Annotated in this window: 112 protein-coding genes and 1 pseudogene; 51 read left to right on the forward strand and 62 right to left on the reverse strand. The window is 66.0% G+C overall.

Annotated elements, in window-relative coordinates; all coding sequences use genetic code 11:
- Window positions 1–113 precede the first annotated feature (113 nt).
- The 3 genes from SLQ30_RS29905 to SLQ30_RS29915 are packed head-to-tail and all read right to left on the reverse strand — an operon-like array spanning window position 114 to window position 3205.
- Window positions 114–1256, reverse strand: a complete 1143-nt coding sequence (locus SLQ30_RS29905; protein ID WP_319450570.1) for an acyl-CoA dehydrogenase family protein — start codon at window positions 1254–1256, stop codon at window positions 114–116.
- A 9-nt stretch (window positions 1257–1265) separates the two neighbouring features.
- Complete coding sequence (locus SLQ30_RS29910; protein WP_319450571.1) at window positions 1266–2063, reverse strand: crotonase/enoyl-CoA hydratase family protein; 798 nt, start codon at window positions 2061–2063, stop codon at window positions 1266–1268.
- Window positions 2060–3205 (reverse strand): thiolase family protein, encoded by a 1146-nt coding sequence (locus SLQ30_RS29915; protein WP_319450572.1) that lies wholly within the window; start codon window positions 3203–3205, stop codon window positions 2060–2062. The genes SLQ30_RS29910 and SLQ30_RS29915 overlap by 4 nt, the downstream gene beginning before the upstream one ends.
- Before the next feature lie 192 nt (window positions 3206–3397).
- On the opposite strand from SLQ30_RS29915, the gene SLQ30_RS29920 reads away from it, so the two are divergent.
- Window positions 3398–4195 carry a FadR/GntR family transcriptional regulator gene (locus SLQ30_RS29920; protein ID WP_319450573.1) on the forward strand — a complete coding sequence of 266 codons (798 nt, stop codon included), beginning with the start codon at window positions 3398–3400 and terminating at the stop codon, window positions 4193–4195.
- A 58-nt stretch (window positions 4196–4253) separates the two neighbouring features.
- Here the strand turns inward: SLQ30_RS29920 and SLQ30_RS29925 are convergent, their stop codons facing one another.
- Both SLQ30_RS29925 and SLQ30_RS29930 read right to left on the reverse strand, forming a co-directional pair.
- Entirely contained in the window at window positions 4254–5993 is a 1740-nt protein-coding gene (locus SLQ30_RS29925) for a DUF3556 domain-containing protein (protein ID WP_319450574.1), read from the reverse strand.
- A gap of 66 nt (window positions 5994–6059) precedes the next feature.
- The gene (locus tag SLQ30_RS29930; RefSeq protein ID WP_319450575.1) at window positions 6060–6584 is read right to left on the reverse strand and encodes a DoxX family protein; all 525 of its coding nucleotides are present in this window, start codon (window positions 6582–6584) and stop codon (window positions 6060–6062) included.
- 89 nt (window positions 6585–6673) lie between these two features.
- Here SLQ30_RS29930 and SLQ30_RS29935 point away from each other — a divergent pair, with 89 nt between their 5' ends.
- Window positions 6674–7270: a TetR/AcrR family transcriptional regulator gene (locus tag SLQ30_RS29935; protein ID WP_319450576.1), complete on the forward strand. Its 597-nt coding sequence runs from the start codon at window positions 6674–6676 to the stop codon at window positions 7268–7270.
- On the opposite strand, the gene SLQ30_RS29940 is transcribed toward SLQ30_RS29935, so the two are convergent.
- Window positions 7267–8538: a WS/DGAT domain-containing protein gene (locus SLQ30_RS29940; protein WP_319450577.1), complete on the reverse strand. Its 1272-nt coding sequence runs from the start codon at window positions 8536–8538 to the stop codon at window positions 7267–7269. The genes SLQ30_RS29935 and SLQ30_RS29940 overlap by 4 nt on opposite strands.
- 22 nt (window positions 8539–8560) lie before the next feature.
- Here SLQ30_RS29940 and SLQ30_RS29945 point away from each other — a divergent pair, with 22 nt between their 5' ends.
- On the forward strand, window positions 8561–9364 hold the full coding sequence (locus tag SLQ30_RS29945) for an SDR family oxidoreductase (RefSeq protein WP_319450578.1): 804 nt from the start codon (window positions 8561–8563) through the stop codon (window positions 9362–9364).
- Between the two features lie 9 nt (window positions 9365–9373).
- Here SLQ30_RS29945 and SLQ30_RS29950 read toward each other — a convergent pair whose 3' ends face one another.
- The 3 genes from SLQ30_RS29950 to SLQ30_RS29960 all read right to left on the reverse strand — a co-directional run bounded on the left by SLQ30_RS29950 (window position 9374) and on the right by SLQ30_RS29960 (window position 11284).
- Entirely contained in the window at window positions 9374–10006 is a 633-nt protein-coding gene (locus tag SLQ30_RS29950; protein WP_319450579.1) for a hypothetical protein, read from the reverse strand.
- Window positions 10003–10665, reverse strand: a complete 663-nt coding sequence (locus SLQ30_RS29955; RefSeq protein WP_319450580.1) for an Mce protein — start codon at window positions 10663–10665, stop codon at window positions 10003–10005. Before SLQ30_RS29955 ends, SLQ30_RS29950 begins: the two co-directional genes overlap by 4 nt.
- A gap of 145 nt (window positions 10666–10810) precedes the next feature.
- Window positions 10811–11284, reverse strand: a complete 474-nt coding sequence (locus SLQ30_RS29960; protein ID WP_319450581.1) for a VOC family protein — start codon at window positions 11282–11284, stop codon at window positions 10811–10813.
- Between the two features lie 115 nt (window positions 11285–11399).
- Here SLQ30_RS29960 and SLQ30_RS29965 point away from each other — a divergent pair, with 115 nt between their 5' ends.
- Both SLQ30_RS29965 and SLQ30_RS29970 read left to right on the forward strand, forming a co-directional pair.
- Window positions 11400–12263, forward strand: a complete 864-nt coding sequence (locus tag SLQ30_RS29965) for an alpha/beta hydrolase (RefSeq protein WP_319450582.1) — start codon at window positions 11400–11402, stop codon at window positions 12261–12263.
- Window positions 12260–15205, forward strand: coding sequence for an aminotransferase (locus SLQ30_RS29970; protein ID WP_319450583.1), 2946 nt, complete (start codon window positions 12260–12262; stop codon window positions 15203–15205). Before SLQ30_RS29965 ends, SLQ30_RS29970 begins: the two co-directional genes overlap by 4 nt.
- Window positions 15206–15234: 29 nt before the next feature.
- On the opposite strand, the gene SLQ30_RS29975 is transcribed toward SLQ30_RS29970, so the two are convergent.
- Window positions 15235–16422: an FAD-binding domain gene (locus tag SLQ30_RS29975; RefSeq protein WP_319450584.1), complete on the reverse strand. Its 1188-nt coding sequence runs from the start codon at window positions 16420–16422 to the stop codon at window positions 15235–15237.
- A gap of 106 nt (window positions 16423–16528) precedes the next feature.
- A complete protein-coding gene (locus tag SLQ30_RS29980; protein WP_319450585.1) occupies window positions 16529–17011 on the reverse strand; it encodes a nitroreductase family deazaflavin-dependent oxidoreductase in 483 nt (160 codons plus the stop codon).
- 264 nt (window positions 17012–17275) lie between these two features.
- Between SLQ30_RS29980 and SLQ30_RS29985 the strand changes: the two genes are divergently transcribed.
- Entirely contained in the window at window positions 17276–17797 is a 522-nt protein-coding gene (locus SLQ30_RS29985) for a MarR family winged helix-turn-helix transcriptional regulator (protein ID WP_319450586.1), read from the forward strand.
- Window positions 17798–17833: 36 nt separating this feature from the next.
- On the opposite strand, the gene SLQ30_RS29990 is transcribed toward SLQ30_RS29985, so the two are convergent.
- Window positions 17834–18814 carry a cytochrome c oxidase assembly protein gene (locus SLQ30_RS29990; protein ID WP_319450587.1) on the reverse strand — a complete coding sequence of 327 codons (981 nt, stop codon included), beginning with the start codon at window positions 18812–18814 and terminating at the stop codon, window positions 17834–17836.
- Window positions 18815–18816: 2 nt separating this feature from the next.
- Window positions 18817–20589, reverse strand: coding sequence for a chloride channel protein (locus tag SLQ30_RS29995; protein ID WP_319458348.1), 1773 nt, complete (start codon window positions 20587–20589; stop codon window positions 18817–18819).
- A 67-nt stretch (window positions 20590–20656) separates the two neighbouring features.
- Between SLQ30_RS29995 and SLQ30_RS30000 the strand changes: the two genes are divergently transcribed.
- From SLQ30_RS30000 to SLQ30_RS30020, 5 genes are all read left to right on the forward strand, one after another.
- Window positions 20657–21148, forward strand: coding sequence for a MarR family winged helix-turn-helix transcriptional regulator (locus tag SLQ30_RS30000; RefSeq protein WP_319450589.1), 492 nt, complete (start codon window positions 20657–20659; stop codon window positions 21146–21148).
- Window positions 21132–21725 (forward strand): hypothetical protein, encoded by a 594-nt coding sequence (locus SLQ30_RS30005; RefSeq protein ID WP_319450590.1) that lies wholly within the window; start codon window positions 21132–21134, stop codon window positions 21723–21725. The genes SLQ30_RS30000 and SLQ30_RS30005 overlap by 17 nt, the downstream gene beginning before the upstream one ends.
- 135 nt (window positions 21726–21860) lie before the next feature.
- Window positions 21861–22349, forward strand: coding sequence for a MarR family transcriptional regulator (locus tag SLQ30_RS30010; protein WP_319450674.1), 489 nt, complete (start codon window positions 21861–21863; stop codon window positions 22347–22349).
- The gene (locus SLQ30_RS30015; protein WP_319450591.1) at window positions 22346–24322 is read left to right on the forward strand and encodes a DUF6541 family protein; all 1977 of its coding nucleotides are present in this window, start codon (window positions 22346–22348) and stop codon (window positions 24320–24322) included. Before SLQ30_RS30010 ends, SLQ30_RS30015 begins: the two co-directional genes overlap by 4 nt.
- Before the next feature lie 48 nt (window positions 24323–24370).
- Window positions 24371–24745, forward strand: coding sequence for a nuclear transport factor 2 family protein (locus tag SLQ30_RS30020; RefSeq protein ID WP_319450592.1), 375 nt, complete (start codon window positions 24371–24373; stop codon window positions 24743–24745).
- A gap of 13 nt (window positions 24746–24758) precedes the next feature.
- Here SLQ30_RS30020 and SLQ30_RS30025 read toward each other — a convergent pair whose 3' ends face one another.
- Window positions 24759–25751, reverse strand: coding sequence for a hypothetical protein (locus SLQ30_RS30025; RefSeq protein ID WP_319450675.1), 993 nt, complete (start codon window positions 25749–25751; stop codon window positions 24759–24761).
- Here SLQ30_RS30025 and SLQ30_RS30030 point away from each other — a divergent pair.
- The 3 genes from SLQ30_RS30030 to SLQ30_RS30040 all read left to right on the forward strand — a co-directional run bounded on the left by SLQ30_RS30030 (window position 25750) and on the right by SLQ30_RS30040 (window position 27686).
- Window positions 25750–26532, forward strand: coding sequence for an adenylate/guanylate cyclase domain-containing protein (locus SLQ30_RS30030; protein WP_319450676.1), 783 nt, complete (start codon window positions 25750–25752; stop codon window positions 26530–26532). The genes SLQ30_RS30025 and SLQ30_RS30030 overlap by 2 nt on opposite strands.
- Window positions 26533–26735: 203 nt before the next feature.
- On the forward strand, window positions 26736–27413 hold the full coding sequence (locus tag SLQ30_RS30035) for a guanylate cyclase (RefSeq protein WP_413468222.1): 678 nt from the start codon (window positions 26736–26738) through the stop codon (window positions 27411–27413).
- Window positions 27414–27515: 102 nt separating this feature from the next.
- The gene (locus SLQ30_RS30040) at window positions 27516–27686 is read left to right on the forward strand and encodes a CsbD family protein (RefSeq protein WP_319450594.1); all 171 of its coding nucleotides are present in this window, start codon (window positions 27516–27518) and stop codon (window positions 27684–27686) included.
- Between the two features lie 224 nt (window positions 27687–27910).
- Here the strand turns inward: SLQ30_RS30040 and SLQ30_RS30045 are convergent, their stop codons facing one another.
- The 4 genes from SLQ30_RS30045 to SLQ30_RS30060 all read right to left on the reverse strand — a co-directional run bounded on the left by SLQ30_RS30045 (window position 27911) and on the right by SLQ30_RS30060 (window position 30404).
- Window positions 27911–28363, reverse strand: a complete 453-nt coding sequence (locus tag SLQ30_RS30045) for a lipoprotein LpqH (RefSeq protein ID WP_319450595.1) — start codon at window positions 28361–28363, stop codon at window positions 27911–27913.
- A gap of 7 nt (window positions 28364–28370) precedes the next feature.
- Window positions 28371–28595, reverse strand: a complete 225-nt coding sequence (locus tag SLQ30_RS30050; RefSeq protein ID WP_319450596.1) for a hypothetical protein — start codon at window positions 28593–28595, stop codon at window positions 28371–28373.
- A 92-nt stretch (window positions 28596–28687) separates the two neighbouring features.
- Window positions 28688–29983, reverse strand: coding sequence for a serine hydrolase domain-containing protein (locus tag SLQ30_RS30055; protein ID WP_319450597.1), 1296 nt, complete (start codon window positions 29981–29983; stop codon window positions 28688–28690).
- Between the two features lie 19 nt (window positions 29984–30002).
- On the reverse strand, window positions 30003–30404 hold the full coding sequence (locus SLQ30_RS30060; RefSeq protein WP_319450598.1) for a GlcG/HbpS family heme-binding protein: 402 nt from the start codon (window positions 30402–30404) through the stop codon (window positions 30003–30005).
- Window positions 30405–30504: 100 nt separating this feature from the next.
- On the opposite strand from SLQ30_RS30060, the gene SLQ30_RS30065 reads away from it, so the two are divergent.
- Window positions 30505–30903, forward strand: coding sequence for a hypothetical protein (locus SLQ30_RS30065; protein ID WP_319450599.1), 399 nt, complete (start codon window positions 30505–30507; stop codon window positions 30901–30903).
- 6 nt (window positions 30904–30909) lie between these two features.
- Here SLQ30_RS30065 and SLQ30_RS30070 read toward each other — a convergent pair whose 3' ends face one another.
- The 4 genes from SLQ30_RS30070 to ychF form a co-directional block, all read right to left on the reverse strand.
- Entirely contained in the window at window positions 30910–31212 is a 303-nt protein-coding gene (locus SLQ30_RS30070) for a hypothetical protein (RefSeq protein ID WP_319450600.1), read from the reverse strand.
- Between the two features lie 188 nt (window positions 31213–31400).
- Window positions 31401–31769: a type II toxin-antitoxin system VapC family toxin gene (locus SLQ30_RS30075; protein WP_319450601.1), complete on the reverse strand. Its 369-nt coding sequence runs from the start codon at window positions 31767–31769 to the stop codon at window positions 31401–31403.
- On the reverse strand, window positions 31756–31962 hold the full coding sequence (locus SLQ30_RS30080; RefSeq protein WP_319450602.1) for a type II toxin-antitoxin system VapB family antitoxin: 207 nt from the start codon (window positions 31960–31962) through the stop codon (window positions 31756–31758). Before SLQ30_RS30080 ends, SLQ30_RS30075 begins: the two co-directional genes overlap by 14 nt.
- Before the next feature lie 271 nt (window positions 31963–32233).
- Window positions 32234–33325 carry a redox-regulated ATPase YchF gene (gene ychF / locus SLQ30_RS30085; protein WP_319450603.1) on the reverse strand — a complete coding sequence of 364 codons (1092 nt, stop codon included), beginning with the start codon at window positions 33323–33325 and terminating at the stop codon, window positions 32234–32236.
- An 84-nt stretch (window positions 33326–33409) separates the two neighbouring features.
- Between ychF and SLQ30_RS30090 the strand changes: the two genes are divergently transcribed.
- Window positions 33410–34555, forward strand: coding sequence for a DUF6542 domain-containing protein (locus SLQ30_RS30090; RefSeq protein WP_319450604.1), 1146 nt, complete (start codon window positions 33410–33412; stop codon window positions 34553–34555).
- A gap of 70 nt (window positions 34556–34625) precedes the next feature.
- On the opposite strand, the gene SLQ30_RS30095 is transcribed toward SLQ30_RS30090, so the two are convergent.
- A complete protein-coding gene (locus SLQ30_RS30095) occupies window positions 34626–35627 on the reverse strand; it encodes a 4-hydroxy-3-methylbut-2-enyl diphosphate reductase (protein ID WP_319450605.1) in 1002 nt (333 codons plus the stop codon).
- A 66-nt stretch (window positions 35628–35693) separates the two neighbouring features.
- Between SLQ30_RS30095 and SLQ30_RS30100 the strand changes: the two genes are divergently transcribed.
- The 4 genes from SLQ30_RS30100 (at window position 35694) to SLQ30_RS30115 (ending at window position 38890) form a co-directional block, all read left to right on the forward strand.
- Complete coding sequence (locus SLQ30_RS30100; protein WP_319450606.1) at window positions 35694–36269, forward strand: lipid droplet-associated protein; 576 nt, start codon at window positions 35694–35696, stop codon at window positions 36267–36269.
- Between the two features lie 16 nt (window positions 36270–36285).
- A complete protein-coding gene (gene xseA, locus SLQ30_RS30105) occupies window positions 36286–37530 on the forward strand; it encodes an exodeoxyribonuclease VII large subunit (protein ID WP_319450607.1) in 1245 nt (414 codons plus the stop codon).
- Window positions 37517–37729, forward strand: a complete 213-nt coding sequence (locus SLQ30_RS30110; protein ID WP_319450608.1) for an exodeoxyribonuclease VII small subunit — start codon at window positions 37517–37519, stop codon at window positions 37727–37729. The genes xseA and SLQ30_RS30110 overlap by 14 nt, the downstream gene beginning before the upstream one ends.
- Before the next feature lie 72 nt (window positions 37730–37801).
- Window positions 37802–38890: an NAD-dependent epimerase/dehydratase family protein gene (locus tag SLQ30_RS30115; protein ID WP_319450609.1), complete on the forward strand. Its 1089-nt coding sequence runs from the start codon at window positions 37802–37804 to the stop codon at window positions 38888–38890.
- 3 nt (window positions 38891–38893) lie between these two features.
- Here SLQ30_RS30115 and SLQ30_RS30120 read toward each other — a convergent pair whose 3' ends face one another.
- Window positions 38894–40528: a fatty acyl-AMP ligase gene (locus SLQ30_RS30120; RefSeq protein WP_319450610.1), complete on the reverse strand. Its 1635-nt coding sequence runs from the start codon at window positions 40526–40528 to the stop codon at window positions 38894–38896.
- A 91-nt stretch (window positions 40529–40619) separates the two neighbouring features.
- Entirely contained in the window at window positions 40620–41036 is a 417-nt protein-coding gene (locus SLQ30_RS30125; protein ID WP_319450611.1) for a DUF5994 family protein, read from the reverse strand.
- Window positions 41037–41361: 325 nt separating this feature from the next.
- Between SLQ30_RS30125 and SLQ30_RS30130 the strand changes: the two genes are divergently transcribed.
- The 4 genes from SLQ30_RS30130 to SLQ30_RS30145 all read left to right on the forward strand — a co-directional run bounded on the left by SLQ30_RS30130 (window position 41362) and on the right by SLQ30_RS30145 (window position 45931).
- Window positions 41362–42903, forward strand: a complete 1542-nt coding sequence (locus SLQ30_RS30130) for an arylsulfatase (RefSeq protein WP_319450612.1) — start codon at window positions 41362–41364, stop codon at window positions 42901–42903.
- Complete coding sequence (locus SLQ30_RS30135) at window positions 42903–43802, forward strand: HAD family hydrolase (RefSeq protein ID WP_319450613.1); 900 nt, start codon at window positions 42903–42905, stop codon at window positions 43800–43802. The genes SLQ30_RS30130 and SLQ30_RS30135 overlap by 1 nt, the downstream gene beginning before the upstream one ends.
- A gap of 13 nt (window positions 43803–43815) precedes the next feature.
- A complete protein-coding gene (locus SLQ30_RS30140; RefSeq protein ID WP_319450614.1) occupies window positions 43816–44682 on the forward strand; it encodes a formylglycine-generating enzyme family protein in 867 nt (288 codons plus the stop codon).
- A 70-nt stretch (window positions 44683–44752) separates the two neighbouring features.
- Window positions 44753–45931 carry an AI-2E family transporter gene (locus SLQ30_RS30145; RefSeq protein WP_319450615.1) on the forward strand — a complete coding sequence of 393 codons (1179 nt, stop codon included), beginning with the start codon at window positions 44753–44755 and terminating at the stop codon, window positions 45929–45931.
- On the opposite strand, the gene SLQ30_RS30150 is transcribed toward SLQ30_RS30145, so the two are convergent.
- Together SLQ30_RS30150 and SLQ30_RS30155 are read right to left on the reverse strand one after the other, a co-directional pair.
- Entirely contained in the window at window positions 45909–46739 is an 831-nt protein-coding gene (locus tag SLQ30_RS30150) for a dienelactone hydrolase family protein (protein WP_319450616.1), read from the reverse strand. The genes SLQ30_RS30145 and SLQ30_RS30150 overlap by 23 nt on opposite strands.
- 8 nt (window positions 46740–46747) lie before the next feature.
- Window positions 46748–47428 (reverse strand): DUF4245 domain-containing protein, encoded by a 681-nt coding sequence (locus tag SLQ30_RS30155; RefSeq protein WP_319450617.1) that lies wholly within the window; start codon window positions 47426–47428, stop codon window positions 46748–46750.
- Window positions 47429–47483: 55 nt separating this feature from the next.
- Between SLQ30_RS30155 and glpX the strand changes: the two genes are divergently transcribed.
- Genes glpX through SLQ30_RS30170 form a run of 3 tightly spaced genes read left to right on the forward strand, consistent with a single transcriptional unit; the run spans window position 47484 to window position 50507 of the window.
- The gene (glpX, locus tag SLQ30_RS30160; protein WP_319450618.1) at window positions 47484–48509 is read left to right on the forward strand and encodes a class II fructose-bisphosphatase; all 1026 of its coding nucleotides are present in this window, start codon (window positions 47484–47486) and stop codon (window positions 48507–48509) included.
- A gap of 57 nt (window positions 48510–48566) precedes the next feature.
- Complete coding sequence (locus SLQ30_RS30165) at window positions 48567–49982, forward strand: class II fumarate hydratase (RefSeq protein ID WP_319450619.1); 1416 nt, start codon at window positions 48567–48569, stop codon at window positions 49980–49982.
- Window positions 49983–50006: 24 nt separating this feature from the next.
- Window positions 50007–50507: a nuclear transport factor 2 family protein gene (locus tag SLQ30_RS30170; RefSeq protein ID WP_319458349.1), complete on the forward strand. Its 501-nt coding sequence runs from the start codon at window positions 50007–50009 to the stop codon at window positions 50505–50507.
- Here the strand turns inward: SLQ30_RS30170 and SLQ30_RS30175 are convergent.
- The 5 genes from SLQ30_RS30175 to SLQ30_RS30195 form a co-directional block, all read right to left on the reverse strand.
- Window positions 50455–51675 carry a cation:proton antiporter gene (locus SLQ30_RS30175; RefSeq protein ID WP_319450621.1) on the reverse strand — a complete coding sequence of 407 codons (1221 nt, stop codon included), beginning with the start codon at window positions 51673–51675 and terminating at the stop codon, window positions 50455–50457. The two genes, SLQ30_RS30170 and SLQ30_RS30175, sit on opposite strands and share 53 nt — an antisense overlap.
- Window positions 51676–51682: 7 nt before the next feature.
- On the reverse strand, window positions 51683–52558 hold the full coding sequence (locus SLQ30_RS30180; RefSeq protein WP_319450622.1) for a polysaccharide deacetylase family protein: 876 nt from the start codon (window positions 52556–52558) through the stop codon (window positions 51683–51685).
- A 78-nt stretch (window positions 52559–52636) separates the two neighbouring features.
- The gene (locus tag SLQ30_RS30185) at window positions 52637–53950 is read right to left on the reverse strand and encodes a PhoH family protein (protein ID WP_319450623.1); all 1314 of its coding nucleotides are present in this window, start codon (window positions 53948–53950) and stop codon (window positions 52637–52639) included.
- 191 nt (window positions 53951–54141) lie between these two features.
- A complete protein-coding gene (locus SLQ30_RS30190) occupies window positions 54142–54969 on the reverse strand; it encodes an acyl-ACP desaturase (protein ID WP_319450624.1) in 828 nt (275 codons plus the stop codon).
- Between the two features lie 62 nt (window positions 54970–55031).
- The gene (locus SLQ30_RS30195) at window positions 55032–55598 is read right to left on the reverse strand and encodes a helix-turn-helix domain-containing protein (RefSeq protein ID WP_319450625.1); all 567 of its coding nucleotides are present in this window, start codon (window positions 55596–55598) and stop codon (window positions 55032–55034) included.
- 84 nt (window positions 55599–55682) lie between these two features.
- On the opposite strand from SLQ30_RS30195, the gene SLQ30_RS30200 reads away from it, so the two are divergent.
- Entirely contained in the window at window positions 55683–56576 is an 894-nt protein-coding gene (locus tag SLQ30_RS30200) for an SDR family oxidoreductase (protein WP_319450626.1), read from the forward strand.
- A 1-nt stretch (window position 56577) separates the two neighbouring features.
- Here SLQ30_RS30200 and SLQ30_RS30205 read toward each other — a convergent pair whose 3' ends face one another.
- Both SLQ30_RS30205 and SLQ30_RS30210 read right to left on the reverse strand, forming a co-directional pair.
- Window positions 56578–58041 carry a glycine hydroxymethyltransferase gene (locus SLQ30_RS30205; protein ID WP_319450627.1) on the reverse strand — a complete coding sequence of 488 codons (1464 nt, stop codon included), beginning with the start codon at window positions 58039–58041 and terminating at the stop codon, window positions 56578–56580.
- A 73-nt stretch (window positions 58042–58114) separates the two neighbouring features.
- A complete protein-coding gene (locus SLQ30_RS30210; protein WP_319450677.1) occupies window positions 58115–59314 on the reverse strand; it encodes a DUF885 domain-containing protein in 1200 nt (399 codons plus the stop codon).
- A gap of 54 nt (window positions 59315–59368) precedes the next feature.
- Between SLQ30_RS30210 and coaA the strand changes: the two genes are divergently transcribed.
- Entirely contained in the window at window positions 59369–60307 is a 939-nt protein-coding gene (coaA, locus tag SLQ30_RS30215; RefSeq protein WP_319450628.1) for a type I pantothenate kinase, read from the forward strand.
- Window positions 60308–60318: 11 nt separating this feature from the next.
- On the opposite strand, the gene SLQ30_RS30220 is transcribed toward coaA, so the two are convergent.
- From SLQ30_RS30220 to SLQ30_RS30235, 4 genes are all read right to left on the reverse strand, one after another.
- A complete protein-coding gene (locus tag SLQ30_RS30220; protein WP_319450629.1) occupies window positions 60319–60729 on the reverse strand; it encodes a hypothetical protein in 411 nt (136 codons plus the stop codon).
- Window positions 60730–60835: 106 nt separating this feature from the next.
- Window positions 60836–61246 (reverse strand): hypothetical protein, encoded by a 411-nt coding sequence (locus SLQ30_RS30225; RefSeq protein ID WP_319450630.1) that lies wholly within the window; start codon window positions 61244–61246, stop codon window positions 60836–60838.
- A 113-nt stretch (window positions 61247–61359) separates the two neighbouring features.
- Window positions 61360–62718, reverse strand: a complete 1359-nt coding sequence (locus tag SLQ30_RS30230) for a hypothetical protein (protein WP_319450631.1) — start codon at window positions 62716–62718, stop codon at window positions 61360–61362.
- A 55-nt stretch (window positions 62719–62773) separates the two neighbouring features.
- Window positions 62774–63568 (reverse strand): (2Z,6E)-farnesyl diphosphate synthase, encoded by a 795-nt coding sequence (locus tag SLQ30_RS30235; protein WP_319450632.1) that lies wholly within the window; start codon window positions 63566–63568, stop codon window positions 62774–62776.
- A 75-nt stretch (window positions 63569–63643) separates the two neighbouring features.
- Between SLQ30_RS30235 and trhA the strand changes: the two genes are divergently transcribed.
- Entirely contained in the window at window positions 63644–64375 is a 732-nt protein-coding gene (gene trhA / locus SLQ30_RS30240; protein ID WP_319450678.1) for a PAQR family membrane homeostasis protein TrhA, read from the forward strand.
- A gap of 60 nt (window positions 64376–64435) precedes the next feature.
- On the opposite strand, the gene SLQ30_RS30245 is transcribed toward trhA, so the two are convergent.
- Genes SLQ30_RS30245 through mca form a run of 4 tightly spaced genes read right to left on the reverse strand, consistent with a single transcriptional unit; the run spans window position 64436 to window position 67936 of the window.
- On the reverse strand, window positions 64436–64807 hold the full coding sequence (locus SLQ30_RS30245) for a nuclear transport factor 2 family protein (RefSeq protein WP_319450633.1): 372 nt from the start codon (window positions 64805–64807) through the stop codon (window positions 64436–64438).
- A gap of 9 nt (window positions 64808–64816) precedes the next feature.
- A complete protein-coding gene (locus tag SLQ30_RS30250; protein WP_319450634.1) occupies window positions 64817–66808 on the reverse strand; it encodes a thioredoxin domain-containing protein in 1992 nt (663 codons plus the stop codon).
- Window positions 66792–67073: a hypothetical protein gene (locus SLQ30_RS30255; RefSeq protein WP_319450635.1), complete on the reverse strand. Its 282-nt coding sequence runs from the start codon at window positions 67071–67073 to the stop codon at window positions 66792–66794. The genes SLQ30_RS30250 and SLQ30_RS30255 overlap by 17 nt, the downstream gene beginning before the upstream one ends.
- A complete protein-coding gene (gene mca, locus SLQ30_RS30260; protein ID WP_319450636.1) occupies window positions 67070–67936 on the reverse strand; it encodes a mycothiol conjugate amidase Mca in 867 nt (288 codons plus the stop codon). Before mca ends, SLQ30_RS30255 begins: the two co-directional genes overlap by 4 nt.
- Before the next feature lie 117 nt (window positions 67937–68053).
- Here mca and SLQ30_RS30265 point away from each other — a divergent pair, with 117 nt between their 5' ends.
- From SLQ30_RS30265 to SLQ30_RS30275, 3 genes are all read left to right on the forward strand, one after another.
- A complete protein-coding gene (locus tag SLQ30_RS30265; RefSeq protein WP_319450637.1) occupies window positions 68054–68476 on the forward strand; it encodes a DUF4307 domain-containing protein in 423 nt (140 codons plus the stop codon).
- 215 nt (window positions 68477–68691) lie between these two features.
- Window positions 68692–69186, forward strand: coding sequence for a transcription elongation factor GreA (gene greA, locus SLQ30_RS30270; RefSeq protein WP_319450638.1), 495 nt, complete (start codon window positions 68692–68694; stop codon window positions 69184–69186).
- A 29-nt stretch (window positions 69187–69215) separates the two neighbouring features.
- A complete protein-coding gene (locus tag SLQ30_RS30275; RefSeq protein WP_319450639.1) occupies window positions 69216–69878 on the forward strand; it encodes a GOLPH3/VPS74 family protein in 663 nt (220 codons plus the stop codon).
- Here the strand turns inward: SLQ30_RS30275 and SLQ30_RS30280 are convergent.
- Window positions 69870–71042: a cystathionine gamma-synthase gene (locus SLQ30_RS30280; protein ID WP_319450640.1), complete on the reverse strand. Its 1173-nt coding sequence runs from the start codon at window positions 71040–71042 to the stop codon at window positions 69870–69872. The genes SLQ30_RS30275 and SLQ30_RS30280 overlap by 9 nt on opposite strands.
- 31 nt (window positions 71043–71073) lie before the next feature.
- On the opposite strand from SLQ30_RS30280, the gene SLQ30_RS30285 reads away from it, so the two are divergent.
- Window positions 71074–72240 (forward strand): acyl-CoA dehydrogenase family protein, encoded by a 1167-nt coding sequence (locus SLQ30_RS30285; RefSeq protein WP_319450641.1) that lies wholly within the window; start codon window positions 71074–71076, stop codon window positions 72238–72240.
- Window positions 72241–72317: 77 nt separating this feature from the next.
- Here SLQ30_RS30285 and SLQ30_RS30290 read toward each other — a convergent pair whose 3' ends face one another.
- The 7 genes from SLQ30_RS30290 to SLQ30_RS30320 form a co-directional block, all read right to left on the reverse strand.
- On the reverse strand, window positions 72318–73070 hold the full coding sequence (locus SLQ30_RS30290; RefSeq protein ID WP_319450642.1) for an RDD family protein: 753 nt from the start codon (window positions 73068–73070) through the stop codon (window positions 72318–72320).
- Between the two features lie 87 nt (window positions 73071–73157).
- Window positions 73158–74117 carry a hypothetical protein gene (locus SLQ30_RS30295; RefSeq protein ID WP_319450643.1) on the reverse strand — a complete coding sequence of 320 codons (960 nt, stop codon included), beginning with the start codon at window positions 74115–74117 and terminating at the stop codon, window positions 73158–73160.
- 93 nt (window positions 74118–74210) lie between these two features.
- Entirely contained in the window at window positions 74211–74594 is a 384-nt protein-coding gene (locus SLQ30_RS33205) for a DUF4190 domain-containing protein (protein WP_413468220.1), read from the reverse strand.
- A gap of 69 nt (window positions 74595–74663) precedes the next feature.
- Complete coding sequence (locus tag SLQ30_RS30305) at window positions 74664–75092, reverse strand: DUF2752 domain-containing protein (protein ID WP_319450644.1); 429 nt, start codon at window positions 75090–75092, stop codon at window positions 74664–74666.
- 13 nt (window positions 75093–75105) lie between these two features.
- On the reverse strand, window positions 75106–75477 hold the full coding sequence (locus tag SLQ30_RS30310) for a CD225/dispanin family protein (protein ID WP_319450645.1): 372 nt from the start codon (window positions 75475–75477) through the stop codon (window positions 75106–75108).
- Between the two features lie 184 nt (window positions 75478–75661).
- Window positions 75662–77056 carry a cystathionine beta-synthase gene (locus SLQ30_RS30315; protein ID WP_319450646.1) on the reverse strand — a complete coding sequence of 465 codons (1395 nt, stop codon included), beginning with the start codon at window positions 77054–77056 and terminating at the stop codon, window positions 75662–75664.
- 47 nt (window positions 77057–77103) lie between these two features.
- Entirely contained in the window at window positions 77104–78141 is a 1038-nt protein-coding gene (locus SLQ30_RS30320; RefSeq protein WP_319450647.1) for an alpha/beta hydrolase, read from the reverse strand.
- Window positions 78142–78334: 193 nt separating this feature from the next.
- Between SLQ30_RS30320 and SLQ30_RS30325 the strand changes: the two genes are divergently transcribed.
- Window positions 78335–79303, forward strand: a complete 969-nt coding sequence (locus SLQ30_RS30325) for an SGNH/GDSL hydrolase family protein (protein ID WP_319450648.1) — start codon at window positions 78335–78337, stop codon at window positions 79301–79303.
- Window positions 79304–79340: 37 nt separating this feature from the next.
- Window positions 79341–80558, forward strand: coding sequence for an acetyl-CoA C-acetyltransferase (locus SLQ30_RS30330; RefSeq protein WP_319450649.1), 1218 nt, complete (start codon window positions 79341–79343; stop codon window positions 80556–80558).
- A 61-nt stretch (window positions 80559–80619) separates the two neighbouring features.
- On the opposite strand, the pseudogene SLQ30_RS30335 reads toward SLQ30_RS30330, so the two are convergent.
- Both SLQ30_RS30335 and SLQ30_RS30340 read right to left on the reverse strand, forming a co-directional pair.
- Window positions 80620–81452, reverse strand: a pseudogene (locus SLQ30_RS30335) (hypothetical protein).
- Window positions 81453–81634: 182 nt separating this feature from the next.
- Complete coding sequence (locus SLQ30_RS30340; RefSeq protein ID WP_319450650.1) at window positions 81635–82471, reverse strand: Bax inhibitor-1/YccA family membrane protein; 837 nt, start codon at window positions 82469–82471, stop codon at window positions 81635–81637.
- Window positions 82472–82633: 162 nt separating this feature from the next.
- On the opposite strand from SLQ30_RS30340, the gene SLQ30_RS30345 reads away from it, so the two are divergent.
- The 3 genes from SLQ30_RS30345 to SLQ30_RS30355 are packed head-to-tail and all read left to right on the forward strand — an operon-like array spanning window position 82634 to window position 86252.
- Window positions 82634–83677, forward strand: a complete 1044-nt coding sequence (locus SLQ30_RS30345; RefSeq protein WP_319450651.1) for an enoyl-CoA hydratase/isomerase family protein — start codon at window positions 82634–82636, stop codon at window positions 83675–83677.
- 9 nt (window positions 83678–83686) lie between these two features.
- Window positions 83687–84460, forward strand: a complete 774-nt coding sequence (locus SLQ30_RS30350; protein WP_319450652.1) for an enoyl-CoA hydratase — start codon at window positions 83687–83689, stop codon at window positions 84458–84460.
- A gap of 10 nt (window positions 84461–84470) precedes the next feature.
- On the forward strand, window positions 84471–86252 hold the full coding sequence (locus SLQ30_RS30355) for an alpha/beta hydrolase (protein ID WP_413468221.1): 1782 nt from the start codon (window positions 84471–84473) through the stop codon (window positions 86250–86252).
- Here the strand turns inward: SLQ30_RS30355 and SLQ30_RS30360 are convergent.
- Window positions 86240–86623, reverse strand: coding sequence for a rhodanese-like domain-containing protein (locus tag SLQ30_RS30360; RefSeq protein WP_319450653.1), 384 nt, complete (start codon window positions 86621–86623; stop codon window positions 86240–86242). The two genes, SLQ30_RS30355 and SLQ30_RS30360, sit on opposite strands and share 13 nt — an antisense overlap.
- Window positions 86623–87186, reverse strand: a complete 564-nt coding sequence (locus tag SLQ30_RS30365; RefSeq protein WP_319450654.1) for a cysteine dioxygenase — start codon at window positions 87184–87186, stop codon at window positions 86623–86625. Before SLQ30_RS30365 ends, SLQ30_RS30360 begins: the two co-directional genes overlap by 1 nt.
- 112 nt (window positions 87187–87298) lie before the next feature.
- Here SLQ30_RS30365 and SLQ30_RS30370 point away from each other — a divergent pair, with 112 nt between their 5' ends.
- A complete protein-coding gene (locus tag SLQ30_RS30370) occupies window positions 87299–87751 on the forward strand; it encodes a lipoprotein LpqV (RefSeq protein WP_319450655.1) in 453 nt (150 codons plus the stop codon).
- Window positions 87752–87791: 40 nt separating this feature from the next.
- Here SLQ30_RS30370 and SLQ30_RS30375 read toward each other — a convergent pair whose 3' ends face one another.
- Window positions 87792–89495 (reverse strand): SulP family inorganic anion transporter, encoded by a 1704-nt coding sequence (locus tag SLQ30_RS30375; protein ID WP_319450656.1) that lies wholly within the window; start codon window positions 89493–89495, stop codon window positions 87792–87794.
- A gap of 308 nt (window positions 89496–89803) precedes the next feature.
- On the opposite strand from SLQ30_RS30375, the gene SLQ30_RS30380 reads away from it, so the two are divergent.
- Together SLQ30_RS30380 and SLQ30_RS30385 are read left to right on the forward strand one after the other, a co-directional pair.
- Window positions 89804–90019, forward strand: coding sequence for a hypothetical protein (locus SLQ30_RS30380; RefSeq protein WP_319450657.1), 216 nt, complete (start codon window positions 89804–89806; stop codon window positions 90017–90019).
- 98 nt (window positions 90020–90117) lie between these two features.
- Window positions 90118–91101, forward strand: coding sequence for a patatin-like phospholipase family protein (locus tag SLQ30_RS30385; RefSeq protein ID WP_319450658.1), 984 nt, complete (start codon window positions 90118–90120; stop codon window positions 91099–91101).
- Here the strand turns inward: SLQ30_RS30385 and SLQ30_RS30390 are convergent.
- The gene (locus tag SLQ30_RS30390) at window positions 91090–91938 is read right to left on the reverse strand and encodes a patatin-like phospholipase family protein (protein WP_319450659.1); all 849 of its coding nucleotides are present in this window, start codon (window positions 91936–91938) and stop codon (window positions 91090–91092) included. The genes SLQ30_RS30385 and SLQ30_RS30390 overlap by 12 nt on opposite strands.
- A gap of 185 nt (window positions 91939–92123) precedes the next feature.
- On the opposite strand from SLQ30_RS30390, the gene SLQ30_RS30395 reads away from it, so the two are divergent.
- A complete protein-coding gene (locus SLQ30_RS30395) occupies window positions 92124–93167 on the forward strand; it encodes a zinc-binding dehydrogenase (RefSeq protein ID WP_319450660.1) in 1044 nt (347 codons plus the stop codon).
- Entirely contained in the window at window positions 93164–93898 is a 735-nt protein-coding gene (locus SLQ30_RS30400) for an SDR family NAD(P)-dependent oxidoreductase (RefSeq protein ID WP_319450661.1), read from the forward strand. Before SLQ30_RS30395 ends, SLQ30_RS30400 begins: the two co-directional genes overlap by 4 nt.
- Here the strand turns inward: SLQ30_RS30400 and SLQ30_RS30405 are convergent.
- Window positions 93895–94944, reverse strand: a complete 1050-nt coding sequence (locus SLQ30_RS30405; protein ID WP_319450662.1) for a dihydrodipicolinate reductase — start codon at window positions 94942–94944, stop codon at window positions 93895–93897. The two genes, SLQ30_RS30400 and SLQ30_RS30405, sit on opposite strands and share 4 nt — an antisense overlap.
- 110 nt (window positions 94945–95054) lie before the next feature.
- Here SLQ30_RS30405 and SLQ30_RS30410 point away from each other — a divergent pair, with 110 nt between their 5' ends.
- The 3 genes from SLQ30_RS30410 (at window position 95055) to SLQ30_RS30420 (ending at window position 99188) form a co-directional block, all read left to right on the forward strand.
- Window positions 95055–96194, forward strand: a complete 1140-nt coding sequence (locus tag SLQ30_RS30410) for a BTAD domain-containing putative transcriptional regulator (RefSeq protein WP_319450663.1) — start codon at window positions 95055–95057, stop codon at window positions 96192–96194.
- Window positions 96195–96270: 76 nt separating this feature from the next.
- A complete protein-coding gene (locus tag SLQ30_RS30415) occupies window positions 96271–97935 on the forward strand; it encodes a serine/threonine-protein kinase (RefSeq protein ID WP_319450664.1) in 1665 nt (554 codons plus the stop codon).
- 50 nt (window positions 97936–97985) lie between these two features.
- A complete protein-coding gene (locus tag SLQ30_RS30420) occupies window positions 97986–99188 on the forward strand; it encodes a lipid-transfer protein (RefSeq protein ID WP_319450665.1) in 1203 nt (400 codons plus the stop codon).
- Window positions 99189–99278: 90 nt separating this feature from the next.
- On the opposite strand, the gene SLQ30_RS30425 is transcribed toward SLQ30_RS30420, so the two are convergent.
- Window positions 99279–100913, reverse strand: a complete 1635-nt coding sequence (locus tag SLQ30_RS30425; RefSeq protein ID WP_319450666.1) for a fatty acid--CoA ligase — start codon at window positions 100911–100913, stop codon at window positions 99279–99281.
- Window positions 100914–101203: 290 nt separating this feature from the next.
- On the opposite strand from SLQ30_RS30425, the gene SLQ30_RS30430 reads away from it, so the two are divergent.
- Window positions 101204–101392: a hypothetical protein gene (locus SLQ30_RS30430; RefSeq protein WP_319450667.1), complete on the forward strand. Its 189-nt coding sequence runs from the start codon at window positions 101204–101206 to the stop codon at window positions 101390–101392.
- A 77-nt stretch (window positions 101393–101469) separates the two neighbouring features.
- Window positions 101470–101784, forward strand: coding sequence for a hypothetical protein (locus tag SLQ30_RS30435; RefSeq protein ID WP_319450668.1), 315 nt, complete (start codon window positions 101470–101472; stop codon window positions 101782–101784).
- Between the two features lie 15 nt (window positions 101785–101799).
- On the opposite strand, the gene SLQ30_RS30440 is transcribed toward SLQ30_RS30435, so the two are convergent.
- Both SLQ30_RS30440 and SLQ30_RS30445 read right to left on the reverse strand, forming a co-directional pair.
- Window positions 101800–102114: a hypothetical protein gene (locus SLQ30_RS30440; protein WP_319450680.1), complete on the reverse strand. Its 315-nt coding sequence runs from the start codon at window positions 102112–102114 to the stop codon at window positions 101800–101802.
- A 127-nt stretch (window positions 102115–102241) separates the two neighbouring features.
- Window positions 102242–103609 carry a cation:dicarboxylate symporter family transporter gene (locus tag SLQ30_RS30445; protein WP_319450669.1) on the reverse strand — a complete coding sequence of 456 codons (1368 nt, stop codon included), beginning with the start codon at window positions 103607–103609 and terminating at the stop codon, window positions 102242–102244.
- 126 nt (window positions 103610–103735) lie between these two features.
- Between SLQ30_RS30445 and SLQ30_RS30450 the strand changes: the two genes are divergently transcribed.
- Entirely contained in the window at window positions 103736–105295 is a 1560-nt protein-coding gene (locus SLQ30_RS30450) for a sensor histidine kinase (protein ID WP_319450670.1), read from the forward strand.
- Window positions 105292–105981 carry a response regulator gene (locus tag SLQ30_RS30455; protein ID WP_319450671.1) on the forward strand — a complete coding sequence of 230 codons (690 nt, stop codon included), beginning with the start codon at window positions 105292–105294 and terminating at the stop codon, window positions 105979–105981. Before SLQ30_RS30450 ends, SLQ30_RS30455 begins: the two co-directional genes overlap by 4 nt.
- Before the next feature lie 4 nt (window positions 105982–105985).
- Here the strand turns inward: SLQ30_RS30455 and SLQ30_RS30460 are convergent, their stop codons facing one another.
- Window positions 105986–107008, reverse strand: a complete 1023-nt coding sequence (locus SLQ30_RS30460) for a hypothetical protein (RefSeq protein WP_319450672.1) — start codon at window positions 107006–107008, stop codon at window positions 105986–105988.
- Between the two features lie 503 nt (window positions 107009–107511).
- The gene (locus tag SLQ30_RS30465) at window positions 107512–108258 is read right to left on the reverse strand and encodes a DUF3060 domain-containing protein (protein ID WP_319450673.1); all 747 of its coding nucleotides are present in this window, start codon (window positions 108256–108258) and stop codon (window positions 107512–107514) included.
- Window positions 108259–108420 lie beyond the last annotated feature (162 nt).

The following is a 108420-nucleotide window of genomic DNA, read 5'->3' on the forward strand; positions in this document are numbered from 1 at the left end:
CCCCCCCCCCGCGCCCGCCCCCCCCCCCCCGGGCGCGCGCCCCCCCCCCCCCCACCGCTTTCCCGGCGCCTTTTGGGGCACAACCCCCAAAAACGCCCCCCGAAATCGCTGGGTTAAAGGCCTAAGTCGCGGCCGATGATGTCCTTCATGATCTCGGTGGTGCCGCCGAAGATGGTCTGGATCCGCGAGTCCACGTAGTCGCGGGCGACGCGGTACTCCATCATGTAGCCGTACCCGCCGTGCAGTTGCACGCAGCCGTCGATGACCTTCTTCGCGGTCTCCGTGCACCACCACTTCGCCTTGGCGGCCTCGACGGCGCTGAGGTCACCGTCGACGACGGCCTTGAGGCAGCGGTCGATGTACTGCTCGGAGACGTCCAACTCGGTGTCCATCTCGGCGAGCAGGAAGCGGTTGTGCTGGAAGTTGCCGATCGACTGCCCGAAGGCCTTGCGATCCTTGGCGTATTGCAGTGTCTGCCGCCAGCTTTCGCGTGCACCGGCGATCGCGGACACAGCGATGCTGAGCCGCTCCGATGGCAGGTTCTCCATCAGGTGGTAGAAGCCGCGCCCTTCCTTGCCGAGCACGTTGGCCACTGGCACGCGGACGTCCTCGAAGTGGAGTTCGGCCGTGTCCTGGGCGTGCAGGCCCATCTTGTCGAGCTTGCGCCCGCGTGTGAAGCCGGGCATGTCCCGCTCCACCACCAGCAGGGTGAACCCCTTGTGGCCTGCCTCGGGGTCGGTACGGCACACGACCACGACCAAGTCGCAGTTGAGTCCGGACGAGATGAATGTCTTGGAGCCGTTGACGATCCAGTCGTCACCGTCCCGCACCGCGGACGTGCGGATGCCCGCGAGGTCGCTACCCGCGCCTGGCTCGGTCATCGCGACTGCGAGGATGAGCTCACCGCTGGCAATGCCTGGCATCCAACGCTTTAGCTGCTCTTCATTCGCCAGGTGCTTGAAATATGGTCCGACGACGTCGTTTTGGAGGCTCAACGACGGTGCGGGACCGCCGTAGCGGGCGATCTCCTCGTCGATGACGGCGTTGAACCGGAAGTCGTCCGACCCACCGCCGCCGTACTCCTCGGGCATGTTGAACCCGATCAGTCCGTACTTGCCCGCCGCGGTGAACGCCGATCGGTCGATGAGGCGATCCGCCTCCCACTTCTCGGCATTGGGCACCAGTTCGCGTTCGATGAACTGGCGGGCGCTTTCCCGCAGCGCCTCATGTTCTTCTTCGAAGACAATTCGTTTCATGGAGTCTCCCTACTTCGCTTGCCACACGGGTGCACGCTTCTCGGCGAACGCGCGTGGCCCTTCCTTGGCGTCCTCGGAGCGCAACACGCCACCGATCTCACGCATGGTCCTGCTCCACCCTGGCTCGTCGCCGGTGATCACGCCGTCATCGACGCCGTTGGCAACGCGCTTGCTGGCCCAAACAGCCAGTGGCGCATTGCATGTGATGCGGTCCGCCAAGGCCAGCGCGGCCTCCACGACGGTGCCGTCGGGCACCACCTGATTGATCAAACCCCACTCGAGCGCATCCGCTGCCGACATCGGTTCGCCGGTGAACAACAGTTCCATTGCGACCTTGCGCGGCAGTTGATCGACGATGCGGAACACTCCCCCGGCCGCGGCGATGAGCCCACGCTTGACTTCCGGCAACCCGAACTTCGTGCGTTCCTCGGCGACGACGAGGTCACTGGCCAACGCCAATTCCGTGCCGCCACCTAGCGCGGTGCCGTTGACGGCCGCGATGGTCGGCTTGTCGATGAAGTGCTGCACGTAGCCTGCGAATCCCCATTCCCCATGCTCGGGGTGAAAGAGGTTCTCCCGACGCGAGATGGCCTTGAGATCGGCTCCGGCGCAGAAGGATTGGCCCGCTCCCGTGATGACGACGGCGCGCACCTCGGGGTCGCGCTGTGCCGCCTCCAGCGCATCGCCGACCGCGATGCTCACCGCGGCGTTCACGGCGTTGCGGGCGTCCGGCCGGTTGATGGTGATCAGTGCGACGTTGCCCCGCCGCTCGAGAAGAGCGGCGGGGGCTGCTACCTCAGAGGTCACAGCAGTTCGAGGATGGTGGCGTTGGCCTGACCGCCGCCCTCACACATCGTCTGCAGACCGTACTGAATTCCCTTGTCCCGCATGTGGTACAGCATCGTCGTCATGATGCGCGCACCAGATCCACCGAGCGGATGTCCGAGCGCGATGGCCCCGCCGTTGGGGTTCAGCTTCTTCTCGTCGGCGCCGATCTCCTTCAGCCACGCCAGCGGTACCGGCGCGAATGCCTCGTTGACCTCGAACACGCCAATCTCATCGACCGACAGCCCGGACCGCTTGAGCGCCTTCTGCGTGGCCGGGATGGGTGCGGTGAGCATGATGACGGGGTCGGCGCCGGCCAGGGTCGCGGTGTGCACCCGAGCAAGCGGCTTGAGCCCCAATGACTTTGCCTTCTCCGCCGACATGAACAGCAGGGCCGCCGAGCCGTCGGAGATCTGCGAGCTGTTGCCCGCGTGGATCACACCGTCTTCCTTGAAGGCCGGCTTGATCTTGCCGATCGACTCGATGGTGCCACCGCGGCGGATGCCCTCATCCTTGACCACGGGGTTGCCATCCTGGTCCTTGATGGCCACGATCTGGTCATCGAAGGCGCCGGAATCCTGTGCCGCAGCGGCCTTCTCATGTGAGCCGAGCGAGAACTGGTCGAGTGCGGTGCGGTCGAAGCCCCACTGCTCGGCGATCATCTCGGCGCCGGTGCCCTGGTTCGGGGTCTGCGTGTAGCGGGCCCGGAACGCCTCCGGGTACGGGTGTCCGCCATTGGCCAGTGAAGCACCCATGGGAGTGCGCGACATCGACTCGACGCCGCCTGCGATGGCAACGTCGTAGTGGCCGGCGATCACGCCTGCCGCCGCGAAGTTCACGGACTGCTGACTGGATCCGCACTGCCGGTCGACGGTCACGCCGGGCACGCTCTCGGGCCAGCCCGCCGCCAACACCGCGGTACGCGCGATGTCGAGCGCCTGCTCGCCCGCCTGCATGACGCAGCCCCAAATGACGTCGTCGACGAGTGCGGGGTCGATGCCTGCGCGCTGCACCAGACCGTTGAGCACCTGAGCGGACAGTTCGCCGGGATGCACGCCCGACAATCCGCCGTTGCGCTTGCCTACTGGCGACCGAACGGCCTCGACGATTACGGCTTCAGCCATGGAACTTCTCCTTCGAAGTGGGGGGCCTGGACAGGGATGGAACTTACCCCCGAACGTAGAGCAGTAGGTTTACTAGGTCAACCTACTAGTTGGTAGGTCCGCGGCTGTTCTCTCCGCCGTATGGCCGTCCACATGTTTTACTGAGTTGTATAACCTGCCGCATCACCCGGCGATTCGAATTCAGGAGACGCGTTGGCCCGCAACACCCCCTTGGCGCCCATGATCGGGCCCGACGGCGTCGCGACGCTCGCTGGCTCACCCATCCGATCACCCAAGACCGCGGAGCTCGTCGCGGGCACGCTGCGTCGCATGGTGGTCGACGGCCAGCTGACCGACGGCGACTTCCTCCCGAATGAGGCCGAGCTCATGGCGCACTTCGGCGTCAGCAGGCCCACCCTGCGCGAGGCCGTTCGGGTGCTGGAGTCCGAACGACTCGTCGAGGTACGCCGCGGGTCCCGTACCGGGGCGCGGGTGCGGGTACCCGGCCCCGAGATCGTCGCACGCCCCGCGGGCCTGTTGCTCGAACTGTCCGGCGCCACGATCGCCGACCTACTGACCGCCAAGGCGGGCATCGAGCCGCTGGCCGCGCGACTGCTCGCCGAGTCCGGTTCAACGGACGCGTTCGACGAACTCGAGCAGCTGCTCACCGAACTCGTCACAGTCGACCATCAGTCCAGCCGACTGGCCGAGAGCACCGGCCTGTTCCACCTGCGGGTGGTGCAGCTATCCGGCAACGAGACGCTGAGCATCGTGGCAGGCATGCTTCACGAGATCACGGTCAGGCACACGGCTTTCGTGTTCAACGAGCGCCGCCCGGTGTCGAAGGCCGACTACGACAAGCTGATTCGGTCATACCGCAAGCTCATGCAGTTCCTACGCGCAGGCGACGGTAACGGCGCGGAGACGCACTGGCGCAAGCACCTCGACGTCTCGCGGGAGCTGCTTTTGACGGGCCTGGAGAGCGTGCCCGTCCGCGACGTCATGGGCTAGTCCGGCCAGATCCCAAGTTGGATGCGCGTGCCGAGTTCCTCGTGAAGACCTGCTTCGCTTAAGCGTCCGCCCCATCCTTCGACCACGTGACGTGGACGGGCACGTCGTCGGCCCACGGTTGACGCGTCACCATGTCCGCCACTCTCACGAAGCCGCGTTCGAACTCTCCGGTCGCGGCGTCGACGAGCCGATACTCCTGCTGCTGCTTGTGAATTGGCTGCGCGTCTAACAGCACTACCCGCACCTCACCGGGTTCGAAGTGACACAACTCCTGCATGGCGTTGATCAGCTGCTCGTTGTGCATGTGGCCGTCGCCGAAGTTCCAACCAATCGCCGTGCTGCACAACCGCTCTCCCTCGGTGACGACGTAGTCGTCCTCGTTGCCGTCGGCCATGGCGCGGTGGACGAGGGTGAACAGCGCACGCCCGTGGGTGTTCATCGCGCGAAACGCGTACCCCGAGTGCAGCATCACCAGGGCCTGCTCGGGGCTTCCGTAGAACTTCTCGGTCTGCGACTGCGGCATGCTCGCGATGGCCACCAAGCCGGCGGCGATCTTCGCGTCGGCCGACGGCTTCATGCACCACTGCGTGGTGTCCCAGTTGCCCGCGTAGTAACGCATGCCAGGCAGGAAGGAGATCTTGCGCGGGAACAGGTTTCCCAGCACCACGGTGCCTGCGACGACGACGAAGAGCACGATGGGCAGCGGCGTCGTCATGTCACCGAGCCCGATGCCTGCATGCCCGACGAACAGCGCCAGCACGCTGAACATCATGAAGACGTTCCACTCCAGCGGAACACCCATGGGGATGGCGCTGAGGATGCCGAAGTGGAAGATCAGCATCACGGTCGCCGCGATGACGGTCAGCCAGCCACCGTGGGAGAAGAAGAGCACAAGCGGTACCAGCCCCTCGACCGCGGTGGAGAAGTGCGCAACGAACCGCGAGAGCCGGCCGGGCCGCATGTCATCGGGGAACTTCTCGAAGAACATCCGCTTCAGCGTCTTCGTCCGCACCATCGGACTGTTGGACATCATTGTCGAGATCACGAACGGGAAGTGCTTGTTGAGCTTGGAGGTGGCCGCGCCCATCCAGATCACCAGGCACACCAGCTTGGCCGCGATGATCATGTCGGGGCCGGCGAACAGGAAGGCCACCGTGAAGGACGCGTATACCTCGCCGCGGGCGGCCAGGAAGATGACCTTGTCGCGCAGTCCCGCTACGGCGAGGATTCCGAGGATCGTCCAGATCTGCCAGGCGGGCAGCACCCCGACCGTCGTGTCGAGCGACGGGATCGGCCCGGTCCCGTCCGTGCACAGCGCGACGACGAGCACGACGAGCAGTGCTCCGTAGAGCGCGGCATCGAAAGGCTCGCGGATCGTGCCCTTGGTCAGCGGCACCCGGTTTGGCCACGGTGGTAATCGGATGGTGCCCGGCCGCAGCCAGTAGAGGATCGAGCCCAACGGCGGGAAGAACCTGTTGTTCAGCGGCCCGAAGCCACAACCGAGCCCGACCACCTCGAACAACATCGTGTAGAGCACGACCTTCTGGAACACGATCGGCTCGGCGTACCACTGGCCCACGTTGGTGAAGCCGTCGATCCCGCTGGTGCTCACTGCAATCAGCCAGCCGCCCAACACGTACAGCAGGATCTTGACGACATAGAAGAGGTGCAACACGACGGGCGTTCCGAAGCCCACTTCACCCCAGTGCAGCGTCAGCGGGCGGATCCGCTCGGCGCGGGTGCCCTTGATCCATTCGGGGAAGTCGACGACGGGCGCGTCCTGTTTGAGAAAACCCATGCGCCACAGACTAGAACGTGTTCCTGTTCTGCCGGGCGCGTTTCCCCACTGCTCGGCGGAGGAGAGTCAGGCTTCCTTGGGGGCAGGCGGACGGAAGAAGATCACCAGCTGACCGATGCCGCCCGCCAGGCCGAGCACGACGGCGATCAGCAGCCCAGCCCACCCATGCAGGTACTGGTACACCGTCGACGTCCCGAACAGCGCGTAGTCGAGGCTGAACTTGCCAGCCCCGGTACCGGCCAGCGCCACCGCGGCGACGGCAAGGATCAGGTTGTACTCCCAACCCTCCTTGACGATGAAGAAGCCGTTCTTCCGATGCACCGTCCACGCGGCGACGAACATCAGCGCGACGAAGCCCGCGGCAGGGATCGGCGTCAGCAACCCGAGGGCCAGTCCGACTCCGGCGGACAACTCCGTCGTCGCCGCGACCCTGGCGTGGAATATCCCCGGTTTCATGCCCATGCTGTCGAACCATCCGGCCGTGCCGGCCAGCCCGCCCTTCCCGAAGAACTTGTTGTAGCCGTGCGCGGCCATCGTCAGGCCGAGCACGACGCGCAGCAGAAGGATGGCGAAATCGTAGGCAGCAGTCACGCAACAGAATGTATGCCACTTGTAATCCGCTGCCTAGCCCGACTCCGTTGGACCCGCGGCGAGTCCCGTGCCAGAGTGGACACATGAAAATGGACCTACCAGTCCAGAAACTGACGCCGAAGGGCCTCGCGACCCGCCAGCGCATCATCGACGGCGCCGCCGCGGAGCTCCTGGTGCATGGTGCGGTGGCCACCAGGCTCGAGGACGTGATGGCGCACACCGGTACCTCCAAGAGCCAGCTGTTCCACTACTTTCCGCGCGGCAAGGACCAACTACTGCTCGCGGTCGCCGAACAAGAGGCCGCGCGCGTGATCAGCGACCAGCAGCCGCACCTGAGCCGGCTGACGTCGTGGGCGGCGTGGCAGCGCTGGCGAGACGTGGTCGTCGAGCGCTACCGCCGCCAGGGTCAGCAGTGCCCGCTGTCCACGGTGATGTCCGAGCTCGGCCGTACGCCGGGGGCGCAGGCGGTGACCGGGACGCTGATCGAACGGTGGCGCTCCGACATCGAAGCCGGCGTGGTTGCGATGCAACGCCAGGGCAAGATCGCTGACACGGTCGACCCCGCGCGTGCGGCAGCAGCGCTGCTGGCCGGCATTCAAGGCGGGGTATCGGTGCTGCTGAACACCGGCGACCTCAGCTATCTGGAGGCCGCACTCGACTTCGGCATCGCCGCGCTGCGCGGTTAGGCGCCCAACGCAGCCTCAAGCCGCGCCACGTAGGTGTCCAACCCGTCGGGACCGCCAAGGGCCGACTCGGCTGCGTGCACGCTGATGGTGACGGTGTCGCCGACGCCCACGACGACGTGCGTCAACCCCATCATCGGCGACAGTCCGGCGAATGCGGCTGCCACCGACACCGTCGCGCCACCGAAGGCGAAGTCCGCCGCACCGCAGTTCACACTTGACACCACGGTATTGCCGGTCACCGCCGCCAGCCGTACGTCGGGATCGAATTGCCCTACCCCCCAACGCAACAACGGCGCGGGCGTGGCGGCGAAGGCCAGTTCGGATGCGCGCATCGCGGGATGTGCGGCGCGCTCGCGGCGCGCATCGACATCGGCAGCGATCCGTTCCGCCCGCTGCGGGGGATCCAGCTGCGGATGAAGCCCGACGCCTCCGGTGCCGAAGTGGTTGTATGCCCGGCGCGGAAGGGGCTTCGCGATCATCAACTCGGCGCCGAGTGTCGCGGGGTCGTCGCCCAGCGCTTCGAGGTGCGCGCCAAGCGCCTCGCCGATCCCGGCCAAGGCCGCGACTGTGACTGTCGGACGGGACAATTCGGCACGCGGTAGGACGACGGTTCGCAGTCCCAGCACGCCCGACGGACGTGCGTTGGTCCGCAGCACCGGACACGAAGCGGCCGGGGGCGGAACGAGGCCCGCCTCGGTATCGGAGACCAAACGACGGTGCGCGCGGGCGGCCCGGAAGCCGAGCAGCGGCAATCGCGCCGGGCCGACGCGATCCGGGACGACCTCGGGCATCGCGCCGCTGCGGCCGAACATCAGCGCCGCCGACACCGACGTGCGACCACCTCCTCCGAGCGCGTGCGAGATCTGCAGCACCGCGGCCGTGCCGCGACCCGCGGCTCCGGGCACCCCGTCGACAGAAGGGAAGACGTGCAGCCGCCACGCCTGCACCCGCGCGTCCAGCTGTTCGTCGATCAGCCCGACGGTCGCGGCCAGGCACCCCGACCAGGTGGCGTCCTCGAGCTCGTGGACCACGAACTGCGCCGGGTCCACCCCGCACGGGGCCCAGGCCGGGTAGCTCAGGCCGCCAGGGTCGTCGACGCGCACGGTCAACTCCGCACACTGGGCGGCGCGTCCCATGGCCTCGGCCAGCGCCAGGTCCAAGTCGGCCGGGACGCCCGCGAATCCGAACAGCAGGAACGTGTCATTCGGAATCTTGGCGGCCGTCCAGAACGTCTGGGCATCGGCCGGCGTCAGTCGATGCGTGGACACCCGCCAAGGTTAAGCTGCGCCGATGCTTCCAGCGGCAAGTAGCAACGGGACCGTGCTCGTCACCGGCGCCTCGTCGGGCATCGGAGAAGAGCTCGCCAGGGAGTTCGCCCGACGCGGTCGGCACGTGCTGCTGGTGGCGCGCCGGGCCGACAAGCTCGAGGCACTTGCCACATCATTGGGCTCGGCCGCCGCCGTGCTGGCTGCCGACCTGTCGCAGGCCGTCGAGCGCGCCGCGCTCCCCGAGCGGGTGGCCGAACTCGGGCTCGTCGTCGACGTGCTGGTCAACAACGCGGGCCTGAGCACCTCGGGCGCGGTCTTTTCGTCCGATCCCGTCGCCGAACTCAATCTCGTCGAGGTGGACGTCGCCGCCGTCGCCGACCTGTGTAGCCGATTTCTGCCCGGCATGGTCTCGCGTGGTCGCGGCGCGGTGCTCAACGTCGCGTCGGTCGGTGGGTTCGGCCCGCTGCCCGGGCAGGCGGCTTACGGCGCCGCCAAGGCGTTCGTGCTGTCCTACACCCAGGCCATCGGCGAGGAACTGCGCGGCACCGGCGTCACCGCCGCGACGTTGTGCCCCGGGCCGGTCAGCACCGACTTCGGCGAGAAGGCAGGCATTTCCGACGCGGACGCCGAGGCCTCGCTGCCCAAAATCATGTGGGTCGACGCCGACGTTGTCGCCAAGGCTGCCGTCGACGGACTGGCCGCGGGCAAGGCGGTCATCGTGCCCGGTGTGTTCAATCGGTTGGGCGCCGTGGCGTATCAGCACCTGCCGCGCCGACTGCTGCTTCCCATCCTGTCCCGCAGCCACCCGGCGCTGAAGAAGCGCTAACGCAGCGCCCTACACGGGTTCGAACTTGGCGATCAGCCACTTCCCGTCGACCTTGTCCATGGTCAGCCGCACACTCGAGGCCGTGGCAGTGGGCGCGTCCTGACCGACGACGACGGTCTGGTTGACGAACACCAGCACGACGGCGTGCTCTTGGTCGGCCGAAACCGACGCACTAGCGGGGACGGCGGCGACCGCGGAAATCTGCTTCTCCTTGGCGCCGGGGATGACGACGGTGTCGGTAAGCGACGTGTAGGAGGCCAGGAACTCGCCGGTGAGCAGCTTGCGCGCATCGGTCAACTGCTGCTCGACGGTGTTGGGCTGATAGGACAGCAGCGCGATGGTGCTGTCCTTGGCGGCCTGAACCGACTGGGTGCGCGCGTTGTCGGCGTCGCTGGCCGAGCTGTCGACGAATTTCAGCCATCCGCCGACCAGCGCCAAAATCAGCGCCAAGGCCGGCAGCACGGCATACGCCACCAGCCTGCCCTTGTCGGTTCCCTTGCGTGCCTCAGGCGCTTCGGCGACGGTCGGCTCCTCGGCTTCGTCGGCCGTGGCTTCCGTCGCCTCCGACTCCTTGGCCAGGTCGACTTCGTCGAGCGCGGTCGATTCCTCGTCTGGGCCATTGGGCTCTGGGGTATTTGTCACTGTACGAACTCCACGTTCGAGACCTTGGCGCCGTCGCCGACCTTCTGCACCGAGATGCGCATCCGCCACGCCCGCGGCGCCTGCTCGGGCTGGCCCGCGATGGACGTGTTCACGGTGACCGCCACTAGCACTTTCGCGTCGGTGGCCGACGCGGTCTCCAGCCCGGCCTCGGTCACGTTCCCGACCGACTTCGACTTGACTTGTTTGACCACTTCGGCGAATGGCTGCGCACGCTGCTCGAACTGGTCGTAGAACGGCCCGGTGGCCGAGTCGAGGACGCGCTTGACGTCGTCGTCGACGTGTTCGAAGTCGATGGTGGTGAGGTTCAGCGCACCTTGCCGCCCGACCTGAAGGAACACGTCGCGTTGCGCTTGAAGTGCGTGGGCGTTGTAGGCGCGGTATCCGAGCCATCCGAGCAGCCCCGACAGTGCGACCACCGCTACCAAGCCGGCGATGAGCGCCAGTCGGACGTGCGAGATCGGAGGTTTGACTTCAGAGGCGACGTCATCGTCCGTGTCGGCCTCGGTCGACTCCGATGCGTCATCCGCCTCCGATGCGTCATCCGCCTCCGGTGCGTCGACCTCGTCAGTCGGTTCGGCTGGCTGCTCTCCGTCGGTCTCACTCACCTGCCCGGTGGTGGTCGCAGCATCGTCTGCCATATGTGCTCCTCTTTGGCATCGCGGGCCAGCTTGGCTCGCCCCATACACGCCGGTCCGGTCCAACGTACGTGCCGTTCGCCGGATGGTAATCGGCGGCCGTCCCGGACGACGCGAGCGCTGTCGACCGCGGTTGCGAAATCAGCGCTCAGGCCTGCTCAGCAGCCGCTTCTAGCTGGGCGATCACGATCTTGCGCATGCCAAGCATCGCCTTGGTGGCAGCAGTCGCGCGGGCCGGGTCGGGGTCGCCAAGCAATTCGTGGAGCCGCCTGGGAACCACCTGCCAACTCAGTCCGAACCGGTCCTTCAGCCAGCCGCAGTGGGACTCTTCGCCTCCGGCGACCAATCGGTTCCAGTAGTAGTCGACCTCGTCCTGGTCGGCGCAGTCGATGACGAAGGACACCGCCTCCGAGAACGGAAATTCCGGACCGCCATTGATCCCCGTGAACGTCGTCCCGTCGAGCACGAACGTCCCGGACACCACCTGTCCCGGCGTGCCAGGGCCGGCGTCGGTGTAGCGGGCGAAGTCACCGACGGAAGAGTTGGGGAACACCGACGTATAGAACGCGGCGGCCTCCTCGAGGTTGCCGTTGAACCAGAGCGATGGCGTGATGATGGGCATGTGATGTCGACCCGGATTGGTGTCCAAACTCATCGGACGCGCGAGCCGGGGTCAGGTTGGAGCCTGCGAACCTCCTGGGTAACGTGAGCTCAGGGGCAGGATTGAGAGGATCTCCATGAGCACTGGGATCAGCACAGCGCAGACCGTGACCTTCCGCGGCGTAGACGACCTCGCCCTGGCGGCCGACGAATGGAATCGGGACGCCGCGGCGGATGCGGAGCACCCGTCGATCCTGATGCTTCACGGTGGCGGCCAGAACCGATTCTCATGGAAGAACACGGGCCAGATCCTCGCCGACGCCGGCTACCACGTCGTGGCCCTCGACAGCCGGGGTCACGGTGACAGCGACCGCTCGCCGACGGCCGACTATTCGGTCGAGGCATTGTGCGGAGACGCCCTGCAGGTGCTGTACCAGGTCGGCAAGCCGGCGGTACTCATCGGCGCAAGCATGGGCGGACTGACCGGAATCCTGGCCGCACACGAGGCTGGCCCCGAGCTCGTCACGAAGCTGATACTCGTCGACGTCGTGCCGCGGTTCGAGAAGGACGGCAGTGCCCGCATCCGCGACTTCATGGCGAGCGGCGTGGACGGCTTCGACACACTCGAGGAAGCCGCCGACGCAGTCGCCGCCTACCTTCCGCACCGCACGAAGCCACGCAGCCCCGAGGGGTTGAAGAAGAACCTGCGCCTGCGCGACGGGCGCTGGTACTGGCACTGGGATCCGGCATTTCTGACCAAGCCGCACGACGACCCATTCGCCCGGATGGACAAGCTCGAGCAGGCCGCGATCAACTTGGACATCCCGATCCTGCTCATCCGCGGGAAGCTGTCCGACGTCGTGAGCGACGAGGGGGTCAGAGACTTTCTCGGGAAGGTGCCCAACGCCGAGTTCACCGAGTTGGCCGACGCGGGACATACCGCGGCGGGTGACGACAACGACGCGTTCAGCGAAGTAGTGGTGCAGTTCGTAAACCGATGAGCACCGATGGCCGGATCGTCGGCTTCAACTTCCTCGAGCAACCCGAACTTCCTGCGCCACAGGTCTCCGCGGAGCAAGCGAAACAGCTGCTGAACACGCACTACGGAGTCGACGCGCGTGCGGATTCGCTTGGCAGCCAACAGGACAAGAACTTCCTGGTGTTCGCCGACGGCGCCGAGGCCACCGGGGTCTTGAAGATCGCCAACCCGGCGTTCACCGCCGCAGAACTCGAAGCCCAGGACGCCGCCGCGCAGCTCATCGCCGAGGCGGAACCCGCGGTGCGCGTTGCGGTACCGCTGCCGAACCTGGCCGGACAGCCGTACACCACGGTGACGGGTCTGCTCGACGGCACCGCATACGTCAGACTCCTGCGCTATCTGCCGGGCGGCACGTTGGTCGACGACGGGTACCTGTCCCCCGGCGTGGTGGCGGGCATGGGCGAACTCGCGGGCAGAGTCAGCCGTGCGCTCGCGAGCTTTACCCATCCCGGCCTCGATCGCGCCGTCCAATGGGACCTGCGTCACGCTAAAGCCGTTGTCGAAGAACTCATTTCACACGTACCCGAGCCCGCCTTGCGGGAAGGGATCACGGCGACGACCGAGGAAGCCTGGGCTCGCCTCGAGTCGCTCGATCCGGCGTTGCCCCGCCAGGCCGTTCACCTCGACCTCACCGACGCCAACATCGTGGTGTCGCGACCAGTGGGCGGCGCGCCTCGACCGGACGGCGTGATCGACTTCGGCGACCTTTCCCACACGTGGGCGGTCAGCGAACTCGCCATCACAGCGTCATCGGTGCTCGGCCACCCTGGCACCCGACCGACCTCGATTCTCCCTGCCGTCAAGGCCTTTGCTGCGATACGCCCGCTGACTGTCGCCGAGGCCGAGGCGCTGTGGCCACTCGTGGTGCTACGCACGTCCGTGCTTCTGGTCAGCGACGCGCAACAGGCCACGCTCGATCCGGACAACGAATACGTCACCGGGCAGACCGACGCACAGTGGCGCATGTTCGAGCAGGCCATGTCGGTGCCACTCGACGTGATGTCGGAGGTGATCCGGACCGAACTCGGGCTGGCCGAGCAGCACGAGACCCTCTCCGCGGACGCCTTCATCGCCGGCGTCGACCGAACGTCGGTCGTCACCCTCGACCTGTCCCCAACCTCCGATGCGTACAACGACGCGTTCTCGCCGGGTGGCTGGCTACCGCCCGACGCTGAGGACGAAATGGCCCGGGCCGCAGTACATGACGGCGCAACGCTGGTGCTCACTCGGTACGGCGAGGCGCGGTTGACCAGGGCGCCAACGCTGAGCAACGCGGTGCCCGACGTGGTCGCTACCGGCATCGGGATGTGGCCCGCCACGCTCACGGAGCTCTTCGCGCCATGGGAGGGGGAGCTCACCACCGATGGCGACCGGCTGACACTTCGCGGAGCCGATTACACGCTCTCGGTGACCGGCGCCGACGTCTCCGCCCCCGGCCGTCGCGTAAAGGCGGGTGACCAGTTGGCGGCGGCCCGGCGCGGCCGCTGGACTGCGCTGTCGGTCCGTCCGTCGGGCGCTCCCGAGTCGCCCGCGTTCGTCTCGGGCGAGCTCGCGGCGGGCTGGCTCGCCGTGACACGGGACCCGCGGCCACTGCTGGGGCTGCCCACACTGGCCGCCGCCGCGACACCAGATCTGTTGGCGCGCCGCGACAATAGCTTCGCGCGCGTTCAAGAGCACTACTACGACGATCCTCCGCAGATCGAACGCGGGTGGCGGCACCATCTGATGTCGACGTCTGGTCGTGTGTACCTCGACATGGTCAACAACGTCGCGGTGCTTGGCCACGCCCACCCGCGCGTGGCCGACGCGGCCAACCGTCAATTGCGCAGGCTCAACACGAACTCACGGTTCAACTATGAAGCGGTCGTCGAGTTCAGCGAGCGCCTGGCCGCGACGTTACCCGAGCCGCTGGACACCGTCTTCCTGGTCAACTCCGGTTCGGAGGCAAGCGATTTGGCGCTGCGGCTGGCAGTAGCCACCACCGGCCGTCGCGACGTCGTTGCGGTTAAGGAGGCCTACCACGGCTGGACGTACGCCACCGATGCGGTCTCGACGTCGACGGCCGACAATCCCAACGCATTGACCACCCGCCCGGACTGGATACATACGGTTGAGTCGCCCAACAGCTTTCGCGGCCGGTACCGCGGCAGCGACGTCGGGGGCTACGCCTCCGACGCCGTGCAGCAGATCGAGGACATGGTCGCCGCAGGGCAGTCACCCGCAGGCTTCATCTGCGAGACGGTGTATGGCAACGCGGGCGGCATGGCGCTACCCGACGGCTACCTGACGCAGGTGTACGCCGCCATCCGCGCCTGCGGCGGACTGGCCGTCGCCGACGAGGTTCAGGTCGGGTATGGCCGACTCGGCCACTGGTTCTGGGGTTTTCACCAACAGGGCGTGGTACCCGACGTCGTGTCCGTCGCCAAGTCGTTGGGCAACGGTTATCCACTGGGCGCGGTCATCACCACTCGCGCCATCGCCGAGGCGTTCAGCGCGCAGGGGTACTTCTTCTCGTCGACGGGCGGCAGCCCACTGTCGTGCGCGATCGGGCTGACGGTGCTCGACGTGCTCGCCGACGAGGATCTGCAAGCCAACGCCTTACGCGTGGGTGGCCACCTGAAGGAACGACTGCTTGCGCTGCGTGACCGGCACCCGATCGTCGGCACCGTGCACGGGATGGGCCTGTACCTGGGTGTCGAAATGATCCGCGACCGCGACACGTTGACCCCGGCGCCGGAGGAGACGGCGGCGATCTGCGATCGCATGCTCGACCTCGGTGTCGTCATCCAGCCCACGGGCGACCACATGAACATCCTGAAGACCAAGCCGCCGTTGTGCATTGACACCGCCGGTGCGGACTTCTACGTCGACGCGCTTGACCGGGTGCTGACCGAAGGTTGGTGAGTCCTGCGCCGGTTCGCCGACTTCTCTGCTCATGCACTCACCATCGGGTAGTTGGGCAACTCGAAGTCGTCGCGCACGCTTCGCGTGAGGACCAGGTCGGCCAGGGGACGCACGTTCATCGTCCGCATCACCAGATCGCGAAACCAGATCCCAAGCCGCGTCTGGGTCGCGAAGACGGGGAGATACTTCTGCGCCACGGCCTGTTTGCCTTCGACGAATCGGCGCAGTCGCGCCTCGTAGGCGTCGAAGGCCCGCCGGTAATCGCCACCAGCACAGGCGAGTTCGCCGGCAAGCACGTAGGCCTCGGTCATGGCCAGACCCGTGCCCTCGCCCGCCATCAGCGAGACACACGCGGCAGCGTCGCCGACGAGCACCGTTCGGCCCCGCGACCAGCGCGCCAGTCGGATCTGGCTGACGACATCGAAGTACAGCTCACCAACACCGTCGAGCGCGTCCAGGATCTGCGGACATTCCCAGCCCGCATCACCGAACTCGCTGCGCAGCAGGGATTTACGCGCGGTCAGCTTGCCGGGATCGGCGGCGTGGGCCGAACGGAACACGAACAGGAACATGGTGCGGTCACCCCGCAGCGGGAACCGCCCGATCGATCGACCCGGCTGACTGTGGGTCACGTAGACGAGTTCATCGCGGGGCCGATAGCCCTCGACGACGCACGCCGCGACCAGGCAGCCCAAATAGTGTTCGACGTCTGACTCGGGCCTGAACGTCAGCCGGCGCACGTCGGAGTGCAATCCGTCGGCACCGACGACCAGGTCGAAGTCCCGAGTCTTGGCCTGCGCAAAGCTCACTGACACGCCATCGGGGTGTTCGTTGATCGCGGTAATGCCGTCACCGAAGATGGTTTCGACGTCGTTGGCGATCGTGGCGTAGATGATCGCGGCCAGGTCGCCGCGCGGAAGGCTCGTGAATTTGTCGCCTGCCGCGCGTCGGAACGCGTCGACGCCCAGGCTCGCGTGCACTCGATTGTCGGGTCCAACCGAGCGGACCGATTGGATCTGGTAGCCGGCTTCGCGGACGGCCGCCTCGATTCCCATGAGTTGCGCGACGCGGTAGCCGACCCCCCAGAAATCGATAACATAGCCGCCGGTGCGAAAGTGTGGCGCCCGTTCGATCAAGGTCGGCTCGTGACCGGTTCGGTGCAGCCAGTGCGCAAGCGATGGACCCGCCACACCTGCTCCGCTAATCGCGATTTTCATGCGGTCAACTCCCTCCGCCGACTAGATGGCGATGTTTGTCGGCGGCCGCTGCAACGTCCGCGGTACGAACCGCTGATATGCCCAGCCGAGTGAGACACGGCGGACTTCACTTCCGAATAGCCAACCGGACGAACGGCATTCGTTGCCCAACGGCCCGGAAGTCGGCCGCTGACCCGTCGACAGAGAAGCCCATTAGCCGAGGGAGCAGGTAAGTCGCCGCGGCGCGGTGTTGGGCAGCGTATCGGGCAAAGATGTCCGCCCCCTCCTGTCCGGTGAGCGGTAGCGCCGTCACACGGATCGTGTGCCTTCCGACCTGGATGCTGACCTCCGGTGTGTGAAGAATGTTGCGATACCAGGCGGCCGAGGATCCCCATCCGGAAGCGACCACGAAGCTTCCGTCAGTCCGATCGTGTTCGACGACTTCCAAAACGACCTGGCGTTGCTTGCCGGAGACACGCCCGACGTGATTGAGCATCAAGACGCGTTTACCGAACAGCCAGCCCAGCCCCAGCCGGTAGAGGTAAATCGGTGCGCGGAAAAAAGCCCGGCTCACCCCCGACGGTGGTCGCACGTTCTTCACGATCTTCATCGATCGCCTCCTCCAATGCGGCGAAGCCCCGAAATTGCTTGCCGCTCAACGGATTAATCGCCAACCACATGCGACAGACACATGCGACGGGCGTTGGACTCATCCGATCCGCCGCGGGCCTGACTAGTGATGTCGAGCGGCCCGGATCACGCCGCCTTCCACGTTACGCCAATAATTGCACCATGCACAACATCCAGTTTGCACTTAATGCAAAGTGCATATGGTGCTAATCGGATGTACTCTCCGGAGCGGAGGATGCCGCACATGACACCAACGACGAAAAGTAGCCGCGCCAATGGGTCCGCGGAAGCCGACGAATACCCAGTCAGGCTCGAACGAGCCACGCGCGGACTGCTCGCGCTGAACGTCTCGGTCCTCGAACGCGTGGAAAACAACGTCGGTCTGGAACCACTGCGGGCCCTCCAATCGCTCGACCGCCGCGGCCCGAGCATGGTGGGCGAGCTCGGCGACGACCTCGGCCTGGTGCCCTCCACCGCAAGCCGGCTCAGCGACCGCCTCGCCGAGGCCGGCCTCATCACTCGCCACCCCGCGCCGAGCAACCGGCGATCCACCCAGCTCGAACTCACTGACGCGGGCCGCGCCATCCTCGACGAACTGGTCACGCTGCGCGTCCGCGCCTTCGGCGAGGTCGCTGACCAGATGAGCAGCCAAGACCGGGACGCCCTCGTTCAAGGCGCCCGGGCGTTCACCGCCGCACAGCAACGACTGTCCGACACGAGCACCAAGCGGCGTGCCGAGTCCCGGCGAGCCAGCGACAAGCACTGAACTTTTCCCAAATATCTTCTCCGCGAAGGCCATAATTCAGCTGGGGTTCTTGGGTTGTCGGCCGTGCAGTGCGGCCAGGCGGGCGTTGTAGGCGGCCAGTGCCGCGTCGTCGTCGTCGAGGTCAATCGACGAATCGGCGTCGGCGTCGGCGTCGAGGGTCGTTTGTCGGCGGATGCGGTCCAGCCACGGGCCCAGGCTCGCGCCTGAGTCGTTACGGTGGGCGATCCAGCGGCCGCCGATGATGACCATCAGGATCATCATTAATCCGTCGCCGGCGAACCACATGATGGCCCCAGCCATGGACTGGTCGACCAGGGCTGACGGCCCCCAGTTTCGGGAGCCGGCGTATGCGGGCGCGAGAGCAGTTCTGGTCATCATCAACACGACGCCGACGAGGGTGTCGGGGCCCATGCAGAACGCGATGATGACGAAACTCAGGAACGGGGCCATCGGCGGGTCGGTGGTCAGCTCTTCCCCGACCAAGGGAAGCAGCAACAGGTAGCCGGTGATCAAATAGAGCGCGAGTTCGCTGTCGTGGATCCACATGTGCTGGCTCATGGCCTGCTGAAAGCCGGTCAGGTGGGTGAGGACCAACACCGACGCATAGAGGGGGACGGTGAAGCGCGGCGTTATCAGCCAATGGAATGGCCTGCTCCGACGGAAGCTGTCGAGACGGAGCCGGGTGCCGGGGTCGGCGGCGTTGTGCAGCAGTCGAATTGGCTGTGCCCACACCAACAGCGCCGGCGCCACCGTGATGAGTAGCAGATGCACGATCATGTGCACCCAGAAGAGGTGGTGGCTGTAGATCGCCAGCGGGCTGTTGACGACGAGTACCAGGATTGCGGCGGCGGCGATCGCTGACACCGTTCGTCGGATCGGCCAGCGTCGCCCTGTGCGACGGAGTCGGACCAGCAGCAGAAGGTAGCCGGTGAGCACCAGCGCGACGAGTAGGTCGGCAACTGGTGCCGACGTCCAGTTCGTCAGCACTGCAGCACCGCTGGGCGGTGCGGTGCCCATCGTCATTTCGTCGGCCCAGGGGTGGCGGTGTTCGGGCGGAGCTTGGCCAGTACTGCTTCGTAGGTGATCCAGCCGACTAATGCCGTGTGATCCTCGTTGAGCACGGGTAGCCCCGTGCCACCGCGCCCACTGAGTTTGGCGAGGATCTCGCCGGTCGTGGCGTCCGCGCCGACGGCGGTCGCCTGGCCGACGAGCGGTTTCACGTCCGGCGGTGGGTCGGGGTCGGCGAGCGCCTCGGTGACGTCCTGCGCTGACACACACCCTAGGTACCGAGCGTCAGCGTCGACGACCGGCAGCATGCCGAACGGTGAGGTCGTGAGCGCCGCGGCGGCGTCGTCCAGCGACGTGTGTTCTTTCAGCGCTTCAGGCGCTGCAAGAGCGACGTCGGCGGTGGTGAACTCCGGTTTTTCGGAGGGCGAGGAGTCGAGGTCGACGCCGCGCCGCCATAGTTTGGCGGTGTAGATGGTGCTGTGGGACAACAGATGTCCGGTGCCGGCGGCCATCACGACCGCGACCATCAGCGGCAGGATGATCGAATATTCGCCGGTGAGCTCGAACAAGATGATCACTGCTGTGATGGGCGCGCCGGTGGCCCCGCCCAATGCGGCGCCCATGCCGATCAGTCCGTAGGCGCCCGCGGACTCGGTCACTGCAGGAAACAAGCCGTGGGCAATGGTGCCGAATGCGGTTCCGGCCATGGCACCGATGAACAGGGTCGGTGCGAACACTCCGCCGGAGCCGCCGATGCCGATGGTCAGGCTGGTTGCAAACATTTTGCCGATCATGAGCAGCAGGAGCATCCCGATGACGTATTTGCCTTCGACAGCGTTCTCCAGCACGGGGTAGCCGACGCCATACATCTGCGGCAGCGCGATGAGCAGGGCGCCGAGCAGCACGCCGCCGACCGCGGGGCGCGCCCATTCCGGTCCGCGCCACACCCAGTCGCAGGCGTCCTCGACGAGATACAGGACTTTCGAGAACGCCACCCCAACGACGCCGACCGCGATTCCGAGCGCGACGTAGAGCAGGTACTCGACCGGACTGCGGACGGCGAACGCCGGCAGTGACAGGAACGGGTGATCTCCGAGAAGGGTGCGCCCGACGACGTCGGCGGTGACGCTGGCCAGCACCACTGCGCCAAAGGACTCGGCGGCGAAATTGCGCAGTATCAACTCCATCGCGAAGAACGGTCCGGCCAGCGGCGCGTTGAAGGTCGCCGATATCCCGGCGGCGGCACCGCACGCCACCAACAACCGCACCCGCGGGGTGTCCAGGCGCAGCAGTTGGGCCACCGTCGAGCCAGCGGCCGAACCGATCTGCACGATCGGGCCTTCCCGGCCGACGGAACCGCCGCCCCCGATACACAGCGCCGAGGCCAGCGCTTTGACCAAACTGACCTGCGGCGCGATCCGGCCGCCCCGATGACTGACCGCATACATCACTTCCGGCACGCCGTGGCCGCGGGCTTCGGGGGCGAACCGATGCACCAGCGGCCCATACACCGCACCCGCGACGACAGGCGCCAGCAGCAGGAACCAGAAGCCCAACCAAGGCCAGTGTGTGCTCGCCACCCGCCCAAGCCCGGAGTAGTCGTCATAACCGGTGAACATCCGGGTGAATGCGGTGATGAGCCAGCGGAAGCCGACCGCGCCGACCCCGGTGACCGCTCCCACCATCACTGCTAAGGGGACCAGCGCCGAGGGCGCATCCTGCAGCCAGCGACGCCACGCTGCTCGCCGAGGCGCCGTCGCGGACCTGATCAGATCGATCATCATTGCAGTATGCAATAGTTGCCCTACGCGTTTCCATCTAGAGCGATACGCCTCGCGGAGAGGACACCCGATGCCTGATCAGACCGACCCGGTCGGCAACGACTCGGTGGATGCCATCACCGATGCTCTGCTCACGGCATCGCGGCTGTTGGTTGCTATCTCTGCCCAGTCGATCGCCAATGTCGATGAAACGTTGACGATCCCGCAGTTCCGTACCATGGTGATCTTGTCCACGCGCGGCCCGGTCAATCTGGCTACCCTCGCCGGGCTGCTCGACGTGAACCCGTCCACCACCGGCAGGATGGCCGAGCGTCTCGTCGCTGCCGGCATGATCAATCGGCAGCCCCATCCGGATTCGCGGCGCGAACTCGTGGTCGAACTGACTGCGCACGGACTGGACGTCGTGGCTGCGGTCACCGGGCACCGGCGCGGCCGAATCGCGGAGGTGGTACGCAACATGCCGCCTCGTGAACGGCGAGGGTTGGTGCGGGCGCTGACCGCGTTCACCACCGCTGGCAGGGAACCCGCAGCAACCGTGGAGCTCGATGAATTCCTTGCCTGACAACGATATTCGATACTCTACGTGCCATGAAATGGGACCGTTGCCGATGCCGGTAATCGTGTTCGACGTCAACGAAACGCTGGTTGTGCCCCACCCGGCTGTCCTGACAGCAAACAGCAACGGCCGGGGGTTGAAGGTGGTGGTAGCAAGAGTCGGGTTGGCGTGTGTGACCGCGGTCTGTCTTATCAGCGGTTGTTCGCATGCGCCGACCTATTCAAACCCGGGCCAGCCGCCGTCAGCCTCCACTTCGGGTCCGATTTCTGCGACCGCGACGCGTGGCGGCGAGCTGCAGGCGCCGACAGCTCGCGGCATTGTCGATGAGCTCGCCAAGTTGGGATTCGAGGTCCCCAATCCGCAAGACACCACCGCACAGGAATGCCCAGCGGCCGGTTGTGACCAGTCCATCGTCACCGACATCCTTAGGGTCAAATCCTTTCCCACCACGGGACGCGCCGAGACCTACGCCAAGGACCGCGGTCTCGATCAAGTCGAGACCATCGTCGTGTCCTTCGCACCGCCAATCCCGCAGGCCGAACAGGACCGCTACTGGGCTCAGATCGAAAAGCTCGTAGTTTGAGGCGCAGTCATGGGTAGCCCGACATGCCGAATCCGCGAGCAACTGCCATAGTGGCACTATGCAATAGTTGCACTTGCTATTGGTAACTGGGATCAGAACGGGGCGAAGCCGTTGACGGTGAGGGGCAAGGCGTCGATGACCGCCCGCGGCGAAGCGGCCGATGAGGAATCGCTGGACGCGATCACCGATGCGTTGCTCACTTCGTCGAGGTTGCTGGTCGCGATCTCGGCGCGATCCATCGCTTCGATCGACGAGACGCTGACCATCGCGCAGTTCCGCACCCTGGTCATCTTGTCCAACGAAGGTCCGGTGAACCTTGCCACCCTCGCGAGTCTGCTTGACGTGCAACCGTCCACGGTCGGCCGGATGGTCGACCGGCTCGTCACCACGGGCGTCATCGACCGCCACGCCCATCCGAACTCACGGCGCGAGCTCGTCGTCGAACTGACCGGGGAAGGCCGCCGGATCGTGGGCGAGGTGACTGCGCAACGTCGCAAGGAGATCGCCCGGGTTGTCGAAGAGATGCCGCCGCGGGAACGACACGGGCTGGTCCGCGCTCTCACCGCGTTCACGACCGCCGGCGGTGAGCCCGCCGCGAGCATCGATGTCGATGAGCGCCTGTGAGTTTGACTGCCGCTGTCCTGCTCGCAGTGATCCTGCTAGTTGCTCCTGGGACCGTCGTCGGGTGCGCTGCCCGACTACCGGTGCCAGTGGCGGTGGCGGTGGCGCCCGCGTTGACCTACGGCGTCGTCGGTGCGGCGATCGTTCCGTTTGGCGCTGTCGGAATCCCGTGGAACGCGTGGACGGCGCTGATGGCGCTCGCTGGCGTCGCAGGTGGTGCGGTCGGCTGCCGGGCCGCGCTGGCCCGATACCGGGACCATCACGCTGAGGTGCTGGCCGTCGCTGCGGGGCCGGCTTTCGTCGTCGGCGCCGGGGTGCTGATTGGGGCCGTCCTGATCGGATACGCGGCCGTGAGCGGCATGCCGCACTGGCAGTCCATCCCCAGCACGTGGGATTCGGTGTGGCATGCCAACACCATTCGCTACATCCTCGACACAGGTCAGGCGTCGTCCAACCACATGGGCGAGCTGCGCAACGTCGAAACCCACGCCGTGCTCTACTATCCGTCGGCGTTTCACGCGCTAGCTGCCGTGTTCAGCCAACTGACCGCCGCGGCTCCGGCCACCGCGTTCACCGTGAGTGCGCTCGCCGCAGCAATCTGGTTGTTCCCTGCCAGCGCCGCCATCCTGGCCTGGCACCTGATGCGGTCTCGCACCACACAGTGGTGTGCCGCCGGGTGTGCGGCCGCGGCGGCGGCGCTGTCGGCGTCGTTCACTGCCGTGCCCTACGTGACGTTCTATACCGCGGCGATACCCAACCTCGTCGGCAATGGCATCGCGATTCCCGCCATGGTCCTGACCGCGTCCACGCTCGGCCACCGCGACCGCATTCCAATCGCGATTCTTGCTGTGGTGGGCACCTTCTCGGTCCACACCAGTGGCGGAGTCGTCACCCTCGTGTTCCTTGCCGCGTGGTGGCTGTTGGACGCAGTCTGGCATCCGGTTCGAGGCCGGGTCGCCGACATCGTGACGCTGCTCGCCGCCACGGTGCCCGCCGGACTCATCCTGGCGCCGCAATTCATCGCACTACTCCAGCAGGCCAACATCATTGCCGGTCACCAGTTCCACACCGGGCTGGGCAGGAAACGCTCGTTGATCAACGCTGTCTTGCAGCACACCCGCCACCTCAACGACTTCCCAATCCAGAACATCGTGATCGGACTCGCTGGAGTCGGTGCGTTGATCCTGCTGGTGAAGAAGATCTGGTGGCCGTTGGCGGTCTGGCTGCTGCTGGTCGTGGCGATCGTCCATTCGGCCGCTCCCTTCGGCGGCCCCATCGGATTGCTCACGGGAAAGTTCAGCGACCTGTTCTACAGTGACCCGCGTCGGCTCTCGGCAGTGGTGACGATGGTGCTGGCACCGATGGCCGGTATCGCGCTGTTCACGGTGGCGGCGACCCTTGTGTCGGCAGTGCGACGCGCCGTAGCCCGCATCGCCTCCCGCTCGCGAACCAGCGATCCGGCATGGTTGGCAGCTACCGCAGTGCTGGTAGTGGCCGTGAGCGTGGGCTGCGCCTGGCATTACTTTCCGCGTCATCGGCTGTTGTTCGGCCAGAAGTACGACTCGGTAATGATCGACCACCGCGACGTCGCCGCCATGGCCTACCTCGCGACGCTGCCGGGCGCCCACAGCACCCTGATCGGCAATGCCAACACCGACGGCACCGCCTGGATGTACGCGATCGCCGACCTGCACCCGCTGTGGACGCACTACGACTACCCGGTGCAGCAGGGGCCCGGCTACAACCGCTTCATCATCTGGGCCTACGCCGACGACGCCGACACCGACCCGCGCGTCGCCGCCGCGGTCAAGGCACTCAATATCCGCTATGTGTTGACGAGCGCACCGGTGGTCAGCGGGTTCGTGATGCCCGACGGGCTGGTGTCCCTTGATCGATCGAAGTCGTGGACGAAGATCTACGACAACGGTGAGACACGCATCTTCGAATGGCGCGCGGATCGTCAGCAGGTCGGCTGACGCATTGGAACGGTTGATTTACGTGGCCACCCGACGTTTGATCAAGGCATGACGCGTACAGCCGAAGACGTGGTGACCGAGTTCTGCAACCTCTGGGCGACACCGGATCCCGAGGAACTCGCGACCTGGTTCACCGAAGACGCGGTCTACCACAACATTCCGATGCCACCGGCGGAGGGCCGCGAGGCCATCAAGGAGTTCATCGCCGGGTTCACCGGTGCGTTCGACGGCATCGACTTCAAGGTGCACCGTCAGGTCAGCGCGGGAGACGTAGTGATGAACGAGCGCACCGACGTCATGCGCAAGAAGGGTGGCGGCGAGGTGGAGTTGCCGGTGATGGGCGTCTTCGAGGTGCGCGACGGCAAAATCGCCGTATGGCGCGACTACTTCGACCTCGCGACCGTCACCGCCGCGTTCAGCTAGCCAGCACGGCAAGCTAAGCCAGCAGCGGGATCCCGTCCAACGGCTCCGCTAGCAGGATCTCGAACATGGCGCGCCGCGTCGCGATGAGCTCCATGTTGCCGAATGCACTGTCCCGCAATATCACTCGGCACGTGGCCAGTCCCGAGTTGTAGCAGAACTTGGTGTGCCCGGTGGTGTCGGAGTACGTCAGCCCGATCACGTCCGAGGGCTCGGCAACGAGCTCCCCCTCCACCGTCGCCGCTCCGACCCGACCTCCGAACGTCCAGGCGAACGGCCGATACTCACCGTGGGTGCGCCGGGCCGCCAATACCGACCGGACGGCGATTTCGCCACGCGAGTGACGCAATACGAACAACGTGGTCGGCGGAAGCATGACGGGCCCGACGGCGGCCCGCGCGGTGACGAGCTCGAGGCTCGCATCGGGCACCTCGTCGAACCCGCACACCTGACCGAACGCATACGCCGGGGTGTGGCGCCGACCCCAGTTGTGGTTGACGCTCCCCCGCCATCCGTTCACGTCGAGCCCACCGTCGAAGTCCAGCCGTCCGTCGAACGTCGCCAGCGGGTCGCGGACCATGGTCTTGGCCGCCGGGAACTTCGCGCGGTAGCCGCGGTCGGTGAGCAGCTTCACGGGCGGCGCGGCGCTTGGCGCGATGTCCAGGTCCCATGAGGCCGTTCGTCCGCCGGCGGACACCTCACCCCGCACCGCGGCGTCGTCAATCGTCGCCCCTCCGATCCGCGCGGTCCATTCGTCATACCCGTAATCCGACTCGCGCAGCGGGTGTCCGACCTTGATCGCACGGTTGCCAGCCCCTTCGGGGTCGAACACCATCACCCACACGTCGGCGACCGATTCGCCCGTCGTCGGCAGCAACAACGTCTCGCGAAGCCAGAGCGCCTTGGGTGCACTGGGATGGTTGGCCCGCACGAAGCGGCTCTCGTAATACGGGGGTTCGACGGGCGGCACCGATCCAGCATCCAATACTTGTCCCGTGACGGGAATCATGTTCGCCATCTACGCCCTCGGTGCCATCGCCGCAGCCGAAGCCGTCGTGATCCTGGTGCAGTCCAGGCGGCTGGCCCGTAAGACCGAGGAGCTCGCGGAGGCCCAGCGCAAGGTCGACACGCGCGCCAACCTGCTATCCGGCGGTCGCGAGGCGGTCAAGCAGATGTGGCAGACCGCCACGATCATGCGGAAGGAGGGATTCGGTGCCGCCGTGCGATCCTCGATTGAGGACCTTGCCGATTGGGCCGAGGTCGAGCGGCCCGACCTGGCCCGGCTTGCCCCGAGCGGACGCGTCGCCATCCTCTTCTCCGACATCGAGGAGTCCACGGCGCTCAACGAACGCATCGGCGACCGCGCGTGGGTCCGGTTGATCGACCGCCACGACAAGATGGTCGCGCACCACGTGAAGCGCCACCACGGCTACGTCGTCAAGAGCCAGGGCGACGGGTTCATGATCGCATTCGCGCAAGCCGAGGAGGCCGTGTTGTGCAGCATTGACATGCAACGCGACTTTGGCAAGCGGCCCAACGGTATTCGCGTGCGGATCGGAATCCACGTCGGCAAGTCCGTGCGGCGCGGTGACGACCTCTTCGGGCGCAATGTGGCGATGGCGGCCCGGGTGGCGGGGCAGGCCGAGGGCGGCGAGGTGCTCGTCAGCCAGCCGGTGCGCGACGAGTGCCAGGAACGTGCGCAGGACGCCGTCGGCTTCGACGACGGCCGCGACGTCGAACTCAAGGGGTTCGGCGGGACTCACCGGTTGTATGCGGTGACGCTGCGGTAGCTATTCGGCCTGGCCGGCCTCCGCTAGCCGCTGGTGGAGCCGCGCACGAATGTCGTCCGGGGTATAGGAATTGCGCTTGCGTTGATCGCGCGCAACCAACACACCGCCCGCCACAACTCCTGCGACACCGGCAAGTCCAACCCACTTCCATATCCCTCGCATGGCCATAGTCTGCCTAAGCTGCCCTGGTGAGTGCGAATACGGTGACGCTGGAGCGCGCGCTGGCCGAGACCCGCACGGGGGACATCTGGTTGTTCCGCGGCGATTCCGGGCCGGACCGCGCGATCCAGACCATGTCCAACGCCCCGGTCAACCACGTCGGCATGACGGTCGCCATCGACGACCTACCGCCGCTCATCTGGCACGCCGAGCTCGGCGACAAGCTGGAGTGCCTGTGGAGCGGCAGCAATCACCGCGGCGTGCAACTCAACGACCTGCGCCAAGCGGTCGAGCGGTGGATGCTCACGTACGGCCAGCGATGCTGGCTGCGGCAGATGACGCCGTATGCCACCCGTGAACAGGAAGACAAGCTGCTGCGTGTCATCGCGCGCATGGACGGGACGGCGTTCCCCACCACGGCGCGGCTGACTGGTCGCTGGGTTCGCGGTCGGGTGCCCGTCGTCAGCGACTTCACCCGTGGACTTCCATTCGTGCACCGCAAGGTTCACGAATCGGCCGAACGCAAGAGGGCCGCAATCCGCAACGTCGGGCTGGAGACCGCGTACTGCGCCGAGACTGTCGCGATGACCTTCGACGAGATGGGGCTGCTCAGCACCGACAAGCCCTACAACTGGTTCGACCCCGGCTCGTTCTGGAGCGGCGACGTGCTGCCGATGACGAAGGGCTACGCGCTCAGCGACGAAATCTCCGTCGTGCTCTAGGGCGACGGCATGCGCACCCGGGTTTCAACATCCGGCGGGCGAGGTACTCACTCCTTGGGTTTCGGGCATCGATGCCCGTATATCAATCAAGGAGTAGACGACATGAGTTTTGTCGACAAGGCGAAGAACAAGATCGAAGACCTGGGTGGCCACGCGAAGGAAGCGGCAGGCAAGGCTTCCGGCGACAAGAGCACCGAGAACGAGGGCAAGGCCGACCAGGTCAAGGCGAACCTCAAGGATGCAGGCGAGAAGGTCAAGGACGCGCTGAACTAGCAATCCGCCAGATCCCGATTGACTGATTCGACCCGCTACCGGTTACCGGTGGCGGGTCGACTCGGTTCGGCCCTTCGTTTCCCAAGTCGACTTACGGGTACTCCCGCGACTAGCGGGGAATTGGACGTGGTTGCGTCATGATCCTCGCTAGGCGGTGGGTGGGCGCAACCTCTGCGTTGAGTCCACAGCGCGGTGCCCTCCACCGCTGACCGCGGACCATCCACTCACGACATGTACGACCCGGGAAGCGGAGTCGGACCCTCATCCAGGTATGACGGACACGTCGTCTCGATCTCGAACTCGTGCGACAAAAGCTCCCCGGCTTTGGGCGGCATGCGTCCGCTGAAGTTGTACGTGTCGTCGACTTTGGTCGCCACGACCTCCTCTGGATCAGCAACGAATCCCGCCAGGTCCTGGTAGCGCAGCCCAGCCCGCTCGACGACGAGTCGACCCCGCCGATCGACCACGATGCGAACCGACTGTGTGCGGCCGCCGTCTACGAGGATGACCAGCCTGCCGTCGGCCTGGTTGGTGCAGCTGACCTTGTTGGTGGTGATCGTGCGGCTCTGGCCGTCGAAGGTCAAGGTCGTGACGATGTCGGGTGCCCGGCTGCACCCCATCACCGTGCCCATCAGCAGGGCAGCACCGATGGGGGCACACACTCCTGACTTGGTCACGGCCGCGCTAACGCGACGCGTCGCCGTCCGCATCGGGATCCGCGTGATCGGTGACTTGTCCGGTTGGCACCGCTGCGATGTCAGCTGCTCCAGCCTTCGAGGCGCTCGGCTCCGTCGGAACGACGGGCTCGCCGGTCGCCGGCCTGAGGCGGACCTTGCCGCTCCCGTCCGCGTAGAGCTCGAATCTGTTGCTGTCTTGTATCCACGTGTTGGCTTCGCCGAAATTCGCCACCGTGACCCCCTTACCGCGTTGGCTGATCTTGAGTGACAGGTTAGCCCTCGGGTAGGGCGACTGCACCACATTTCGGTGCTGGTCAGTCGGCGCTACTTGGTGGTCGTGGGTGTCGGCGGCGGCACCAGATTCAACCCGGCGTAGACCACGTCCAGCACAGGGGCAAGCATGCCTTGGGCGGTGGTCTCGCCATCGGGTGACAGTGTCAGGTTCGTCCAAATGACCAGCGCCACATCATTGTCCGGGTCATAGCCCATGAACGAGTTGAAACCGGGCATCTCGCCACCGTGGTAGTACATGGCGGCGTTTGGGCCGAAGCGCTGGTACGAAATCCCATACCCGTACTTCTGCCCGTCGGGCGCAGCCGGGTCCTCGGCCTGCAGGCTCGTCAACCACTGTTGTTGGTAGTCGGCGCCGAAGACCTTGCCCGAGACCAGAGCCTTCATCCACGTAGCCAGGTCGTCGGCCGTGGAGATCGCGCCGCCTGCGGCGGTGGCGTAGGACGAGTTCTGGTTGGTGTAGTCGATCGGCTTCAGCGTTCCGGCCTTCGCAGCGGCCTGCATGTCCGCGGGGTACGGGGTGTCGGCCAGTGCGTAAAGGCTTCCGCCGTGCATGTATCCGTGGGAGTAGGGCGACGGAAGCGCGGTGTCGCCGATGGCCGGAAGCGACGTCTGCTTGAGGCCAACCGGACCGAAGAGGCGGTCCTGGAACTGCCGGGCCAACGGCTGCCCGCAGACGTTCTCGGCGACAAGGCCGAGCAGTGCGTAGTTGGTGTTGCTGTAGTCGTATTCCGCGTCGGGCGCGAACTGGGGTGGGTGCCGAAACGCGATCGCCAACACTTCCTGCGGCGTCCAGGCCTTCGAAGGGGTGGCATCCATCATGGTCGAGAGTTCTGGGTCTGAGGTGTAGCCGTAGAGCCCGCTGCGCATCTTCAAAAGCTCTGCGATGGTGATGTTTTCACCGTTGGGCACGTCCGGGACGTAGGCCGCGACCGGATCGGTGAGCTTGAGCTTCCCGTCCTGTGCCAGCAGCACGATCACGGCCGCCGTCATGGTCTTGGTGTTCGACGCGATCCGGAAATGCGTGCCCGCCTCCGGGGGTGTCTGCGCGCCGAGCGCGGTGGTGCCGACCGACGCCGTGAAGTTGCCTTGCGGCGTGCGCAACACGACCAACGCACCGGGGACCGCCAGCAGCTTCGCGAGTCGTTCGACGGTGCCCTGAAATGCCTTGGGGTCAATGACATTCAGCGCCGATGACTTGGGGGCCGAGGTCGTCGCGATGGTCGTGGCCGAAGACGAGCTCGTCGGCTCCGTACTCGACGAGCAGCTCGCCAGCGCGAGGCAAACGACGAGCCCGGCAATGCATGCGCTTCGACCGAACTGAGCCATCACCGGAGCCGCCGTCGCCTCAGCCGAAGACGGCGAGCGCCGCGAGGGCGCACGCTTCGTCCTCGGCCGCACTGGCGCCACTGACGCCGACACCTCCGACGACGGCCCCTTCGGTCGTGATCGGGACGCCGCCGCCGAAGATGACGAAGCGTCCGCCGCCGTTGGCATGTATGCCGAACAGTTCGCCGCCAGGCGCCGCGAGCGTGGCGAGTTCAGAGGTGGCGATGCGATTCGCCACCGCGGTGAAGGCCTTGTCTACCGCGAGTACGGGACCGGCGATCTCCGCGCCATCCATCCTGCCGAATGCGACGAGGTGCCCGCCTGCGTCAACTACCGCCGCCGACACCAGAATCGACCGGCGGACGGCTTCGGAGTGGGCGGCCGCAACCAATTTCAGCGCGGTGGATAGCTCGACGGTCACAACGACAAGATAGCCCGTAACGCGTGCAGCGGTCGGCGAGGTTCCAAGAATCCTCCAAGGCCTCGGGGGCACCCTTACGCCCAATCGAAGGGAGCCATCGATGAGACTACGAATCGCAGGCTTGGCGACGGCACTGTTGGTCTCAAGCGCCCTGGGGTTGCCCCCCGCAACCGCCAACGCCGGCCCCAGTTACAACGACGGAAACTGCCCCGGCGGCAACAGCTGTACCACTTGGTGCCCTGGCGACCCCGCGATACCGGGAAGCGAATTCGGCGTCATCAGCTGGGACTGGAACATCTGCCACGACTGGTACTGGAATTCGTACGGCGTGGTCGACATCGCCAGCAATGTCATCTATCCGTGGCACGGCACGCCTCACGACAATGGTCCAATTCCGGCTCCGCTGCCCCCTGCGCCGCCGCGCCCTCCTCAGCCGCTGCCCGCGGATTGCCCTCCGTGGTCACCCATTCTGGCACCCTCGCGTTGCGGCGGGCTCTAGGAAGGGTCAACGATATTCGTTGCGCCGCTGCAGTTTTAGCGCCGACTCCAAGATGGCACGCCAATACCCGTTGATCCCGGAGCGCTGCGGCACCCCGTAGTACCGGAGCACTCCATCACGCCAACGGCGATGCCACGCATCGCGTCTGCGAAACCCGAGTGGCGCGCGGACCGCGTCGAACAGCCGATTGATGCGGCGTCTCCTGGCGCGGAGCTTCGCCGTGATTCGGTAACCGATGACCAACGCTGCCACGACGAAGCCGATCCACAGCGTCGCCGCGACCGTGCAGATCACCTCGAACACAGCCATGACGACGAGCGTTCATCATCGCCATCGCGCGAAGGTCACGGACGGGGCTCGGCTCGGCGTCTAAAGGTGCGGCGCCTAACCTCGTTCATCGACACCGGCAGCTAGGTTATGCCGACGACATCGCCGACGAAGAGTTGTAGCGTTACACATTGAACCGGAGCTCGGCCCAATCCCGTTGCCGAACAACATCACTCATCAAAGACCGCAACGCCAACCTCCCGACAAGCCGCCTTGAGCCGCTTGTCCCTGGTCCAAAGCCGCGCGCCGTCCACCAGTGCGACCGAGCCGAGTAGGTTGACGTCGATTGCGCTCAGTCCCCTGCCCCACAACCTGCGACGTTCGACGAGATGAAGAATTTCGGCGTGGGTGACCCTCGGAAACTGTCTGAGATTGGATAGCAAACCGAGCACACTGTCACGCTGTTTGATCACACCGAGCGCCAACTCTTCGATCACCAGGTGATGACAGCCGATCTCATCGGTGGACAAGAAGCCGACGAGGCGCGCTTCGGCGGCGTGCAGATGGTCGATCCATATCGACGTGTCAACGAGAATCACCGGCAGACGCTCTCCGCCGAGGGGCAGCCGATGCCTGCGAATCCGTCCCACCGAGCGCTGCCAGGCGACGGCCGCTCTCCACCCGGATAAGGGTCTGCAACCCCTGACGGAGGAGTGCCACACTCTCGGTCACCCCGGTGAGTTCGGCCGCTTTCGCCAGCAGTGCGTCGTCAATGGTTACCGTCGTTCTCACCTGACACCTCCATGCGCATCAATGATGCTAATAATGATGCCACAACGCGCCCCGCGAGTCACGGGGCTTCATCGGGCGACTCTCGGCACAGACGTTTAACCGAAGCGTCTAAACGTTGAACTGGACCTCGACCGCATCACCCTTGACCACAACGTCTTCGCGCAGCGTCATCATTTGTTGACGCTGGCGAGCGGGTGGTGGTTGTCCGAACTCGGGATCGACCACCAAGTCCCTGTCTGCATCAGTCTGATGGACGGTTTGCGCCCACGCTCTAATTCTTCGACGTAGACGCTGATCCAAAGCGGAACTCCACCACGTCCCCGTCGGCCATCACGTACTCCTTGCCCTCCATACGGACCTTGCCTGCGGCCTTGGCCGCGGCCATCGAGCCCGCTTCGACCAGGTCGTCGTACGAGACGATCTCGGCCTTGATGAAACCCTTCTCGAAGTCGGTGTGGATGACGCCGGCTGCCTTGGGTGCGGTATCGCCCTGATGGATGGTCCAGGCCCGCGATTCCTTGGGCCCGGCGGTCAGGTACGTCTGCAACTTGAGGGTGTGAAAGCCCGCCCGCGCCAAGGCATCCAGCCCGCGTTCGGTCTGCCCGATGGACTCCAACAGCTCCATGGCCGACTCATCGTCGAGCTCGACCAGTTCCGCTTCGATCTTCGCGTCGAGGAACACCGCGTCGGCCGGCGCCACCATCGCGCGCAGCTCGGCCGTCCTGGCCTCGTCGGTGAGCACCGATTCGTCGGCGTTGAAGACGTACAGGAACGGTTTCGTGGTCATCAGATTGAGCTCGCGCAACGGTGCGGTGTCCACCCCGGCCGCAAAGAGCGTCGTTCCGCCGTTCAGAATCTTCTGCGCTTCCACCGCCGCCTCGTGAATCGGTTTGCGGTCCTTGTTGTTTCGCGCTTCCTTCTCCAGGCGCGGCACGGCCTTCTCCAGGGTCTGCATGTCGGCGAGGATTAATTCGGTCTCGATGACTTCGATATCCGAGGCGGGATCGACCTTGCCGTCGACGTGCACCACGTCGTCGTCGGCGAAGACCCGCACCACCTGACAGATGGCGTCGCACTCGCGGATGTTGGCCAGGAACTTGTTGCCAAGCCCGGCGCCCTCGGAGGCGCCCTTCACGATGCCGGCGATGTCGACGAAGGTCACCGGTGCCGGCACCAACTTCTCCGAGCCGAACACCTTGGCCAATTCAGCCAACCGTGGATCCGGCAGCGGCACCACGCCCTCGTTGGGTTCGATCGTCGCGAACGGATAATTCGCCGCCAGCACGTCGTTGCGTGTCAAAGCGTTGAACAATGTTGACTTGCCAACGTTAGGCAGTCCGACGATTCCCAAGTTGAGGCCCACGGGTTGGTAAGTCTAGGTGGCACACTCAGGCACGCCCGAGCGTGCTGGCAGCGCGGTACGCAAGATTGCCGGTACGGTCTAAGCGTGTCAGGACAGCGCGCGCGGTCGGCGGTGGACGCCGACCACAGGTCAGCGCTGCCTCGCGTGCCAGGAATCCCCTGGTGGGGAGCCATCCTGCTAGCCGCGACGGCGGCCGCCGTTGGCTTCGCATTCGACGCGGGCACCGGCAACAACGAACTCAGCGCCGTCTTCGCAGTGTGTTACGTCACTGGCTGTCTGCTGGCGGTCCTGGCCGTCCGTCAATCCGGTGTCTTCACCGCGGCCATCCAGCCGCCACTGATCCTCTTCTTCGCGGTTCCCGGCGCCTACTTCCTGTTTCACAGCAGCGAGATCGGCGGCCTCAAGGACATCCTCATCAACTGCGGCTATCCGCTGATCGAGCGCTTTCCGCTGATGTTCATCACGTCGGCGGTCGTGTTGGTGATCAGCATGATCCGCTGGTACCAGGGCGTCGTGGCCCGCCGCGGCGCGCCCGCGGACGCCGTGGCCGAGGTGAGCGAAACCCGGACGCCGGGCAAGGGCGCCGCGGCCGAGACGAGTGTGATCGACGCCGTCGAGGCCACTCCGCGGCGCCGTCGCCGCGAGCATTCCACCGACCGCCCGAGTCGCGCGCCGGCCGCAGCGGCTGCAGCGGCTGCAGACGATCCGCCGCGCAGGCCTCGGAGGGCACCGAAGGCCGCTCCGGCCGCGGGAGCGTCCCGGTCGCGCCACGTACGCCCGCCCGAGCCCGAACCCGACTTCGGCGAGCCGCCCACCAGCCGGCCCCGTCGTCGGCCGGCGGCCCAGGCCGGTCCATCCATCGATCCGCCGCCCGAGCCGCGCAGGCGGCCCCGCCCCCCGCAGCCCCGAGAACCGCGCCGGAATCTGCCACCGGTCGACGGGCGTGGCGCACACGAGCGACCCGAACGACGCGACCGTCCGCTTCGCGCTGAGCGCCCCGAGCATTCGGATCGTCCCGAAAGGCGTCGTCGGCCCAGCGGCTACGAGCCTTACGAGCCCTACGACGCCCCGAGTCAACCTCGCCCGACGAACGGTGCCAGTGGGTCACACCACCCGGTGTCGCGCGTCCGCTACCGGGGCGATGACGACAGCGAAGCACGCACCGAGCACCGCACCCGACCAAGGCGGCCACGCAGTGCGGATGCAGATTCCTGGGAGTACGACGTCTAGCCCACGTTGAAAATGCACTCAGGGCGACCAAGTGCGAGAGTGGTTCGCCCTGAGTGCCTTCTCAACGAGCTCAACGCCTGGCGGCCCGGATTTCCCGAGGCAACGCAAAGACCAAGGTCTCGTTGGCGGTCGTGACGGGCTGCACGGTGTCGTAGCCGTACTCGGCCAACCGCTCGAGCACACCACGCACCAGGACCTCGGGCACCGAAGCGCCGGACGTCACCCCAACCGTGGTCACACCCTCGAGCCACGCGGGATTGATGTCCTCGGCGTAATCCACCAGATACGAGGCATCGGAACCCGCACCGAGCGCTACCTCGACGAGCCGCACCGAATTCGATGAGTTGCGCGAGCCGACGACGATCACGAGCTCACACGCGGGCGCCATCGCCTTGACCGCCACCTGACGGTTCTGGGTGGCGTAGCAGATGTCGTCGCTCGGCGGGTCCTGCAGAGTCGGGAAGCGCTCTCGCAGCCGCCGCACGGTCTCCATCGTCTCGTCGACGCTCAGCGTGGTCTGCGACAGCCAGATCACCTTGTTCACGTCGCGGACGGTGACCTTGTCGACCGAGTCGGGGCCGTCGACCAGCTGAACGTGGTCGGGTGCCTCACCGGCGGTCCCGACGACCTCCTCATGACCCTCGTGGCCGATGAGCAGGATGTCGTAGTCGTCGCGGGCGAAGCGCTTGGCCTCGTTGTGCACCTTGGTCACCAGCGGGCACGTGGCGTCGATCACCTTGAGGTCACGTTCGGCGGCGTTCGTGTGCACGGTCGGCGCCACGCCGTGCGCGGAGAACACGACGATGGAGCCCTCGGGCACCTGGTCGGTCTCGTCGACGAAGATGGCGCCGGCCTTGGCCAGCGTCTCCACGACGTGGACGTTGTGGACGATCTCGTGGCGGACGTAGACCGGCGCGCCGTGCTTTTCCAGGGCGCGTTCCACCGTCTCGACGGCGCGATCAACCCCTGCGCAATAGCCGCGGGGCTCGGCGAGCAGGACGCGCCTGCCCTCCGCGGCCCCGACGACGGCGGGGGGAGCACCCGGAAAACCCAGGTTGATCGTCGGTGGCATGACTCCTAGGGTACTTACCCGCTCCCATATCCGACCAGTTGGCGGGCCAGCCGTAGGCTGGCCCCCATGTCTACAGCACCGTATGGGGTCCGACTGCTGGTGGGCGCGGCGGTCACCGCGCTCGAGGAGACCCGCAAGCTGCCGCAAACGATCCTGACGTACCCGATGACGGTCGTCAGCCAGGTCGCGCAGCTCGTCATGAAGATGCAGCAGGACGTCGCCGACTTGGTCAACAGGGGCGACGAGACATTGGAGCAGCTGTTTCCGCCCAAGGACGAGCAAGCCGAGTGGGCCACGTTCGACGAGGACCTCTACGAAAATCTTGGAGCCGAGGATGACGAGACGCCCGTCGGGAGCTCGAACGGCGAGCGTCTGACCGAGGGCCGGTTCGCGCTGTACAGCACCGGCGAACCCGACGTCGTCGTGGAATCCGCGGCGACCGAACGGGCTCCGTCCGCGGCCCCAGGCATCGTGGCCGACCTGGACTACCCGGAGCTGACGCTGGCGCAGCTGCGCGCTCGACTCTCGTCGCTCAAGGTGGCCGATCTCGAGGCGCTTCTCGACTACGAAGAGGCGACGAAGGCCAGGGCCCCGTTTCAGACGCTGCTCGCCAACAGGATCACCCGCGCAACGGCCAAGTGACCGGTAGGTCACCGGAGTGACGAGTACCGAACCCGAACAGGGCAAGTCCCCCGAAAACCCCTGGCCGGTGCGGGCGGTCGCCACTCGCGTCGCCAAGTACATCGATCGCCTCGGCACGGTGTGGATCGAGGGTCAGCTAACGGAGCTGAAGCTGCGTCAATCAACCGCATGGATGGTGTTGCGTGATCCCGCCGCGGACATGTCGCTGTCGGTCAGCTGCCCGGTCGACCTCGTCACCAACGCCCCCGTGCCCCTTGCCGAGGGCACGCAGGTGATCATGCTCGGCAAGCCACAGTTCTACACCCGCAACGGTTCATTCAGCCTGCGTATCAGCGAGATTCGCGCCGTCGGCATCGGCGAACTGCTGGCTCGCATCGACAGGCTGCGGCGACTGCTGGCCGCCGAGGGCCTCTTCGATCCACGCCTCAAACGGCCAATTCCATTTCTGCCCAACATCATCGGGCTCATTACCGGCCGCGCCTCGGCGGCCGAGCGGGACGTCATGACCGTCGCCGAGAGCCGTTGGCCCGCTGTGCGGTTCGCCGTGCGCAACACGATCGTGCAGGGGCCCAACGCCGTTCCGCAGCTCGTCGAGGCACTCCGCGGGCTTGACGCCGATCCCGACGTCGACGTGATCGTGGTGGCCCGCGGCGGCGGCAGCGTCGAGGACCTGTTGCCCTTCTCCGACGAGACGTTGTGCCGCGAAATCGCCAAGTGCACCACGCCCGTAGTCAGCGCCGTCGGACACGAACCCGACAATCCCCTGTGTGATCTGGTGGCTGATCTGCGGGCGGCGACCCCGACCGATGCGGCCAAGCGAATCGTGCCCGACGCCGCCGCCGAACAGGCGTTGGTGGTCGACCTTCGCCGCCGCAGCGCCCGGGCGCTGCGCAGCTGGGTGCATCGCGAACAGCACACCATCGCTCAGCTGCGCAGTAGGCCTGTGCTCGCCGATCCGTTGGCGGCGTTGACCGCCCGCGGAGAAGAGGTCCACCGCGCCCGCGTCACCGCGAGACGAGACGTCACCCGGCTGATCGGCACCGAGACCGAACGGATCGGTCACTTGTCGGCCCGGCTGGCCACACTGGGCCCGGCGGCGACGTTGGCGCGGGGATACTCCGTCGTGCAGACCCTCGATGCGTCCGGCTCGGCGACCGTCCTGCGTTCCGTCGACGACGCGCCTGCGGGCACCCGGTTGCGCATCCGGGTGGCCGACGGAGCCGTCACCACCATAAGTGAGGGATCAGATGAAGCCCATTAGTCAATTGGGGTATGAGCAGGCACGTGACGAATTGATCGAGGTCGTCCGGCAGTTGGAACAGGGTGGGCTCGACCTAGATGCGTCGCTGAAGTTATGGGAAAGAGGCGAAGAACTCGCTAAACGATGCGAAGAGCACTTAGCTGGCGCCCGCCAGAAAGTGGAGCAGACCTTGGCCGCCAGGGACGACGAGCAATCCTGATGTTGGCGCCAACCCGACGCCGCAGAGACAAAACTGGAACACGTTACACTTTTCCAGGTATGCTTCCCGTCCATGGGTGACTCAACGCTGACCACTGACCTTGGCCGTGTCCTCGTCACCGGGGGTTCCGGCTTCGTCGGCGCCAACCTGGTGACCGAGCTACTGGCCCGCGGGCACGACGTCCGCTCGTTCGATCGCGCGCCCTCGCAGCTCCCCGACCATCCACGGCTGCAGACGGTCGTCGGCGACATCACCAACGGCGACGATGTGGAAAAAGCCGTCGTCGACGTCGACACCGTCATCCACACCGCGGCCGTCATCGACCTGATGGGCGGCGGGTCCGTCACCGACGAATACCGGCAGCGCAGCTTCGCCATCAACGTCGAGGGCACCCAGAATCTGGTGCAGGCCGCAAGGGCCGCAGGCGTCAAGCGGTTCGTCTACACGGCGTCCAACAGTGTGGTGATGGGTGGTCAGGTGATCACCAACGGCGACGAAACCCTGCCCTACACAGACCGTTTCAACGATCTCTACACCGAGACCAAAGTCGTCGCCGAGAAGTTCGTGCTCGCCCAGAACGGTGTCGACGGCATGCTGACGTGCTCGATCCGACCCAGCGGCATCTGGGGCCGCGGCGACCAGACCATGTTCCGCAAGGTGTTCGAGAACGTGCTTGCCGGAAACGTCAAGGTGCTGGTGGGCAGCAAGCACAGCAAGCTCGATAACTCGTACGTACACAACCTGATTCACGGTTTCATCCTCGCCGGCGAACATCTGGTACCAGGTGGATCGGCGCCAGGCCAGGCGTACTTCGTCAACGACGGCGACCCCGTCAACATGTTTGAGTTCTCGCGCCCCATCGTCGAAGCGTGTGGCGAGAAGTTGCCAACGTTCCGGGTACCCGGTCGGCTCGTGCTGCTCGTGATGAAGGTCTGGCAGTGGCTGCACTTCCGCCTCGGGCTACCCAAACCGCCCGTCGAACCGCTTGGTGTCGAACGGATCTCGCTGAACAACTACTTCTCGATCGCCAAGGCCAAACGTGACCTCGGCTACGCGCCGCTGTTCACCACGCAGCAGGCGATGGCCGAATGTCTGCCCTACTACACCGATCTGTACGACAGCATGAAGGCCGTCGGGCACACGGCGCCCGCCACCGCCTAGCTGCTACGCCCCCACCAGCGAAAGGGCATGCGCTCGGCGCAGCTTGCCCGACGGCGTCTTCGGGATCACCCCGGGCGCCAACACCACCACGTTGCGCGGCCGAACGTCGACTTCGGCGAACACCTCATGGGCGACTTCACGCTGAATCCGACGTACGTCGGCGCGGTCTTCGAAGGCATTCGACTCCACGGCCACCGCGAACGTCTCCCGCGTCCGTCCCGCGTTCAGCCGTACCGCGACGGCGCAACCCGGCCGGACTCCCGCGACCCGCGCGGCGGCCCGCTCGATGTCGGTGGGATAGATATTGCGCCCGCCCATGATGATGACGTCCTTGACGCGTCCGCAGACCACGATGTGGGCGTGCTCGGTCAGATAGCCGAGGTCGCCGGTGTCATACCAGCCCTGCTCGTCCTGGGCCGAGATGAACCCGGCCTGGGTGGTGTATCCGGGCGACACGGGTTCCCCGCGCACCTGGATCACTCCAACACCCCTGGTCGGTAGCTCGTTGGCGTCCTCGTCGATGACACGTGCCTCAAGTCCGGCCAGCACCGGCCCCAGCGTCGCGAGCCGTCGGACGTTGCCCGTCGTCGCAGGCACGGCGCGGTGCAGGACGGCCAGGATGTCGGCATCCACCTCGTCCACGATGAGCCCACCGCGGCACTCGGAGAACGACACGGCCACCGTGGTCTCAGCCATGCCGTAGGCGGGCAGAATCGCCTCCGGCCGCAGCCCGAAGGGCGCGCCGGCTTCGCACAGCGCCTCCACCACGGCGGGTTCGACTTGCTCGGCGCCAGACAGCGCCCAGCGCAGCGACGACAAGTCGAACTCACCCGGCTGCAACCTTCGCAGTCGCTTGGCCAGTACGGCGTAGGCGAAGTTCGGCGCGGCCGTCATCGTGCCCTTGTACTTGTCGATGAGCTTGACCCACAGCAGGGTGTCGGTGAGGAAGTCCATCGGCGTGACCTTGACCAGTTCGGCGCCGAAGTACATGGGCACGATCAGAAAGCCCGTCATGCCCATGTCGTGGAACAGCGGCAGCCAGCTGACGATGACGTCGGTGTTCAGGTCGTACTCGGCCCCGACGAACATCGCATCGGCGTTGGAGGCCAGATTGCGATGGGTGATCCGAACGGCCTTCGGTGGCCCGGTCGAACCCGAGGTCAGCTGCAGCAACGCGACGTCGTCCTCGCCGGCGTCGATCGGGTCGATGGGGTCGGAGTCCAACAGGTCGGCGACGACGAGCACGGTGACGCCCTGCTCGGCAAGCACCGGGGCCGCGGCCATGAACGGTTCGGACACGATGACCGTGGCCGCCCCGAGCGTGGCGACCACCCGGACGGTCTCCGCCGCCCACAGGACGAGATCGGTCCGCGGGGTGGGCTGATGCAACATCGTGAGGCTGGCGCCGCGCATCCAGACGGCCTGCGCGGTGGGCGCGATCTCGACGGGGGCCCCCGCGAGCACCGCCACCGCATCGCCGTGCCCAACCCCCGCAGCAGCGAGTCCGCCGGCGATTCTGCGGGCCCGTTGGTGCACTTCACCCCAGGTCTGGCGGATGGGCTCATGGGGTTCGCCAGTGACCAAGCCCCTGGTGCTCGTACTGGCATTTGCGTACATCACGTCGCAAAATTTGCTCATCGAAGACCCTTTCCAGTCTTGCCGACGCCGCCTTGGGTATCGGTCACGGCTCCCAAGGGTCTGGGGGAACCTTGACGCGCATTCAAGCGTGTCACCGCGCCGGCTGCCCGGCAGTGGTCGTGAAGTGCTCGAGCAAGTGTCGCAGCACGAACGCATTCATGGGCCCCGTCGCCTCGGAAACTGCGGCGAGGACGTTATCCACGACGGCGACGGCACTCTTGGGCGGGATGACGTACAGCACCGCGTCCCGCGCATGCGTACCGATCAGATAGATGGTGTCGCTCGCCACCAACGTGTACGGATCGACCGAAATCGCGTTGCTACCCTTGATGATTCGTGGTGGCGTCGGCGGCCATCTGCTCGGGTCGTACACCACCCGACGCACCTCACCGATGGTCAACCCCAAGATGGACACCAGATCTGGCAGTTGAGCACTCAGGTTGGTGCTCTTGGGCCACCAAGCGCCGTCGACCCCGCCGCGCGCCGTCGATCTGGCGCAAAACGCCAATCGCGGCGCCTTCGTACGTGGAGACGAAACAGGCACCATGGCTGGTGCTCCCGTCCGGTATGCGAGAAATCGCAGACGGTAACCGTTCTGGTTGGCACACGAGATACCTACGATGCCCCTCACCCTAACCCGTATCGACGCCGACCCACGGTTACCCGGGTAACGACTCGGCAGCAACATCGCATGGCGCTTGTCACCTACGAGGTGCCGCCATCCCGTATTGGTAAGGCGCTAGGCACAATTGGCCGTCACGGGCTGTGCCAAACCCCCCACCGGGGAAGTTCCAAGTATTAACGTCGACGTGTCGCCGAACGAAGGAGTCGCCATGCCGAACGGTAAGCCGAACATTCTCGTCATCTGGGGTGACGACATCGGCATCAGCAACCTCAGCTGCTACAGCGACGGCATGATGGGCTACCGCACGCCCAACATCGACCGCATTGCCAGCGAAGGCATGCGCTTCACTGACTCCTACGGTGAGCAAAGCTGCACGGCCGGCCGCGCAGCCTTTATCAGTGGACAAAGCGTCTATCGCACCGGAATGAGCAAGGTCGGCGTACCCGGTGTCGATATCGGCTGGGCCGCCGAGGACCCGACCATCGCGGAAATGCTCAAGCCGCTCGGCTACGCCACCGGACAATTCGGCAAGAACCACTTTGGCGACCTAAACAAATACCTACCGACGGTGCACGGCTTCGATGAGTTCTACGGGAACCTCTACCACCTCAACGCCGAAGAGGAGCCGGAGAACGTCGACTACCCGCACAAGGACCAGTTCCCCCGACTGCACGACCTCGCGCTGCCGCGCGGAGTGATGGACTGCAAGGCCCTTGCCGAGGACTCGACCGAACCCGACGATCCGAAGTTCGGACCCGTCGGGAAGCAGACCATCGAGGACACCGGCCCGCTGAGCGCGAAGCGCATGGAGACCATCGACGACGACATCGCCAACCGCACCGTCGACTTCCTCAAGCGTCAGCACGCGGCTGACACGCCATTCTTCGTGTGGTGCAACTTCACCCACATGCACCTCTACACACACGTGAAGCCGGAGAGCCGCGGCCAAGCGGGGCTGTGGCAGTCGGAGTACCACGACGCGATGATCGACCACGACAAGAACGTGGGCACCGTGCTCGACGCGCTCGATGAACTCGGAATCGCAGACGACACCATCGTCATCTACTCCACGGACAACGGCCCCCACCGCAACTCGTGGCCGGACGCCGGGACGACGCCGTTCCGCAGCGAGAAGAACACGAACTGGGAAGGCGCCTACCGGGTGCCTGAGTTGATTCGTTGGCCCGGAAAGATCGCGGCGGGCAGCGTTTCCAACGACATCATTCAGCACCACGACTGGCTGCCGACGCTGGTCGCCGCCGCTGGCGATCCCGACGTCAGCGACAAGCTCAAGAAGGGTTACAAGGTCGGCGATGTCGAATACAAAGTCCACATCGACGGGTTCAACCTGCTGCCCTATCTGATGGGCGAGGTCGAGCACAGCCCGCGGCGCGGCTTCTTCTACTTCAACGACGACGCCGAACTGGTCGCGTTGCGCTTCGAGAACTGGAAGATCGTGTTCGCCGAGCAGCGCTGCCAGGGCACGTTGCGCATCTGGGCCGAACCGTTCACGCCGCTGCGGGTGCCCAAGTTATTCAACCTGCGCACCGACCCGTTCGAGTACGCCGACATCACGTCGAACACCTACTACGAGTGGTTCTTGCGACGGGACTTCTTCGCGATCTACGCGACCGCAATGGCCTCGGCGTTCCTCGACACGTTCAAGGAATTCCCGCCCCGTCACGAGCCGGCAAGCTTCAGCATCGATCAGATCGTCAAGAAGCTCCAAGAATTCCTGGCGGCTGATTGATGCTGGAGTTGTGGAACGACGGCGCTGGAGCCTCTGCGAAGGCGGCGATCATCGACTTCGTGGGCCGCGTCACCACCGAAGGCCCGGATTTCGTTGCGCCAGAAGCCCGAATCGCAGTTTTTGATAACGACGGCACGCTGTGGTGCGAGAAGCCGATGTACATCCAGCTCGACTTCTTGGTGCGCCGGTTCAAGGAGCAGGCCGAAGCGGATCCGGCGTTGCGCGAGCAACAGCCGTACCAGGCCGCGTACACCGGCGACCTGAAGTGGTTGGGCGACGCGGTGACCAAGCACTATCAAGGTGATGATGCTGATCTGAAACCGCTTCTCGCAGCAATACTTACGGCGTACCACGAGCTGACGGTCGAGGAGCACGCCAGCCGGGTCAATGCGTTCTTCGCCGACGCTCGACACCCCACGCTGAATCGCCCCTACACCGCGTGTGGATACGCCCCGATGGTCGAATTGCTGCGATATCTCGAGGCCAACGGCTTCACCAACTACATCGTCTCCGGCGGCGGACGGGACTTCATGCGCCCAATCACCGGGCCCCTGTACGGCGTACCCCCCGAGCGAGTGGTGGGAAGCTCGGTGGGCCTCGTGTACCGCGACGGGCAGATCTACACGACGGACAAGCCGGAGTTCCTCGACGACGGGCCGATCAAGCCGGTACGGCTGTGGAGCCGGATCGGGCGGCGGCCAATCCTCGCAGCGGGCAATTCCAACGGCGACATCGAGATGCTGGAGTTCACCGACGGCCTACGGCTGCTGGTCCTGCACGACGACGCCGCGCGCGAATTCGACTACGTCGCAGGGGCGGAGAAGTCGCTGGAGGAAGCCAAGGCCAAGAGTTGGACCGTGGTGAGCATGCGCGACGACTGGACGACCGTCTTTGCGTAGCGCCACTGCGGGCATGGTCTGGATCCCGCCGCAAACCACGCTGCTCGGCAGCGATGCGCATTACGTCGAGGAAGGCCCGACCCGCGAGGTCACCGTCGACGGCTTCTGGATGCAACCTCATCAGGTGACCAACGCCCAGTTCACCGAATTCGTCGACGCCACGGGCTACCTCACCGTCGCCGAACGCCAGCTCAACCCCGCGGACTACCCCGACGCACCTAGGGAGAATCTGCAACCCGGATCGATGGTGTTCCACCGCACGCCGGGACCCGTCGACCTGCGTCACCTCAACCAGTGGTGGACGTGGACACTGGGCTCCTGCTGGAACCATCCGCGTGGGCCGCGGTCCTCGCTCCGCGGACGGGACGACCATCCCGTCGTCCACATTGCGTTCGAAGATGCTGCGGCATATGCCAATTGGGCCGAGCTCGAGTTGCCGACCGAAGCACAGTGGGAGGTCGCGGCCCGCGGCGGGCTACGGGCCGCCGCCTATGTCTGGGGCGACGAACCCGAGCGAGCAGACCAGCGGCTCGCCAACTATTGGCACGGCGAGTTCCCGTATCTACCCGACACCGGATACGGCCAGGCCAGCCCGGTCGGCAGTTTTCCCGCCAACAATTACGGGCTGTCCGACATGGCGGGCAACGTCTGGGAGTGGACCACCGACTGGTGGGCCGACGATCGGGCGATCGAATCATGCTGCGCCGCCGACAGTTATGACCCGAATCAACCGCAGTTCCACATCGGCCGCAAGGTCATCAAGGGTGGCTCGTTCCTATGCGCCGATAGCTACTGCCTGCGCTACCGCCCGGCGGCCCGGCGTCCACAGATGGTCGACACCGGAATGAGCCACATCGGGTTCCGCTGCATCAAGCGATGAGTTTCGGGCGCCTGGCCCCACAAAAGCAGTCGCAGACCGGAGATTCCTGACAGGATCGATCACTGTGGCCATGGAGCAGAAGTTTACCGCGACGCAGAAGCGTGCACTCGCCGTCGCCACCGTCATCGCGCTTGCCTTCGGCGCGTACTTCCTTCGTGACTACTTCATCCTCATCGTGGTGGCCGCGGTCGGCGCCTACTTGTTCAATCCACTCTTCGATCGGCTCCAAAAGCGGTTCAGCAAGGGCCTTTCCGTCGCGTTGACATTGCTCGCCGCGCTCGCCGCCGTGATCATCCCGATCAGCCTTGTGGTGCTGCTGGCCGTGGTGCAGATCAGCGCCATGATCCGCAGCGTGTCGGACTGGATATCGCACACCGACCTGAGTTCGCTCGGCGATCGTGGGCTGAAACTCGTCAACGACCTCATAGACAAGGTGCCGTTCCTGCACGGGGTCGACGTGACTCAGCAGGGGCTACAAGAACGGATGAGCACGTTCGCCCAGAAGGGCGGCGAGTACCTGTTGCACTTCCTGCAGGGCACGGCCGGCGGGCTGTTCGGCGCAATTACCGGGGGGATCCTGTTCCTCTACGTGTTCATCTCGCTGCTCAACAACCGCGAACGCGTGCAGACGCTGATCCGTCAGCTCAACCCGCTCGGCGAGGATGCGACCGACCTGTACCTGGAGAAGATGGGCGCGATGGTCCGCGGCACCGTGCGCGGACAGTTCGTCATCGCGTTGGCCCAAGGCTTCGCGGGTGCCGCTTCGATCTACGTGGCCGGATTCCACGAAGGTTTCTTTGCCTTCGCCATCCTCTTGAGCGCACTCTCAGTGATCCCGCTGGGCGGAGGGATCGTGAGCATCCCGTTCGGCATCGGCATGATCTTGGTGGGCAACGTGTTCGGAGGCGTCTTCGTCATCGCATGGCACCTCATCGTGGTGACCAACATCGACAACTTCCTGCGCCCAATCCTCGTTCCCCGAGCGGCGCGGCTGGACTCCGCGCTGATGCTGCTGGCGGTCTTCGCGGGCATCAGCATGTTCGGCTTCTGGGGCATCGTCATCGGCCCGGTGCTGATGATCGTCATCGTCACCACCGTCAGCGTCTATCTCCTTGTCTACAAAGGAGTTCCACTCGACGACCCAGCTGACGACGAGCCCAAGAAACCGGGCAGGTTGCGGGTGCTGCTCGCCAAGGTTCGCGGAGCAAAGCCCGAACCCGCGCCTGCTAAGCCTTCAGCCGCTCCGTGAGGAACGCCACCACCCGCTTGCGCGCCTCGTAGGCAGGATGGCCCTCCACTTCTCGGACCTCCAGAGTCAGCACCGAGTGCGCCATCCGGCCGAAACCGTGTTCATTGCCTGGCTTCGAGTTGAGTTCTATGACCTCGAACGCGTCGCCAAGCCGGCTCTTGAGCGTCGCGAAGCGCTCGCTCGGAACCATCCGATCCTCGCTGAAGCGCAGGCCGATCGCGCACAAGCCCTCCTCCGCGACGCGCCGCTCGACGACCTGCAGTTCTGCCTCGGACAGCCCGGGATCGCGCTTCTGCTTCGCCGTCAGCCCGATGGGCAACGACGGCTGGCTCAGTACCGGGGCCAACACGCTGTCGTCCACGGCCGCGGCAAGCGCGAAGCCTCCGCTCCAGCACTCCCCGATCACCCCGACGCCCTTCCCCGGCGTGCGTTCGTTGAGGTCACGCGCCAGCGCACGCAGGTAATGCGCGACGGGCCGATCCGCGTTCGTCGCGAACGCCGCGAATTCCTTTGTCACACAACCCCGTATCATCACGGGGACCGCGCCCGGGCGGACTCCCGGCGCACCTGGGGTGCCGTAGAGCGACGGAGCTGCGACGGTGAATCCGTTGTCCACCAGATGATTACCGAGCGCAAGCACACCCGGATGCAGTCCGGGCATCTCGGGAATCAGCACCACTCCGGGACCTTCGCCCTTGCGGTACACGTCGTGGGTATACCCCGCGGCGGTGAACGGCGAGGCCGTCCAGCCGGTCAGATCGGCTTCCGGAGCCGCCCCGGCCGCGACATCAGACTTACGTTCCGGCATCGACACTCCTACCTGACGGGCAAGGGCGGCTGCGTCTGCGTCGCCGCCGCAAGCGTACGGTACTCGTCGGTACCCGCGGCGCCGGTTATCGCGATTTGCGCCTGTCCGACGGCTGCCGGAAGCCGGGTGGTCCACACCGGGTAGCGGTGCTCGCCCGCGGGATCGCCGCCTTCGTAGACGATCCACCTCACTCCGTCGACGTCCCGCGCACCCGTTGGCACCAAGCTGGTGTCGAGCGACTGCACCAGCTTCTCCTCGTCAGCGTTGCTTTGGGTCAGGCCGAGGAACATTCCCGTCGGTGCGAGGTAGCCCACCCGCGTCATCACCGCGCGCGCCGGCTGCCCAGCCGCGTCGGTTCGCCCACCTTCGATGCTGCCGCGCCCGCCCGAGTTGGCGTGCCAGCCGTCGGGCAGCTTGGGCACCCGGATGGGGAACTTCAGCGCATCGGCGTCGGCTTGCAGTGCAGCGGGCGCGTCGTACTGCGGCGCAGGCCCCTGACCAGGCCCGCTCGGCGCAAACGAGCACATGCCGAGCATCCCTGCAAGCACGACGCAGGCCACCACCAGGGGCGCCATCGACCAGAACATGTCGCGGCCGTCCTGGAGCAGCCGCGACTTCGCGGCTCTCGGCACCGGAACGACTTGCTCGGTGTGCTCACGTCCTTGGGTCGGCTGCGGTGGGACGGTCACGGTTGCCAGTATCCCAGGTCCCAAAGTCGGAACCGCTAATGGGAGAATCCACGGCATGACGCCGCGACGCGAAGCCCCGGACCGCAACCTGGCCCTCGAGTTGGTGCGCGTCACCGAAGCGGGCGCAATGGCAGCAGGCCGTTGGGTCGGCCGAGGCGACAAGGAGGGCGGCGACGGCGCGGCGGTGGACGCCATGCGCGAACTCGTCAACTCCGTCTCCATGCGCGGGGTAGTGGTCATCGGCGAGGGCGAGAAGGACAACGCGCCCATGCTCTACAACGGCGAAGCGGTCGGAAACGGCGACGGCCCGGACTGCGACTTCGCTGTCGACCCGGTGGACGGCACCACACTGATGAGCAAGGGCATGCCCAACGCCATCTCGGTGCTCGCCGTGGCCGAACGCGGCGCGATGTTCGACCCGTCGGCGGTGTTCTACATGAACAAGATCGCAGTCGGTCCTGACGCCGTCGACGTCATCGACATCACCGCACCGATCGGCGAGAACATCCGCCGGGTCGCCAAGGTCCGCAATTCCTCGGTCGCCGACATCACGGTGTGCGTGTTGGACCGGCCGAGGCACATCCAACTCATGGAGGACGTGCGGGAGGCCGGTGCACGCATCCGATTGATTTCCGACGGCGACGTGGCGGGCGCCATCGCGGCGTGCCGCCCCGGTTCCGGTACCGACATGTTGGCAGGCATCGGCGGCACTCCAGAGGGCATCATCACCGCCGCGGCGATCCGATGTATGGGCGGCGCCATCCAGGCCGTGCTGGCCCCCACCGACGACGCCGAGCGGCAGAAGGCCATCGATGCCGGCCACGACCTCGACCGAGTGCTGACGACCGAGGACCTGGTGTCCGGGGAGAACGTCTTCTTCTCGGCAACCGGAGTCACCGACGGTGACCTGCTTCAGGGCGTCCGCTACTTCGGTGGCGGCTGCACCACCCAATCGATTGTGATGCGTAGCAAGTCCGGCACCGTCCGAATGATCGAGGCCTACCACCGGCTGTCGAAGCTGAACGAGTACTCCGCAGTCGACTTCACCGGCGACAAGACCGCCGCGTATCCCCTTCCTTAGCAGTCTCTTTCGCACAATATCCGCATCACCTCAACCAAACCAACGAACAGGGAGCAGATGGCCGCCGACAGCGCAGTCGAAGGTGAGTACCGAATCGAGCACGACACCATGGGCGAGGTTCGGGTGCCCAAGAACGCGCTGTGGCGCGCCCAGACCCAACGTGCGGTGGAGAACTTCCCGATCTCATTCCGGCCGTTGGAGCGCACCCAGATCCGCGCGCTCGGTCTGCTGAAGGGCGCTTGCGCGCAGGTGAACAAGGACCTGGGCTTGCTCGCTGCGGAAAAGGCGGACGCCATCATCGCGGCGGCAGGCGAGATCGCCGACGGTCTGCACGACGACCAGTTCCCCATCGACGTCTTCCAGACGGGGTCGGGCACCAGCTCGAACATGAACGCCAACGAGGTGATCGCGTCCATCGCCGGGGCCAACGGCGTCAACGTGCATCCGAACGACGACGTGAACATGTCGCAGAGCTCCAACGACACCTTCCCGACCGCCACGCACATCGCGGCGACGGAAGCCGCTGTGCGCCACCTGATTCCCGCGCTTGAGGTGTTGCACGAGTCGCTGGGGAACAAGGCGCGGCAGTGGCGCACGGTGGTCAAGTCCGGCCGCACGCACCTGATGGACGCGGTGCCCGTCACGCTCGGTCAGGAGTTCGGCGGGTACGCCCGTCAGATCGAGGCAGGCATCGAACGGGTGAAGGCGACGCTGCCCAGGCTCGGCGAACTGGCCATCGGCGGAACGGCTGTCGGCACCGGACTCAATGCGCCCGACGGGTTTGGCGCGAAGGTGGTCCTGGTGCTGGTCGAAGAAACCGGAATCGCCGAATTGCGTACGGCGACCAACTCGTTCGAGGCGCAAGCCGCCCGCGACGGGCTCGTCGAGGCGTCCGGTGCACTCAAGACCATCGCGGTGTCGCTGACCAAGATCGCCAACGACGTCCGCTGGATGGGGTCGGGCCCGTTGACCGGGTTGGGCGAGCTGCAGCTGCCAGATCTTCAGCCGGGCAGTTCAATCATGCCGGGCAAGGTGAATCCCGTGCTGCCGGAGGCTGTTACGCAGGTCGCGGCTCAGGTCATCGGCAACGACGCCGCGGTCACCGTCGGCGGGCTGTCCGGGGCCTTCGAACTGAACGTCTACATCCCGATGATGGCGCGCAACGTGCTCGAGTCGTTCACACTGCTGGCCAACGTGTCGAAGTTGTTCGCGGCCAAGTGCATCGACGGACTGATCGCCAACGAGGCACACCTCCGCGACCTGGCCGAGTCGTCGCCGTCGATCGTGACGCCGCTCAACTCGGCGATCGGTTACGAGGAGGCCGCCAAGGTCGCCAAGGAAGCGCTCAAGGAGCGCAAGACGATTCGGCAGACCGTCATCGATCGCGGGTTGATCGGCGACAAGCTGTCGGAGGAGGAGCTCGACAAGCGCCTCGACGTCTTGAAGATGGCCAAGGTCAAGGATGGCGACTGACCCTCCCCGCGAGCAGTCGCAAATGTGCGCGACACGCCGGTTGTTCGGGCACACTTGCATCTGCTCGGCGGAGAAGGCGCCGTGACGTTCACGCTCGACGACGAAATTCGGGTTGGTGTGACGCACCTGCTGACCAGCTACCAGTACCTGGCCGACACCGGCAAGGTCGAACGGCTCGCGCAGCTGTTCGCGCCCGACGGGGTGCTGGAGATCGGGGCCGAGAAGTTCGCAGGCCCGGATGAGGTGCTCGGGCTATTCACCCGTACCAGTGGGCAATTCGTCGACGCCGACTTCCTGCCGGCGCGCCATCACCTGAGCTCGATCTATGTCGAACCCCAGCCCGACGGCAGCGCGAAGACGTACGCGTGCTTCCAGTTCATCGGCACCCGGGGGCTCGACCACTGGGGCACCTACCGGGACGTCGCCGTCGCAGGCGAGGACGACAGCTGGCGATTTAAGCACCGCCGGGTGATCACGGAGGGGTTTGCGCCGGGGTCGCGGCTGGCTCCGCCGCCAACCACCTGATCCCCGGCCAAGCCGTCAGGCTGTGCACTACCAGGCTGAGCGTCACGACCACCGCAACCACTTGCCCGATCAGGGGCGCCTGCTCGAGCTCACCCCGCTGCACCATCAGCACGCCGAGCACCAATGTCCCGATGCCGCGCGGCCCGAACCAGCCGATGAAAAGCCTGCTGCGGGTGGGCATCTCACTGCGTAGCAGTGCTACGCCCACGGCTACGATGCGCACGGCGAACAGCGCCACCACGGCGAAGACCACCACGCGCCAGGTTGCATCGCGCCAGCCGACGATGACCGCGTAGCTACCGAACATCGCGAACACCATCAACTCCAGGAGCTGACCGGCCGCGTCGGATACCTGCGTGTCCGGCCGAACATCGCAGCGCTTGGCAACGAACGCGAAGGCGAGGCCACCGGCGAACGCGGCGACGAAGCCGCTGCCATGCAGCCCCTCACCCACTTGGAAGCAGACCAATGCGACGGCGAGGGTGGCAAGTTGCGCCCACGTCCCGCTCATCCACTCCCGCTTCTTGGACCGCGCGATCACCAGGCCGCCGAGCGCGCCGATAGCGAGTCCCATGCCGACCGACACCACCTCGGTGCGCACCAGGAATAAGGTCCAGCGGCCGGTATCGGGCTCGGCCTGCTCGGAGGCCAACGCCAGTGCCGCGAGCATGGCTGCCAGCGCGAATCCGTCGTAGAAGCCGCTCTCGGTCGACATGGCGTGGCGGACCTGCTCGGGGATGCGCTTGTCCTCGAGTAGGGCGTCGATGAGCGCCACCTCGGTGGGGGCCACGATGGCGGCCAGGCAGACCGCCTCCCACAGCGGCATGATCGGCAGGACCAGCACTGCAGTCAACGTGCCCAGCGCCAGCGCCAGCGGGATGCCGATTACCAGCAGCCGGAACGTGACCTCGCGCCGGCGCACCACCGTCGACAGATCTAGTTCAGCCGCCTGGTTGAACAGGATCACCGTCAGTGCCAACTGCGCGACGACGGTGAAGCTCTCGGCGTCCGTACCCACGTCGATGATCCCGAAACCGTACGGCCCCAACGCCATTCCGAACAGCACGAAGATCAGGGCAGGCGCAAGGTACCAGCGTTTGACCAGACCGGACACCACGGCATAGCACAACACCAGAATCGTTAGGACGAACGCGGTGTTGGAGTGCATCGCGCCGTCAGGCGCCGTTGTTCACGCCGCCGGAGTTCGCCCCCGGAATGTCGGTGATCGGGATGTTCGGCATCGGCGCGGGCGACGGCGTGTTCGGCAGCGACGGGATCTCGCCCGGCGGGATGTCAACGAGTCCGTTGACAGGTGGGCCGTTGTCGCGGCTGCCATAACTAGTGCCCGGCTCGCGCGGTCCGACCATCTGCGACACCGTCACCATGTGGTAGCCGTTGGCCTTCAGCACAGGGATGAACTGTTCGATCAGATCGACTGTCGACGAATAGGTGTCGTGGAAAAGCACCACCGAGTTGGGCTTGATCTGCGACATGAGCATGTACCGGGTCGCGTTGGTATTGGCGTCGTTGGCCCAGTCGAAGGGGATGACGTCCCAGTTGATGTCAGCCAGCCCTTGCTTCATCGCCTCCGCCAGGACCGCGTCGTTGACCAGCCCGCCCGCGGTGCGCACCAGCTTCGGTCGCTGGCCGGTCGCCGCCTCGATGGCATCGCCGGCCTTGCTGAACTGCGCGGGGATGTCCTCGGGCGGGATGGCCGTCATGTTGGGGTGCTCCCAAGTGTGCTGGCCCAATTCCATGCCGGCGTCGACGACGCGCTTAGCCCCTTCGGGATTGGCCGCCACCTTGTTGCCGATCTCGAAGAACGTCGCCTTGGCGTCGTTGTCCTTGAGGATCTTCAGCAGCCGATCGGTGTAGGGGCTGGGCCCGTCGTCAAACGTCAGCGCGATGCACTTGTATTTCGAGCAGTCGACCTCGTCGGCCTTGGCCACACGCCCCGTCCAGCTGCCGATCACAACGATGGCCACGCCCGCGCACACACCGATGACGGTGCGCCAGTAGGCCCAAGCCAGCGTGTCAGGGCGTTTGCGCACGCAGGCAGCCTACCGACTTGCGATTTGTGCATGTTGGGAAGCGGTCGGCGCGACCCAGCGTGCACGAATCACGGGAGCTCAGGGCAGGGCGCCCGGGCTGAATTCCTCGAGCATCTCGGTGACCAGCGCCGCAATCGGCGAACGCTCACTGCGCAGCAGCGTGATGTGAGCGAACAGCGGATGACCCTTGAGCTTCTCGATGACGGCGGCGACACCGTCGTGGCGACCGACGCGAAGGTTGTCCCGCTGGGCGACGTCGTGCGTGAGCACCACACGCGATCCAGCGCCCAACCGGGACAGCACCGTCAGCAGCACGTTGCGTTCCAACGACTGCGCCTCGTCGACGATGACGAACGAATCGTGCAACGAGCGGCCACGGATGTGCGTGAGGGGCAGCACTTCGAGCATGCCGCGGGATAGCACCTCTTCGAGCACGGCGGGACTGGCGAGGCCTTCCAAGGTGTCGAAGACGGCCTGGGCCCACGGCCCCATCTTCTCGCTCTCGCTGCCGGGCAGATAGCCGAGGTCCTGACCTCCGACGGCGTAGAGCGGACGGAAGACGACGACCTTGCGCTGGGTGCGACGTTCGAGCACGGCCTCGAGACCCGCGCACAGCGCCAGCGCCGACTTGCCAGTACCTGCCTTGCCGCCGAGCGAGACGATGCCGACCGACTCGTCGAGCAGCAGATCGAGTGCGACCCGCTGCTCGGCGGATCGCCCGCGCAGACCGAACACTTCGCGATCCCCGCGGACCAGTTGCACCTTCTTCTCCGCGTTGACGCGACCCAGTGCGTGAGAGTTGCCGCCCAACAGCCGAATACCCGTGTGGCAGGGCATGTCCCGCGCTTCGGCGAAGTCGATCTCGCCGTCCTCGTACAGCCGGTCGATCTCCGCTGCCGACAACTCGAGCTCGTCCATTCCGGTCCAGCCGGACGTGACCACGTCCTGCGCGTGGTATTCGTCGGCGACCAAGCCGACCGCACCGGCCTTGACCCGCAACGGAATGTCCTTGCTTACCAGCGTCACCCGCTTGCCCTCGGCAGCGAGGTTGGCCGCGCAGGTGAGGATGCGCGCATCATTGGTGTCGGTACGGAACCCTGCGGGCAAGACTGTGGGATCGCTGTGATTGAGCTCGACCTGCAACGTACCGCCCTGGGTACCAACGGGAATGGGCTCATCCAGGCGTCCATGCTCGATCCGGAGATCGTCGAGCATCCGCAAGGCTTGGCGGGCGAACCATCCGAGTTCGTGATGGTGTCGTTTCGCCTCCAACTCGCTGATGACCACCAATGGAACGATGACTTCGTGTTCGGCGAACCGGGTGCATGCCCAGGGATCGGACAGCAGCACGGAGGTGTCGAGCACATAGGTCCGAACGGACGAATTAGTCACGTGGCGCTCCTAGGCCCGTGCGGCACCGCACGAACTCCCTCGGCGGAATACCGCGGTACCAGGACCGGGGCCGGCCCCTCTTCGTCGAAACGACGGGTACCGCCCGGATAGCAGAGCATGTCGGCCATCGAAACCGACGCTACCCTCGCCGCGGCGGGTGCGCTGTCCGGCGCGCCGTGACCGGAATGTGACTACTGGATGACGAACTGGCGCAGGGCTGATTCGTCAGCCAGCCCCCACGCCGAGATCCGGTCGGAGATCACCTTCTTCAGCGCTGCGTCATCGAAGATGCCCGCAGCGGCGACCGCGGCCAGCTTGTCCTTGTACGCGTCGATGTCGCCGCCGACGGGCTCGATCTGGGCGGCTCGTTTGGCGATCGCCGCGACGGCCTCGTCGCGCTGGGTCGACACGCAGTGCGCGACGAGGTTGGAGAAGAACTCCTCGTGCCGCTCCTCGTCCTTGGCGATCCGACCGACCAGCGCCTTGAGCGTGGGCTCGTCGATCTGCGCTTCGAGATTGCGACAGAACACTGCGTGCGCACGCTCGAACATGGCCATGAACGCCAGCGTCTCGAGTTGGCTGTAGCTGTCGGCGCGGTAGCCCTTCATCACGTGCTCGACGCGGACGTCCTCGTTGGCAGCGGGATCGATCTCGCGCGTGACCACCAGGTAGTTGCGCAACGCCACCGCGTGTAGGTGCTCTTCGGCGGTCCAGCGGCCCAGCCAGCGGCCCCACTTGTCCTCGAGGATGAAGTGCTCGACGAGTTCGCGGTGATATCCGGCGAGGTTGTCCTTGGTGATCAGCAGGATCTCGAGCGCGTCGGTGACGGGTCTCGGCAACGTCATCTGCGACGGATCCCAGTCCTTGCCGCCGAGGAAGGCGAAGTTCTCGCCCTTGTCGAACGGCACGTAGTCGTGGGCGTACCAAAGCTGCTCGGACTGCAGGTGGCGGTCCAGGTTCTGCGCGACGACCGGCTCGAGTTCGAGCGTCAGCGCATTGGCTACCGGCTTTTCGGTCATAAAAGTAACTGTAACCCGAAGACACATGTTTCTCGAAATCCGGTGTCGCGTGTCGGGCCGGGTCAATGATTGACGATCGCGGCCAGCTCTTCGAGCACCACCTCGGAGAGCTCGTGGAAGGAGCGCTGCTCGCCATCGGCAATCCAGTGGATGAACGCGACGCCGAACACCATGACGGCCGCCCTGGCCGCGACGTCGGCCGTCAGGTCATCGACACCCCTGGCCCGAAACGCGTCGGCAAGCCGGCCGCCGAGGCTGGTGAGCTTGTGCGCCTCCCGCTCCTGCAGCGCAGGGTTCTTGTCGATGACCGATTGCCGGGTACGCGAGTGCGGCCGACGCTCGTCGGGGAAGTAGGCCGACGCGGACCGCAGCACGCTGACGACGAGTTCCATCGGCGATGCCCCCGACGGCGCCTCGTCGACGCCGGCGAGGAATGCGTCGGTGAGCAGCTGCTGTCCGTGAAACAGCACCTCTCGCTTGTCGCTGAAGTGGCGGAAGAACGTGCGTTCGGTGAGGCCGACGGCATGGGCGATCTCCGTGGCCGTCGTCTGCTCATAGCCACGGGCCGCAAACAGTTCGAGTGCGGCCTGTTGCAGCCGCTCCGGCGCACCGGGTTGCCACCGCACCATGCGACGAGTGTAGTGATGACAGGGACTGACTTCGCGAGTATGGTCATGTCAGTAACTGACTTCACTACTTTGGGAGCTCACCTCATGCACGTTTTCGTCACCGGAGCCTCGGGCTGGATCGGCACCGCCGTCGTCGACGATCTACTCGCCTCCGGTCACCAGGTCACCGGACTCGCCCGTTCGGACGCATCGGCCGAGGCCCTGGAGGCCAAGGGGGTGCGGGTGCTGCGCGGCGACCTCGACGACCTCGACGCCATTCGCACCGGCGTGGAAGGCACCGAGGGCACCATCCACCTCGCGAACAAACACGACTGGTCGAACATGGCCGCCTCCAACGCCGCCGAACGGGCAGCGGTGCAGACCATCGGCGACACACTCGTCGGCACCAACCGACCGTTTCTGCTCGCGTCGGGGGTGGCTGGGCTCGCCAATGGCCAACTCGCCACCGAGGACGACGCCTCGCCGTTCCACGGACCCGATTCGATGCGCGGCGGCAGCGAGAACCTCGCGTTGGAGTTCGCCGACCGCGGCGTCAGGTCGATCAGCCTGCGCTTCGCCCCGACCGTGCACGGCACCCGCGACCACGGCTTCATCGCCGTGCTGAGCCAAATCGCCCGCGACAAGGGCGTGGCCGGCTATCCGGGCGACGGCAGCAACCGCTGGCCCGCCGTGCACGTCGCCGACGCCGCCCGCATGACCGTCCTTGGCCTCGAGCAGGCACCCGCAGGCACCCGCCTGCACGCCGTCGCCGAGGAAGGCGTGCCCACCCGCGCGATCGCGGAGGCGATCGGCCGGGCGTTCGACCTGCCCGTCGCCTCCATTCCGGCCGACCAGGTCATCGAGCACTTCGGCTGGATCGGAGGGTTCTTCGGGGCGGACGCCGCGACGAGCAGCGCCGCGACGCGGGAACTCCTGGGCTGGACGCCCGCCGGCCCGACCCTCGTCGACGACATCGACGCGGGCGCCTACGCCGTCTGAGCTAGAGCGTCAGGCCGGGGTACAACGGGTTGGCGTTCAAGAGTTCGGCCGCTGCTGCGTGCACACGCTCGGCGGTTCCGTCGGCCAGCGTGTACTTGGCCTTCGATGAGCCTTGGGGCTCGGTGTTCTTCAGCACCTCGACGACGAGCTCGGCCACCCGGTCGAAGTCGTCGGGACCGAAGCCGCGCGTCGTCAACGCAGGCGTGCCGAACCGGATGCCACTGGAGTACCAGGCCCCGTTGGGGTCGTTCGGGATCGAGTTGCGGTTGGTGACGACGCCGGCGTCCAGCAGTGCGGACTCAGCCTGGCGGCCCGTCACGCCGAAGGACTGGACGTCGAGCAGCACGATGTGGTTGTCGGTGCCACCGGTGACGAGCCGGGCCCCACGCTTGAGGAAGCCTTCGGCCAGCGCCTTGGCATTGTCGGCGACGCGCTGGGCGTAGTCGCGGAACGCGGGCTGCCGCGCCTCCGCCAGAGCCACGGCCTTCGCGGCCATCACATGGGACAGCGGGCCACCAAGCACCATCGGGCAGCCCTTGTCGACGGCCGCGGAGTACTCCTCGGTGGCCAGCACCAGGCCGCCACGCGGGCCGCGCAGCGACTTGTGCGTCGTGGTCGTCGTGACATGGGCGTGCGGCACCGGGTCCTCGTCGCCGGTGAACACCTTGCCCGCGACCAGGCCGGCGAAGTGCGCCATGTCGACCATCAACGTGGCACCGACCTCGTCGGCGATCTCGCGCATCTTGGCGAAGTTCACCCGGCGCGGATAGGCCGAATAGCCGGCCACCAGAACAAGCGGCTTGAACTCGCGTACGGCCGCGGCGACGGCCGCGTAGTCGAGCAGCCCGGTCTCCGGATCGGTGCCGTAGCTGCCGTGGTGGAACATCTTGCCCGAGATATTGGGCCGGAATCCGTGCGTCAGGTGGCCGCCGGTGTCCAGGGACATGCCCATTAGCCGCTGATTTCCGAGCTTGTGGCGCAGCTTCTCCCAATCGGCCTCCGACAGGTCGTTGACGTTCTTGGCGCCGAGCTCAGCCAGCTCGGGAGCCTCGACGCGGGTGGCCAGGATCGCCCAGTAGGCGACGAGGTTCGCGTCGATGCCGGAGTGCGGCTGCGCGTAGGCGTACGGCGCACCGAACAGTTCGCGGGCGTGCTCTGCGGCCAGCGCTTCGACGGTGTCGACGTTCTGGCAGGCGGCGTAGAAACGGTGCCCGATGGTGCCCTCGGCGTATTTGTCCGAGAACCAGGTGCCCATGGTCAGCAGCACGGCCGGCGACGCGTAGTTCTCGCTGGCGATCAGCTTGAGCGAATCACGCTGATCGGCAAGCTCTTTGCGCGTGGCGGCGGCGATCCGAGGTTCGACGGACTCGATGACCTGCAGCGCGGCCTGGTACGCGGCGCTGGCGGTGTGGGCGTATTCGGCGCCAGGAGCGGCAGAGGACGTCACGGTGGAGTCTGCGGTCATGCCTCCAGGGTAATCGCGTCGTCACGGCCGGTTGCCGAAGGCACCCAGCTAGATCGCACCCGGCCCGCCGAAATCAGGCCCGCAGGCTCGAAGGGATCAGCGGCTCGTCGAGCAACCGGCCGAATCGCTCCGTCAGCGTCACCTCCGCCGGTCGCGCGTCCAGCCAACCGCGCAACAACCGGTAGCCCTCCACGTAGGTGCTGGTGTACGCGCGCCACAGCGGCGACGAAAGGAATCGCAGCGACTGACGGGCGCGGGCCTCCGTGGTCAGCAACCAGCGCTGCAAGAACGCGGCGACGTCGTCGACGTCGCAGTGTTCGTCGTGCAGCATCAGGGCCGCATCCTGACGCACGTCGGCCAACGTTGCGGAGGCTTCCGAGATGGCCTGTGCACGTTCGCCGTCGAAGCGCAGCCCGAGGTCGGCGTAGATCTCGGACGCCCACGCTCCCCATTCGGGTCCGATCGCGGCGTGCAGCGCCAGGTCGGCAAGCCCCTCGGCCATCAGGCACTGCGGGGTGTTGACGAGGAAGATCGTCTGCTCGGACTGGCCGTCGCGCGCGACGAGACCCGCTTCCTTTCGGCAGTGTTCGGTGTGGTGGCCCGGGTAGGACTCGTGGGCAACCAGTCGCGGGAGGTTCGACATCTGCTGCTTGAGGTCGGCGTTGACGGCGACGGTCGAGCGGTAGTCACCCTGGTAGTAGTTGAAGCCCGACCACGGCTTGTCCGAGACGATCTCGTAGACGATGGTCTCGGCTTCCGGCAGCGGGTACTCCGCGCGGACGCGATCGCGCAAGGCGCTGGAGAACGCGTGGATGCACTCCTCGAGGCGCTCTGGCGGAATCTCCTCACTCGTCCGGTGAGTTTGTAGCCGATCGGACAGTGCGCCGCTTCCGCTCAGCGCTACGTCGAGCTTGCGGTGCGCCTCGCGATACTTCTCGGGATCGCCCTTGACGATGTCGACGTCGAAGTACTCCCGGACCTCCTCGACGAAGCCGACGTCCTCGCCTGCGAACTTGCGGCCGGCACACGCCAGTGCCTTCAGATGGGCGGCGAGGTAGTCGCCGCGTTGCGCTTCGAGCCCCTCGGCCTGCGGAACCGCAGCGAGCAGTCGTTGGGCCTGACGAGCGAGGTCTGCCGGGTCCGGAGTCGGCTCGGACTCGACGGTGCGGCGCAACTCGGGGTCGCCAGTGAACGAGTCGACGTAACCCTCCTCGACCCGGTCGAACCTGAGTCCGAGCAAGAGGTACTCACGAATCAGAGTGGTCGCGTCCATGGCTTTAGACATACCCGAGTCCATGTCCACAACCGTAAGTGCAACACTGGGCGCATGGCGCGGACGAGCGAGCCGAGTCCATACGTCGAGTTCGACCGCAGCCAGTGGCGCTCGTTGCGAATGTCGACTCCATTGAAGCTCACCGAGCGTGAACTGCTCGGACTACGAGGCCTCGGCGAACAGGTCGACCTGCTCGAGGTCGAAGAGGTCTACCTGCCGCTGGCCCGGCTCATCCACCTTCAGGTCGCTGCGCGGCAACGCCTCTTCGCGACGACGGCGGAGTTCCTCGGCGAGCCGGTGCAGAATCCCGACCGCCCGGTGCCGTTCGTGATCGGCGTCGCCGGAAGTGTCGCCGTCGGCAAGTCCACCACGGCCCGCGTGCTCCAGGCGCTACTCGCCCGCTGGGAGCACCACCCGCGGGTCGACCTGGTCACCACCGACGGATTCCTATACCCGAATGCCGAACTGTCCCGGCGAAACATCATGCACCGCAAGGGTTTTCCCGACAGCTACGACCGGCGCGCGCTCATGCGATTCGTCACCGCGGTGAAGTCCGGCGCCGACTACGTGTGCGCCCCCGTCTACTCCCACCTGCTCTACGACATCGTGCCTGGCGAGAAGACCGTGCTCCGCCATCCGGACATCCTGATCCTCGAGGGCCTGAACGTGTTGCAGACCGGACCCGCGCTGATGGTCTCGGATCTCTTCGACTTCTCCGTCTACGTCGACGCACGCATCGAGGACATCGAGGGTTGGTACGTGTCGCGCTTCCTCGCGATGCGCGCGGGCGCCTTCGCAGATCCGCAGTCGCACTTCCACCACTACTCCACGCTGACCGACGAGCAGGCCGTCTTCGCCGCCCGGGACATCTGGCATTCCATCAACCGCCCCAACCTGATCGAGAACATTCTCCCGACCAGGCCGAGGGCGACGTTGGTGCTACGCAAGGACGCCGACCACGCGATCAACAGGCTTCGCTTGCGCAAGCTCTAACCCGTGATGGGTTAGGCCCGCTTCAGCCGGCGCAATCCCTGGTACTGAAGTTCGGCCATCACCAGCGTGAAGACGCCACTGCCCAAAGTCAGCACGATGCCCGTGGTGGTCAGCGGCATGACACCCGCGAGCACGAAGACCACCGCAAGCGCGGTATAGACGAGGTTGCCGACAACCAGGATCATGCCCAACCTGCGAACGCGCTGCTTCAGCGACAGGCCGTACACCGCGACGCCGTAGGCGATGAAGAAGGCGCCGATCGAATACTCGAATGCTGTTGTGGTGCCGGACAGCTCGGCCATTCGAGGCGCGAGCGGGATTCCCACGATGCCCATGAGTCCGCTGAGCACGGCGTCGAGGCGAATCGCGAACCGTAGGAACGAGTCCTTTGCGGCGGTGGCGGGAGCGGTGATGGCGGTCATGAATCTTTCCTTCCTGGTTGGGTTTTCGAGCGACTACGTAGGCCGGTGCGCGCCGCACACCCGTAACCTCTTGCGGGCGGGCGGCCACGCACCGGTTCGGAGGGAGTCACGCCAGCCGGCGCACTCCGTAGTACTGGGCGGCGGCACACCCGAGCGTGGCCGCGACGGTCGCGAGCATCATGGCCACGCCCGCCCCGCTGAGCGGCAGCAGCCCCAGCACGAGGACCGCGACGGCGACGACCGCGAAGACCACGTTCGCCACCACGACGCCCACGCCGATCTTGCGGATGGCCGGCGCGGCTGCGAGCCCGTACAGCGCAACGCCATAGAAGACCAGCGCGGCGCCTGCGATCCATTCGGATACCGAAGAAAGCCCGGAGAGCCGGGACAGCGGATCGGCCGCGAAGGCAATGAGCAAACCGGTGCCCGCGCACAACGTCGCGTCGGTGCGCATCGCAAAGCGCAGCAGGGAATCCGAACTGTCGGACAGCGGTCGGGTGGTGATGGTGGCGGTCATCTGGATCTCCTCAGCGTTGAGGTGACTTTCGGGACACCTCGAACACTGCTAGGAAGCCGCTGCCAGCTCGACACAGAACGCTGCCAATTACTGCCAGCCGCAGGTCACGCGGGTCAAGACGACGCAGGCACCGGAGTCCCGCGCAGATCGGCTGCGATGACGCGCGCTGCCGCGTTCTGCCAGTTGTGTAGGGAGCGCTGCGGCACTTCGGTGACGAACCACTGCCACGCCTGGCGAGCGACCGGATCAAGCCCGGCGGCGGTGGCGTTCTGCGCGTAGGCCCGCACACCGACGACGTACGGGAAGTACAGCGAGTTGTAGTACCGCCACTGTTCGGTGGTGCCGAAGTCACCGCCGTCGCGGGGCTTGAGCGCGGCGATCCGGTCGGCCAGTAGCGCCTTGAGTTCGTTGGCGCGCTCGAGCGGTTGATCGGGTGCGTCGCGCGAGGCTAGCCGCGCGTCGATGGCCGGCAGCGTCGTGAGCGGGCTGGCGACCAGTTTCGACAGATCGCCATAGTGGCCGAGTGCCCGACGGGTGAGCCGCACGAACGTCTCGTCGCTGACGTCGTCGAGCGGGTTGTCCGAGCGCAGCGGCAGCGCTGCCTCGGCGTCACGCAGCGCGGCGCGGCCGGCCCGCAGATCCGGAGACTTCGAGAACGCCAGCCGGTCGAGCACCACCGCCAGCGGATCTGCCAGCACGTTGATCGCGATTGCGATGCCAATGCTGGTGAACAGCAACACGGTCAACGCGGTGCGCTCGGTGGTCACCGCCATCCCGATCAGCGCCTGTCCGCCGAAGAGTGCCGCGACGACGACGGTTCCGATGAACGACCGCCGCATGTCGGCACGCAGCGCCTGCCCTTCGTCGAACGCATCCCACAGCGCCACCGCAACGCCGAGCAGCAGCACGTCGCAGCCCGTCGACGCCAACGCCAGCCAACTGGGCACCAAGCCCAGCGGTACCACCAGAATCGCGTTGCCCAGCGCGAAGAACAACGTGGCGACGACGGCCACGCCGAGCGCCCGGCGCGGTCTGCTCTGCCGTCGCACCGCGACGATCATCGCCCCAAGTGTGGACACCGAGATCGCGCCGAACATCACCCAATGTCCAAGCCGCAGCGGGCCGTTCACGCCACCGGCGAGCGTCGCCCCGACGACGGCCAGCACCGCGACACCCGCGACCGCCACCATGTCACCGACGCGGCTGCGCCACGTGTCGCTGGAACGGGACAGTTCGAGTAGGACCGCGCACCATGCCACCCCCGGCACGACGACCAGATACACCTCGAGTTGGCTCAGCAGGGCGGAATGAGATCCATGGGTCACCCGCACCGCGTCCAACGCGACGACGAGGGCGAAGCTCGTCAGTCCGAGCGCGGCCAGCACCAGCACGGGCTTGCGGGGGTCACGCGCCAACAGATAGAGCCCGAGCCACCAGCTCAGGCCGAACACCACTGCGGACATCGCAGCCACGTGTTCAGTTTGTCATGTCGCGCTAATCCCCCGGTCGCTTCGCTCCTGCCCGCCGCTACTGACCGTAGCGACGATGCCTCAGCGTGTAGTCGCGCAACGCGCGTAGGAAGTCGACGCGCCGGAAGGCCGGCCAATGCGCCTCGGTGAACCACATCTCCGAATAGGCGCTCTGCCACAGCAGGAATCCGGACAGCCGCTGCTCCCCCGACGTCCTGATGACGAGGTCGGGATCCGGCTGCCCCGAGGTGTAGAGGTTCTCAGAGATCGCGTCGACGGTGACGGCCTCGACCAGCTGCTCGGCCGTCGCACCGTTGGCGAGTTCCTTGCTCAACAGCGCGCGCACGGCGTCGGCGATCTCCTGGCGCCCGCCGTAACCGACGGCCACGTTGACGTGGAACGAGCCTGCGGCCGCGCCGTTGGTCGAGTCGACGGCGTCGCGCAGCCGGCGAGCAGGCTCCTCGCCGAGCAGTTCGAGATCGCCGACGGTACGCACGCTCCATTGGTTGGCAGGCGCGCAGATCTCTTCGACGACGTCGGTGATGATCTCTATCAGCGAGGCCAGCTCGGTCGGGTCGCGTTGCAGGTTCTCGGTCGACAGCAGATACACAGTTGCCATCTCGACGCCGATTTCCTGGCACCAGCGCAGCATCTCCGCGATCTTGGCGGCGCCGACGCGGTATCCGTAGTTGACGTCGTCGTGGCCTGCGTCACGGGCCCATCGGCGGTTGCCGTCGCACAGCACTGCGATGTGGCGCGGGAGTTGCGCTTTGGACTGCGCCAGCTCCTGACGCAACCGCATCTCGTACAGCCGGTAGGCCGGCTCCTTGAGGCGCGGGGGAATGATCTCCACAACAAACCAGACTACTGTTATCTCCGAGTACCCCCATGCCAGTTGGAGGTGACAGTGGCCAGTACCGACTTCTCCATAGACACTGCGGACGAAGCGCAGCAGCAGCCGCCGCGCGTTTACGCCGAGGATCTTCCCGAGGCGGTGGTTGACGGCGTTGCGCAGTTCCTCGGCAGACCGCGCGCCCGCGGCTGGATCCACGTCTACTCCGCCATCGTGGCCTTCATCGCAGGCGCCGCGCTGGTGTCGGTGTCGTGGTCGGTCGGGTCCACCAGGGCAGGCCTTGCCACGCTGCTCTACACGTTCACCATCGTTGCGATGTTCGCCGTCAGCGGCACGTACCACCGGGTGACCTGGAAGTCGGCGACGGCGCGCAAGTGGATGAAGCGTGCCGACCACTCGATGATCTTCATCTTCATCGCGGGCAGCTATACGCCGTTCGCGCTCCTGGCGCTGCCGTCGAAGTCCGGCATGGTGTTGTTCTGGATCGTCTGGGCCGGGGCATTCGCGGGAGTGTTGCTCAAGATGTGCTGGCCGTCGGCCCCGGCGTGGGTCGGCGTGCCGCTGTACCTGCTGCTGGGTTGGGTGGCCGCGTGGTTCATCGTGCCGATCATGCACGGCGCGGGCGTTGCGGCTTTGGTACTACTGATCGTCGGCGGCGCGCTGTACAGCATCGGCGGCGTGCTCTACGGGCTCAAGTGGCCGAACCCGTGGCCGACGACGTTCGGCCATCACGAGTTCTTCCACGCGTGCACGGCGGTCGCCGCGATCTGCCATTACATCGCGATGTGGTTCGCGGTCTTCTACTGATCCCCCTCCCGATTTCGGCGCGGTTTTCCGGGGTGGGCACCGAATTGCGCGCCGAAATCACTAAAGCTGGGTGACGTTCTCCGGGGTCCAGTAGGCCTTCATCGACGTGATCTTCGCGTCGTCGTCGAACGTCATGACACTGATGATCTCGATGCGCATCTTGCTCTCGCCCAGGTCGATCGTGAGCGCCCAGAAGAACGCCGCCTCATGGCCGAGTGTCCGCAGCGTGAACACTTCCGCCTCCGCGCCCGTCGTCGGAAGGGCGCCATAGAACCCGCGAATGGCTTCGCGGCCGATGTGAACCTCTCCGCCGACGGGATCTTCGACAGTGGCGTCGCTCGCGTAGAGCGCTGCAACGTCGTCGGCCCGGCCTTGCGCAGCAAGCTCTAGGTACCGGTGGACGGTCTTGGCGTTGTCTTCGGGTGACGGCATGTGCCGAAACTACACGGACGGACTCAGCGCGGTGGCGAGTTCCTCCGGGGTCGTGACGGGCAGATCGCATACCCGTCCGCGGCACACGTACGCGGCGTCGCGGCCGCCGATTCGGTCACGGTCGGCCAGCAGCTCGGACGAATCAACTTCGCCGCCGATCACGATCGCCCCGCCGGGCGCCAAATGCCTTGCCGTGGCCAGCAATTGCGACCGTTCGGGGTCGCAGGCGACGGCGATTTGGATGGGCCCGCGCACGGCAGCCTCGGCGACGGCCAGCCAGTGCCCGGCCGATCTGGCCAGCTTGGTCAACAGCGGTGTGCCCGACTGCAGCGTGGCGGTGGCCAGGTTTGCGTAGCGCTCCGACGGCACGAGGTGGGCCGCCAACTGGAGCGCCTCGGCCATCAGTGCGGCACCTGACGGGGTCGCGCCGTCGACGGGGTCGGCTGGCCGCACCACGAGAGCGGCGGCGTCGTCGGCGGTGTCGTACCAGTGGCCGGGTCGTTCGGGATCGGCGAAGTGTGCAATGGCGTCGTCGACCAACGCCGTCGCCGCACTCAGCCATGTCCTGTCCCCGCTGTTCTGATAGAGCGTGAACAGGCCGGTCGCCAAGGCCGCGTGATCCTCGAGGATGGCCACGCTGTCGCCAACCCGGCGACCGAGGCTGGCCCGCCGCAGCCGTCCGTCGACGAGGTGCAGTTCGAGCAAAGCCCGGGCGCATGTCGTTGCAGCGGTGAGCAATTCGGGTGCACCGAGCGCGACCGACGCTTCCGCCAGCGCAGTGATGGCAAACCCGTTCCATGCCGCGATCACCTTGTCGTCGCGAGCCGGTTGTGGCCGACCCCTTCGGTGCGCAGACAGCGCCGCGCGCACCCTGGCGAACCTGTCGGCGTCGTCGGGGTCGGTCAACAGTTGGAGCACCGAGTTCCCGTGTTCGAACGTGCCTTCGTCGGTGACCGTGAAAATATCTGCAGCCCAACGCCCGTCGTCATCACCGAGCACGTCGCGCAGCTGCCCCGGCGTCCAGACGTAAGTCAGGCCCTCGCGCCCGTCGGTATCGGCATCCAACGACGAGGTGAACATGCCGTCGGCACTCAGTCCGTCGATGATGAAAGCGGCGGTCTCACTACAAATCTTGCGCGCCAGCGGGTTTCCCGTCCGCCGCCACCAATGCGCGTAGACCCGAAGCAGCAGCGCGTTGTCATAGAGCATCTTCTCGAAGTGCGGCACCACCCACGACGCGTCCACGCTGTAGCGGGCGAAGCCGCCGGCCAGCTGGTCGTAGATGCCGCCCCGCGCCATCGCCGTGCACGCCCGGTCCACAGCCGCCAACGAGTCAGTGGCACCGGTCCTTTCGTGGCTGCGCAGCAGCGCCTCCAGCAACGCCGACGGCGGAAACTTCGGAGCACGACCGAATCCGCCTCGCGCAGCATCTTCGTCGCGCAGTACCGCGGCGACGGCGAGATCACACACCTCGGGTGTCAACGGGGGTCCATCGCCTGGCAGGCCCGCTGCCATCGCGCGGAGTTCGCCCGCGATCTGATCGGATGACTGCTCGACTTCGTCGCGCCGGTTGCGCCAGGTGTCCGCGACCGCCTCCAGCAACTGGAGGAAGCCCGACTTCGGGTAATACGTGCCGCAGAAGAACGGTCGCCCGTCCGCGGTCAGGAAGCACGTCATCGGCCAGCCGCCCTGGCCCGTCAACGCGACCGTGGCACTCATGTAGACCGCGTCCAGATCAGGCCGTTCCTCGCGGTCTACCTTGATGCAGACGAAGTCGGCGTTCATCGCCGCGGCCACCTCGTCGTCCTCGAAGGATTCGTGGGCCATCACGTGACACCAGTGGCACGCCGCGTAGCCGATCGACAAAAGGATTGGGACGTCACGTCTTTCGGCCTCGGCGAGCGCATCGGGCGTCCACTGCTGCCAGTGCACCGGATTGTCGGCGTGTTGGCGCAGATAGGGGCTGGTGGCCTCCCCCAGCCCGTTAGCCCCCTGGCTCACGCGTGATCTCGCCGTCAGAGGGATCGCCGGGAAGCCCGACGGTTCCGTCGTCGACGGCCTGGTCAGGCTCGGGGCGCTCCGGGTCGAACGACTCGGGCAGTTTCTTGAGTTGCTTGTTCATCGACCACACCAGCAGGAAGGTGGCGATCAGCAACAGCACCACGACGACGAGGCCGATGGGGCTGGCCTTGCCGAAGTCGGGACCCGTATCGCGCGGGGTTTCGTCGGCGAGCAACCCGGCGATCAACACAACGGTGTCAGTCACGGGTCGATCCCTGCGAAGAGGTCGTCCTCAGGAAGGGTGACAGGCACCCGCGAGCGCGCCAATTCGTACTCCTCGGTGGGCCACAGCCGCTGCTGCCACTCCATGGGCGTGGTGAAGAAAAAGCTCTTCGGGTCGATCTGAGTAGCGTGCGCACGAAGCGCGTCGTCCCGTTGCCCAAAGTACTTCGAGCATTCGACGCTGGTGGTGATACGGGTGGCGACGACGTCCAACTCCGGGTCCCAGTCCTTGAGCCACTTCTCGAACGGACCAACCTCGCCGTTCTTGGCGAACTCGTCCTGGAACAGCTGCATGCGCTTCCGTAGGAAGCCGTGGTTGTAGTACAGCTTCGACACGCTCCACGGTTCGCCCGCGTCGGGGAACAGCCGGTAATCTGCGGCCGCCTCGTAGGCGGCCATCGACACCTCGTGGCAACGGATGTGATCGGGATGCGGATAGCCCCCGTGCTCGTCGTAGGTGGTCAGCACGTGCGGTTTGAATTCGCGTATCACGCGGACCAGTCGCTCCGTGGACTCGGCAAGCGGGACCAACGCGAAGCATCCCTCGGGCAGCGGGGGCAGCGGATCGCCCTCGGGAAGTCCGGAGTCCACGAACCCCAGCCAGTGCTGTTCGACGCCGAGGATCTCGGCTGCCCTGGCCATCTCGTCGATGCGGATCTCATGAATCCGGCCGTGCACGTCGGGCAGGTCCATCGCAGGGTTCAGGATGTCGCCGCGCTCGCCTCCGGTCAGCGTCACCACCATGACCCTGGCGCCCTCGTCGGCATAGCGGGCCATCGTGGCGGCGCCCTTGCTGGACTCGTCGTCCGGGTGGGCGTGCACCGCCATCAACCGCAGTTCGCTCACTAGTGCCTACCTGATCGCTTGATTCGTCGGGACTCGTCGGTGAGTTCCAACAACTCGGGTTGGTCCTATAGTTCCAGCAGACCTACGCCGACCGTTCTAAGGGGCACCCCCGAGCTGATGATCGAGCGCCCCGCCGCCCGCTATGGGCGCCAGCGGATGCCGCGGAGAGCCCGCCGCGGCATCCTGATCGGCCTATCGGTAGTGATTGTCGCGGTCGGCGTGGCGATCGCGTTCGTCGGCTTCCAACGCCTCGGCACCGGTGACGTCAAGGGCGACTTGGCCGGCTACCAATTGGTCGACAGCGAGACTGTCGATGTCACCGTCAGCGTCACCCGGAAGGACCCGTCGCAGCCGGTGGTCTGCATCCTGAGGGCGCGCTCGCTCGACGGTAGCGAGACCGGACGACGGGAAGTGCTGGTGCCGCCCTCATCGCAGGCAACGGTGCAGGTCACCGCCATCGTGAAGACAAGCAAGCCTCCGGCGATGGGCGATGTCTACGGTTGCGGGACCGACGTCCCGCCCTATCTGCGCGCACCCTGAGCGCGAGCCGCCAAGCGACCATGCAACAAACGCCGAACTGCGAATACGTGAAAATCGGCTGACCCCGCGGTGGTACTGTGGTCGGGTACACGGTTCCCAGGGGAGCCGTGTATTGCTGCTTTATTGCGCTCCCAAGCGTTCGCGATCGCGGCAATCAACAAGAACTTTTCAGATCAGAGAAGCGCTGAAGACGATGAGGACAGGAGCGCGGCGACATGACTGACACGCAGGTCACCTGGCTGACCCAAGACGCCTACGACCAGGCCAAGGCGGAGCTCGAGGAGCTGATCGCCAACAAGCCCATCATCGCCGCGGAGATCAACGATCGCCGCGAGGAGGGTGATCTCCGGGAGAACGCCGGGTACCACGCAGTGCGCGAGGAGCAAGGCCAGCAAGAGGCCCGCATCCGGCAACTGCAGGAGCTGCTCAGCAACGTCAAGGTGGGCGAAGCGCCGAAGCAATCGGGCGTCGCCCTGGTCGGGTCCGTCGTGAAGGTGTACTTCAACGGCGACCAGAAGGACACCGAGACGTTCCTGATCGCGACCCGCCTCGAGGGTGTCGGCGACGCCAAGCTCGAGGTCTACTCGCCCAATTCACCGCTCGGCAGCGCGCTGCTCGACGCGAAGGAAGGCGAGACCAAGGAATACTCGGTGCCCAACGGTGGCACCATGAAGGTCACGCTCGTCAGCGCGGAGCCCTACCACACCTAGCCCGGCTGGTCGGGGGCTAGCGTCCGTTCATGGCGCAAATCGCTGAGGACTTGCTCCTCTTGCTGCTCGACAACGCGTCAGGAAATCCAGCGCTAGAACGTGACCGCTGCGAGCGGGTGCTGGCCGGTGCGATTCTCCTCGACCTGGCCTTCACCTGTCGGGTCCGGCCCGCCGTCCCCGGTGAGCCGTTCGAGCCGGGTCGCCTGGTGGCACTCGCGGGCAACGGACCGCTCGATCCGATCGTCGAGCCTGCCTTCCGATTGCTCGAGCAGCGGCCATTGCGGCCATCCGGCGCAGTGTCGAAACTTCGCAAGAACGCGCAGGAGCACATTTCGCTACACCTGGAGCGAATGGGACAGCTTCGGCACATCCCGCTGTCCGCCAAACGATTCAGCGACGTCGCCGCCTGGCCGCTGATCAACAGGGAGCGGGCGGCACACGCGCGCGTCGCGCTGCTGTCGGCGTTGTTCGACCGAATGCCGCCCACCCCGTCGACGGCTGCCATCGTGTCGCTACTGCACGCGGTGGACGGGCTGGGCGCGTTGCTCAGCCTCAACGACCGGGGCTGGCGCTGGGTGCACGCTCGCGCAACCGAAATCGCCAGTGGCAGTTGGGTAAACGAGTATCCGACCGCGCTCCCCGAAATCAATCTCGCGGTGACGGCGTCGGTGCTGCGGGGCGCCCTAGCGTAGCGCCTGCTCCAGATCACCGAGCAGATCCGCGACGTCTTCGATCCCGACCGACAGCCGCACCAAGTCGTCGGGCACCTCCAATTGCGAACCCGCTGTGGACGCATGCGTCATCGCGCCGGGGAACTCGATGAGCGACTCGACGCCACCGAGGGACTCTGCCAGGATGAAGATCTCGGTGCGCGCGCAAAGGTTTCGCGCGGCCTCGCTGCCACCTCGCAGCCGCACCGACACCATGCCTCCGAACGCGCTCATCTGTTGCGCCGCGACCTCGTGATTGGGATGGGTGGGCAGGCCTGGATACAACACTGTCTCGATCGCGGGATGCCCTACCAGGAATTCGGCCACCAGCGCGGCGTTCGCGCTGTGCCGTTCCATGCGCAGCGGCAGCGTCTTGAGCCCCCGCATCGTCAGGTATGCGTCGAACGGGCCGGGCACCGCGCCCGCGCCGTTCTGCAGGAACGCGAAGGCGTCGTCGAGTTCCTCGTCGTTGGTCAGCAGCGCGCCGCCCACGACGTCGGAATGCCCGCCGATGTACTTGGTGGTCGAGTGCAGCACCACGTCGGCGCCGAGTCGCAGCGGCTGCTGCAGGGCCGGAGAGGCAAAGGTGTTGTCCACCAACACCTTTATCCCCGACGTCGAGGCCAACTCCACGATCGCGGAGATGTCGGCGATCGTCAGCAGCGGATTCGTCGGCGTCTCGACCCAGATCAGCTTGGTCTGGTCCGTGATCGCCGCACGCACCGCGTCGAGGTCGGACAGCGCGGCGGGCGTGTGCTCGATCCCCCACAGCGTGAAGACCTTGTCGACGAGCCGGAACGTACCCCCGTAGGCATCGTCGGGGATGACGATGTGGTCGCCGGGGCGGAGGATGGCGCGCAGCGCGCAGTCGGTGGCCGCCATGCCCGAACTGAACGCCCGTCCGTACGCGGCGTGCTCGACGGCCGCCAGGCCGGCCTCCAGCGCCGCGCGGGTGGGATTGCCGGTCCGCGCATATTCGAAGCCCGCCCGCAGTCCGCCGACGCCGTCCTGTGCGAACGTCGAACTTGCGTAGATGGGCGCGTTGACCGCCCCGGTGGCCGGGTCGGGACGGTATCCGGCGTGAATGGCCTTGGTCGCCGGACCGTATGCGCGGTATGCGTCTGCCTTACTGCGCTGCTCGCTCATGGTCGAAAGCCTAACGGTGTAGAAATTCACCATGGCCACCACGATCGAAAGTCTGCTCGACCTCGACTCGCTACTGAGCGCCGAGGATCTCGAACTACGTGCCATGGTCAGGCAGTTCGGCGACCAGCGCCTGCGCCCACACATCGCGGAATGGTTCGAATCAGGGGAAGTGCCAGTCCGGGATCTGGCGGCCGAGATCGGGAAGCTGGGACTGCTCGGCATGCACCTGACCGGATACGGCTGCGGCGGTTCGACGGCCACCGCGTACGGATTGGTGTGTCAGGAGTTGGAGGCCGTCGACAGCGGGCTGCGCAGCCTGGTTTCGGTGCAGGGTTCGCTGGCAATGTTCGCGATTCACCACTGGGGCAGCGAAGAGCAGCGTGAGCAGTGGCTGCCGGGCATGGCCGCTGGCGAGCTGATCGGGTGCTTCGGCTTGACCGAGCCGGACTTCGGATCGAACCCCGGCGGCATGCGGACGACGGCGCGCCGCGACGGGTCCGACTGGGTGCTCAACGGCTCCAAGATGTGGATCACCAACGCGTCGGTCGCGGACGTGGCGATCGTCTGGGCGCGAGCCGAGGAGGGCGTGATCGGATTCGCGGTGCCGACCTCGACGCCCGGGTTCAGCGCCAGGGAGATGACCCACAAGATGTCGCTGCGGGCCTCGGTCACTTCGGAGTTCAGCCTCGACGACGTCCGACTGCCCGACGAAGCGAAACTGCCGGGCGCACGGGGCTTGTCGGGTCCCTTGGCGTGCCTGTCAGAGGCCCGGTTCGGCATCGTCTTCGGCGCCGTCGGTGCGGCCCGAGATTGTCTGCAGACCGCCTTAGACTACGTGGGCACACGCGAGGTCTTCGACAAACCGCTCGCCGGCTACCAACTGACGCAGGCCAAGATCGCCGACATGGCAGTCGAACTGGGCAAGGCGCAGTTGCTGGCGCTACATCTGGGCAGGCTCAAAGACGACGGCAAGATCAAGCCGGAGCAGGTCAGCTTCGGCAAGCTCAACAATGTCCGCGAGGCCATCAAGATCGCCCGTCAGTGCCGGACGTTGTTGGGCGCCAACGGAATCACGTTGGAATACCCGGTGATCCGGCACGCCAACAACCTCGAGTCCGTGCTGACCTACGAGGGCACCTCCGAGGTGCACCAGCTCGTCATCGCCGAGGCGCTCACCGGGGTCAGCGCGTTCCGCTGACGCGAATCCCGCTGCACCACTGCGAAACACATCGGCCCGCCGGCACTAGGCTGGCGGGCCGATCAACGTCCTGTGTGTCAGACCGGCAGGGCTACGGTTGTGAACAACTTATCGATCAGCGTCTGGCGTTTGGGATCCCACAGCGGGAACAGCACGGCAACGAGCCACACGATGCCGCAAACGCCGTAGGCGACGAGGTAAACGAGTTCGCGCAGCACGGACTTGCCTGCACCGATCGGCTGGCCCGTAACCTCGTCGACCACCTTGAACTTCAGGATGCCCTTGCCGATGCTCTGGCCCGAGGCGCCCTGCTTGATCCCGCTGTTCCAGAGGATGAACAACACCGCCAGCAGGGGGAATACCACGACGGAAATCTGTCCCAACGTGGACGCGCCGCATACCTGCCCGCTGAATCCGCCGCTCAGATCGCCGTAGTCGCCGCCGAAGGCTTCGTTGAGGTCGACGCACTCCTGGGTGCCAAGCAGGATGCCCCAGCCGATGCCGATCCCAAGCGCGAGCGGTAGGGCGAAGTCGATGAGCCCGGCGAGGGCGCGTGGCCCCCACGGCGTGTACGCCTCCGGAGGGAGCGTCTGTCCCCCGCCCACGGGCGGCGGGGCGTATCCGCCCTGCGGCGGCGGCGGCGCCGGGTACCCACCACCGGGGGGCGGCGGAGGCGGGTATCCACCACCGCCCGGCGGGGGCGGCGGCGGGTTGTAACCACCACCTGGCGGAGGCGGAGGCGGAGGCGGGTTGTAGCCACCACCGGGAGGAGGCGGCGGCGGGGGCGGCGGGTAGTTTCCGGGCGGAGGCGGAGGTGGGGGATTGGTCATGGCTAGCCCTTCTGTGGTGGCTTTGAAGCGATCATCGCTTACTTGGTCAGAATTCGGTCCACATTTCTGGGAGTTTGCCGGAACTGCTCAGGGCGTTAAGGGCGCGACCTCGCCACCGGTCAGCTTGCGGTAGGCGTACACCAGGTAGAGGGCGCCCACCGGCAAAGAGATCAAAATGCCAATGAAGCACGCTATGAACCCGACGGAAATGATCAATGCCACGATGAGGTAAGTGATCAGCACCTGTACGAAGTTGTTCTTGACGATCTCGAAGCTCGCCTTGATGCCGTCGATGGCCGAGAGGTTTCGCTCCACTAGGGCGACGACCGCAAAGAGCGTGAAGAGGGCTACGACCAACGAGCCGATGAACACGATGCTTCCGATGGCCGACGCGACCCCGATGAGGAAGCTCGCGATGACAACGTTGACGAGGTTGCGCGGCCGAAAGAAGGTCCCGATCGTCACCGGCTGGCCGTTGGCGATGTCCAACAGGCCACCCAGGTAGGCGGATTGTGCAGCGCCCGCCAGTACCGCGACCAGAATCGCGCCGAAGAGCAGGACCAGCAGGCTGAGAAAGCCGAAGTTGAACGAATAGCTTGCGCTGTAGTCGCCGTACGTCGTAACGGAACTAGGTGCGAGCGCGCCCGCGATGGAGAAGACGATCGCGCCGAGTGCACCTATCACCAACCCGTAGACGAGCGTGGGCACGATGAGCGCGGCGGCGTTCTTGGTGAACTTGTTCCATGCCCACCCAAATGCCTGGCCGATGTCTACTTCCCGGGGATTTGGATAACCGGGAGCGCCCGCGGGCGGATATCCAGGGGGCGGCGCGCCGTAGCCGCCGGGCGGAGGCGGGTAGCTGCCGGGCGGAGGCGGGTAGCTGCCGGGCGGAGGCGGGTAGCCACCCTGCGGCGGCGGAGGCGGGTAGCCACCCTGCGGCGGGAATCCACCAGGAGGCGGCCCGTAGCCGCCGCCACCAGGAGGCGGAGGTGGTGGCGGAGGTGGTGGGTAGTTCCCACCGGGCGGGGGCGGCGGCGGATTGGTCACGTGTGTCCCTCTCTTGGCGACTTATTCAGTTTCGTATCGATCACGACTATTGGACTGCGCGAGTTCACGTCCGGCAAGGCTTTTGTCCGACGATCAATGCCCGCTGCGGACTGCAGAGGACATGAAGGCGATGTAGACGATGATCACGACGATGGTCAGAACGATCAGCACGATGCCGACGATGATCCCGGCCAACGCCAGCCCGCGGCCCTGCTGACCGGTTTGCTTGATCTGGTTCAGCGCAACCACGCCAAGCACGATGCCGACGATCGAAAGTAGCGAGCAGAGCAGCGGACTTGCCAGCGAGACAACCAACGATGCAATCGCCAGTCCGTTGGTTCCCAGCGGTGCCGGATACCCGCCATACGGTTGCGGATACCCGCCGGGGTACGGCTGCGGGTACCCGCCGTATGGCGGTGGATAACTTCCATCGGAGGGCGGAGGGTAACCCCAACCCGGCGGTGGCGGATTGGTCAACTAGCTCCCCCTGTTTGAGTGTCTGTTGGAATTCTTTGCAAGAGTGCGGTTTTCGCAGAATGACGCCCGCTAGACGTAGAGCCCCGTGAACGGCGCGAACGGCAGGTTGCGTATGACGAACCATACCGAGACGACGACGAGCGCCCCGACAGCAGCCCAACGATAGTGTTGCCAGCTACGGATCCTGCGACCAACGATGCGGCCATACGTCCACGCCCCAAAGGCCCACAGCAGGAACATCACGGCCACGAATCCGAGCGCGTTGTACCTCAAGGCGCCGTGGATATCTCCGTGCAGAAGCGAGTACAGCATCCGCAGGCTGCCACAGCCGGGACAGTCGATTCCGAGCAAAGCATGGGTGGGGCACACCGGAAGTGGCCCACCTGGCGTCGTCGGATCGCCCACCCAAACCGCCGTACACATCAGTCCAGCCGCGACGGCGAGACCGACGGGAGCGCCGAGCTGAGCAAGCGTCGCCCGTGTTCGCGTGTCCTGCATGGAAAGTCGTACCTCAGTTGTACGAGGACATGCTGGCGAAGCCGCCGATCGCGAACACGACGATCAGGTACAGCACGGCGAAGACGACACCGGCGATGGCACCCCAGATCGCGAACTTCTTTGCATCGTCAGCAGATTTCTGTGCCGCGGCGTACTGACCCGATGCCCACAGACCGGAAACCTGAGTGGACTTGATGATCGCTACGATGCCCAGCGGCAGGCAGCACAGCACGGTGCTCAGGATCGCCCACACCAGATTGTTGTCTGGCGGTGCGCCACCGGGCACCGGTCCACCACCTGGCGGCGAGTAACCACCGGGCGGAGGAGGCGGGTAGCTACCAGGAGGCGGCGGAGGCGGGTAGTTACCGGGGGGGACGTCGGTCATGGACACCTTCCAGGGGAATTAGCTGGGAGTGAGCGGTGTAACCCTATCTCAGAATCCACTCAGAAAGACGTCCATAATCAGAAGTTGATCATGAAATCCAGGCCGCCGAGCGACGGGAATTCTTCCCTAGGCTAACGGTTTTCGCGACCGTGGTGCACTCTTCACAAACCGACTTACACGGCGTCTACCGGCGCGAGTTCCCGTCCGACAGGAAACCCAGGAGATCGTGGCGGGTCAGCACACCGACGGGTTTGCCATCGTCGACCACCATCACGGCGTCGCATTCACGGAGCGTCTTGGCCGCCGTGGAGACGAGTTCGCCTGCGCCGATGAGCGGCAGCGGCGGGCTCATGTGTTGCGACACAGCGTCTGCGAGCTTTGCTCGGCCCTCGAAAACCGCCGAAAGCAGTTCACGTTCCGACACGCTGCCTGCGACCTCTCCGGCCATCACCGGCGGCTCGGCCCCGACGACCGGCATCTGGGACACGCCGTACTCGCGCAGAATTCCGACGGCGTCGCGCACGGTTTCCGAAGGATGCGTGTGCACCAGGTCGGGCAGGGCTCCCGACTTGCCCCGCAACACGTCGCCGACAGTAGATTCCGACACCGAGCCGTCGAGCCTGCTGCGCAAGAACCCGTACGACGACATCCATGAGTCGTTGAAAACCTTTGAGAGGTAGCCTCTTCCGCCGTCAGGCAGCAAGACCACCACGACCGCATCGGGTCCGACCCGCTCGGCGATCCTGATCGCGGCGACAGCGGCCATCCCGCAGGACCCGCCCACCAACAGCGCCTCCTCGCGAGCCAGCCGGCGCGTCATCTCGAAGGAATCGGCATCGGACACTGCGATGATCTCGTCGGGGATCGTCGGGTCGTAGGCCGATGGCCAGAAGTCCTCACCAACCCCCTCGACGAGATAGGGCCGACCGGTTCCGCCCGAATACACCGAGCCCTCGGGGTCGACGCCGATGATCTGCACGGCGCCACCGGACATCTCCTTGAGGTAGCGGCCGGTGCCAGTGATGGTTCCGCCGGTGCCGACCCCGGCCACGAAATGCGTCACCTTGCCATCGGTATCGGCCCAGATCTCCGGACCGGTCGTCTCGTAATGACTCGCCGGACCCATCGGATTCGAATACTGGTCGGGCTTCCACGCACCGTCGATCTCCTCGACGAGCCGGTTGGACACGCTGTAGTAGCTGTCCGGATCGTCGGGGGCGACCGCTGTCGGGCACACCACGACGTCAGCGCCGTACGCGCGCAACACGTTGCGCTTATCTTCACTGACCTTGTCGGGGCAGACGAAGATGCACTTGTAGCCGCGCTGCTGGGCGACGAGGGCCAGTCCGACACCCGTGTTGCCCGAGGTGGGTTCCACGATCGTCCCGCCTGGCCGCAGTTCACCGCTTGCCTCGGCGGCGTCGATCATCTTGATCGCGATGCGATCCTTCGAACTCCCGCCAGGGTTGAGGTACTCGATCTTGGCCGCGACGACGCCAGCCCCTTCGGGCACAACGGAGTTCAGTCGTACCAGAGGAGTGTTGCCGATGAGCTCACTGATGTGCCCTGCGATCCGCATGCGTCCATCGTGTCAGGCCGCGCGGATCGGTTCTACCTAGGGCGGGCTTACCAGGTCGCCTCTCGGATGTAGTCACCGATCTGCCGCAGTGACCGCGTCGCTTCCTTCACGGCAGGGGCAGCCAGTTGGAAGACGTGCATCTGCCCCGGCCAGACGCGCACCTCGACCGGTACGCCCGCCGCGGCGAGCATGTGCGCGGCCTTCCGCGCGTCGTTGAGCAGAACTTCTGATCCGGACACGTGGATGAGCGTCCGGGGCAACCCCGGCTCGATGTGGTCGAGGGGCTCGTATACGTCCTCACCCTGGCGCTCGGCGGCGCCCTCGATCAGTTGCCCCAAGGCATCGAAGGCCTTCGCCGGGAACATCGCATCAGAGTGCATGTTCGGATGTTGCGCGCGTCCGTCGTTGTCGATCTCGAACAGTGGCGACATGGTCACCACGGCCGCCGGCAGTTCGCCCTCACCGTGGACCCGCTCGGCCAACGCCAACGACAGGTATCCGCCTGCCGAGTCGCCCGCGAGCACGATCCGCTCTGGGTCGTAACCCGACAACCGCAACCACTGGTAGGCGTCGTAGCAGTCGTCGACGGCCTGACCGATGGAGAATTTGGGGATCATGCGGTAATTGACGACCAGTACGGGGCTATCGGCGAACTTCGACAACGCCGTCACCAGTCGGCCGTGCGAGTTCGCGCCGCACGTCAAGAACGCCCCGCCGTGCATGTAGAGCACCACGCTGCGCTTGCCGTCGGCGGGAAGGACACCTGCCGCGCGGACCAGTTGAGCGGTGCAGTTCGGCAGCCCGATGGTCGCGCGAACGGTGCCCGGCGCGGGTCGCAAAACCCGACAAGCAAAGTCGACCAGTCCCCATGGCCAGGGCAGACGCGGCGCCAGACTACCTAGTGTCAACGTTGGCTTGATCGTCAGCATCGCGGCCAGGGCAAATAACTTGCCCGCCACGCTTGCACCACTCTCGACGACCTCGACCGGGGCGCCATCGCTGACCGGGAATCGACGGGGTTTATGCGCCTTAGCTGCGCTTATGCCACGAACCGACGCTACGTGAACCTTGCTCGGTGCCGTCATCGCCACCACTCCTACGCCGTTGTAGTACCCGGTGTCTGCTACTTCTCAACCAACCCAGGCAACTTAGCTTGACACCCTACTGAATGTTCAACAATCAAAGATTCTGAATTCGTCCCGGACTTGATACCGCACTGTGACCGCCTACCTCGACTCGCCACGCGGGCAAGTGCAGATTCCGCCCTAGAATGAGCGCGTGGGCATTCGTGCACGCCGTCGATCGACCATCGCGCTCGCTACTGCGGCGGCGGTCGCATCGACGGGATCCGCCGTCCTGGGCGCGCGCAACCTGCTGAACGGGCAGGCCGATAAGGCGCGCCAGGTCATTCCCAAGTCCTGGGACATTCCCCCTCGCGCCGACGGCGTCTACACGCCCGGCGGCGGACCCGTCGAGAAATGGCACCGTGGCGTGCCGTTCGACCTGCACCTGATGGTCTTCGGCGACTCGACCGCCACGGGCTACGGGTGCTTGAATTCCGACGAAGTGCCCGGGGTGCTCATCGCGCGTGGCCTAGCCGAGGCGTCGGGTAAGCGGATCCGGTTGAGCACCAAGGCGATCGTCGGCGCCACGTCGAAGGGGCTGTCCGGACAGATCGACGCGATGTTCGTCGCTGGACCGCCGCCGGACGCCGCGGTCGTCATGATCGGCGCCAACGACATCACCGCCGTCAACGGCCTTCAGCAGTCCGCTCGCCGGCTTGGCGCAGCGGTACGCAGGCTGCGGGACAGCGGGGCCGTCGTCGTGGTCGGCACCTGCCCGGACTTCGGCGTCATCACCGCGATCCCACAGCCGCTGCGGCTGGTGACACGCACCCGGGGGCTGCGCCTGGCGCGGTTGCAGGCCGCCGCGGTTCGCGGCTCAGGGGGCGTCGCCGTGCCATTCTCGGACCTCCTCGCGCCGGAGTTCATGAAGGCCCCCGAGGTGTTGTTCTCCTCCGACATGTTCCATCCGTCTGCGGCCGGCTATGCGCTGGCGGCCAGTCAGCTGCTGCCCGCGCTGTGTAATGCGTTGGGCGAGTTGATGAGCACCCCGATAGCCGTCCCGCAGCTGACGTCGCGTTCCCATGACGGGGGCGCGCTGCTCGGCCGGGTCGGCGGTATCACACGGTTATGGCGACGGACGACTGGCGTACCCGCGCCGATCGTCGCTCCTGCGACGAGCTAGGTTCGCTGTAGTTTCTCCACTCGACTTAGGAGTCGTCATGCCTGAAGCCGTCATCGTCGCCACCGCTCGCTCGCCAATCGGACGGGCGGTCAAGGGCTCCCTGGCCACCATTCGTCCGGATGACCTGGCCGCACAGATGGTGCGCGCGGTCCTCGACAAGGTGCCGTCACTGGACCCCAAGAACATCGACGACCTGATGATGGGCTGCGCCCAGCCCGCCGGTGAGGCCGGATACAACGTCGCCCGCGCGGTCGCCGTCGAACTCGGATACGACTTCCTGCCCGGCACCACCGTCAACCGGTACTGCTCGTCGTCGCTGCAGACCACCCGGATGGCGTTCCACGCGATCAAGGCCGGCGAGGGTGACGTGTTCATCTCCGCCGGTGTTGAGACGGTGTCGCGCTTCGGCGTCGGGGCGGCCGATGGGGCCCCGAACAGCAAGAACGCGCTGTTCGACAAGGCACAGGAGCGCACCACGGCACAGTCCGCGGGCGCCGACGAATGGCACGACCCGCGCAACGACGGCAACATCCCCGACGTCTACATCGCGATGGGTCAGACCGCCGAGAACGTCGCGCTGTACACCGGGATCAGCCGCGAGGACCAGGACCACTGGGGCGTGCGCAGCCAGAACCGTGCCGAGGACGCCATCAAGAGCGGCTTCTTCGAGCGCGAGATCACGCCGGTCAAGCTTCCGGACGGAACCACCGTCACCACCGACGATGGCCCCCGGGCCGGGACCACTTACGAGAAGATCAGCCAACTCAAGCCGGTGTTCCGCCCCAACGGGACGATCACCGCAGGCAACGCGTGTCCCCTGAACGACGGTGCGGCCGCGGTGGTCATCATGAGCGACACCAAGGCCAAGGAATTGGGCCTCACCCCGTTGGCGCGCATCGTGTCGACGGGCGTCAGTGGGCTGTCGCCGGAGATCATGGGGCTCGGTCCCATCGAGGCGATCAAGAAGGCGCTCGCCAAGGCCGGCAAGAAGATCTCCGACATCGACCTCGTCGAGATCAACGAGGCCTTCGCCGTTCAGGTGCTCGGCTCGGCGCGGGAACTCGGCATCGACGAGGACAAGCTGAACGTGTCCGGCGGCGCGATCGCCCTTGGCCACCCGTTCGGGATGACGGGCGCCCGCATCACCGCCACGCTGCTGAACAACCTCACGACGTACGACAAGACGTTCGGCATCGAGAGCATGTGCGTCGGCGGCGGCCAGGGCATGGCGATGGTCGTGGAGCGGCTCTCCTAGCCTCCCTTTGCGTTGAGATAGCGCTGACAGTCGGTCCACGCGTGGCATTCGACTGTCAGCGCTATGTCGACGTCCATGCACGCTCCACGCGGCGAAGGACGTCGGACTCCCGTTGACCCGCAACCACGCGAATGTGCTTCCAGCGCAGGTGCCGAACGTACTCCGAGCGGACGATGTCCCGGCGCCAACGCGACTTGCTGCGGTGCTCGTCACCGTCGTACTCGACCGCGATCATCTCGTCCTCCCACCCCATGTCCAGCCAGTAGATGGGATACCCGTGCGATCCCAAGATCGGTATCTGAGTCTGTGGCCGTGGATAGCCAGCCCGGATGAGCAACAGCCTCAACCAGGTTTCCTGCGGCGATTCCGCACCGGCGTCGACGAGATCCACTACGCGGTCGACGCGGCGCGACCCCTCACGTGCGGGTGGCTCAGCGCCAGAGCTTGCACATCGTCGGCCTTGAAATGCGTCACGCGGGCGAGTGCATCCAACCGGGCGACCGCTGCTCCTATGCTTCCGCGACGAGCCAGATCGAAAGCCGTTCTGTCCGCAGTCGTTACGGGTAGGCCGCCGATCACCGTCGTCTCATCATCAAGCAGGGTGTCACGCCGCGTCACGACACCCTTCGCGGCCCGGTTGTTCGTCCAGATCAATTCGATTGGCGTGGCGACATCGACCCAGCTCGCGCCGTGCAGGGCCGACGCCGCCACGCCCGCCACGACACCTTCCCGCTTGGACCACAGCCAAGCGCCCCTGATGCGCTCGGACAGCGTCAGGTCGACCTGTCGCGGGCCGTATACGTCGGGGAAAAGCGGTCGGTGGCGCCGTCTGAGGTCGTTCGCGTTCAGTTCCCCCGCCGCGATCGCCTCACTGCCGACGAAGATTCGCTCCACCTCTGCACCGTGCCAGCACCGTGGCCCACACCGCTGAATTCATCCACAGCCCCGTTGAGCTAGCGCTGACAGTCAAAACGCCGGGGCACAACGGCTGAGCCCGCTATCTCAACGTGTTCGAGGTGCTCAACGCAAAAAGAAAGCCCGTCCGCCGAAGCGAACGGGCTTTCCGGGGCTAGCTGCTAGTCACTGTTGAAGTAGCTCAGCAGCCGAAGGATTTCCAGGTACAGCCACACCAGCGTCACAGTGAGGCCGAGCGCGATGCCCCACGCCGCCTTCGCCGGAGCGCCAGCGCGGATCGCCTGGTCGGCCTGGTCGAAGTCCTGCAGGAAGAAGAACGCCGCGAGGCAGATCATCACCAACGAGAAGACGATGGCCAGCGGGCCACCATCGCGCAACGGCCCTGCGCCGTGCGTGAAGAGCCCGACCACCAGGTTGACGAGCATCAGCACGACGGCGCCGATGGCGGCCGCGGTGATGAACCTGGTCAACTTCGGGGTCACTCGGATGGCGCCGGTCTTGTAGACCACGAGCATTCCGAAGAACACGCCCAACGTGCCGACGACGGCCTGGCTGATCAGCGCACCCGCGCTGATGCCGGAGACCATCAGATTGGCGACGACGAACGAGAACGCGCCGACCACCACGCCCTCACAGGCCGCATATGCCAGCACGATCGCCGGGTTGTCCTGCTTGCGGCCGAACATGGCGAACAGGATCAGCCCGAGGCCTGCGAGGCTGCCAACCAGCAACAGCGGCATCGCGAGCGCGATGTTCTGCCCCACCAAGAAGTAGGTCACCACGGCAACGGCCGTGAGCACCGCGAGGGTGATGCCGGTCTTGGTGACGACGTCGTCGATGGTCAGCGGCCGGGACTGCTGATCTGAGTAGGGCTGCGTCGTGTACGGGTCGGCCTGAACCGCCTGAGCACCGTAGCCAGCGGCTGCGGTACCGAATTGCGCGTATCCGCCCTGCCCCTTGGGTAGGGATCTGAATACCGGGTTGCTGCTCTCGCGCACCGTCGGCTTCCTCTCGTGTGCTGTGGGTTCGTCTGGTGACGAACGCTAACTCAACGTGCGGCGAAGGGGGTTGGTTCCCGACCCATCGCCGAACCTGTGAACTTCTTGTCAAAGGTTACCCGTCGTGCGGCACCGCCGGGTGACGATCTAGATTGCTTACCCGTGGCCGTTGAAAACGAGGACATCCTAGTAAGTGTCGAGAATCGCGTCGGTCTGGTGACGCTGAACCGCCCGAAGGCCATCAACTCGCTCAACGACGTCATGGTGGCGGGCCTGGCCAAGGCGCTCGACGACTGGGAGCACGACGACGCCGTACACACCGTATTGCTCACGGGTGCGGGCGAGCGCGGACTGTGCGCGGGCGGCGACGTCGTCGCGATTTACCACGATGCCAAGGTGGGCGGAGCGGCGACGCGCTCCTTCTGGCACGACGAATACGTGCTCAACGCCCGCATCGCGCGATACCCCAAGCCGTACGTGGCGGTGATGGACGGCATCGTGATGGGCGGCGGGGTCGGCGTCAGCGCTCACGGCGGCGTTCGCGTCGTCACCGACACCACCAAGGTCGGCATGCCCGAGGTCGGCATCGGCTTCATCCCCGACGTCGGCGGCACGTTTCTATTGTCCCGCGCGCCTGGTCATCTCGGATTGCACGCTGCGCTCACCGGTGCGCCGTTCTCGGGCGCCGACGCCATCGCCATGGGGTTCGCCGACCACTTCGTCCCGCACCAGGCGCTGGACGCCTTCAAGGCGAAGGTGATCGCCGACGGTGTCGACGACGCGCTCGCCGCTCACGCGGTCGAACCACCGGCCAGTCCCCTTCTCGCCCAACGGCACTGGATCGACGAGTGCTATGCGGGCCAAACGGTGCCCGACATCCTGACCGCACTGCGGGGCCACGACGCAGGACCGGCCAACGACGCCGCGAACCTCATCGCCTCGAGGTCCCCCATCGCGCTGGCCGTCGCGCTCGAGGCCATACGTCGCGCGGGCAAGCTCGACACCCTGGAAGACGTTCTGCGTCAAGAGTTCCGGACGTCATGCGCGGCACTGCGCTCCCATGACCTCGTCGAGGGCATCCGCGCCCTGCTCATCGACAAGGACCGCGACCCGAAGTGGTCCCCCGCGACGTTGACGCTGTGCGACCCCGCCGACGTCGAGAAGTACTTCGCCCCAGCCGATCCCGATCTGATCCTCGGAGAATAGGAGCCCGACATGAGCTACGAGACGATCCTGGTGACCACCGAGGACCGCGTCGGTCTCATCACGTTGAACCGCCCCAAGGCCCTCAACGCGCTCAACAGTCAGGTGATGGACGAAGTCACCACGGCCGCAGCCGAATTCGATGCTGATGCCGGAATCGGCGCGATCATCCTGACCGGCAACGAGAAGGCCTTCGCGGCCGGGGCCGACATCAAAGAGATGGCCGACCTGTCGTTCGCCGACGTGTTTGCGTCCGACTTCTTCGCGCCGTGGTCGAAGTTCGCCGCGACACGTACCCCGACGATCGCCGCAGTGGCCGGTTACGCGCTCGGCGGCGGCTGCGAACTGGCGATGATGTGCGACCTTCTGATCGCCGCGGACACCGCGAAATTCGGCCAGCCCGAGATCAAGCTCGGCGTACTACCCGGTATGGGTGGCTCGCAGCGCCTCACCCGCGCCATCGGCAAAGCCAAGGCGATGGACCTCATCCTGACCGGCCGCAACATCGACGCAGCGGAAGCCGAACGCAGCGGCCTGGTGTCGCGGGTGGTGCCCGCCGAAACCCTGCTCGATGAGGCCAAGGCCGTCGCCGCCACCATTGCCGGCATGTCGCTGTCGGCCGCCCGGATGGCGAAGGAAGCCGTCAACCGGTCGTTCGAGTCCACGCTCGCCGAAGGTCTGCTCTACGAGCGCAGGCTTTTTCACTCCGCTTTCGCCACCGAGGACCAGACCGAAGGCATGGCCGCATTCAGCGAGAAGCGCGCACCGAGGTTCACGCACCGATAGTCTGCCGGTCGTGACCGAACTGGAACCCGACGACACCAACCCCGAGAAGCCGGCCGCGCCGGAGTCGGAGTCCGCCGTCGCCGTGAAGCAGGACCCGGCACCGGTGGCCGCGGCATCCGGCGAAGTCTCCGAACCCGCGCGGCGAGCCTGGTGGCTTCGGCACTACACCTTCTTCGGCACCGCCGTCGGCCTGGTGTTCATCTGGTTCTCGATGACCCCTTCGTTATTGCCCCGCGGACCACTGTTCCAGGGTGTGCTCAGCGGCGCCGCGGGCGGAATCGGCTACGCCATCGGCGTGTTCGCCGTCTGGCTGGTCCGCTACTTGCGCTCGAAGGAGACCAGCCCGCACGCGCCACGGTGGGCCTGGCTGGCGCTCATCGCCGTCGGGATCATCGGCCAGACTGCGGCCATCGTCTACTTCCACGTGTGGCAGGACGACGTGCGCGACCTGATGGGCGTGCCGCGGCTACGCTTTTGGGACCACCCGCTGACCGCCGTGCTGGCGATCGTGTTCCTCTTCGCCTTCGTCGAAATCGGGCAGCTCGTAGGCAAATTGGTGCGCTTCCTGGACCGGCAGCTCAAACGTGTCGCGCCGCCCCGCGTGTCTGCAGTGGCCACCGTCGCACTGCTGTTGGTCGTGACCGTCGCCCTGCTCAATGGAGTCGTCGTGCGGGTCACGATGGACTGGTTGAACACGTCGTTCGCCTCGGTCAACGACGAACTCGATCCGAACAACCCCGCGCCCACCAGCACGCTGCGCTCGGGCGGCCCACAGTCGCTTGTCAGCTGGGACTCGCTCGGGCACCAGGGCCGCACTTTCGTCAGCAACGGTCCGTCGGTCGAACAACTCTCGGAATTCAACGGCGCCAAGGCAATCGAGCCCATCCGAACCTATGCGGGGCTGAACTCCGGCGATGACATCAAGGCCACCGCCAAGCTGGCCGCGGCGGAACTCGAGCGCACCGGCGGGCTGGACCGCAAATTAGTCGCCGTCGCCACCACGACCGGCACCGGCTGGATCAACGAGGCCGAGGCGTCGGCGTTGGAGTACATGCTCAACGGCAACTCCGCCATCGTGTCGATGCAGTACTCGTATCTGCCCAGCTGGCTCTCGTTCCTGGTCGACAAGGAGAACGCCCGGCAAGCCGGCCAGGCGCTCTTCGAGGCGGTTGACGAGCTGGTGCGCGCGCGCCCCGAGAACAAGCGGCCGAAGCTGGTGGTGTTCGGCGAGAGCCTTGGTTCGTTCGGCGGGGAGACGCCGTTCCTGTCACTGAACAATCTGATCGCCCGTACCGACGGCGCGCTGTTCTCCGGCCCGACGTTCAACAACACCATCTGGACCAGCCTGACGAGCAACCGCGACGCCGGCTCGCCGGAGTGGCTTCCGATCTTCGACAAGGGTGAGTACGCCCGGTTCGCGGCCGAACCGCAGAATCTCCAGCGCCCTCCGGACGCGTGGAGCCATCCGCGCGTGGTCTACCTACAGCACGCGTCGGATCCCATCGCGTGGTGGAACCCGGATCTGCTGTTCTCCAAGCCTGATTGGTTGGCCGAACCCCGCGGCTACGACGTGTCGCCGCGCATGGAATGGATCCCGATCGTGACGTTCCTGCAGGTGTCCGCGGACATGGCCGTCGCGATCGACGTGCCGGACGGCCATGGCCACGTGTACATCCGCGACGTCGCCAACGCGTGGGCCGACATCCTGCAGCCGCTCAACGTGCTCGACGGCTGGTCCGACGCGAAGACCGAGAAATTGCGACCGCAGCTGCTGAGGGGTTACTCGAGCTGATCCAGCACGCCGGTCGCCTTCAGCGCGTGATATCCGCCGGCGACGTCGGTGGCGCGGTGCAGCCCGAGGTCCAGTAGCGCCGCGGCGGCCAGGCTCGACGTGTAGCCCTCGGAGCACAGGATCACCCATTCGACGTCGTCGCCGGTGGCCTCGGGCAGGCGTGCGTCGCTGGTCGGATCGCAACGCCACTCGAGCACGTTGCGTTCGATGACCAGTGCTGCGGGCACGTCGCCCTCGCGGGCCCGCTGGGCGGCCGGACGGATGTCGACCAGCAGGGCGCCCCGGCTCAGCGCCTCGGGTACGTCGCGTGCGTCAAGCCGGATCAACCGGGCGCGTGCGCGCTCCAGGGCTACGTCCACGCGACTGACCATCAGTCCCCTTCGGGCTTGTCCGTCAACTCGGTGCGGTTGCGGCGCAAGGTGTTCCGTTCGGTGACATCGTAGTAGGACATTGCGGTCAGAGGTGGCGAATATGCGTGCACGCTGAGCGTGGCGGACGCCACGGCGATCCTTTCACGGCCCACCTCGTTGACGGGGTCGCGCGACCACGTCACGTCGTGCACCCAGCCCAGCGGGAAGGCGGCCTGGTCGCCTGCCACCAGTCGGCGACGACGCAGCCGGTCCCCGTCCCAACGGGTTTCGGCCAGCGCACCGGACACGACGGTCAGGGCGCCCAGCGACCCGCCGTGGTCGTGTAGTTCGGTCGACTTGTCCGGCACCCAGCTGATCAGCCAGACGTCGAGTTCGTCGTCGCCGTGAAGGCGGGTGAACCATCTGTCGGTGCTGGGCGGCCCCCCGGCGGGCAAGACGTGGTTGTAGCGGCCGGACAGCACGTGGTCGGCGGCGACATCGGTGGCCTGCAGCAAGTCGGGCAGCCGCAGCCGGGTCGGCGCGACGAGCGATGGGGAGGCAAGAGAAGGCGAAGCGAGGGTCATCGGTGCGGGGCTCCAGGAGAATTGGACGGTCAGGGACGGGCGTCAAGCCCGACAACACTCCTGAAAGGTGGTCCACTCCAGCACGGTGCCGAGTGTTGCATAGATTGACGGCATGCGCCGCAACCCCATCTGCTCCGTGCTCGCCGCCAGCCTGCTCGGTTCCATCGCCCTCTCCGGTTGCTCGTCGGGCTCGGGCCCCGGGGCGACCTCGTCGTCCGCACCGAACTCGGCGCCGACCACCACCACGTCGACGCCCGTTTTCAGCTCGCACACTGCGGCGCCTGGCGCCGTCGGAAAGTCCCCTGCCGGCGTCACGACCGCCGTGGGCGCACCCGCCGAATCGACAGAGGACGAGTACTTCCAGGCCTGCAACGCAGCAAAGACGTGGATGACCCAGCAGGGCGGCGAGTTGCAGAGTCAGTTCGAGCCGTACCTGGCCTTCTTGCAGTCGTCCGACACCGCCACTCCTGGAACGTTCGGCACCCCGTGGTCACAGCTCGCCCCCGGACGTCAGTCCGCGGTGATCGTTGCCGCCGACGCCGCTTCCAATGCGCTTTGCGGCTGACCCCGACCGGCGCCGCGTTTAAATCACGGCTGACGGAAAGTCACTCGGCCGGTGACTCCGGACGGTCCTCGATCCACTGTCGACCGCGCGCGAGCGCATCGTCGAGCGCCCCGAAGATCCGGGTCGTGGCCGGCACGATGCCGTCGTCGCCGAGTACGTCGGCGAGCCCACCGCGCAGGAGCACCTTCTCGACCGCTGGGCTGACCCCGGCGATGTACAAGCGGCCGCCGTTGGCCTCGAGATCGGTGGCCCACTTGCGGATGCCCCGGATGACCTTCGACGACGGCACGTCGGGCAGCGTGCCCATGCTGAGTACGACGACGGCGTCGCGCGAGTTGGCCACCTTGGGCCACAGTTCGTCGATGCGCGGCACCTCGGCGAACAATCCGACGCCCGCATAGTGCAGCACCGTCACCTCGTTGTCCGGGCAAGTGTCGGGGACCTCGGTGCGGTCCCACCCGCCGTCGGGGTTTGGACGCAGCGCGACCAGACTTGCCGATTTCGAGGCCTGTACGCAGTAGAGCACCAGTGACGTGATGGCCCCGATCACGATCGCCTGATGCAGCGGAAGCTCGGTGGTCGCGACGAACGTGATGAGCATGGCCACCGCCGACAGTGGTGCGGTCCGCAACACCAACATGACGTCGGCCCAGCGACCTGTGACCAGTTCGGCGCCGATGACGAGCATCAGGCCTCCGATCAGTGGCATCGGGATCAGTTCGGCCAGTGATCCCGCGAGCACGACGAGCAAGGTCAGCCAGATGCCCGCGAAGATGGCCGCCCACCGCGTCTGCGCGCCCGCGGATACCGCAACGCCGGTGCGGGACAACGATCCCCCCGTCGGCAGGGCTCCGAAGAAGCCACCCGCCAGATTCGCCAAGCCCTGCGCCGAGAAGTCCCTCGACGTGTTGGACCGGCTGCCGTCCGGGTTGGGCACGGCCGCCGCGATGCCCGCGGCCTGAGCGAGTCCAACCAGCGCGACGGCCAACCCTCCGCCGAGCAGCCCGGGAATCGCGTCGAAGTTCGGCAATACGAAGGGCGGCAGCGCATTCGGAATCGATGCGATGTCGCCGACGGTCTCTACTTCGACGTGCAGCGCCGTGACGGCGACGGTCACCACGACGAGCGCGATCAGCGTGGCAAAGGAGCTCAGTGGTTTGATCAGGTGGAAGACGGCCCACACTGCGACCGTCGCGACCGCGACAAGGCAAGGCGCAAGCTGCCACGCGCCGACGTTGGCGAATGCCTCGATGAACTTGCGAATCGTGTTGTGGCTCTCCGGTTTGTAGCCCGTGGAGTCGAAGATGACGCCCGCGATGATCTGTACGGCGATGCCCGTGGTGAACCCCGTCATCACGGCGTTGGACACGAAGTTCATGAGCGCGCCGAACTTCAGCAGGCCGAACAACAGCATGACCACACCGACGATGAGCGCGAGGGCCGCGACGTTCGCGGGGTCGCCAGGGTCGAGGCCCGCGGCCGTCAGCACGCTGCGCGACGACAGCGCAAGTGCGCTCGTCAGCGTCGTCACCATCAGCACGGTTCTCGCGAAGACCGCGCCGACGACCGTCGACACCATGCCCGAATACAGTCCCGCCACCGGGTTGAACCCGCCGATGCTGGCGTAGGCCATGCCCTCGGGGATCGAGAACAGTCCGGTGACGAGACCCGCGATCGCGTCCTTCAGCCGCGGCCGGCCGAGGCCGACGATCGCGGCGCGGACCTTGAACCGTGCGCCCGTCACGCGCAGCAAGACTGCCACCGCCTGCGCGCACGGGTCACCGGATTGACCGGGCTGGGCATCGGCGTGTCGTCCGCGGCCGTGCCGAGACTTCGGCGCCGAGCCCGCGCGGCGCTGAGAGTGGCGACAGGAGCGTGCAGCACAGGGCCGGTACGCAGCCACGCTAACTGATTTCGCGGGGGCTCCGCCAACTAACGGTTGCGCAGAAACTTGCCCTGACCAGGCAATTAGCACATCTACGTTTAGTGGCGTCCGTCACTATTTGGGTTATATTGTGTGCCGAGTCACTCCTCGAGAGAGAAGGTTCGGTAATGCTTGGATCACCCCTGGACAAGTCCCGCACCGAACTCCCGCGCGCCGCCGGAGGGTCGATCAGTGGCACGCGCGTCGTGATGGGCATATTGCTCGTCCTCATCGCCCTCGCAGTCATCACAGGCGTGGCCGTGGCCATGACCAGTGGACAGCCCACCGTCGCGTTCGTGATCGGACTCGTCGGCCTCGCCTTCTTCAGCCGGGCGTTCTGCTAGCACCGGCCCCAAGCCTGATACGCCGTCGGCTCGACCGACGGCGTATCTTTGCGCGTGCGATGGACTACACCACCGCCTGACGAGGCACAATTGCCACCATGCGGGTGGCATTGGCGCTGGGCAGCGGCGGGGCTCGCGGATATGCCCACATCGGCGTCATCAACGAGTTGCGCGACCGAGGGCACGAAATCGTCGGAATCGCAGGTTCGTCGATGGGTTCGTTGGTCGGCGGCCTCCAAGCTGCCGACAAGCTCGACGAATATGCCGAGTGGGCAAGCTCTTTGACTCAACGCGCGGTGCTTCGGCTGCTGGATCCATCGCTCACTGCGGCCGGTGTGCTGCGGGCGGAGAAGATCCTCGAGGCCGTTCGCGAGATCCTCGGCGACGTAGCGATCGAAGACCTGCCGATCCCGTACACATCCGTCAGCACCGACCTCATCTCCGGGAAGTCGGTCTGGCTACAGCGCGGACCCGTGGACGAAGCGATTCGCGCATCGATCGCCATCCCAGGCGTCATCACACCGCACGAGCTCGACGGGCGGCTGCTCGCCGACGGGGGCATCCTCGATCCCCTGCCCATGGCGCCGATCGCCGCAGTGCACGCGGACATGACCATCGCCGTCAGCCTCAATGGCGATGACCCGTTGCACGGTGCCCGACGCGAGCCGCGGCCAAGCGGAGAGTTGTTGAGCCGAATGTGGCGCAGCACAACGGCACTGCTCGACACGGCCGCGGCGCGCACATTGCTCGACACCCCTGCGGCGCGGTCGGTGTTCAGCCGTTTCGCGAGCTCGGACGAGGAGGACGCCGAGGCGAGCGATGCCGTCGCAGACGCCGACCCGATGCCGATTCCCCGGCTCGGCGGCTTCGAGGTGATGAACCGGGCCATCGACATCGCGCAGTCGGCCTTGATGCGCCACACACTGGCGGCCTATCCCCCGGACTTGTTGATCGAGGTACCGCGCACCGCGTGCCGAAGCCTCGAGTTCTATCGCGCCGCAGAGGTCATCGACATCGGGCAGGAACTCGCGGCGCTGGCGCTCGACACGTTCGTCGACCGCACGCCGGACTCAGAGTCCTAGGAACTGCGCCACCCGGTGCGCCTCGCGACGGCCCTGTTCGCGGCCGGCCCGGGCCGAGGGAATCCGGCACGCCGGATCGAGCGGATTGCGCCCGAACGCGGCCAGCGCAGCGTCGTCGGCGAAGATCGCCAGCGTGGCACCCGGGAACGCTGCTACTTCAGCGGGCGCGCCGTCGCCGAACGGCGACGGCGAGAACTCGCCTGATGGCACGAGTACGACGACCGACTCGCAATCGGAGGCAACCTCCATGTTGACTGTGCTGCCGACGCCGCCGTCCATGTAGCGGCGGCCTCCGATCGTCACCGGCGGCCAGGCGCCAGGCACCGCGCAGCTGGCGGCCACCGCATCCACCAATTCGACGTGCGAGTCACGGTCGAACACCACCAGTGCGCCCGTCGCGATGTCGATGGCGGTCACCCGCAGCACCCGCGCAGGCCAATCGTGCGCGGGCAGGCGATGGGCGATCACGTCGCGGCGGACGGCTTCCGTGACGGTGTCGGTGTCCAGCGCGGTGGCGCCGATGCGTTGCAGCTTTTGCTCTTTCGTGGCACCGGGGGCTGATATCGCGGTGATGAAGAGTTCGGCGATCTCGTCGACGTCGACGCCCGAGTCGAGCTCGTAGGACTCTTCGGCGGTCTGACGGGCGAACAGGTCGTTGAGCGAACGACCGCTGCCGAACTGTGCGGCCACCGTCGACCCCGCCGAGGTACCGACCAGCACGTCGGAGGCCAGCAGGGCGCTAGCCGCGTCGGGCGCCTCGTCGGCGATGCCACATACGATGCCGGTCTCCCAGGCGATGCCCGCCAACCCACCGCCGGCGAGTACTAGTCCATTCACGGGACCGAGTGTGCCAGGGTCTTCAGATGCCCCGGCCGACGGCGTTCCGGTGACCGTCGGTTACCGCCGGTGGAAGAGTGGGGGTAGCGGCCGACCGGTATACGCGGAATTGCCGAACCATTAACGGCTGCGCCATGATAACGGTGGTACCCAGAAGTACCAACGCTCGCGACGAAGGGATGCCCATGGCCGAGACGATGAGGGCCCAGCGGTTCTACGCTGACTCCAAAACCATTGCCGTGGAGGATGTTCCGATTCCGGAACCGGGACCGGGCGAGGTGCTCGTCAAGGTCGCGTTCTGCGGCATCTGCCATTCCGATCTGAGCCTCATCAACGGCACCTTTCCTTCCCAACTGCCGGTCGTCACTCAGGGCCACGAGGCCTCCGGCACCATCGCCAAGCTTGGCCTCGGCGTGACGGGGTGGACTGAAGGCGACCGGGTGGTGGTGGCGGCGGGCAAGCCATGCCTGGAATGCGCGAACTGTCGCCGCGGCGACGTGTCCAATTGCCTTCGCATCCGCCTGATGGCCTTCGCCTACGACGGCGCATGGGCCGAGTACACCGTGGCGCAGGCGTTCGGGCTGACCAGGATCCCCGACAACGTAGCGATGGAGCAGGCCGCGATTCTGGCCGACGCAGTATCGACCCCGTACGGCGCCGTGGTTCGGACGGCACAAGTCGGCATCGGCGAGTCCGTCGGCGTCTGGGGCGTCGGCGGCCTCGGCACCCACATGATCCAACTGGCCAGACTCGTCGGCGCCGCCCCGATCATCGCGGTCGACATCAAGCCGGCGATTCTCGACCGGGCGCTCGCGGTGGGCGCCGACTACGCGTTCGACGCCCGCGACGACGCTCTGCCCGCCAAGATCGCCGAGGCCACCGGAGGCCGCAATCTCGACGTCGCCTTCGACGCCGTCGGCCTCGGATCGACCTTCGAGCAGGCGCTCAACAGCCTCACCGTCGGCGGCCGACTCGTCGGGGTCGGCATGAGCGCGGACGCCCCAACAATCGGGCCGACGTCGATCTTCAACCTCTTCAAACGCCAGGTGCTCGGCCACCTCGGGTATCAGAACGCCGACATCGGCACGCTGGCCAACCTGGTTTCCCGCGGACGGCTGGACTTGTCACGCTCGATCAGCGCCGTAGTACCACTCGAGGACGTCGCCCTTGGCATCGAGAAGCTTGAGAAGGCCGACGGCGATCCGATCCGAATCCTGGTGCAGCCGTGAGCGATTCGCTTGTTGCGTTGCTGACGGGGGCGTCCGGTGGCATCGGGCAGGCGCTGGGGCGGCGGCTCGCCACCGATGGGTACGACGTCTGCCTGTCCTACGGGCGGCACGGCGACGACGCGGAGTCCGTCGCCGAATATGCCCGCGGGCTCGGCAGGCGTGCGATCACCGTCGCCGCCGACATGTCCGACCCCGATGCGCCCGCCGCCCTGGTCGACGCGGCCGTCGGTGAACTCGGTCGGGTCGACGTGTTGATCGCAAACGCCGGCTACGCCGACATAAGTGGTTGGCAGAACATCGAACTCGCGTCGTGGAACGAGACGTTGGCAGTCAATCTCACCGCGCCGTTCCTGCTCGCCCAGCGAGTGCTGCCCGGGATGGTCGAGCGGCAGTTCGGCCGAGTGCTGTTCATTTCGTCGGTCGCCGCGTTCAGTGGTGGCGTGGTTGGCGCCCACTACGCAGCGAGCAAGGCGGGATTGCACGGGCTTATGCACCACCTTGCCCCACGTGTGGCCGCCGACGGCGTGACCGTGAACTGCCTGGCCCCCGCGCTCGTCGGCGAGACCAAGATGTTCCCTGCGGAGCTGGATACCGGGACACCGCCGGTCCCGATTCCGGTGGGCCGCATCGGGCGGCCAGACGAGATGGCGGACATGGCAATGACGATGCTGCGCAACGGTTATCTGACCAACAAGGTGATCACGGTCGACGGTGGCCTCATCGCCCGCTAGCGCAGGTGCGGCGCTGCCTTGCCGCTGATCAGCGGCAGGTCGAGCATGGTCAGAATGCCGGGTTCGGCCGCGCACACCGCGGGGACGGAGTTGACGCAGTGTGCCGCAGTTCCGACGATGCCATGCTCGGGACCCTCACCGCCGACAGCGGAATGAAATCCCTTGACGACGATCGTGATGTCCGGATTGCCCCGCACTTCCATCTCGTAGCGCTGGCCTGCTGGTCCGAACGTCCATGGGGGATCCAAGTTCTCCTCGCCCATGAACCAGTTCACCGTCACACGCGCGACGGACTCACCGTCGACGAGGGCTTCCCAGTGGAACTTGCGGCCAGCGACCTGGCCCGGCTGGATCGCCCCGAGTGGAGAGTCGATCGGCGCGGTCGCCACCGAGATCTCTTGGGTGGCACGAATCTTCGGGTCGGCGTTGAAACCCATCTGGTCGACGATCATCTTGACAGCCTGGATGAAGCCGCTGTCTAGCATCTTCTGCATCGGACCGGTGAGCGCCTTCTCCGGCACCTCGCCGAAACCCATGACATGTCGCAGCACGTCTGGTGCTTCGTAGGTGCGCAGATCGGAGAACTCCTCGGCGCGCACGAAGGTCACTCCGGTGGAGAATGACGAGAACAGCAGCGGGTACTTCTCGCTGATGCCGCCTGGCGCCATGCCGGTGCCATGCAGCGTCGCATTGCCTGCGAGGGCGGCCTCACGCATCGGCGTGGCGCTTCGCTCGCTTGGATACAGCCATCCGACCGGGGTAACGACGTTCTTGCCGGACCTCAGCAGGGCCGCCACTTCGTCGGGATTCGCGACCAGGGGCGAATAGATGACGGCGTCGGCCTCGAGGGCCAGGATCTCGTCCACGCTGTTGGTCGCAGTCACGCCCAACGGCTCGATGCCGACCAATTCGCCAACGTCCTTGCCACTCTTGGCCTCCGAATGCACCCAGCATCCGACGAGCTCGAGGTCGGGATGCTCGAGCACGCCCTTGATCGCCGCGACGCCGACACCGCCGGTGGCCCACTGCACAACTCGCAATGTCATCCCGTAACTCCCTCTCACCGCCAAAACTGGAACACGTTCTACTCAGATGTACACCACCCGGGCATTCGAAACGGTGGAAACCCCGGTGCAGGGCGGCACAATGTCCGGTAATGATCAATCGTCTCGACTTCGGAGTGCTCGGGCCGCTTCAGATGAGCGCCGACGGAGCGCCCTTGCCGCTGGGCACACCCAAGCAAAGGGCGGTGCTGGCGATGCTGGTGATGGGCCGCAATCGCCCCGTCAGCAGCGACGCCTTGGTCAATGCCGCGTGGGAGCAGTACCCGCCACCCGAACCGAAGGCCAGCTTGCATGCGTACGTGTCGAATCTGCGCAAGTTGCTTGGTGGGGCCGGCCACGATCCGAAGGCGGTGCTCGCCAGCGCACCGCCCGGGTACCGGCTGACGATCGCCGACGGCGACTGCGACATCGGACGGTTCATCGCACAGAAGACGGCCGGGGTGCAGGCCGCAGCGGTCGGGCAGTTCGAACAGGCCAGCCGTCACTTCCAGAATGCGCTGGCCGAATGGCGCGGACCCGTACTCGAGGATCTGCGCGACTTCGACTTCGTCGACCCCTTCGCCACCGCGCTCGTCGAGGACAAGGTCGTGACGCACACGGCCCGCGCCGAGGCCGAGATCGCCTGCAACCGCGGCCATGCCGTCATCGGCGACTTGGAGTCGTTGGTCGCCGAGCACCCGTACCGCGAACCGCTGTGGACCCAGCTGATCACCGCGTACTACCTGGCCGAACGCCAGTCCGATGCCTTGGACGCCTACCAGCGACTGAAGTCGACGCTGGCCGACGACCTTGGCATCGATCCAGGCCCCACCATCCGCGCCCTGCACGAACGGGTGCTGCGCCAGCAACCGCTGAACGTCAAGAAGGTCGCCCAGACCACCGCTGTGCACAAGAGCTTCAACATCGACATGCGTACCGCCGTCGGACCCCAGGCCGCCGTCGCGCAGCTGCGCGTGGCCTCGGGACACGCCCACCCCCTGGTCGCAGTGGCGACCAGAATCGGGCGGCTTCCCGACAACGACATCGTGCTCGACGACGTCAACGTCAGCAGACACCACGCCGTCATCATCGACACCGGAACCAGTTTCGTCATTACCGACCTGCGCTCGGCCAACGGAGTGGAGCTCGGCAGCGAACGGATTCGGGGTACGGCGACACTCGCCGACGGTGACGTGATCCGGATCTGCGACTACGAATTCACCTTCGAGCTCACCCAGTCGCCGAACTCGTGAACGGCGTCCGTACCGGCACCGTAATTCCAGCAACGCACTAATCTGCTAAAGGTCGCGGTTCGAGGGGGACGGTTGGATGACTGAGCCGAAGTCGCGGGAAGGCACCCAATTCGGGCCGTATCACCTGCTGCGGCTGATCGGCAAGGGCGGCATGGGCGAGGTCTACGAGGCAAGGGACACCGTCAAGGACCGCATCGTTGCGTTGAAGCTGCTGCCGGAAGGCGTCTCGCACGATCCGGTGTTCCGCAAGCGACTCCAGCGCGAAGCGCACTCCGCGGGGCGCCTGCAAGAGCCCCACGTGGTGCCGATCCACGACTACGGCGAGATCGACGGTGTGCTCTACGTCGACATGCGCATGATCACCGGATCCGATCTGCGCAAGCTGCTGAAGAGCTACGGACCGATGACGCCCGCACGTGGCGTCGCCATCGTCCGGCAGGTCGCGTCGGCTCTGGACGCCGCGCACGAGGGCGGCATCATGCACCGCGACGTGAAGCCCGAGAACATCCTGGTCACCAAGGAGGACTTCGCGTACCTGGTCGACTTCGGCATCGCGAACGCGGTCACCGACGAGAAGCTGACCGAAATGGGCACTGCCGTCGGCACTTACGCCTACATGGCCCCCGAGCGGTTCACCAGCGACGAGGTGACCTACCGCGCCGACATCTACGCGCTCGCCTGCGTCCTCCACGAGTGCCTGACGGGTGCGCAGCCATACGTCGGCGACAGCGTCAGCGTCGTGATCACCGGGCATCTGATGCAGCCGATTCCGCGCCCGAGCGTCGAAAGGCCGGGTATTCCAGCGGCTTTCGATCATGTGATAGCCCGCGGTATGGCCAAGAAGCCGGAGCAACGGTATGTCTCCGCCGTCGACTTGGCGATGGCGGCCACACAGGCCCTGACCGAGGTCGACAAGGGTCATGCCGAGACCATCGTGCAACGCAGCGAGTCGATACCGCCGACCACGCCCCTCGGGCAGGGGGCCACCCTCGCAGCACCGATGCCACCGCCGCCCGCGCCGCCGAGCTACCCGCCGCCACCACCACCGGCCGCCCAACACTTCAGCGGCCCGCCCCCGTCATGGACACCGCCCGGCCCGAATCCTCCGGGCGGCAAGAAGGTCCCGTGGATTCCCATCGCGGCAGTGGTCGCGGTGCTCTTGTTGGTGGCGACCGCCATCGGCCTCGTGGTGGCGTTCAGCTCCGACGACGAGCACAACGCGAGTGGATCCGGCACCAGCTCGCCCACGTTGACCAGGCCCTCGACGACGGGCGCCAGGGCGTCTACCAGTGAAAGGCCCACCGCAACAGACGATCCGGGTTCGTTCACTGGCAAATTGATGGCACTCATCCCGCCGGACTACCCGACCAGTGCGTGCGAAATCGTCAGCCCGCCCGCCCCTGGGGCATTGGCCACGGTCGACTGCCAGAAGTCGGAACAGCCCGGCGGCCCCGAGATCGCGCGGTACTCCCTGTTCTCGAACCAGGACGACCTCCAGACGCACTTCGACCAGGGGCTCAAGCAGAACGACGAGATGCAGGCATGCCCGGGAGCCGATTCGCAGGCGCCACAGGACTGGAACTACAAGAGCGACGCCAACACGCGAGCGGGCCAGGTGGCGTGTGGGACATACCAGGGCAACGCCGACGTCATGTGGACCCAGAGCGCGGAGCTGCTGCTCGCCGACGTGCAGAGCGCCGACCTGGCGAGCCTGCACGACTGGTGGCTGAACTTCAGCTGAGCAGCCCGCGGTATGTTGCAGACAACCGCAACGTCGCGAAGGGATCTGCCATGGCCAGCACCGCGAAGAACCGAGTTTTCGTCGTCGGAGTCGGGATGACGAAGTTCGAGAAGCCCGGCCGTCGGGAGGGTTGGGACTACCCGCAGATGGCCAAGGAGTCTGGCACCAAGGCCTTGGCGGACGCAGGCATCGACTACACCGAAGTCGAGCAGGGCTACGTCGGCTACTGCTCGGGCGACTCGACGTCGGGCCAGCGTGCGCTCTACGAGCTCGGCATGACGGGCATCCCGATCGTCAACGTCAACAACAACTGTTCCACCGGTTCGACCGCCCTGTACCTGGCCGCGCAGTCCATCCGTGGTGGGCTGGCCGACTGCGTGATCGCGCTGGGCTTCGAGAAGATGCAGCCGGGTTCGCTGGCGGTCGGGGCCGACGACCGCGAGTCGCCGCTCGGCAACCACGTGAAGGCACTCGCCGAGATCGACGAGTTCGCATTCCCGGTGGCGCCGTGGATGTTCGGCGCCGCCGGCCGGGAACACATGAAGAAGTACGGCACCACCGCCGAGCATTTTGCAAAGATCGGCTACAAGAACCACAAGCACTCGGTGAACAACCCGTACGCACAGTTCCAGGACGCGTACACCCTCGACGACATCCTGGCCGCGAAGATGATCTCCGATCCGCTGACGAAGTTGCAGTGCTCGCCCACCTCCGATGGGTCGGGTGCGGCGATCGTCGTCAGCGAGGACTACGTCGCCAAGCACGGGCTGGCGAGTCAAGCCGTCGAGATCGTCGGGCAGGCGATGACCACCGACTTCGCGAGCACGTTCGACGGCAGCGCACGCAACATCATCGGCCACGACATGAATGTGCAAGCCGCCCAGCAGGTTTACGACCAGTCCGGGCTGGGCCCACAGGACTTCCAGGTCATCGAGTTGCACGATTGCTTCTCCGCCAACGAGCTACTGCTGTACGAGGCGCTCGGACTGTGCGGTGACGGCGAGGCACCCCAACTCATCGACGACGGCGACACCACGTACGGCGGACGCTGGGTGGTCAACCCGTCGGGCGGACTCATCTCGAAGGGGCATCCGCTCGGTGCGACCGGGCTTGCCCAGTGCGCCGAGTTGACGTGGCAGCTGCGTGGCACGGCAGACAAACGTCAGGTCGACGGCGTCAACGCAGCCTTGCAGCACAACATCGGGCTGGGCGGGGCGGCCGTGGTGACGGCCTACCAGCGCGCCGACCGCTAGCCCAGTCCCTCCCCTGCGCGAGCAGACGTAAGTGTGCTGCAACCCTCGGCGTGTCGGTGACATTTGCGTCTGCTCGCGAGGAATGAAGAGTCAGTCGCGCGCTTCCAGCACGTCGTAGTCGCCGTCCGCGTGCCTGGCGCGAATGGTCTTCTTGTCGTACTTGCCGACGCTGGTACGCGGAACCTGATCGACGAACGTCCATCGCTCTGGCAGCCACCAGCGGACCACCTTGTCCGCCAGGAACTTCCGCAGTTGCTGCGGCGTCGCGTCGGCACCCTCGTTGAGTACGACGACGGCCAACGGGCGCTCCTGCCAGCGTTCGTCGGGCACGCCGACGACGGAAGCCTCCAGCACCGCCGGATGGGCAATCAGGTGATTCTCCAGCTCGACCGACGAGATCCACTCCCCGCCTGACTTGATGACGTCCTTGGCACGGTCGGTCAGGGTGACGTAGCTCAGCGGGTCGATGCGGCCGACGTCGCCGGTACGGAGCCAGCCGCTATCGAATTTCTCGGCGTCGCGGTCCAGGTAGTACGAGCCGGTGATCCACGGTCCGCGCACCTCGACCTCACCAGAGGCCTTGCCGTCGTTGGGAAGTGGATCGCCCGCATCGTCGACGATGCGGACCTCCACGCCGCACATCGGCCTGCCCTGAGTCGAGCGCAGCGCCCAGTGTTCGTCAGCCGAGGTGCCGGGCGGCGGCCACGCCATCGTGGCGACAGGCGACGTCTCGGTCATCCCCCACAGTTGGCGGATCTGGACGTCGAACTTCTCCTCGTAGGCCTTCATCAGCGATTGCGGTACCGCCGATCCGCCGCACGACACCAGCCGCAGCGACGAGATGTCCCGGCCCGGAGCCGATTCCAGGCAGTGCATGACGTCGTTCCAAATGGTCGGTACCGCGCCCGCGACGGTGGGCCGTTGCGTCTCGATGACGTCGATGATCGCCTTGGCGTCCAGGAACCGGTCGGTGAGCACCAGGTCGGCGCCCGCCATCAGCGCGGCGTAGGGAAGCCCCCATGCGTTGGCGTGGAACATGGGCACGATGGGCAGCACCGAGTCCTCGGCGCCGATGCCCAACGTGTTCGCAGTGCAGGTGCTCATGGCGTGCAAATAACTTGAACGGTGGCTGTAGACAACGCCTTTCGGGTTGCCGGTGGTGCCGCTCGTGTAGCACATGGCGGCCGCGTCGGTCTCGACGACATCGGGCCAGTCGAAGTCGGGCGACACGTCGGCCAGGACCTCGTCGTACCGCAGTACGGTCTTGCCCGACCCCGTCAGCGGTGCGAGATCGCCAGCTCCCACGGCGATGATCGTGTGCACCGTGTCCAGTAGCGGGAGCACCGGGGCCAGTTGCTCGGCGAGCGACATGTCAGCGATGATCACCTGGTCATCCGCCTCGTTGGCGATGAAGGCGATCTGCTCCGGCGAGAGTCGGATGTTCAGCGTGTGAAGCACCGCGCCCATCGATGGCGCGGCCAGGTACGCCGCGAGGTGTTCGGCGTTGTTCCACATGAAGGTGGCCACCCGCTGGTCACCGGTGATGCCGAGGCCGCGCAGCGCGCTGGCCAGCCTGCCGACCTGCTCGCCGAGTTCGCGGTAGCTGATGGTGCGGTACCGGCCGTCGCCAAGGGCGGTGGTCACGGTGCGATCGCCGTTCACGTCCGCCGCGTAGCGAAGGATCGTGGTGACGGTCAGCGGGACATCCTGCATCGTGCTGCGCATCGTCGACTCCCTCTTCGCCTTCGCCGCGATGGTAGCGGCGCAGGCGGCGGATATCGGCACTTCGACAAGGGCCGGGACGCCGCTGGAACGAAACCGCAGCTCACAGCGATGAACTAGTAGATTTTCATTCAATTACCAGACAAGGGGGCGCCGAGATGCGTCCATCGACAGTTTCAGCCGCTTTCGTCACATTCGCCGCAACTGCATGCGCCGTATTCGCCGCGCCGGCCGCCCACGCGGACCAGACGCCCCTGGAGACGATCGGACTCCTTCAGTCCCAGGGGTACCACGTGAACGTCGACCGCGTGGGCAGCGCCCCGCTCGACGATTGCGTGGTGACCAGTGTCCGAAATCCCCAGACCCAGACGAAGACGATCCGCGACTACTACGGCAAGCGGGACGAGAACGGCAATCGCAAGTACCGCCTTGTCGAGATCGTGACGAGCAGATCAATTTCGGTATCCCTAGACTGCAGCTGACCTGCGTGGCAGCACGTGCGTTCCGGGGGCGCGGCAAGTAGTGTTCGGTTCACAGCTAAGGGACAGGAGGTGCGGTCATGCGCACAAATTTGGCGCTCACGGCCGCTGCGGTGGTGGGTGTGTGCGCAGCCATCGCTGCCCCCGCCGGATTTGCGGCCGCCGAGACCGCACAAGAGACGATCAGCAGGCTTCAATCACAGGGCTACACGGTCACCATCGACAAGGTTGGTACCGGCTCGATGGACCAGTGCACCGTCACCAGCGTGCGCAATCCGCAGACCGTGACTCAGCTGGTGCCCTACATCGGTCCTGGACGCGGCAACAACCGCACTGCGTTGGTTCCCGCGGTCGTCAGCCAGACCGTCTCGGTGTCGCTGAACTGCTCGCGCTGAGCCCGCAAAGGCGGTTCAGCGGCTGGAGCAGTCAAGCGACACCGTGATGGACCGCTTGACCACGACCTCGACGAAGCGGTCGCGATCCCTGCGTCCGTCCACCCGGATTAACCGGGTCTGCTCCTGCGGATTGCGGATACTGGTCACGTGGCACTCCGAAAGCGGTGCGCTCCCAACGCGATCGATGTTTACGTTGAAGCCCTCGGCTTGGAGTTGCCCAATGGTCACGATGGCCGACTCCGATTCGGCCGACGCCGATCCGGGCGATGCGATGAGCAGGCCGCAAGCCGCAGCAGCCAGGGCAATCAGCGTCACTAGTGCAGTACGCATCGTCGCGTCCCCCTCGGTGGCCAATTTGGCCGTCACAGAGGAAGACGAACTGGACTGTCCCTCGGTTCAATCCGACATGAAAGGACCCGGCCAGGGGGGATCTGGCCGGGTCCCATCATGGTGCGCCCTACGCCGGTGCAGGGACTCGCTCCTGCACAAGCTCTTCGGCGCGCGAATCCTGGTCGTCGAGCATGGTCAACTCGTCGAACGGCTTGTCCCCATTGAGCACCGCGTCGACGCGGTCCCTGTCGATGGTGTGGGTCCACGAACCGACGAGCACCGTCGCGACCGCATTGCCGGAGAAGTTGGTCACCGCCCGCGCCTCGGACATGAACCGGTCGATGCCGACGATCAGTCCGACACCGTCGAGCAGGTCGGGCCGGTGGGCTTGGAGGCCGCCTGCCAAGGTCGCCAGCCCGGCGCCGCTGACTCCGGCCGCGCCCTTGGAGGCGACGATCATGAACACCAGCAGCGAGATCTGCTCACCGACGGCGAGTGGCTTGCCCATCGCGTCGGCGACGAACAGCGAGGCCATCGTCAGATAGATCGCCGTGCCGTCGAGGTTGAACGAGTAGCCGGTCGGTACGACGACGCCGACCGTCGTCTTCTCGACACCGAGGTGTTCCATCTTGGCGATCAGCCGGGGTAGCGCCGACTCGGACGACGACGTCGCGAAGATCAGCAGATACTCCCGAGCCAGGTAGCGGACCAACTTGAAGATCGAGACTCCGGCGACCGCCCGCATCAGCACGCCGAGCACGCCGAAGACGAAGAGCAGGCAGGTGAGGTAGAAGCCGAGCATCAGCGTCAGCAGTTGGGTGACCGCACTCCATCCGGTCTGCCCCACCACGTTCGCGATGGCGCCGAACGCACCGATGGGCGCCAGCCACAGGATCATGACCAGCACCTTGAAGACGAGTTTCTGCAGGTGCTCGATGCCGCGCAGGATCGGCTCCCGAGAGCCGCCGAGGCCCTGGACGGCGAAGCCGACAAGCAGTGCGACGAACAGCGCCTGCAGCACGTTGCCCTCGGTCAGCGACGAGAAGAACGAGGTCGGGATGATGTGCTGGACGAACTCCGACAGCCCGCCCGCCTCATGGGCCTGCTCGGCCAACTGACCACCCTTGGCCGCCGACGTCGACGACAGATTGAGGCCGGTGCCGGGGCTGAGCAGGTTTCCGACGACCAGGCCTATGGCCAGCGCGACCGTCGACATCACCAGGAAGTAGACGAACGCCAATCCGCCGACCTTGCCCACGGTGGCAGCGGCGCGCACCTTGCCGATGCCTAGGACGATGGTGCAGAAGATGACGGGGACGATCATCATCTTGATGAGGCTGACGAACATCGTGCCCAAGATGCCGACGCTCTTGCCGACGTCCGGCGCGAGTAGTCCGACGGCGACACCGGCGACGACGGCGACGATGACGGCTATGTACAGCCAGTGAGTGCGGTCCCGCTTCAGTGGCGGGGCGGACGTGTCGTGGTCGGCCATGACTGGGTGCTCCTATTTCCTGCGAGACGTGCGGCGAATGCGGTCTGCAAGGATGGTGTGCCCAGAAGTGATCCAGGTCACCCTTTAGTTCATTACGTTCACGTAGCCGACCAACCCGGAGGTGCGATGCGCAGCTGGTGGCCACGCTCGCTGGCCGGACAGGCGATCGCGCTGCAGATCGCGGTGATCGCCGTTGTCGTCCTCGTCGGCAGCGCACTGGCCCTGCTCGATGCCCGCCAGGACGGTGATGCCTCGGCCCGCCAGCAGGTGGTGAGCATCGCCACGACATTGGCCGACTCGCCCTCCACGGCCGCCGCCATCGAATCGGGAAGGGCCACCGAGCTTCTGCAGCCGGTGACCGAGGCGGTGCGCACCAACACCGCGATTGCGTTCATCACGATCATGTCGCCCGACGGCACCCGCTTCACGCACACCGATCCGCGTCAGATCGGCGCCCACTACCTCGGCACCATCGCGCCTGCGCTGAACGGCGAGACGTTCACCGAGGTATACACCGGCACGCTGGGGCCTTCGGTACGTGCGATCGCACCGGTGCGCGACGGCTCGGGTCGAGTGGTCGGCCTGGTCTCCGCGGGCATCACTTCTCAGACGCTCTCGCAGCGCTGGCGCGAGCAATGGCCGGCGATCGCTGCCGTCGGTGTTGGCGCCCTTGCGCTTTCGTTGATCGGCGTGTGGGCCATCCGGCGACGCCTGCTTCGCCAGACGCACGGGCTTCGTCCCGACGAACTACGCGTCATGTACGAGCACCACGACGCGATCCTGCATTCGGTGTCCGAGGGTCTCGTCGTGCTCGACCGCGATCGGGTGGTGCTCATCAACGACGAGGCGCGCCGACTGTTGGCGCTGCCCGCGGGGGCGGTGACGCCGTCCGACCTTCCGGAATTCCTGCGCAGCTACGAACCCGGTGCCAGGGACGAGGTGCACGTCACCGATGCCCGGGTGCTGGTGGTCAACAGGTCGAAGGTCGAAGGCTCCGCCCATTCCGAAGTGGTGACCGTGCGCGATCGCACCGAATTGCAAGGCGCCCTTGGTGAATTGAGCTCGCTGAAGGTGCTGACCGACTCACTGCGCGCCCAGGCGCACGAGGCCGCCAACAAGCTGCACACCGTGATCACGATGGTGGAACTGGGCAGACCCGAAGACGCCGTCAGCTTCGCGACCGAGGAGCTTGCCCTGTCGCAGCGACTGGTGGACCGCCTGTCAGCCGACGTCGGCGAGCCTGCGCTGGTGGCCCTGTTGCTCGGCAAGTCGGCTCAGGCCGACGAACGCGGCATCGCGCTGACGATCACCGAGGACACCCATTTGCCTTCCAGCGCTGAAGAAGTGCCGTTGAGCCCCCAGGAGTTGATCACCGTACTCGGCAACCTGGTCGACAACGCGATGGACGCGTGCGATCGGGATGATCCGTGGATCGAGGTCACCGTCAGCCAGGACGACACGACGCTGTTGATGCGGGTCGCCGATAGCGGCGCAGGCATGGACGCCGAAACGTTTGCGCGGGCCATGCAGCGCGGCTACTCGACGAAGACCGAAAAGGAGCCGGCGCACCACGGGCTCGGCCTGGCCCTCGTCGCGCAGGTGGTGCGACGCCACAGCGGGACGCTCAGCGCCGACGTCACCTACGGATCCGTTGTCACGGTCACGGTACCGAGGGGCAACTCATGATTTCCGTGCTCATCGTCGAGGACGATCCGCTGATCGCCCAGGCGCACGAAACGTATCTCGCTCGGCTGGAAGGCTTTTCGACCGCAGCGGTCGCACATACCGCACGCGATGCCATGCAGAGGGCCACCGAGGCGTCGGCCTCGGACACCCCCATCGACCTCGTGCTGCTCGACCTCGGGTTGCCCGACGCGAGTGGGATCGCCTTGGCCTCGGCACTGGCCGGACTTCGGCCCGCGCCCGACATCATCGCCATCACGTCGGAACGTGATCTCGAGATGGTGCGTGCAGCGGTCGCGCACGGCGCGCTCGCCTACCTGTTGAAACCGTTCACGTTTGCCGCTTTCCGCGACCGGCTGGAGCGTTACCGGCGTTACCGCTCGGCACTGCCGGCAGGCGTCGACGCCGCAAGCCAGGCCGAAGTCGACCGTGCACTCGCCGAATTACGGGTCGCCGCAGAGAAGTCGGTGTCCCCGAAGGGAGCGGCCACCCAGACCAACGACGACATCGCTCGGGCGGTCCGCGACCAAACGGACGGCGCGACAGCCGATGAGGTCGCCAACCAGGTCGGGGTTTCGCGTGTTACCGCGTGGCGATACCTGGAGCGGTTGGCTGACGAGGGTGTCGTGACGCGACACACCGACTATGGCAAGGCAGGCCGCCCCAAGACGCGCTACCAGTGGCGCTGAAGTGTCAGACGCCGGCAGGCACTAGCTCGCGAACACAAGGCGCGGCAACCGCATTGGTCGCGAACGGCGCGTAGAGCATCTGCGCGGGCAACGCGACGGAGTACGACGTGACCCCACCCGCGTAATCGGCGACGTACAGCCGCTGGGGACCGACCGCGACGCACGCGGGTCGAGCGCCCACCGACACGGATCCGATGACGGCGCGGTTCTCCGTGCAGAAGACGTGGACCCGGTCGTAGTCGACGACGAAGGCCCTTGAGCCGTCGGTGCTGAGCGCCAGTTGCGTCGGCGCAGTGCCGACGTCCACGGCTGCGGTGACGCGGTTGGCCACCAGATCGATGACGTGCAAGACACCGCGATCGGTGATGTCGGAGGTCAGCACGTAGGCAGTGCTGTCGAGCCCCAGTTCCAGTCCGCGGATGGGGGCGCCCAGTTCCAGGGCACGGCGGACGCGACCGGTCTTGACGTCGACGACGATCATCCGGCTGCTCACCGAGTCCGACATGGCGACGTAGAGCCTGCGGCCCGCGGCGTCGACGCGCAGCGCGTCGATGGTGGTGTCGGCGCCACCGGCGAGTTCGATGGTCGCGACGCGGTCGGCGGCGATGTCGATGATGGAGACGTCCACGCCGTCGCGCCCGGCGCGGGCCACGTACACGTACTTGCGATCGACGCTGACGGTCATTGCCGTGACGGTGCCCGCCATCGGGTAAGCCGCGACGACCTCACCGCCGATGGTGTCGACGACGGTGATCGCGTCGTCACTGGCCGAGGACACGGACGTGTACGCACGGCCGTCGGAGACGGTCACGGCGAACGGCTGGCCGGTGACGACCCCACCCCGCACAGTGAGCGCCTCGGCGTCGAGCACCGCTAGGGTGTTGTCGCCGAAGTTGGTGACCACGAGGATGTCGTCTTCGACGGCGATATCCGAGATTGGACCCCGTCCGATCATCGCGGCGTGCAGCAGGGAGACGTCACCATTGTCGACGGTGACGCTGTTTGAGCGCGCGAGCGTATTAGCCATGGTCTTGGGTACCTCCGCCGGCAATGCGTGCGCCAGCAATAGCTTCGATGAATACGCGCCCCGTCGGGGCGCAGTCCTGATCGAGTGTAGCGACGGAGTATGACGTTCCACGGCGCTCCGACGGCCATTCTCTCGACACGCGCGTCAACCTCTCAGGCGTCGCTTAGGAAACTCTTCGTTATGCACTCGTTATGTTTTCCTAGCAACATCAATCACATCGAATTTACTGCATCTTCACGGCAATGGCTACCGTCGACTGACAACTCCCCACCAGCACCACGGTGTCGTCTTCTTAGCTTTGGAAGGGAAAGTGAGCGCTAAATCACATGGCGACACGACAGCAAACTCCTGACATTTGCCTTCGAAACTGACGGATGTGACGATTGAGACGGCTGGGACCCGGTCGACGGCGCTAGCGGACTCCCCGAGACTTTGCCGTGAGGCCGCAGTTCACCGTCCGTTCACCACTGATGGAGCCGGGCCGGGCCCGCCCCTGGTGCCGCTCAGCCTTCGTCGACGGAGTTGTCCATGCCCGACTTGTTGATCTGTGGCGATCCCGATTTATAGGTGATGGCGTTCTGCATGCCGGACGCTTCGATGTCGTCAGCGGATTCGACGTTGACCTTGTTCTGGACGCCCGACACCGTGACCTTCGCGCAATGGCCGGTGATGTCGACCGTGTTCGTCATCCCGCTGATGCTCACCGAGCCGCCGTCGCAGAGCAGGGTCTCGTGTCGTCCAGACCCGCCGATATTGACGTTGTTCCCGGCGGCGATCGGGGTGGACGACAAGCCCGGCGTCGACGGGCGATTGGCGCCCGGTCCGGTGTCCGAGAAGGTCGGGAAGCTGCTCTCGATGGTGCTGATCGAATTGCTCACGTTGTAGAAGACGGCTACCACGCTGCCGATGATGGTGATGGCGACGAACGTGAAGATCGCGAAGATCAGCCAGCCGAACCGAAAGCCGCCTTGGGATCGCACCGGGTTGAACGGGGCGCCGCCAAACGACCCGGGCACTGGCGGATACGGCGTGCCATACGAGTCCTGCTGGGGCGCCCCGAACGTGGCCGCCGGCGGCGGATACGGGGTGCCGTAAGACCCCTGCGGAAGGGGGGGTGGCAGCGGCGGCGGCAAGGCGTTGGCTCCCCCGAGTTCGAACGCGCCACCACCCAATTCGGACGCGCGCGCCTGGTCGGAGATTCCGCGCTCCAGCTCCCGGATACGGGCCTCCGGGTCGTCCTTCGGATCCATGGGCAGATGTTCCCACATCGAGGCGGTGGCTGGGCTGGACGACAGAAATCTGACTAATGGGAGTCGATGAGCGTGGCGTTGACTGGTTTGGGAGCCGGTTGGCGGGACGCTGATCATTGAGCCGCTGGCCGGTGAGCACTGCTTTCGACTGGGATGAACGTT

It is taken from the genome of Mycobacterium sp. RTGN4, from assembly GCF_033804635.1.
Classification (GTDB): Bacteria; Actinomycetota; Actinomycetes; order Mycobacteriales; family Mycobacteriaceae; genus Mycobacterium.

What these genes read in the sequence shown, in the direction of transcription:
- SLQ30_RS30200 (WP_319450626.1), top strand. Translation starts at nt 55,683, where the DNA reads ATGCACGTTTTCGTCACCGGAGCCTCGGGCTGGATCGGCACCGCCGTC.
- SLQ30_RS29980 (WP_319450585.1), bottom strand. Translation starts at nt 17,011, where the DNA reads ATGAAGATCGTGAAGAACGTGCGACCACCGTCGGGGGTGAGCCGGGCT.
- SLQ30_RS30195 (WP_319450625.1), bottom strand. Translation starts at nt 55,598, where the DNA reads ATGGTGCGGTGGCAACCCGGTGCGCCGGAGCGGCTGCAACAGGCCGCA.
- SLQ30_RS30220 (WP_319450629.1), bottom strand. Translation starts at nt 60,729, where the DNA reads ATGACCGCCATCACCGCTCCCGCCACCGCCGCAAAGGACTCGTTCCTA.
- SLQ30_RS30370 (WP_319450655.1), top strand. Translation starts at nt 87,299, where the DNA reads ATGCGCCGCAACCCCATCTGCTCCGTGCTCGCCGCCAGCCTGCTCGGT.
- SLQ30_RS30040 (WP_319450594.1), top strand. Translation starts at nt 27,516, where the DNA reads ATGAGTTTTGTCGACAAGGCGAAGAACAAGATCGAAGACCTGGGTGGC.
- SLQ30_RS30065 (WP_319450599.1), top strand. Translation starts at nt 30,505, where the DNA reads ATGAGACTACGAATCGCAGGCTTGGCGACGGCACTGTTGGTCTCAAGC.
- SLQ30_RS30070 (WP_319450600.1), bottom strand. Translation starts at nt 31,212, where the DNA reads ATGGCTGTGTTCGAGGTGATCTGCACGGTCGCGGCGACGCTGTGGATC.
- SLQ30_RS30410 (WP_319450663.1), top strand. Translation starts at nt 95,055, where the DNA reads ATGATCAATCGTCTCGACTTCGGAGTGCTCGGGCCGCTTCAGATGAGC.
- SLQ30_RS30055 (WP_319450597.1), bottom strand. Translation starts at nt 29,983, where the DNA reads ATGGCTCAGTTCGGTCGAAGCGCATGCATTGCCGGGCTCGTCGTTTGC.
- SLQ30_RS30275 (WP_319450639.1), top strand. Translation starts at nt 69,216, where the DNA reads ATGGCGCAAATCGCTGAGGACTTGCTCCTCTTGCTGCTCGACAACGCG.
- glpX (WP_319450618.1), top strand. Translation starts at nt 47,484, where the DNA reads ATGACGCCGCGACGCGAAGCCCCGGACCGCAACCTGGCCCTCGAGTTG.
- SLQ30_RS30110 (WP_319450608.1), top strand. Translation starts at nt 37,517, where the DNA reads ATGAAGCCCATTAGTCAATTGGGGTATGAGCAGGCACGTGACGAATTG.
- SLQ30_RS29970 (WP_319450583.1), top strand. Translation starts at nt 12,260, where the DNA reads ATGAGCACCGATGGCCGGATCGTCGGCTTCAACTTCCTCGAGCAACCC.
- SLQ30_RS30115 (WP_319450609.1), top strand. Translation starts at nt 37,802, where the DNA reads ATGGGTGACTCAACGCTGACCACTGACCTTGGCCGTGTCCTCGTCACC.
- SLQ30_RS30010 (WP_319450674.1), top strand. Translation starts at nt 21,861, where the DNA reads ATGACCGCCCGCGGCGAAGCGGCCGATGAGGAATCGCTGGACGCGATC.
- SLQ30_RS30450 (WP_319450670.1), top strand. Translation starts at nt 103,736, where the DNA reads ATGCGCAGCTGGTGGCCACGCTCGCTGGCCGGACAGGCGATCGCGCTG.
- SLQ30_RS30145 (WP_319450615.1), top strand. Translation starts at nt 44,753, where the DNA reads ATGGAGCAGAAGTTTACCGCGACGCAGAAGCGTGCACTCGCCGTCGCC.
- SLQ30_RS30465 (WP_319450673.1), bottom strand. Translation starts at nt 108,258, where the DNA reads ATGGATCCGAAGGACGACCCGGAGGCCCGTATCCGGGAGCTGGAGCGC.
- SLQ30_RS30395 (WP_319450660.1), top strand. Translation starts at nt 92,124, where the DNA reads ATGGCCGAGACGATGAGGGCCCAGCGGTTCTACGCTGACTCCAAAACC.
- SLQ30_RS30190 (WP_319450624.1), bottom strand. Translation starts at nt 54,969, where the DNA reads ATGACCGAAAAGCCGGTAGCCAATGCGCTGACGCTCGAACTCGAGCCG.
- SLQ30_RS29985 (WP_319450586.1), top strand. Translation starts at nt 17,276, where the DNA reads ATGACACCAACGACGAAAAGTAGCCGCGCCAATGGGTCCGCGGAAGCC.
- SLQ30_RS30150 (WP_319450616.1), bottom strand. Translation starts at nt 46,739, where the DNA reads ATGCCGGAACGTAAGTCTGATGTCGCGGCCGGGGCGGCTCCGGAAGCC.
- greA (WP_319450638.1), top strand. Translation starts at nt 68,692, where the DNA reads ATGACTGACACGCAGGTCACCTGGCTGACCCAAGACGCCTACGACCAG.
- SLQ30_RS30265 (WP_319450637.1), top strand. Translation starts at nt 68,054, where the DNA reads ATGATCGAGCGCCCCGCCGCCCGCTATGGGCGCCAGCGGATGCCGCGG.
- SLQ30_RS30280 (WP_319450640.1), bottom strand. Translation starts at nt 71,042, where the DNA reads ATGAGCGAGCAGCGCAGTAAGGCAGACGCATACCGCGCATACGGTCCG.
- SLQ30_RS30135 (WP_319450613.1), top strand. Translation starts at nt 42,903, where the DNA reads ATGCTGGAGTTGTGGAACGACGGCGCTGGAGCCTCTGCGAAGGCGGCG.
- SLQ30_RS30120 (WP_319450610.1), bottom strand. Translation starts at nt 40,528, where the DNA reads ATGAGCAAATTTTGCGACGTGATGTACGCAAATGCCAGTACGAGCACC.
- SLQ30_RS30385 (WP_319450658.1), top strand. Translation starts at nt 90,118, where the DNA reads ATGCGGGTGGCATTGGCGCTGGGCAGCGGCGGGGCTCGCGGATATGCC.
- coaA (WP_319450628.1), top strand. Translation starts at nt 59,369, where the DNA reads ATGGCGCGGACGAGCGAGCCGAGTCCATACGTCGAGTTCGACCGCAGC.
- SLQ30_RS30225 (WP_319450630.1), bottom strand. Translation starts at nt 61,246, where the DNA reads ATGACCGCCACCATCACCACCCGACCGCTGTCCGACAGTTCGGATTCC.
- SLQ30_RS30205 (WP_319450627.1), bottom strand. Translation starts at nt 58,041, where the DNA reads ATGACCGCAGACTCCACCGTGACGTCCTCTGCCGCTCCTGGCGCCGAA.
- SLQ30_RS30140 (WP_319450614.1), top strand. Translation starts at nt 43,816, where the DNA reads ATGGTCTGGATCCCGCCGCAAACCACGCTGCTCGGCAGCGATGCGCAT.
- SLQ30_RS30025 (WP_319450675.1), bottom strand. Translation starts at nt 25,751, where the DNA reads ATGATTCCCGTCACGGGACAAGTATTGGATGCTGGATCGGTGCCGCCC.
- SLQ30_RS30175 (WP_319450621.1), bottom strand. Translation starts at nt 51,675, where the DNA reads ATGCACTCCAACACCGCGTTCGTCCTAACGATTCTGGTGTTGTGCTAT.
- SLQ30_RS30315 (WP_319450646.1), bottom strand. Translation starts at nt 77,056, where the DNA reads ATGCGGATCGCAGGGCACATCAGTGAGCTCATCGGCAACACTCCTCTG.
- SLQ30_RS29905 (WP_319450570.1), bottom strand. Translation starts at nt 1,256, where the DNA reads ATGAAACGAATTGTCTTCGAAGAAGAACATGAGGCGCTGCGGGAAAGC.
- SLQ30_RS30320 (WP_319450647.1), bottom strand. Translation starts at nt 78,141, where the DNA reads ATGACGGCACCGAGCAAGGTTCACGTAGCGTCGGTTCGTGGCATAAGC.
- SLQ30_RS29975 (WP_319450584.1), bottom strand. Translation starts at nt 16,422, where the DNA reads ATGAAAATCGCGATTAGCGGAGCAGGTGTGGCGGGTCCATCGCTTGCG.
- SLQ30_RS30405 (WP_319450662.1), bottom strand. Translation starts at nt 94,944, where the DNA reads ATGACATTGCGAGTTGTGCAGTGGGCCACCGGCGGTGTCGGCGTCGCG.
- SLQ30_RS30365 (WP_319450654.1), bottom strand. Translation starts at nt 87,186, where the DNA reads ATGACCCTCGCTTCGCCTTCTCTTGCCTCCCCATCGCTCGTCGCGCCG.
- SLQ30_RS30245 (WP_319450633.1), bottom strand. Translation starts at nt 64,807, where the DNA reads ATGCCGTCACCCGAAGACAACGCCAAGACCGTCCACCGGTACCTAGAG.
- SLQ30_RS30000 (WP_319450589.1), top strand. Translation starts at nt 20,657, where the DNA reads ATGCCTGATCAGACCGACCCGGTCGGCAACGACTCGGTGGATGCCATC.
- SLQ30_RS29995 (WP_319458348.1), bottom strand. Translation starts at nt 20,589, where the DNA reads ATGATGATCGATCTGATCAGGTCCGCGACGGCGCCTCGGCGAGCAGCG.
- SLQ30_RS30440 (WP_319450680.1), bottom strand. Translation starts at nt 102,114, where the DNA reads ATGCGTACTGCACTAGTGACGCTGATTGCCCTGGCTGCTGCGGCTTGC.
- SLQ30_RS29960 (WP_319450581.1), bottom strand. Translation starts at nt 11,284, where the DNA reads ATGCCCATCATCACGCCATCGCTCTGGTTCAACGGCAACCTCGAGGAG.
- SLQ30_RS30290 (WP_319450642.1), bottom strand. Translation starts at nt 73,070, where the DNA reads ATGACCAATCCCCCACCTCCGCCTCCGCCCGGAAACTACCCGCCGCCC.
- SLQ30_RS30285 (WP_319450641.1), top strand. Translation starts at nt 71,074, where the DNA reads ATGGCCACCACGATCGAAAGTCTGCTCGACCTCGACTCGCTACTGAGC.
- SLQ30_RS30210 (WP_319450677.1), bottom strand. Translation starts at nt 59,314, where the DNA reads ATGGACGCGACCACTCTGATTCGTGAGTACCTCTTGCTCGGACTCAGG.
- SLQ30_RS30130 (WP_319450612.1), top strand. Translation starts at nt 41,362, where the DNA reads ATGCCGAACGGTAAGCCGAACATTCTCGTCATCTGGGGTGACGACATC.
- SLQ30_RS30330 (WP_319450649.1), top strand. Translation starts at nt 79,341, where the DNA reads ATGCCTGAAGCCGTCATCGTCGCCACCGCTCGCTCGCCAATCGGACGG.
- SLQ30_RS29925 (WP_319450574.1), bottom strand. Translation starts at nt 5,993, where the DNA reads ATGGGTTTTCTCAAACAGGACGCGCCCGTCGTCGACTTCCCCGAATGG.
- SLQ30_RS30445 (WP_319450669.1), bottom strand. Translation starts at nt 103,609, where the DNA reads ATGGCCGACCACGACACGTCCGCCCCGCCACTGAAGCGGGACCGCACT.
- SLQ30_RS30005 (WP_319450590.1), top strand. Translation starts at nt 21,132, where the DNA reads ATGAATTCCTTGCCTGACAACGATATTCGATACTCTACGTGCCATGAA.
- SLQ30_RS29945 (WP_319450578.1), top strand. Translation starts at nt 8,561, where the DNA reads ATGCTTCCAGCGGCAAGTAGCAACGGGACCGTGCTCGTCACCGGCGCC.
- SLQ30_RS30350 (WP_319450652.1), top strand. Translation starts at nt 83,687, where the DNA reads ATGAGCTACGAGACGATCCTGGTGACCACCGAGGACCGCGTCGGTCTC.
- SLQ30_RS30420 (WP_319450665.1), top strand. Translation starts at nt 97,986, where the DNA reads ATGGCCAGCACCGCGAAGAACCGAGTTTTCGTCGTCGGAGTCGGGATG.
- SLQ30_RS30415 (WP_319450664.1), top strand. Translation starts at nt 96,271, where the DNA reads ATGACTGAGCCGAAGTCGCGGGAAGGCACCCAATTCGGGCCGTATCAC.
- SLQ30_RS29935 (WP_319450576.1), top strand. Translation starts at nt 6,674, where the DNA reads ATGGACCTACCAGTCCAGAAACTGACGCCGAAGGGCCTCGCGACCCGC.
- SLQ30_RS30020 (WP_319450592.1), top strand. Translation starts at nt 24,371, where the DNA reads ATGACGCGTACAGCCGAAGACGTGGTGACCGAGTTCTGCAACCTCTGG.
- SLQ30_RS30030 (WP_319450676.1), top strand. Translation starts at nt 25,750, where the DNA reads ATGTTCGCCATCTACGCCCTCGGTGCCATCGCCGCAGCCGAAGCCGTC.
- SLQ30_RS30310 (WP_319450645.1), bottom strand. Translation starts at nt 75,477, where the DNA reads ATGACCGACGTCCCCCCCGGTAACTACCCGCCTCCGCCGCCTCCTGGT.
- SLQ30_RS30305 (WP_319450644.1), bottom strand. Translation starts at nt 75,092, where the DNA reads ATGCAGGACACGCGAACACGGGCGACGCTTGCTCAGCTCGGCGCTCCC.
- SLQ30_RS30380 (WP_319450657.1), top strand. Translation starts at nt 89,804, where the DNA reads ATGCTTGGATCACCCCTGGACAAGTCCCGCACCGAACTCCCGCGCGCC.
- SLQ30_RS30455 (WP_319450671.1), top strand. Translation starts at nt 105,292, where the DNA reads ATGATTTCCGTGCTCATCGTCGAGGACGATCCGCTGATCGCCCAGGCG.
- SLQ30_RS29955 (WP_319450580.1), bottom strand. Translation starts at nt 10,665, where the DNA reads ATGGCAGACGATGCTGCGACCACCACCGGGCAGGTGAGTGAGACCGAC.
- SLQ30_RS30425 (WP_319450666.1), bottom strand. Translation starts at nt 100,913, where the DNA reads ATGCGCAGCACGATGCAGGATGTCCCGCTGACCGTCACCACGATCCTT.
- SLQ30_RS29965 (WP_319450582.1), top strand. Translation starts at nt 11,400, where the DNA reads ATGAGCACTGGGATCAGCACAGCGCAGACCGTGACCTTCCGCGGCGTA.
- SLQ30_RS30435 (WP_319450668.1), top strand. Translation starts at nt 101,470, where the DNA reads ATGCGCACAAATTTGGCGCTCACGGCCGCTGCGGTGGTGGGTGTGTGC.
- SLQ30_RS30100 (WP_319450606.1), top strand. Translation starts at nt 35,694, where the DNA reads ATGTCTACAGCACCGTATGGGGTCCGACTGCTGGTGGGCGCGGCGGTC.
- SLQ30_RS30165 (WP_319450619.1), top strand. Translation starts at nt 48,567, where the DNA reads ATGGCCGCCGACAGCGCAGTCGAAGGTGAGTACCGAATCGAGCACGAC.
- SLQ30_RS30360 (WP_319450653.1), bottom strand. Translation starts at nt 86,623, where the DNA reads ATGGTCAGTCGCGTGGACGTAGCCCTGGAGCGCGCACGCGCCCGGTTG.
- SLQ30_RS29990 (WP_319450587.1), bottom strand. Translation starts at nt 18,814, where the DNA reads ATGGGCACCGCACCGCCCAGCGGTGCTGCAGTGCTGACGAACTGGACG.
- SLQ30_RS30460 (WP_319450672.1), bottom strand. Translation starts at nt 107,008, where the DNA reads ATGGCTAATACGCTCGCGCGCTCAAACAGCGTCACCGTCGACAATGGT.
- SLQ30_RS30095 (WP_319450605.1), bottom strand. Translation starts at nt 35,627, where the DNA reads ATGCCACCGACGATCAACCTGGGTTTTCCGGGTGCTCCCCCCGCCGTC.
- SLQ30_RS29915 (WP_319450572.1), bottom strand. Translation starts at nt 3,205, where the DNA reads ATGGCTGAAGCCGTAATCGTCGAGGCCGTTCGGTCGCCAGTAGGCAAG.